This window comes from Haloferax litoreum (assembly GCF_009674605.1).
Taxonomy (GTDB): Archaea; Halobacteriota; Halobacteria; order Halobacteriales; family Haloferacaceae; genus Haloferax; species Haloferax litoreum.
Window position 1 is genome coordinate 1 of sequence record NZ_WKJO01000003.1, and the last position, 115,343, is coordinate 115,343.

103 protein-coding genes (1 of these 103 running past the window's edge) are annotated in these 115,343 nt (G+C 60.5%); 53 read left to right on the forward strand and 50 right to left on the reverse strand.

Annotation, left to right across the window (positions count from 1 at the left end):
- The 4 genes from GJR96_RS16830 to GJR96_RS16845 all read left to right on the forward strand — a co-directional run.
- Positions 1-588 (forward strand): nitrous oxide reductase accessory protein NosL (locus tag GJR96_RS16830; RefSeq protein ID WP_151164691.1); only part of this gene is annotated, 588 nt, incomplete at its 5' end.
- A 149-nt stretch (positions 589-737) separates the two neighbouring features.
- Complete coding sequence (locus GJR96_RS16835; protein ID WP_151164692.1) at positions 738-1,262, forward strand: DoxX family protein; 525 nt, start codon at positions 738-740, stop codon at positions 1,260-1,262.
- Positions 1,263-1,440: 178 nt separating this feature from the next.
- Complete coding sequence (trxA, locus tag GJR96_RS16840; protein WP_058572348.1) at positions 1,441-1,782, forward strand: thioredoxin; 342 nt, start codon at positions 1,441-1,443, stop codon at positions 1,780-1,782.
- Between the two features lie 88 nt (positions 1,783-1,870).
- Positions 1,871-3,220, forward strand: coding sequence for an FAD-dependent oxidoreductase (locus GJR96_RS16845; RefSeq protein ID WP_151164693.1), 1,350 nt, complete (start codon positions 1,871-1,873; stop codon positions 3,218-3,220).
- A gap of 33 nt (positions 3,221-3,253) precedes the next feature.
- Here GJR96_RS16845 and GJR96_RS16850 read toward each other — a convergent pair whose 3' ends face one another.
- Positions 3,254-4,180 (reverse strand): DUF1028 domain-containing protein, encoded by a 927-nt coding sequence (locus tag GJR96_RS16850; protein ID WP_151164694.1) that lies wholly within the window; start codon positions 4,178-4,180, stop codon positions 3,254-3,256.
- 93 nt (positions 4,181-4,273) lie between these two features.
- On the reverse strand, positions 4,274-5,416 hold the full coding sequence (locus GJR96_RS16855) for an FAD-dependent oxidoreductase (protein WP_151164695.1): 1,143 nt from the start codon (positions 5,414-5,416) through the stop codon (positions 4,274-4,276).
- A gap of 661 nt (positions 5,417-6,077) precedes the next feature.
- On the opposite strand from GJR96_RS16855, the gene GJR96_RS16860 reads away from it, so the two are divergent.
- Positions 6,078-8,993, forward strand: coding sequence for a bacterio-opsin activator domain-containing protein (locus GJR96_RS16860; protein ID WP_151164696.1), 2,916 nt, complete (start codon positions 6,078-6,080; stop codon positions 8,991-8,993).
- Between the two features lie 270 nt (positions 8,994-9,263).
- Here GJR96_RS16860 and GJR96_RS16865 read toward each other — a convergent pair whose 3' ends face one another.
- Complete coding sequence (locus tag GJR96_RS16865) at positions 9,264-10,514, reverse strand: M24 family metallopeptidase (RefSeq protein WP_151164894.1); 1,251 nt, start codon at positions 10,512-10,514, stop codon at positions 9,264-9,266.
- Positions 10,515-10,667: 153 nt separating this feature from the next.
- On the opposite strand from GJR96_RS16865, the gene GJR96_RS16870 reads away from it, so the two are divergent.
- From GJR96_RS16870 to GJR96_RS16895, 6 genes are all read left to right on the forward strand, one after another.
- Positions 10,668-11,390: an EthD domain-containing protein gene (locus tag GJR96_RS16870; RefSeq protein WP_151164697.1), complete on the forward strand. Its 723-nt coding sequence runs from the start codon at positions 10,668-10,670 to the stop codon at positions 11,388-11,390.
- Positions 11,391-11,397: 7 nt separating this feature from the next.
- Positions 11,398-11,991, forward strand: coding sequence for an HD domain-containing protein (locus tag GJR96_RS16875; RefSeq protein ID WP_151164895.1), 594 nt, complete (start codon positions 11,398-11,400; stop codon positions 11,989-11,991).
- 62 nt (positions 11,992-12,053) lie between these two features.
- Entirely contained in the window at positions 12,054-12,425 is a 372-nt protein-coding gene (locus GJR96_RS16880; RefSeq protein WP_151164698.1) for a cupin domain-containing protein, read from the forward strand.
- A gap of 84 nt (positions 12,426-12,509) precedes the next feature.
- A complete protein-coding gene (locus tag GJR96_RS16885) occupies positions 12,510-12,947 on the forward strand; it encodes a DUF5518 domain-containing protein (RefSeq protein WP_151164699.1) in 438 nt (145 codons plus the stop codon).
- On the forward strand, positions 12,948-13,682 hold the full coding sequence (locus tag GJR96_RS16890) for a hypothetical protein (protein ID WP_151164700.1): 735 nt from the start codon (positions 12,948-12,950) through the stop codon (positions 13,680-13,682).
- Positions 13,683-13,744: 62 nt separating this feature from the next.
- Positions 13,745-13,936 (forward strand): hypothetical protein, encoded by a 192-nt coding sequence (locus tag GJR96_RS16895; RefSeq protein ID WP_151164701.1) that lies wholly within the window; start codon positions 13,745-13,747, stop codon positions 13,934-13,936.
- A 9-nt stretch (positions 13,937-13,945) separates the two neighbouring features.
- On the opposite strand, the gene GJR96_RS16900 is transcribed toward GJR96_RS16895, so the two are convergent.
- From GJR96_RS16900 to GJR96_RS16910, 3 genes are all read right to left on the reverse strand, one after another.
- Complete coding sequence (locus GJR96_RS16900) at positions 13,946-14,890, reverse strand: NAD-dependent epimerase/dehydratase family protein (RefSeq protein WP_151164896.1); 945 nt, start codon at positions 14,888-14,890, stop codon at positions 13,946-13,948.
- Positions 14,891-14,967: 77 nt separating this feature from the next.
- On the reverse strand, positions 14,968-16,662 hold the full coding sequence (locus tag GJR96_RS16905) for a thiamine pyrophosphate-binding protein (protein ID WP_151164702.1): 1,695 nt from the start codon (positions 16,660-16,662) through the stop codon (positions 14,968-14,970).
- A 7-nt stretch (positions 16,663-16,669) separates the two neighbouring features.
- Positions 16,670-16,990 (reverse strand): EthD domain-containing protein, encoded by a 321-nt coding sequence (locus tag GJR96_RS16910; RefSeq protein WP_151164703.1) that lies wholly within the window; start codon positions 16,988-16,990, stop codon positions 16,670-16,672.
- 122 nt (positions 16,991-17,112) lie between these two features.
- Between GJR96_RS16910 and GJR96_RS16915 the strand changes: the two genes are divergently transcribed.
- Positions 17,113-17,877, forward strand: coding sequence for an IclR family transcriptional regulator (locus GJR96_RS16915; RefSeq protein WP_151164704.1), 765 nt, complete (start codon positions 17,113-17,115; stop codon positions 17,875-17,877).
- Between the two features lie 726 nt (positions 17,878-18,603).
- Here GJR96_RS16915 and GJR96_RS16920 read toward each other — a convergent pair.
- Together GJR96_RS16920 and GJR96_RS16925 are read right to left on the reverse strand one after the other, a co-directional pair.
- Positions 18,604-19,416 (reverse strand): enoyl-CoA hydratase/isomerase family protein, encoded by an 813-nt coding sequence (locus GJR96_RS16920; RefSeq protein WP_151164705.1) that lies wholly within the window; start codon positions 19,414-19,416, stop codon positions 18,604-18,606.
- Positions 19,413-20,297, reverse strand: coding sequence for a 3-hydroxyacyl-CoA dehydrogenase family protein (locus GJR96_RS16925; protein ID WP_151164706.1), 885 nt, complete (start codon positions 20,295-20,297; stop codon positions 19,413-19,415). Before GJR96_RS16925 ends, GJR96_RS16920 begins: the two co-directional genes overlap by 4 nt.
- 85 nt (positions 20,298-20,382) lie before the next feature.
- Between GJR96_RS16925 and GJR96_RS16930 the strand changes: the two genes are divergently transcribed.
- Entirely contained in the window at positions 20,383-21,528 is a 1,146-nt protein-coding gene (locus tag GJR96_RS16930; protein ID WP_151164707.1) for a thiolase family protein, read from the forward strand.
- Between the two features lie 24 nt (positions 21,529-21,552).
- On the opposite strand, the gene GJR96_RS16935 is transcribed toward GJR96_RS16930, so the two are convergent.
- Complete coding sequence (locus GJR96_RS16935) at positions 21,553-22,977, reverse strand: zinc ribbon domain-containing protein (protein WP_151164708.1); 1,425 nt, start codon at positions 22,975-22,977, stop codon at positions 21,553-21,555.
- Positions 22,974-24,140: a thiolase domain-containing protein gene (locus GJR96_RS16940; protein WP_151164709.1), complete on the reverse strand. Its 1,167-nt coding sequence runs from the start codon at positions 24,138-24,140 to the stop codon at positions 22,974-22,976. Before GJR96_RS16940 ends, GJR96_RS16935 begins: the two co-directional genes overlap by 4 nt.
- 135 nt (positions 24,141-24,275) lie before the next feature.
- On the opposite strand from GJR96_RS16940, the gene paaK (GJR96_RS16945) reads away from it, so the two are divergent.
- On the forward strand, positions 24,276-25,565 hold the full coding sequence (gene paaK / locus GJR96_RS16945; RefSeq protein ID WP_151164710.1) for a phenylacetate--CoA ligase PaaK: 1,290 nt from the start codon (positions 24,276-24,278) through the stop codon (positions 25,563-25,565).
- An 84-nt stretch (positions 25,566-25,649) separates the two neighbouring features.
- Here paaK (GJR96_RS16945) and paaI read toward each other — a convergent pair whose 3' ends face one another.
- Entirely contained in the window at positions 25,650-26,057 is a 408-nt protein-coding gene (gene paaI / locus GJR96_RS16950; RefSeq protein ID WP_151164711.1) for a hydroxyphenylacetyl-CoA thioesterase PaaI, read from the reverse strand.
- A gap of 94 nt (positions 26,058-26,151) precedes the next feature.
- On the opposite strand from paaI, the gene GJR96_RS16955 reads away from it, so the two are divergent.
- Positions 26,152-26,622 carry a MaoC/PaaZ C-terminal domain-containing protein gene (locus tag GJR96_RS16955; RefSeq protein ID WP_151164712.1) on the forward strand — a complete coding sequence of 157 codons (471 nt, stop codon included), beginning with the start codon at positions 26,152-26,154 and terminating at the stop codon, positions 26,620-26,622.
- A 5-nt stretch (positions 26,623-26,627) separates the two neighbouring features.
- Here GJR96_RS16955 and GJR96_RS16960 read toward each other — a convergent pair whose 3' ends face one another.
- Positions 26,628-27,116 carry a VOC family protein gene (locus GJR96_RS16960; protein WP_151164713.1) on the reverse strand — a complete coding sequence of 163 codons (489 nt, stop codon included), beginning with the start codon at positions 27,114-27,116 and terminating at the stop codon, positions 26,628-26,630.
- Positions 27,117-27,169: 53 nt separating this feature from the next.
- Between GJR96_RS16960 and GJR96_RS16965 the strand changes: the two genes are divergently transcribed.
- From GJR96_RS16965 to GJR96_RS17000, 8 genes are all read left to right on the forward strand, one after another.
- The gene (locus tag GJR96_RS16965) at positions 27,170-28,174 is read left to right on the forward strand and encodes an LLM class flavin-dependent oxidoreductase (protein ID WP_151164714.1); all 1,005 of its coding nucleotides are present in this window, start codon (positions 27,170-27,172) and stop codon (positions 28,172-28,174) included.
- Between the two features lie 168 nt (positions 28,175-28,342).
- On the forward strand, positions 28,343-29,527 hold the full coding sequence (locus tag GJR96_RS16970; RefSeq protein WP_151164897.1) for an ABC transporter substrate-binding protein: 1,185 nt from the start codon (positions 28,343-28,345) through the stop codon (positions 29,525-29,527).
- Between the two features lie 2 nt (positions 29,528-29,529).
- Entirely contained in the window at positions 29,530-31,506 is a 1,977-nt protein-coding gene (locus GJR96_RS16975; protein ID WP_151164715.1) for an ABC transporter permease, read from the forward strand.
- Complete coding sequence (locus tag GJR96_RS16980; protein WP_151164716.1) at positions 31,499-32,263, forward strand: ABC transporter ATP-binding protein; 765 nt, start codon at positions 31,499-31,501, stop codon at positions 32,261-32,263. The genes GJR96_RS16975 and GJR96_RS16980 overlap by 8 nt, the downstream gene beginning before the upstream one ends.
- Positions 32,260-32,988 (forward strand): ABC transporter ATP-binding protein, encoded by a 729-nt coding sequence (locus GJR96_RS16985; protein WP_151164717.1) that lies wholly within the window; start codon positions 32,260-32,262, stop codon positions 32,986-32,988. Before GJR96_RS16980 ends, GJR96_RS16985 begins: the two co-directional genes overlap by 4 nt.
- Before the next feature lie 29 nt (positions 32,989-33,017).
- The gene (gene paaK / locus GJR96_RS16990; RefSeq protein WP_394349507.1) at positions 33,018-34,328 is read left to right on the forward strand and encodes a phenylacetate--CoA ligase PaaK; all 1,311 of its coding nucleotides are present in this window, start codon (positions 33,018-33,020) and stop codon (positions 34,326-34,328) included.
- A 55-nt stretch (positions 34,329-34,383) separates the two neighbouring features.
- Entirely contained in the window at positions 34,384-34,770 is a 387-nt protein-coding gene (locus GJR96_RS16995; protein ID WP_151164718.1) for a PaaI family thioesterase, read from the forward strand.
- Between the two features lie 109 nt (positions 34,771-34,879).
- Positions 34,880-36,328: an aldehyde dehydrogenase family protein gene (locus GJR96_RS17000; protein WP_151164719.1), complete on the forward strand. Its 1,449-nt coding sequence runs from the start codon at positions 34,880-34,882 to the stop codon at positions 36,326-36,328.
- Positions 36,329-36,537: 209 nt separating this feature from the next.
- Here GJR96_RS17000 and paaE read toward each other — a convergent pair whose 3' ends face one another.
- Genes paaE through paaA form a run of 5 tightly spaced genes read right to left on the reverse strand, consistent with a single transcriptional unit; the run spans position 36,538 to position 39,291 of the window.
- A complete protein-coding gene (gene paaE, locus GJR96_RS18225; RefSeq protein WP_191965920.1) occupies positions 36,538-36,708 on the reverse strand; it encodes a 1,2-phenylacetyl-CoA epoxidase subunit PaaE in 171 nt (56 codons plus the stop codon).
- 2 nt (positions 36,709-36,710) lie between these two features.
- Positions 36,711-37,136 (reverse strand): 1,2-phenylacetyl-CoA epoxidase subunit PaaD, encoded by a 426-nt coding sequence (gene paaD / locus GJR96_RS17005; protein WP_151164720.1) that lies wholly within the window; start codon positions 37,134-37,136, stop codon positions 36,711-36,713.
- Positions 37,129-38,001: a 1,2-phenylacetyl-CoA epoxidase subunit PaaC gene (paaC, locus tag GJR96_RS17010; protein WP_151164721.1), complete on the reverse strand. Its 873-nt coding sequence runs from the start codon at positions 37,999-38,001 to the stop codon at positions 37,129-37,131. Before paaC ends, paaD begins: the two co-directional genes overlap by 8 nt.
- A complete protein-coding gene (gene paaB, locus GJR96_RS17015; protein WP_151164722.1) occupies positions 38,001-38,330 on the reverse strand; it encodes a 1,2-phenylacetyl-CoA epoxidase subunit PaaB in 330 nt (109 codons plus the stop codon). The genes paaC and paaB overlap by 1 nt, the downstream gene beginning before the upstream one ends.
- 13 nt (positions 38,331-38,343) lie before the next feature.
- A complete protein-coding gene (gene paaA, locus GJR96_RS17020) occupies positions 38,344-39,291 on the reverse strand; it encodes a 1,2-phenylacetyl-CoA epoxidase subunit PaaA (protein WP_058572381.1) in 948 nt (315 codons plus the stop codon).
- 103 nt (positions 39,292-39,394) lie between these two features.
- Between paaA and GJR96_RS17025 the strand changes: the two genes are divergently transcribed.
- Positions 39,395-40,033, forward strand: coding sequence for a helix-turn-helix domain-containing protein (locus GJR96_RS17025; protein ID WP_151164723.1), 639 nt, complete (start codon positions 39,395-39,397; stop codon positions 40,031-40,033).
- 76 nt (positions 40,034-40,109) lie between these two features.
- The gene (locus GJR96_RS17030) at positions 40,110-40,874 is read left to right on the forward strand and encodes an enoyl-CoA hydratase/isomerase family protein (RefSeq protein WP_151164724.1); all 765 of its coding nucleotides are present in this window, start codon (positions 40,110-40,112) and stop codon (positions 40,872-40,874) included.
- 18 nt (positions 40,875-40,892) lie between these two features.
- Here GJR96_RS17030 and GJR96_RS17035 read toward each other — a convergent pair whose 3' ends face one another.
- Both GJR96_RS17035 and GJR96_RS17040 read right to left on the reverse strand, forming a co-directional pair.
- Positions 40,893-41,768 (reverse strand): amidohydrolase family protein, encoded by an 876-nt coding sequence (locus tag GJR96_RS17035; protein ID WP_151164725.1) that lies wholly within the window; start codon positions 41,766-41,768, stop codon positions 40,893-40,895.
- Between the two features lie 403 nt (positions 41,769-42,171).
- A complete protein-coding gene (locus GJR96_RS17040; RefSeq protein ID WP_151164726.1) occupies positions 42,172-42,798 on the reverse strand; it encodes a class I SAM-dependent methyltransferase in 627 nt (208 codons plus the stop codon).
- An 81-nt stretch (positions 42,799-42,879) separates the two neighbouring features.
- Here GJR96_RS17040 and GJR96_RS17045 point away from each other — a divergent pair, with 81 nt between their 5' ends.
- From GJR96_RS17045 to GJR96_RS17055, 3 genes are all read left to right on the forward strand, one after another.
- Positions 42,880-43,248, forward strand: a complete 369-nt coding sequence (locus tag GJR96_RS17045; protein WP_151164727.1) for a rhodanese-like domain-containing protein — start codon at positions 42,880-42,882, stop codon at positions 43,246-43,248.
- Positions 43,249-43,317: 69 nt separating this feature from the next.
- Entirely contained in the window at positions 43,318-43,785 is a 468-nt protein-coding gene (locus tag GJR96_RS17050; protein WP_151164728.1) for an FKBP-type peptidyl-prolyl cis-trans isomerase, read from the forward strand.
- A gap of 113 nt (positions 43,786-43,898) precedes the next feature.
- Positions 43,899-44,774, forward strand: coding sequence for a universal stress protein (locus tag GJR96_RS17055; RefSeq protein ID WP_151164729.1), 876 nt, complete (start codon positions 43,899-43,901; stop codon positions 44,772-44,774).
- A gap of 27 nt (positions 44,775-44,801) precedes the next feature.
- Here GJR96_RS17055 and GJR96_RS17060 read toward each other — a convergent pair whose 3' ends face one another.
- Positions 44,802-45,497 (reverse strand): cob(I)yrinic acid a,c-diamide adenosyltransferase, encoded by a 696-nt coding sequence (locus GJR96_RS17060; RefSeq protein WP_151164730.1) that lies wholly within the window; start codon positions 45,495-45,497, stop codon positions 44,802-44,804.
- A gap of 188 nt (positions 45,498-45,685) precedes the next feature.
- On the opposite strand from GJR96_RS17060, the gene GJR96_RS17065 reads away from it, so the two are divergent.
- Complete coding sequence (locus tag GJR96_RS17065; protein WP_151164731.1) at positions 45,686-46,255, forward strand: hypothetical protein; 570 nt, start codon at positions 45,686-45,688, stop codon at positions 46,253-46,255.
- Between the two features lie 80 nt (positions 46,256-46,335).
- On the opposite strand, the gene GJR96_RS17070 is transcribed toward GJR96_RS17065, so the two are convergent.
- The 5 genes from GJR96_RS17070 to GJR96_RS17090 form a co-directional block, all read right to left on the reverse strand.
- Entirely contained in the window at positions 46,336-47,922 is a 1,587-nt protein-coding gene (locus GJR96_RS17070; RefSeq protein ID WP_151164732.1) for an ABC1 kinase family protein, read from the reverse strand.
- Between the two features lie 122 nt (positions 47,923-48,044).
- Entirely contained in the window at positions 48,045-49,418 is a 1,374-nt protein-coding gene (locus GJR96_RS17075) for a TIGR00341 family protein (RefSeq protein WP_151164733.1), read from the reverse strand.
- Positions 49,419-49,646: 228 nt separating this feature from the next.
- Positions 49,647-49,820, reverse strand: a complete 174-nt coding sequence (locus GJR96_RS17080; protein WP_154326395.1) for a hypothetical protein — start codon at positions 49,818-49,820, stop codon at positions 49,647-49,649.
- Between the two features lie 131 nt (positions 49,821-49,951).
- Complete coding sequence (locus GJR96_RS17085; RefSeq protein WP_151164734.1) at positions 49,952-51,196, reverse strand: AI-2E family transporter; 1,245 nt, start codon at positions 51,194-51,196, stop codon at positions 49,952-49,954.
- A 151-nt stretch (positions 51,197-51,347) separates the two neighbouring features.
- The gene (locus GJR96_RS17090) at positions 51,348-51,812 is read right to left on the reverse strand and encodes a DUF1269 domain-containing protein (protein WP_191965923.1); all 465 of its coding nucleotides are present in this window, start codon (positions 51,810-51,812) and stop codon (positions 51,348-51,350) included.
- 333 nt (positions 51,813-52,145) lie between these two features.
- Here GJR96_RS17090 and GJR96_RS17095 point away from each other — a divergent pair, with 333 nt between their 5' ends.
- Complete coding sequence (locus GJR96_RS17095) at positions 52,146-52,757, forward strand: HdeD family acid-resistance protein (RefSeq protein WP_154326396.1); 612 nt, start codon at positions 52,146-52,148, stop codon at positions 52,755-52,757.
- 61 nt (positions 52,758-52,818) lie between these two features.
- Here the strand turns inward: GJR96_RS17095 and GJR96_RS17100 are convergent, their stop codons facing one another.
- Positions 52,819-54,117, reverse strand: coding sequence for an antibiotic ABC transporter permease (locus GJR96_RS17100; RefSeq protein ID WP_225317785.1), 1,299 nt, complete (start codon positions 54,115-54,117; stop codon positions 52,819-52,821).
- A gap of 272 nt (positions 54,118-54,389) precedes the next feature.
- Here GJR96_RS17100 and GJR96_RS17105 point away from each other — a divergent pair, with 272 nt between their 5' ends.
- Entirely contained in the window at positions 54,390-55,994 is a 1,605-nt protein-coding gene (locus tag GJR96_RS17105) for an alkaline phosphatase family protein (RefSeq protein WP_151164736.1), read from the forward strand.
- Positions 55,995-56,238: 244 nt separating this feature from the next.
- On the opposite strand, the gene GJR96_RS17110 is transcribed toward GJR96_RS17105, so the two are convergent.
- Positions 56,239-56,412, reverse strand: a complete 174-nt coding sequence (locus tag GJR96_RS17110) for a hypothetical protein (RefSeq protein ID WP_154326397.1) — start codon at positions 56,410-56,412, stop codon at positions 56,239-56,241.
- 72 nt (positions 56,413-56,484) lie between these two features.
- Between GJR96_RS17110 and GJR96_RS17115 the strand changes: the two genes are divergently transcribed.
- A complete protein-coding gene (locus GJR96_RS17115) occupies positions 56,485-57,504 on the forward strand; it encodes a lipid II:glycine glycyltransferase FemX (protein ID WP_151164737.1) in 1,020 nt (339 codons plus the stop codon).
- A 779-nt stretch (positions 57,505-58,283) separates the two neighbouring features.
- On the opposite strand, the gene GJR96_RS17120 is transcribed toward GJR96_RS17115, so the two are convergent.
- The 5 genes from GJR96_RS17120 to GJR96_RS17140 form a co-directional block, all read right to left on the reverse strand.
- Positions 58,284-58,595, reverse strand: coding sequence for a winged helix-turn-helix domain-containing protein (locus GJR96_RS17120; protein WP_058572406.1), 312 nt, complete (start codon positions 58,593-58,595; stop codon positions 58,284-58,286).
- Positions 58,596-59,394: 799 nt separating this feature from the next.
- Positions 59,395-60,207 (reverse strand): enoyl-CoA hydratase/isomerase family protein, encoded by an 813-nt coding sequence (locus GJR96_RS17125; RefSeq protein ID WP_151164738.1) that lies wholly within the window; start codon positions 60,205-60,207, stop codon positions 59,395-59,397.
- Positions 60,208-60,255: 48 nt separating this feature from the next.
- A complete protein-coding gene (locus GJR96_RS17130) occupies positions 60,256-61,077 on the reverse strand; it encodes a phosphatase PAP2 family protein (protein ID WP_151164739.1) in 822 nt (273 codons plus the stop codon).
- The gene (locus tag GJR96_RS17135) at positions 61,074-62,948 is read right to left on the reverse strand and encodes an ABC transporter substrate-binding protein (RefSeq protein ID WP_225317786.1); all 1,875 of its coding nucleotides are present in this window, start codon (positions 62,946-62,948) and stop codon (positions 61,074-61,076) included. The genes GJR96_RS17130 and GJR96_RS17135 overlap by 4 nt, the downstream gene beginning before the upstream one ends.
- A 76-nt stretch (positions 62,949-63,024) precedes the next feature.
- Positions 63,025-64,458, reverse strand: coding sequence for a hypothetical protein (locus tag GJR96_RS17140; protein WP_151164740.1), 1,434 nt, complete (start codon positions 64,456-64,458; stop codon positions 63,025-63,027).
- A 138-nt stretch (positions 64,459-64,596) separates the two neighbouring features.
- On the opposite strand from GJR96_RS17140, the gene GJR96_RS17145 reads away from it, so the two are divergent.
- The 4 genes from GJR96_RS17145 (at position 64,597) to GJR96_RS17160 (ending at position 69,403) form a co-directional block, all read left to right on the forward strand.
- Positions 64,597-65,949 (forward strand): aryl-sulfate sulfotransferase, encoded by a 1,353-nt coding sequence (locus tag GJR96_RS17145; RefSeq protein WP_151164741.1) that lies wholly within the window; start codon positions 64,597-64,599, stop codon positions 65,947-65,949.
- Positions 65,946-67,655, forward strand: coding sequence for an ArnT family glycosyltransferase (locus GJR96_RS17150; protein WP_151164742.1), 1,710 nt, complete (start codon positions 65,946-65,948; stop codon positions 67,653-67,655). The genes GJR96_RS17145 and GJR96_RS17150 overlap by 4 nt, the downstream gene beginning before the upstream one ends.
- 83 nt (positions 67,656-67,738) lie before the next feature.
- Positions 67,739-68,332: a SprT-like domain-containing protein gene (locus GJR96_RS17155; protein WP_151164743.1), complete on the forward strand. Its 594-nt coding sequence runs from the start codon at positions 67,739-67,741 to the stop codon at positions 68,330-68,332.
- A 381-nt stretch (positions 68,333-68,713) separates the two neighbouring features.
- Positions 68,714-69,403 carry a DUF1028 domain-containing protein gene (locus tag GJR96_RS17160; RefSeq protein WP_151164744.1) on the forward strand — a complete coding sequence of 230 codons (690 nt, stop codon included), beginning with the start codon at positions 68,714-68,716 and terminating at the stop codon, positions 69,401-69,403.
- A gap of 60 nt (positions 69,404-69,463) precedes the next feature.
- On the opposite strand, the gene GJR96_RS17165 is transcribed toward GJR96_RS17160, so the two are convergent.
- Genes GJR96_RS17165 through GJR96_RS17180 form a run of 4 tightly spaced genes read right to left on the reverse strand, consistent with a single transcriptional unit; the run spans position 69,464 to position 75,182 of the window.
- The gene (locus tag GJR96_RS17165; protein WP_151164745.1) at positions 69,464-71,617 is read right to left on the reverse strand and encodes a dipeptide ABC transporter ATP-binding protein; all 2,154 of its coding nucleotides are present in this window, start codon (positions 71,615-71,617) and stop codon (positions 69,464-69,466) included.
- Positions 71,614-72,513, reverse strand: coding sequence for an ABC transporter permease (locus GJR96_RS17170; RefSeq protein WP_151164746.1), 900 nt, complete (start codon positions 72,511-72,513; stop codon positions 71,614-71,616). Before GJR96_RS17170 ends, GJR96_RS17165 begins: the two co-directional genes overlap by 4 nt.
- Positions 72,513-73,472 carry an ABC transporter permease gene (locus tag GJR96_RS17175; RefSeq protein WP_151164747.1) on the reverse strand — a complete coding sequence of 320 codons (960 nt, stop codon included), beginning with the start codon at positions 73,470-73,472 and terminating at the stop codon, positions 72,513-72,515. The genes GJR96_RS17170 and GJR96_RS17175 overlap by 1 nt, the downstream gene beginning before the upstream one ends.
- Before the next feature lie 27 nt (positions 73,473-73,499).
- The gene (locus GJR96_RS17180) at positions 73,500-75,182 is read right to left on the reverse strand and encodes an ABC transporter substrate-binding protein (protein ID WP_151164748.1); all 1,683 of its coding nucleotides are present in this window, start codon (positions 75,180-75,182) and stop codon (positions 73,500-73,502) included.
- A 167-nt stretch (positions 75,183-75,349) separates the two neighbouring features.
- On the opposite strand from GJR96_RS17180, the gene GJR96_RS17185 reads away from it, so the two are divergent.
- From GJR96_RS17185 to GJR96_RS17195, 3 genes are all read left to right on the forward strand, one after another.
- Positions 75,350-76,108: a type 1 glutamine amidotransferase gene (locus GJR96_RS17185; RefSeq protein WP_151164749.1), complete on the forward strand. Its 759-nt coding sequence runs from the start codon at positions 75,350-75,352 to the stop codon at positions 76,106-76,108.
- 22 nt (positions 76,109-76,130) lie between these two features.
- Positions 76,131-77,378, forward strand: a complete 1,248-nt coding sequence (locus tag GJR96_RS17190) for a Zn-dependent hydrolase (RefSeq protein WP_151164750.1) — start codon at positions 76,131-76,133, stop codon at positions 77,376-77,378.
- Between the two features lie 400 nt (positions 77,379-77,778).
- On the forward strand, positions 77,779-78,594 hold the full coding sequence (locus tag GJR96_RS17195) for an IclR family transcriptional regulator (protein ID WP_151164751.1): 816 nt from the start codon (positions 77,779-77,781) through the stop codon (positions 78,592-78,594).
- A 373-nt stretch (positions 78,595-78,967) separates the two neighbouring features.
- On the opposite strand, the gene GJR96_RS17200 is transcribed toward GJR96_RS17195, so the two are convergent.
- Positions 78,968-80,887: an archaea-specific SMC-related protein gene (locus GJR96_RS17200; RefSeq protein ID WP_151164752.1), complete on the reverse strand. Its 1,920-nt coding sequence runs from the start codon at positions 80,885-80,887 to the stop codon at positions 78,968-78,970.
- A 102-nt stretch (positions 80,888-80,989) separates the two neighbouring features.
- On the opposite strand from GJR96_RS17200, the gene rdfA reads away from it, so the two are divergent.
- Positions 80,990-81,583 carry a rod-determining factor RdfA gene (gene rdfA / locus GJR96_RS17205; protein WP_151164753.1) on the forward strand — a complete coding sequence of 198 codons (594 nt, stop codon included), beginning with the start codon at positions 80,990-80,992 and terminating at the stop codon, positions 81,581-81,583.
- 258 nt (positions 81,584-81,841) lie between these two features.
- Here the strand turns inward: rdfA and GJR96_RS17210 are convergent, their stop codons facing one another.
- Together GJR96_RS17210 and GJR96_RS17215 are read right to left on the reverse strand one after the other, a co-directional pair.
- Positions 81,842-82,594 (reverse strand): universal stress protein, encoded by a 753-nt coding sequence (locus GJR96_RS17210; RefSeq protein ID WP_151164754.1) that lies wholly within the window; start codon positions 82,592-82,594, stop codon positions 81,842-81,844.
- Positions 82,587-84,053 (reverse strand): APC family permease, encoded by a 1,467-nt coding sequence (locus tag GJR96_RS17215; RefSeq protein ID WP_151164755.1) that lies wholly within the window; start codon positions 84,051-84,053, stop codon positions 82,587-82,589. The genes GJR96_RS17210 and GJR96_RS17215 overlap by 8 nt, the downstream gene beginning before the upstream one ends.
- A 179-nt stretch (positions 84,054-84,232) precedes the next feature.
- Here GJR96_RS17215 and GJR96_RS17220 point away from each other — a divergent pair, with 179 nt between their 5' ends.
- Positions 84,233-85,477 (forward strand): tyrosine-type recombinase/integrase, encoded by a 1,245-nt coding sequence (locus GJR96_RS17220; protein WP_151164756.1) that lies wholly within the window; start codon positions 84,233-84,235, stop codon positions 85,475-85,477.
- Between the two features lie 61 nt (positions 85,478-85,538).
- On the opposite strand, the gene GJR96_RS17225 is transcribed toward GJR96_RS17220, so the two are convergent.
- From GJR96_RS17225 to GJR96_RS17245, 5 genes are all read right to left on the reverse strand, one after another.
- Positions 85,539-87,188 carry a hydantoinase B/oxoprolinase family protein gene (locus GJR96_RS17225; RefSeq protein WP_151164757.1) on the reverse strand — a complete coding sequence of 550 codons (1,650 nt, stop codon included), beginning with the start codon at positions 87,186-87,188 and terminating at the stop codon, positions 85,539-85,541.
- Entirely contained in the window at positions 87,185-89,203 is a 2,019-nt protein-coding gene (locus GJR96_RS17230) for a hydantoinase/oxoprolinase family protein (protein WP_151164758.1), read from the reverse strand. Before GJR96_RS17230 ends, GJR96_RS17225 begins: the two co-directional genes overlap by 4 nt.
- Before the next feature lie 161 nt (positions 89,204-89,364).
- Positions 89,365-90,453, reverse strand: a complete 1,089-nt coding sequence (locus GJR96_RS17235) for a two-component system sensor histidine kinase NtrB (protein ID WP_225317788.1) — start codon at positions 90,451-90,453, stop codon at positions 89,365-89,367.
- Between the two features lie 74 nt (positions 90,454-90,527).
- On the reverse strand, positions 90,528-91,202 hold the full coding sequence (locus tag GJR96_RS17240) for a hypothetical protein (protein WP_151164760.1): 675 nt from the start codon (positions 91,200-91,202) through the stop codon (positions 90,528-90,530).
- A 126-nt stretch (positions 91,203-91,328) separates the two neighbouring features.
- Positions 91,329-91,946, reverse strand: coding sequence for a hypothetical protein (locus GJR96_RS17245; protein ID WP_151164901.1), 618 nt, complete (start codon positions 91,944-91,946; stop codon positions 91,329-91,331).
- A gap of 274 nt (positions 91,947-92,220) precedes the next feature.
- On the opposite strand from GJR96_RS17245, the gene GJR96_RS17250 reads away from it, so the two are divergent.
- The 4 genes from GJR96_RS17250 to GJR96_RS17265 all read left to right on the forward strand — a co-directional run bounded on the left by GJR96_RS17250 (position 92,221) and on the right by GJR96_RS17265 (position 96,880).
- Positions 92,221-92,460, forward strand: coding sequence for a DUF7120 family protein (locus GJR96_RS17250; protein WP_058572429.1), 240 nt, complete (start codon positions 92,221-92,223; stop codon positions 92,458-92,460).
- A gap of 268 nt (positions 92,461-92,728) precedes the next feature.
- Entirely contained in the window at positions 92,729-93,673 is a 945-nt protein-coding gene (locus GJR96_RS17255; protein ID WP_151164761.1) for an NAD-dependent epimerase/dehydratase family protein, read from the forward strand.
- A 216-nt stretch (positions 93,674-93,889) separates the two neighbouring features.
- A complete protein-coding gene (locus tag GJR96_RS17260) occupies positions 93,890-95,404 on the forward strand; it encodes an oligosaccharide flippase family protein (protein ID WP_151164762.1) in 1,515 nt (504 codons plus the stop codon).
- 288 nt (positions 95,405-95,692) lie between these two features.
- Positions 95,693-96,880, forward strand: coding sequence for a DegT/DnrJ/EryC1/StrS family aminotransferase (locus GJR96_RS17265; protein ID WP_151164763.1), 1,188 nt, complete (start codon positions 95,693-95,695; stop codon positions 96,878-96,880).
- A 79-nt stretch (positions 96,881-96,959) separates the two neighbouring features.
- On the opposite strand, the gene GJR96_RS17270 is transcribed toward GJR96_RS17265, so the two are convergent.
- The 4 genes from GJR96_RS17270 to GJR96_RS17285 form a co-directional block, all read right to left on the reverse strand.
- Positions 96,960-98,600: a right-handed parallel beta-helix repeat-containing protein gene (locus GJR96_RS17270; protein ID WP_151164764.1), complete on the reverse strand. Its 1,641-nt coding sequence runs from the start codon at positions 98,598-98,600 to the stop codon at positions 96,960-96,962.
- Positions 98,601-99,371: 771 nt separating this feature from the next.
- The gene (locus GJR96_RS17275) at positions 99,372-100,388 is read right to left on the reverse strand and encodes a lipid II:glycine glycyltransferase FemX (RefSeq protein ID WP_151164765.1); all 1,017 of its coding nucleotides are present in this window, start codon (positions 100,386-100,388) and stop codon (positions 99,372-99,374) included.
- Between the two features lie 4 nt (positions 100,389-100,392).
- Positions 100,393-101,511, reverse strand: a complete 1,119-nt coding sequence (locus GJR96_RS17280) for a lipid II:glycine glycyltransferase FemX (protein WP_151164766.1) — start codon at positions 101,509-101,511, stop codon at positions 100,393-100,395.
- 6 nt (positions 101,512-101,517) lie between these two features.
- Positions 101,518-103,143, reverse strand: coding sequence for an alkaline phosphatase family protein (locus GJR96_RS17285; protein WP_151164767.1), 1,626 nt, complete (start codon positions 103,141-103,143; stop codon positions 101,518-101,520).
- Positions 103,144-103,530: 387 nt separating this feature from the next.
- Here GJR96_RS17285 and GJR96_RS17290 point away from each other — a divergent pair, with 387 nt between their 5' ends.
- Positions 103,531-104,547, forward strand: coding sequence for a glycosyltransferase (locus GJR96_RS17290; RefSeq protein WP_151164768.1), 1,017 nt, complete (start codon positions 103,531-103,533; stop codon positions 104,545-104,547).
- Positions 104,548-104,591: 44 nt separating this feature from the next.
- On the opposite strand, the gene GJR96_RS17295 is transcribed toward GJR96_RS17290, so the two are convergent.
- Complete coding sequence (locus GJR96_RS17295) at positions 104,592-105,518, reverse strand: polysaccharide deacetylase family protein (RefSeq protein WP_151164769.1); 927 nt, start codon at positions 105,516-105,518, stop codon at positions 104,592-104,594.
- Positions 105,519-105,760: 242 nt separating this feature from the next.
- On the opposite strand from GJR96_RS17295, the gene GJR96_RS17300 reads away from it, so the two are divergent.
- The 6 genes from GJR96_RS17300 to GJR96_RS17325 all read left to right on the forward strand — a co-directional run bounded on the left by GJR96_RS17300 (position 105,761) and on the right by GJR96_RS17325 (position 113,362).
- Positions 105,761-106,876 carry a hypothetical protein gene (locus tag GJR96_RS17300; protein WP_191965921.1) on the forward strand — a complete coding sequence of 372 codons (1,116 nt, stop codon included), beginning with the start codon at positions 105,761-105,763 and terminating at the stop codon, positions 106,874-106,876.
- Between the two features lie 233 nt (positions 106,877-107,109).
- Complete coding sequence (locus tag GJR96_RS17305) at positions 107,110-108,051, forward strand: glycosyltransferase (protein ID WP_151164770.1); 942 nt, start codon at positions 107,110-107,112, stop codon at positions 108,049-108,051.
- The gene (locus tag GJR96_RS17310) at positions 108,048-110,012 is read left to right on the forward strand and encodes a hypothetical protein (RefSeq protein WP_151164771.1); all 1,965 of its coding nucleotides are present in this window, start codon (positions 108,048-108,050) and stop codon (positions 110,010-110,012) included. The genes GJR96_RS17305 and GJR96_RS17310 overlap by 4 nt, the downstream gene beginning before the upstream one ends.
- Before the next feature lie 315 nt (positions 110,013-110,327).
- Entirely contained in the window at positions 110,328-111,251 is a 924-nt protein-coding gene (locus GJR96_RS17315; RefSeq protein WP_151164772.1) for a DUF1616 domain-containing protein, read from the forward strand.
- Positions 111,252-111,280: 29 nt separating this feature from the next.
- The gene (locus tag GJR96_RS17320; protein ID WP_151164773.1) at positions 111,281-112,303 is read left to right on the forward strand and encodes a glycosyltransferase family 2 protein; all 1,023 of its coding nucleotides are present in this window, start codon (positions 111,281-111,283) and stop codon (positions 112,301-112,303) included.
- A gap of 207 nt (positions 112,304-112,510) precedes the next feature.
- On the forward strand, positions 112,511-113,362 hold the full coding sequence (locus GJR96_RS17325) for a hypothetical protein (RefSeq protein WP_151164774.1): 852 nt from the start codon (positions 112,511-112,513) through the stop codon (positions 113,360-113,362).
- Positions 113,363-113,435: 73 nt separating this feature from the next.
- Here GJR96_RS17325 and GJR96_RS17330 read toward each other — a convergent pair whose 3' ends face one another.
- Positions 113,436-114,830 carry a twin-arginine translocation signal domain-containing protein gene (locus GJR96_RS17330; RefSeq protein WP_151164775.1) on the reverse strand — a complete coding sequence of 465 codons (1,395 nt, stop codon included), beginning with the start codon at positions 114,828-114,830 and terminating at the stop codon, positions 113,436-113,438.
- A gap of 394 nt (positions 114,831-115,224) precedes the next feature.
- On the opposite strand from GJR96_RS17330, the gene GJR96_RS17335 reads away from it, so the two are divergent.
- A protein-coding gene (locus tag GJR96_RS17335; protein WP_225317790.1) for a carboxylate--amine ligase crosses the window boundary here: on the forward strand, positions 115,225-115,343 show its beginning. The gene runs 1,129 nt beyond the window's last position; 119 of the gene's 1,248 nt are visible here — the first part of the coding sequence; its start codon is at positions 115,225-115,227; the stop codon falls past the right edge of the window.

The window sequence follows — 115,343 nt, forward strand, 5'->3', positions numbered from 1 at the left end:
ATGTGCCAGCACTGTGACTCGACCGTCTCTCGTCGCTCTGTCCTCTCCGCGACAGGGGCTATCGGCGTCGCCAGCCTCGCAGGGTGCCTCGGCGGCGGTGGTGGAAGCGGCAATGGTGACGTACCCGCCGCGATTGCGTTGACTGGAAACAAGCAGTGTGACGTCTGTGGAATGATTATCGAACAGCACCCCGGCCCAGTCGGCCAACTCTTCTACGCGGACAACGCTCCCGAGGGGCACGACAACCCTGCGTGGTTCTGTAGTGCGTGGGAGACGTTCGCCTACAACTTCGACAGAGAGAACGAGGGGTGGACGCTCTCGGTTGGATATCTCACGGATTACAGTTCGGCCGAGTACGAACTCTACGACGACGGCGGGTCGACGTTCATCGACGCGCACCTCGAACCAGAGGCGTTCGGACGGATGGACGAGTTGTTCTACGTCGCCGGGACGGATGTCAAGGGTGCGATGGGGAACGACCTCATCCCGTTTTCGGACGAGACGGATGCGGACACCTTCGCCGACGACCACGGTGGAGTCGTGTATCGAGAACGAGACATTTCTCGTGACCTTCTCGCTCAACTGTAACTCTCTCGCTCGTGGATGTGTCAGACAGAGGCAGTGGATAGCGGTTCTCAACCGTTGATTTTCGGTCGTTCTCGATTCTCTGGATTCGGAAACCAGACCCTCTTTATATTCTGACAGGGGTCGACTGTTCAGTTGTAAGGTGAATTACAATGGCCGCAACTGGACAAATTGAGATACTCGGCAACAGAATGGATTTCGACTACTCGCAGGGCGCGACGGGATACGTGCTCGTGCTCGTCCGCATCCTGACGGGCTACTGGTTCCTCAACGCGGGGATGGGCAAGTACCTCGCGGCAGAACCGTTCAGCGCTGCTGGCTGGCTGATGAACTCCAGCGGTCCCATCAGCGGCTTCCTCGCGTGGGCGGGCAGCACCCCGTGGATGCTCGAGTTCACGAACTTCATGATTCCGCTCGGCCAGACCCTCATCGGCCTCGGACTCCTCATCGGAGCACTCACCCGGCTCGCCGCCTTCTTCGGCGGCTTCCTGATGGTGTTCTTCTACCTGGGGAACGCCGACTGGGCGCACGGCTACGTCAACGGTGACCTCTTCGGTCTCATGATGTTCGCCATCATTGGCACCCTCGCCGCGGGCCGCATCCTCGGCGTCGACGCCATCATCGAGAAGACGGAGTTCGTCCAGCAACGCCCCGCCCTCAAGTACCTCCTCGGCTGAGGTACATGGGCAGCACTCCTCTTGCGGTCCTTCGCTGAGGATTGCAGAGACAGAACACGAACAGAGGCACAGTGGCACTTCTTCTGACACTCGAACACAGACGACCGAGTTCGGCCGACGTAGAATTGTTCTTGACAAACAATACTGTTAAGGCGGACGAGCGAGTACGAACGAGTACATGTCTGAATCCGAATTCGTCACCGACGAACCGATTCACGTCGAATCTGTCGAACACTTCCAGGAGCTCGTGGACCGCGACGGTGTCGTCCTCGTCGACTTCTACGCCGACTGGTGTGGCCCGTGTAAGATGCTCGAACCCATCGTCGAGAACATCGCTGCGGACACCGACGCTGTCGTGCTGAAAGTCGACACTGAAGAACTTGGCCAACTCTCCGCCGCCTATCAGGTCCAGAGTATCCCGAACGTCGTCTTCTTCGCCGATGGCGAACCCAAAAAGCGCGTCGTCGGTATGCGCGGCGAAGAAGTCCTCCGCTCCGTCGTCGAAGAACTCTCTTCGTAACTTCGAGGCGACTTTTCGACCCGGATTACGACATTGCTCTTGTAGAATAAGGGCAATATATTAACCGCTCCTCCGACAACAATCGGATATGGATCCGATAGTCATCGTCGGTGGCGACGCTGCGGGAATGAGCGCGGCGTCGAAGTTCAAACGCGAACACCCCGAGCGAGACGTCGTCGTCTTCGAGAAAGGCGAGTACGTCTCCTACGCGGCGTGCGGAATGCCGTACTACATCAAAGGTGCAGTCGAGGAGTTCGACGACCTGCTCCAGGTCTCTCCAGAGGAGTTCATCGAAGACAGAGACATCGACCTGCGACTACACCACGAAGTTGTCGACATCGACACGGACGCCCGCGAGGTGACTGCCGAGCATCCTGACGGAGAAGTCACCCTCTCGTACGACCAACTGCTCATCGCGACCGGTGCCCGTGCCATCGAACCGCCGTTCGACGGGATGGGCCTCGACGGCGTACACACGCTCCACAGTCTCGATAGCGCGAAAGCCGTCCACGACCTGATGGGCTCGGGGTCCGTCTCGGCAGTCGGCATCGTCGGTGGCGGCTACGTCGGCATCGAGATGGCGGAGGCCTTCGCCGAACACGGCGTCGACGTACATCTCTTCGAGATGCTCCCGCACGTCCTCGCCCCGTTCGGTGAGATGGTCGCAGAGAAGGTCGAAGACCACATGCGCGAGAAGGGAATCGAACTCCACCTCGACACGGCAGTCGACGGGTTCACCGGGGACGGCGACACGCTAGAGGGCATCGTCGTCGGCGACGACACCTTCGACGTGGACCTCGCACTCGTCGGCGTCGGCGTCGCACCGAACGCCGAACTCGCGGACGACGCGGGTATTGAACTCGGCGAGACGGGTGCTATCGCCACCGACGAGTTCGGGCGGACGAGCGCAGCAGACGTGTTCGCCGCTGGGGACTGCGCCGAGGCGCGACACGTCGTCACTGGCGAACCTGATTACGTGCCTCTCGCCCTCACCGCGAACCGCGCCGGTCGCGCTATCGGCCAGACGATGGCCGGCGACGAGACGCCCGTTGGCGACATTGCAGGGACGGCTGCCGTGAAGGCGTTCGACCTCGAAGCAGCACGGACCGGTATCATCGACGAAGACGAGGCGCGCGAGGCCGGATTCGACCCGGTGAGCGTCACCATCACCGCCTCGTCGCGGGCACACTACTACCCCGGTGCGAAGCCGATTCATATCACGATGCTCGCCGACCGCGACTCGAAGCGGGTGCTCGGCGCGGCGATGGTGGGACGTGAAGGCGTCTCCAAACGTATCGACACCGTGGCCGCCGCGCTCCACTCCGAGACGACCGTCGGCGAACTGGAATATTTCGACCTCGCGTACGCGCCGCCGTTCAGCCCGACGTGGGACCCGGTGCTGACGACGGCAAAGGTTCTCAACGGGAAACTCGACTGAGCGTCTGAAAACCTGCTTTCGGACTGTTCCCGACTACTTTCTCTCGAGACGCGAGAGACCGTGCCAGATTGCTTCGACGAGTCGTGCTTCGCCGTCACCCGCGGCGTCGTCCCAGCCACGAGCGATGGCGTCTTCGAGGACGCCGAGCGAGTGGTTCTCGAAGTTGTTCATCCCGCGGAACGATTCGAGTGCCCCCACCGCTGAATCGTCGAACTCCTCGCTCGGCGTCTCCTCGTAGAACCCGAGGTCAGCGAGCGTCTCACAGACTTCCGTTGCCGTGTCCCCCGCGAGTGAGATGGTCTCGTCGGGTTCCGCGCGTTCGAGAAGCGTGATGTCGTAGAGTTTGAACACTCGTTCGAGTTCGTCTATCGGATGTTCGTGGTCGTCGACGCGGACGTCCACCCAGCGGTCGTTTCCACCGTCGTACCCGCCTTCGGGCTTGGCGATGTACATCGCTGCAGACTGTTCGCCGCGCTTGTCGCCACCGGCGTCGTTGCCGGCGTGCAGGGCCGCGAGGAGTCGCTCTGGGAGTCCCCCGTCGGTCGTCTCGAACGCTTCGGCCATCGCGTCGAGCGTCTCTTCGTTTTCGAGGATGTTGCCCTGGACGGTGTACGTCGCACCTTGGATGTCGCCGGCGACGTCGAAACACTCGTCGCCGGTGAACGCGGCGATGCTGCCGTCTTGGCCGACGACGCCGACTTGCCGACTCTCGGCTTCGTCGTCCGCCTCGGTGAGTCGTTCGACGACCTGTTCGGCGGTGTGGCCCTCTCGAAGCAAGTCGAGGCCGTCAGGACCGTACGCGACGTTCGCGAAACTCTGCGTCGCGATAGCCCCCGCGTCTGCGCTCACGAACGGGACGACGGAACCGACGCTGATGAACTTCGACTGGACGGCGACGCCGACGGCGTTCTGGTCCGGGTCGCGGGCGACGATAGAGAACGTGGATGGGCGCGGTGTCATGGTCGGAACCGACACAGTACGTCGGCAAAAGCGTTGACGTCCCGGTCACGGACGAGTCGGTGGATGTGACAGAACGTCTCGGTCTGAGTGGAGTCATCCCAGATTCCCGGTGTCGCTGTCTCCGTCCTCGTCACGGAACGTCGTTTCGAGCATGGTCGACCGAATTGCGAGTGCGTCGCGGGCCTGTGTCAAGTACGGAGTGCCGGTAAACACGAACGACGGGGAGATTCGCGCGCTTCGTTGCAGTTTCCGTATCCGACTCCTGCGCTGCCCGACGTAATCCGCGAGTCTGGTTTCGAGCGCATCGTCTCGCGCTGCCAACTCGCTCGCCAGTACGGACGCGTCCTCGATGGCCAGTGTCGCACCGACACCCGCAATTGGATGCAGTGCGTGTGCGGCGTCTCCGAGGAGTGCAACCCTCCCGCGTGCCCACGTTTCGGTTTGGACGAGATACTCGTCGGCCCACCAGACGTCTTCGTCGTCGATTCCCGCGAGGAGTTCGGGGACGAGCCATTCGTACTCGTCGAATCGGTCGGCCAGCATCGTGACGGGGGACGTGTCGCTTACACCCTCGGTCGCGGTGGTGGCAAGCCACGCGAGCGCACGGTTTCCGTAGGGGTACAGAACGAGCGAGTTTCCGTTTGGCCCCCAAATCTCTGTCACCGCATCAGGCGTCTCGACGCTTTCGTCCACCCAGAACCCGAACGTTCTCGTCCCGGAGAACGTCTCACGTCCTCCGTCGATTTCTGCTCGAACCTGTGAGTTCACGCCGTCGGCACCGACGACGACGTCGAACGTTTCGCGGACACCGTTACTGAACTCGACGACGACTCCGTCGCGCGTCTGTTCTATCGTTTCGACTGTCGGTCCACCCCGGCGTAGGTGTGAGGGGACGCGAGCACGAAGCGAGTGATGGAGGTGCGCGCAGTCGACGACAGTGAACGACTGATGCGCTTCCTCGTCGGTGTATAATCTGTCGACGACGGTTCCGTTGGTATCACGCATCACCCACTCGGTGACGTTCGCTCCGTCAGTCACGAGGGAGTCCACGATGTCGAGGGGTTCGAGCAATTCCGTCACGGTGTTCCACAGGAGGACGCCGACGCCGTTGGTACTGACTGTGTTGGATTGCGTGACGAGAACCGGGTCGATTCCCCGTTCTCGGAGGAACCCAGCGAGTGACAGGCCACCGATTCCACCCCCGACGATTAGAACTTGAACGTCATCGCGCGACATCACATCCTCCGTGCAGCAGTGCCTCTCGGTGTGCCGAGTGTGAGAGTATGCGTCGATATGTTGGCGACTCGCACCCGTCGGGGAAGCAGGGCAGCAATGGGCATATCGGGACCATCGTTGTCCAGAATTATCGTAGGTTATCCAACACGTTAGTCACGATGCTTGTCGATGCACCACTCACTGTCCGTACTACGTATGTCGTGTCGAATGGGTGGTGTGTACTCGAACTGACGTTTGGTGGTCGTCGCCAGAGGGGCACCGTCGAATTCGAAACGACACCGGAGGGAACTTGGATGATACGTTGCGGTGAAACGACGAAACGTTTCCACCTATCATCAAACCGACACTACGTGTGTTGTACTTTTCTCCGACGACCGATGATACATGTTGCGGACAGTGTTGTGACGGGGTGGTTCGTGTGTGTACTTGCGATGGTCCCGGCACGGATGTTCCTCATTCGACGTCATCCATCGCCTCTGACACCACTTTTCCCCCTGCCTTCGGCCCTCCACCTGCCGTCGGTGGCTGTTGTCTCCGGGATTCACGGATGGACGACGTCAAACAGTGGTCCAGACGCACGTCGACAGGCCGGCGTCCGACTGAACTTCACCTCGAGTCTGATTGACGATGGGTTTTTCGTGAGGGTTGGTGAACGATTCGTATGAGTTCGGCAACACCTGGAGCGCATTGCGTGCTTCTCGCAGATGCCGACGATTCTTCACTCAACCGTCTCGCGGACGCCTTCGTCGACGAGGGTATCGACGTCCTCCGTGCGGGGTGTCTCTCGGAGGCAAACAGACACCTCGACGACGCCGCTGTCGGTGCTGTCGTCTGTACAGACCGGTTCGGTGAGACGACGGGCGTCGAGTTCCTCCGTCACGTCTCGGAACGTAACCCGTCGGTCGTGACAGTCCTCTTGACCGACGCTCGATTCGAGAAAGTGGCGACCGAAGTACTCGACGCCGGTGTCACAGCGTACTTCCCGCGGGTCGATTCAGCCGACCACTCCGTCAAGGTCTGCGACCGAGTGCTCGAACACCTCTCGGGCGTGACGAAACCCTCCGCGAACGAGATATCTGACCGAGCAAGTGAGTACGAGCAGATATTCAACAAGGTCAACGATGCAATCGCGGTGTTCGACCCAGAGACGGGAGACATCCTCGACGTCAACGATACGTACGCCACCCAGTTCGGGTACGACCTCGACACTATCAGAGAAATCGGTGTCGACGGCCTGAGCGTGACCGAGGCCGGGTACACCGACGAACGCTCCCGAAAGATTATCCAGCGAGTCGCAGAGACAGGGACTCCAGAGACTGTCGAGTGGTTAGTCGAGACGGCACACGGAGACCACCGATGGTACGAGGTAAACACGACGACGGCGACGATAAACGGCAAACCCCGCGTTCTGGGTATCTCTCGGGATATCACGAAGCGCAAGACGCGAGCAGAAGAACTCCGCCGGAGCGAACGCCAATTCCACCAGATTGCACAGGCGGTAAACGAAGTCATCCACCTCGCCTCGGCAGACTTCTCCGAGACGTACTACCTCAGTCCCGCGTACGAAGATATCTGGGGACGCCCGGTTTCGGAGATGTACGACGACCCGCGTTCGTTCGAGCAGACGATTCACCCCGACGACGCCGACGCGTTCACCGACTACTTCGACGAGTTGCTGGAAGAGTTGGCGCGACCGGACGCCGAAGGGCGCGACGAGTACGAGTACGAGTATCGGGTCCAGCGAGAAGACGGGAGCGTTCGGTGGATAGCGGGCCGTCTGTATCCGCTCCGCGACGACACTGGGAGCGTCACCAGACTCGTCTCGGTCATCCGTGACGTGACCGTCCAACGGCGTCGGGAGCAGACACTCGAGTCGTTACACGACGCCACGAGGCAGTTGACCGAAGCAGATTCGTTGACAGACGTGGCGTCGACGGCAGTCGAGACGGCCACGACCGTTCTGGAATTCGCTGCCGCACGCGTCTATCTCTACGACGAGGACGAAGGGGCACTCGAACCGACGGCAACGGCATCACCCACCGATTCACGCCACTCGACCCCCGACTCGATTTCGCCCGGCGACCACACGCTGTGGTCTGTCTTCGTCGAAGACGAACCCTCCAGAACGGCCGCCTCCTCGAATACGACCGTCTTTTCGTCGCACGATACTGTCGAATCCGAACTGTTCTTACCACTGAGCGGTCGCGGTGTACTCGTCTTCGGTCACAGTGACGCGACGTTCGACACCGACGACGTAGAAATCGCACAGATTCTGGCCGCGCGGGTCGAAGCGGGACTGAACCACGTCGTTGGCGAGCGAGCAATCGAACGACGTGAGCGTGAACTCCAGCGCGAGACGACGCGAGCGGAACGCCTCCGCCGACTCAACGCCATGGTCCGTGACGTCGAGCAGACACTCGTCAGAGAGACGAGTCACCCGAACGTCTCACGTGCTGTCTGTGAACGGTTGGTCGCGGGCGATGCATACTCTCTCGCGTGGATTGGTGAACCAACGCTCACCGGTGATACCATCACGCTCGTGAGTCGTGCGAACACTGGCGGTGAACGAGCAGTGGACACCGCGATAAGCGAACGGACGCTAGAGACGCATCCTGCCTGGCGGGCAACCGAGACGGGCGAGACACAGGTGGTCCAGAACATCGTCGCAGAGACGTCGTGGGGTCGATGGCGGCAACAAGCCCTTCGAGAGGGCTACCAATCTTGTTGTGCGATTCCGCTCGTCCACGACGAGCGTGTTCACGGTGTTCTCGTGGTCTACGCGGACGACCCGGACGCGTTCACCGACCGAGAACAGCAAGTGCTGACCGAACTCGGTCGGTCCATCGGTCACACCTTCACGACCATCGAACGAAAGCAGGCCCTCGAATCAGACCAGACCATCGAACTGGAGTTCGGTGTCGACGACGAGCGATTGTACTTCGTCGCACTGGCCCGTGAGACGAACTGCCGGGTCGAGTACGAGCGAACGATTCGACGACAAGACGGGTCGGTGAGTACGTACTACACTCTCGAACGAGGCGACGGTGCAGACGACACAGGCGACTTAGGCTTCGGTGTGTCCAACGAGCACATCACCGTCGAAGTCGTCAGTAGAGGTGACCAGACGAGTGTCGTCGAGGTTCGGTCAGACGGGTGGTTCGGGTCACTCTTCACCGACTTCGGGGCCGTCGTCCGCAGTGCGTCCGCTGACGACGACGGCGGTTCTCTCGTGGTCGAACTTCCCAGCGGTGCCAACGTTCGAAGTATCGTCGAGCGGTTCCAGTCCGTCTATCCGGACACTGACTTGGTCGCCAAACGAGTGGCGACCCGGACGATTCGAAGCGTCCAGCAACTCGAAGCCCTCGTCGACGACAAGTTGACAGACCGCCAGATAGAAGTCCTGAAGACTGCGTACTCGGCGGGATACTTCGAGTGGCCGCGCGATTCGAGTGGGCAAGAAGTGGCCGCAATGTTGGGCATCACGCAACCGACGTTCAATCGTCACCTCCGGATGGTAGAGGACGCGACGTTCGGTCTCCTCTTGGACGACTACCGAGACGAATCGGACTCAATATAAGCCAATCCTCCCGAGGGATTGGGCACACTCTCCGACTTCAGATGCACGCCGAAGACCACCATTATATCAGATAGAGATACAAATCAGAGATAGATTACTGCCTCCTCCGTGGACGACAACAGCCAGCAATCAAGACGATAACGGAGGTCATGTAAACAAATTTTGAAAATTCTAAACATTGTAGTGGTGTCAGTAATCTCAGTGCTGTGTGTAATCATAAAGAAACTGAGTAGACTGTGCGTTCTGGCTCGAACCGTGTGGTATCGAGTGCTAGTGGTCGACCACGGTAATCTCTTCGACGGGCCACTGACTGAGGAGTTCGACGCCGTCGTCGCGGACGACGACCATCTCTTCGACACGGACGCCTTGTCTGCCGGCGGGTTCCTGCGTCTCGACGGCCATCGTCATTCCCTCCTCGATTTCGATAGGGTGGTCGGGCGAGAGGCCGCGCCAGATGAGTGGCACCTCGTACAGTTGGAGTCCGAGGCCGTGTGCCCAGTGATTCGTCGTCATCTGCCAGTGTTCGTCGGCACCGTACCAGTCGGCGTGTTCGCCTTCCATGTCGGGGAACGCCATGGCGATTTCGTCGGTGGTCTTCCCCGGTTCGATTTCGTCGAGGACGGCGTAGAGGTTGTCGCGGGCGGTGTCGTAGGCGTCCTTCTGCTCTTGGGTCGGTTCGCCCATCGAGAACGTCCGGTAGTAGCACGAGCGGTACCCGAGGTAGCCGATGTTGTAGAAGTCGGCGTAGACGAGGTCACCGGGGCGAATCATCCGGTCGGTAGTGTTCGCTTGGTGTTTCGGCCACGTGTTCGGCCCCGACGTGATGTACCCGCCTTGGGCCATCGCACCGTGTCGCCACAGTTCGCGGACGGCGTCGCCCCACACTTCGGATTCGCGCTTCCCCGGCTTCGCGTTGTCGACGATTGCTTGGAATCCTGCCTCGCAGATGGCGGCCACCTGCCGCAGACACTCGATTTCGTCTTCCGTCTTCGTCTTTCGTGCGTCTTCCATCACGCGCGCGGTTTCAGCGGCACGAACGTCGACGCCCTTCGATTCGAACGCGTTGATGAGGCCAGTGTTACCCGTGTCGATGCCCATCGGTTCGTTCGTGAGGTCGTACTCGTCAAGCGCGTCGACGACGGTCTGTGCCATCTTGTCGATGAGGAACGACCGGGCCGAGTCACGGCCAGAGGCACGCGGGACGTTCCCAAGGCCGGGACAGGCGTATCGGATGTCGTTCAGCCACGGGCAGTTGTACCGCTGGTTGCTCGCGTGGTCCGCGGTGTCCCAGTGGACGACGTTTCCGTCTTCCATCAAGAGTGAGTAGTGGTCCGCGCCCGACCCGCCGGTCATCGCCAGCCCGGTGACGTACCGGATGTTGGGGTCGTCGATGAGGAGCATGCTGCCGAGTCCGGCGTCGCGCATGCGCTCTAAGGCGCGTTCTTTGCGCTCTTCGCGCATCCGCTTCACGTCGATACGTTGTTCCCAGTCGACGGCCATCGTGCCGCGGGTCCCACTCATGAACTCCCGCTCGTGGAAAGGCATGGTTGTACCTGACACGAACATCATATTAAATTGTTGTAGAAGGCGGAGACATTGCCGAGTTCTCTCGGCCGCGGCACGCGAGCATACCTCATGATTTATACCGCTATACGTGGACCGCAAGGTGTACGCATGTACAAGCACATAGCTTTGCTTGTCCGCCAGCAGGGGATGAGCCACGACGAGTTCGTCGAGTATTGGCAGAACAACCACACGCCGATTGCGCGTGAGATAGAGGGCGTCGTCCGCTATCAGACCGTCCTGCCGTCCGAACCCGACGTTTCTGAGTTCGACGGCCTCGCGGAACTCTACTTCGACGACCTCGACGCACTGCACGACGCACTCGGCAGCGAAGGGTCGCGCGACTACGACCCTGCGCAGGGGAAAGCCAAGGAAGCGAGAGAAGACGTGGACAACTTCCTCGACATCGAACGACGCCCACGACTCATCGGTGAAGAGTTCGTCGAGAAAGACGAGACGGACGGCGACACGACGGGACTCTACAAGCACTCCGCGTTCCTCGTCCGAAAAGACGGGATGACCCACGAGGAGTTCCTCGACCACTGGGCCAACGAACACGTTCCGCTCGCACGGGAGATTCCGGGCGTCGTCCGCTACGCGCGCGTCGTTCCGACGGACCCCGAGAACGCCGAGTTCGACGGCGTCGCAGAACTCTACTTCGAGAGTCTCGACGCGCTCCGTGCGGGCCTCGGCCACGAGTCGTCGCGTGACTACGACCCTGACCACCCGAAAGCCAAGGCACCGCGCGAAGACGTGGACAACTTCCTCTCGCTCGAAGACCGACCCCGGTTCGTCGGGCAGGAGACGGTCCAGAAAGACGTGACGGATGAGTGATGGACGGATGAGCGCCATCGACTACCGAGAACAGGTCGAATCCGCCTACCCGGAACTCGACGACATCCAGGACGACGACTTGCGCGACAAGGTCGTCGACGCGTGGTGTCTCGGCCTCGAACGCGGTGGATGGCGAGACATCGACGACATCCCCTACGCGTGGAATATCCACGAGGTGACGAACGTCGAGCACGTTCGCGGCGTGACCCGAATCGCGCTCCGCGCGGCAGAAGAACAGCGTGACTTCCACGGGGCCGACCCCGATTTCGACGTCATCGTCGCCGCGTGTCTCCTCCACGACGTTGGAAAGTGCTACGAGTACGTCGATTTCGTCGACGAAGACACGCTGGATTCACCCAACCCCGAATACGCGACACAGGAGGTTCCGCACTCACTGTCTGGGTACGCTCTCGCTCACGAAGTCGGGTGTCCCCTCGCCGTCCAGCGCGCAATTCCGCACTTCATCGGCGAGATACCGACGCGAACGCTCGAATCGGAACTCGTCAAGAGCGCGAATTCGGCCTCCTCGAACGCGATTACGCAGGCGACCATGGGCATCAGCCTGCAAGAGTGGGTCGAACAGTACTCACAGACGCAGTAACGCACTCAGAACACCCCAGAGGCACCTACACATTTACGTTTCACCCGGTCTACATCGGGACGATGTACGACCGTGTCAACCTTTCCGACCTCAAACTGCACGAAAATACCATCGCAGACGGCCGAGTTCGCGCCGTCGGCTACGAACTCCGGCCGAAACAGATGCGTCCGTCGGTCTGGGTGTTCGAACCTGGCGAGCAGAGTACCAAACACTACCAGGAAGAACAAGAGGAACTCTATCACGTGCTCTCGGGGCGGTTCGAGATGACGTTCTCCGACGACGAGGGAGACGAGACGGAGACGCTCACACTCGAATCCGGTGACGTGGTGGTGGTCTCACCCGACGAAGTCCGCCAACTCACCTGCCTCGACGCGGGCGAGGTGTTCATCGTCGGTGCGCCGAACACGAAAGACGACGGCGTCGTCGTCGACTGAGCGACTGATTATCACGGTTTCGTGGCTCCCAGAGGCTGAGAACCGTCTGTACGGTCCAATATGTCGTGCTGTGAAGTTCACTGTATGAAACGGCGGAGTCCGGTCACGAGTGCGGTATTCGGTGCAGTCCTCGCTGTCTTTCTCGGATGGAATGCAGTTCTCGCTGGGTTCGCCGGCGGGTTTCTCGCAGGCTACCTCGCGTTCGATGGTCGTCGGACTGGTATGTGGACCGGGGTGCTTGCCGGGACAATTGCCTTCGTTCCCGTCCTCGTCGTCGTCGTCGCCGGTGTCGCCTTCGAGCTCTCGTCCGTCGTCCTCATCTTGATGATACTGGTCACGTCACTCTACCTTCCGGGTCTCGCCCTCGACGCGTTCGGGCTCTCCCCCTTCGGAATCGCCGCGGCACTGGTCGTCGCAACTGTGATGGTCCTTACAATCGCCGCATTCGGCGGATTCCTGGGGGGATACGTTTCCGAACGGGCGGGCAAACACGAGGGGACGAACGCCGAGGAGGTGGTCTAAGTGAACCGAAAGGTGGTCGGTATCGCACTCGGTGCAATCGTCGTCCTCACGGTCGTAATCGGTGGTGGCCTCTTCGTCGTCGACGCGGCACTCACGTCGTACTTCCACTCGTACACCTACCGCGTCGCCGTCGAAACAGACACGGACCTGACGGACGTGACCATCTACGTTCCCGTTCCGACGCGAGATGGTGAGACGCTGACGGACGTGTACGCGGACGCAGCGGTGGTTCAGGACCCAGCGGAGTGGATTGGCGACGATGGTTCGAACGTCCCCGATGCCACCGGCGGGTCTGCCGACTGGACGACCCAGATAGTAGAGACAGCGCACGGACCGATGCTCTCGCTTCGTGCGTCGAGCGTCGAAGCGGGGACGTACGTCTTCGGCGCGAACACGATGTTAGAACAGGGCCGCATCCACACGGCCGACCCGTGGGCGTCAGATTTCGTCCTCACACCCGCGAACGACGTGACACAGGACGAGTGTCCGTCGTGGGCCGACGAGACAGAACGGTGTTACACGTACAGGAGTCACCTCTACGCAGACGCCGACGCGCCGACTCGCGGAACCGTGTCCGTTTCAGTTTCTCTCCACGGACAGACTGACTGGGGGTTCGTCTTTGCCAACGGGTGGAACTGGTTCAACCAGCGGACGTCCGCCACGTTCGACGAGACGACCAACGGATGGGTCGACACCGAGGGGACACTCAAAGGCGGTGCCGGAACCTATCCCTGAGGTGTGCCGTCCTGTCGGTACCCTTACTGAGATATAAGGTAACACAGAGCATATTGGTGTGTATGGTCATACCCGGCTACGACCCAGACGACATCGACGAACGACTCGAAGAACTGCTCTCCGAACACGAGTTAGGCGAGTATCTCACGGCCGAAGAACGGACCCGCTACGACGACGGGGAGAGCCTCGTCGACCTGCTGTCGGGTGACGATATCCGTGACCTCCTCGGCGAAAATCCGAAGACTGACGGTTGACGTGACCGGTCAGACGGGGTCCAGACCGTTTTCTTCCCGAAGCACGTTGATGTAGTCGCGGAACCCGTCTTCGAGATTGTACTCGGGGTCGTACCCGAGGTCTTCTTGCGCCTTCGTCATGTCGAGACGTTGGGTCCACGGCAGTTCGCCCTCGTCGGAGACGGTGAGGTCTGCGTCCGGGACTATCTGTTCGACCATCTCGGCGGCCTCCCGAATCGTTGCGAGTTCGCCACGGACGTTGTAGACGCGTTGTGTCAGGTCTTCGTCCGGTGTGAATGCGGCCTTCCGGAACGCCTGCGCGATGTCGCGGACGTGTTGCCAGTCGATGACTTGGTCGCCGTACTCGACGCTGAACGGTTCACCCAGCGCGGGTTTCTCGATGATGTTCGCGAGGAACGCCGACCCACCGGTCTCGCGGTAGGGACCGTAGGCCACGGTCGGTCGGATGGCGACGTGTGAGACGCCGAAGTCCTCGTGGTAGACGCGCGCTTGGTGCTCGTTGTACTCTTTGGTCGCCCCGTAGAGCGTGTCCGGATAGACGAGGTCAGATTCGGTGACGAAGTCGTCACCGTAGTTGGTCGGTGGTGCGTAGACCGCCGCAGAGGAGGCCCACGCCACACGCTCGACCTGGTCGGGCAGTGCCCGTGCGGCCTCGAAGATGTTGTTCGTCCCCATCACGTTCACGTCGAGTGCGGCACGGGGGTTCTCGCGCGCCGTCGTCGTCAAGAGTGCGGCGAGGTGGATGATGTGTGTCGTCCCCGTCTCTTTGACTGCTCGAACCACGTCGGTCGGGTCGGTTACGTCGCCGCGTCGTATCGTCACGTCGTCGGCGATGCCCAGTTTCTCCAGAATGCGAGGGTCGGTCGAGAGGTCGTACGCGACGACGTCGTGTCCCTCCTCTACGAGGTCTAACGCGACGTACGAACCGATGAAGCCGGTTCCGCCGGTGACCATCACGGTCGATGATGACATGCTATCGTACCTCTCATTGCGTATCAGAAAAGTGTTTCCGTGAGGGTGATTCTCCGGGGCTACTCGTGGAGGCCACCGACTTCGGCGTAGAACGACGACTGGAGCGTCTCGGCCATGTCGGGTTCGCGGTCGATGCGCACGTCGATGACCGTCGGCACGTCGTTCCCTCTCGCGTCGGCGAGTGCGTCACCGAGTTCACCCGGTGTCTCGACACGAACGCCTTCCGCGCCGAACGCCTCGGCGACGCGCGTGAAGTCCGTGTCGTGGAACTCGACGCCGGAGATGTCGTCGGGGCCGTGTTGCATCTGGCGAACCATCCCGAGACTGGTGTCGTTGAGGACGACGAACGTCGGTGCGACGCCGTGCTCGACGGCAGTCTCGACGCTGGTCATCGTCATGGCGAATCCGCCGTCGCCCGCGACGCCGATGACGTGCTTGTCCGTGGCGAGTGCTGCCGAGACGGCGGCGGGCGTCGCCCACCCCATTCCGCCGACGCCGCCGGACCCGTAGTAGGTCTGCACGGCGGGCACCTGCAGGTAGTTGAGAAGCCAGAATCGGTTGTTCCCCGAATCGGCCGTGACGATGGTGTCCTCGTCGACGACACGCTCGATTTCCTTGATTGCTCGTTGCGGGAGGATTGGGGTGGCGTCAGAATCGCACTCGGGTGCGTGGAAGGAGTCTTTGGCCGACTCGGCGCGGTCTGCTGCCCAGTCGTTGTCGTTGCCACCGGAGGCGGCGAGTTCGCGGAGTGACTCCGCGGCGTCGCCGATGAGGCCTACGTCAGCGGGGTAGACCCATCCAGCGTTTCGGGGGTCGATGTCGGCGTGGATGATGGTCTGTTCGTCGGGGCGGATGAAGTCGGGGGACTGCCAGTTGGTGTCCATCGGATTCATCCGGCATCCGACGACGAGCAACACGTCCGCGTCACTTACGAGTTGGTTCGCCCCCTCGTGGCCGAACGAGCCGATGACGCCGCCAGCGAGGCGGTGCGTCTCGGGGAACGTGGACTTCCCGAGGTACGAAGTCACGACGGCCGCCTCGTACGCGTCGGCGGCGTCCTGCAACTCGTCGTACGCGCCTGCGGCGTGGACGCCGTTCCCGGAGATGATGACCGGGCGCTCAGCGCCTTCGAGTGCTTCGACTGCTGCAGCAACGTCGCGCGCTGTCGGGGCGGCCTTCCACGTCCGTGTCTGGGTCTCTTCGTCCCAGACCGGCGGGAGGACGTCGTCTGGGTACTCGTCTGTGACTGCGTCTCCGTCGAGGATGACCGCCGTCGGACCCGGACGCCCTGCCACTGCGTGTTTGAACGCGAGTTGGAGGCTTCGAACCGTCTCTGTCGGCGTCCGCGGGAACCAGTGTTCCTTGGTGACGGCGTCGAGAATCTTCGGCAGGTCGAGGCCACCGTAGTCGCCGCGCGACTGTTGATACGGGGCGATAGTGGAGTAGTTACCGCGCTCTGAGGCTTCGGTTATCGCGACCATCGGCGACGACGCGAGGCGCGCTTCCATCTGGCCGATGAGGCCGAGACTCCCAATCCACGGGCCTTGCCCGGCGAGGACCCCCGGTTCGCCGGTCAACCGCCCGTGCATCTCAGCCATGACGCTCGCTTCTCGCTCGTCACGTGGCCGGACGAGTTCGATGGTCGACTCCGGAAGGTCGTCGAACAGTTCGATGATTCGACCACCGGGATACCCGAAGACCCGTTCTACACCGAGACGTTCCAAACTTTCGACGAGTCGTTCGCTAGTGTCCATCTGTCGTTCACGTCCTGTCGAGTTGCGTCGTCTCTTCGACGTAGAGCGTCGGGCCCTGCTCCATGTCGATGAACTCGGCGGCGTCGGCGTTCACACGCTCTCCGATTTCGGAACCGAACGCCGCTTTCAGTGCGTCCATGTCTTCGAAGTAGAGTTCCACGATGCCGTCGTACTCGGACTGTTCTGGACTCGTCGGGAGACTGGTCGCGTACTTCACGAGTCCGGGAAGGTCCTTCGCGAGTTCGGCGTGCGACCCGGTCCAGCGCTCGACGAACTCCTCGTGCGAGTAGTCCGGCTTGCGGACCACGAGATTCACCAATTTAATCATGCACGTCAGGTATCTCACTGGGGGGTACTTTGCTCTATCGCCGGTCCGTGTGTTCGAACTGAATGAACACACGTTCGAAGGGTTCGAACAGATTTATGCATGATGAGAACAGACGGCACACGATGACTAACGAACAACGCCGTCCGGTGAAGACGGCGACGACGTCTTTCGCCATCCTCGAACGCCTCAAAGAACGAGGACCGCTCGGACCGACGAAACTCGCTTCCGAACTCGGACTGGCCAAGAGTACAGTGCACCGACACCTGAAGACCCTCGAACAGGAGGGTTTCGTCGTCCCGGACGAAGGCGGGTACCGTGTCGGCCTCCGACTCCTCGACTTCGGCATCTACGCACGCAACCAGCACCAATTCTACGAAGTCGCGAAACCAAAGGTCGACGAACTCGCCGAAGAGACCGGTGAGAAGGTGTGGTGTGTCACGGAAGAACAGGGGCGAGGGTTCCACCTCTACGGTGCGGCGGGAAAACACTCGGTTCGCACACCGGCCAGAGAGGGCACGCGTTCGTACCTCCACCAACTCGCCGCCGGCAAAGCCATCCTCTCGGCGTTCTCCGACGAACGCGTCGAGGCTATCGTCGACCAGCATGGCCTGCCGGCGAAGACTTCTCACACGATTACCGACACAGACGAACTCTTCGAGGAGTTGCAGACGATTCGTGACCGGGGATTCGCACTCAATCGCGAGGAAATCGTCCCGAAACTCCACGCTGTCGGTGTCGTCGTCACCGACCAAGACGGCTATCCAGTCGGTGCAATCAGTATCTCTGGGCCGTCGAATCGACTCAAAGGTGAACGGTTGACTGTCGACTTGGCTAACCTCCTCTTGGGGGCGGCGAACGAAGTCGAAATCAACCTCAACTTCGCCTGACCGGCCGAGACGTACCTTCTCGACGTACTCACTCTGTCGAACACTAGTTCGAACAGCTCGAACAGTAGTCGGTGGTGGATTCTGCGATGCCGTGTAGTTACATACTTACTCACCGCCTCAACCCCGGTAATTCCCGGCGTTCGACCTCGATTCTCTTTGTTCGAAATGTTCGAACACAAGTATCTGAAACAATCGTGATGAATGCGGGCAGAACCCCCGCGATATACTGGGTAATTACACACGTACTATTGTAATGGGGTGTACGAGCGTCAACAGTCTCGATGTCGTGACTGTTACTGCCGTACGAGTGTAATAGGCTCTCTGACGACTCCGTTACCGAGACCCAGTTCTTCTCAGGGTCTTCGCCCAATCGCGCTGGAAGGCGGGAGAACACTCGCATCAGGCTTTCTCAAGGGCGTCCGTAGAGAGAGTGGTTGGGACTCCGTCGTGGTTCGTCGCACACCCGTCCTTCGACAGTCAATAGTGTCACCCAATCGAACAGACGTTCTATCGTTTCGTACGTGCGTTCTACGTTTGCGGACACTCGTTCGAAAGAGCGGAACGTTGGTCGGCCGGTTCGAGGGAGTCGCACGGGTTAAATTCCAACTGTGAGCGAAATACACGACGAAATTTCGTCTCTCGCCGACAAAATTCTCCTATGAGGCCACAAATCCATACGTTCGTACTAAAATCGAAGTGTCCGAAAGTGTTCGAGCTACTCGAACATCACCGTTCGTGCCACTCGGGTTCTCGGTCTTCGAAGAACGCGTCGATTCCTTCGTTCTTGTCTGGCCCGCCGAAGAGTTGAGAGAACAGTTCTGCTTCGTACTCGATTCCCTGTTCGAGGTCCATCCGCGAGGCGGCCTTGACTGCTTTCTTGGCGAACTCGAGTGCGACGGGGCTCTTCGTCGCCATCATCTCCGCGAGTTTGTACACGCGTTCGTCGAACTCCTCGTCGCCGTAGACTTCGTCTACGAGACCGATATCGGTGGCCTCGTCTGCGGAGATGAGTTCTCCGGTGAGGATGAGTCGCATCGCGTGCCCTTCGCCGACGAGGCGGGCGAGGCGTTGGGTGCCACCCCCGCCGGGCATGATTCCGAGGTTTATCTCCGGTTGGCCTATCTTCGCGCGTTCGTGGGCGATGCGAACGTCACACGCCTGTATCAACTCGCAACCGCCACCGAGAGCGTGCCCGTTGATGCGAGCGATGACCGGTTGTTTCAGGTCGTCGACGTACTCGTACACGCGGGGGCGTTTGCTCGCTTCCCGCTGTTCGAGCATGTCACGCTCTCTGAGTTCTTTCACGTCGGCACCCGCGACGAACGCCTTCGCTTCGTCCGCGCCGGTCAGGACGACGACCCGTGCGGAACTGTCTTCGACGGCGTCGAGGACGCGCTTGAGTTCCGCACGAAGGGTCGCGTTGAGCGCGTTTCGTGCGTCGGGCCGGTTCATCGTGATGGTGACGACGCCTTCGACTCGGTCGTCGACGACGGCGTCGACCGTCTCGCACTCCGCGGCGACTGCTTCGACGTCGCTCATCTGCTCATCACGTCCTCGCTCACGCCGACGATTTCGCCGTCTTCCCAGACGTAGAACCCCTCGCCGGTCTTCTTCCCGAGTTTGCCGGCACGGACCTTCCGCTTGAGAATCTGCGGCGGACGGAATCGTTCGCCGAGTTCTTCGCGGAGGTATTCGAGGATGCCGAGTCGAACGTCGAGTCCGACCACGTCACCGAGTTCGACGGGCCCCATCGGATGGTTGTAGCCGAGTTCCATCGACGCGTCGATGTCACGGGGTGAGGCGACACCTTCCTGAACCATCCGCATCGCTTCGACACCGAGGGCGACGCCGAGGCGCGAGGAGGCAAACCCGGGCGAGTCGCCGACTTCGACGACAGTCTTGTCGATGCCTTCGACGTACTCCGTGGCGAATTCGAGCGTGTCGGTGTCGGTCTGTTCGGCGACGACGACTTCCACGAGGGCCATGATGTGGACGGGGTTGAAGAAGTGGAGGCCGATACCACGTCCGGGGTCGTCGAGCGCACTCATAATCTCCGTCACGGAGAGTGACGACGTGTTCGACGCGATGATGGTGTCGTCGCCGACGAGAGACTCGACTTCACTGACGGTGTCTTGCTTCAACTCCATGTCCTCGGGAACGGCCTCGACGACGAGGTCTGCCCCGGTGACGGCATCCTTGAGTGAGGTGGTCCCAGAGATACGGTCGAGTGTCTCCGCCATCTCGGCCGGCGTCACCTTGTCTCGGTCGACACCGCCCTGAAGATTCCGCTCGATGGCGTCCAGACCGTTCTGGACGTACTCGTCTTCGATATCTCGCATGGTTACCTCGTGGCCGGCCATGGCGGACACCTGTGCGATGCCGTGGCCCATGGTCCCAGCGCCGAGTACACTAATGTGCATTATGCAAACAGGATTCGGGAACCATCATAATCGTTTGCCTCTCTTCTGACGAAGATTCAAGACGGATGGTGTCACACCACTGCGTATGAGCGGTTCCAACGAGCGAGCAGTCGTCGTCGACGCAGTGCGAACGCCGCAAGCCAAGAAGGGTGGCGGGTTCGCCGACGTACATCCCGAAGACCTAGTCATCTCGATTCTCGACGCACTCTCCGACCGAACCGGTGTCTCTCCGGACGAGTGGGTCGACTTCCGACTCGGGTGTGCGAATCAAGAAGGAGAACAAGGCAGGAATCTCGCGCGACAGTCGCTCTTGGCCGGTGGCTTTCCCGAGTCCGTTCCCGGTGCGACGCTGTCGCGTCTCTGCGGGTCGTCGCTGACGACGCTGAACGACGCAGCACGCGCAGTCGAAGCAGGTGATGGCGACGTGTATTCGATTGCTGGGGTCGAACACATGTCCAGTGTGCCGTTCTCCGATTGGCTTCACCCCTCGTTGAAAGAGCGATACGATGGCGGTGGGTCGCTCTCGATGGGTATGACCGCAGAGACGGTCGCCCGACGGTACGACATCTCGCGCGCCGACCAGGACGCGTTCGCCCTGCGTTCACACGAGCGAGCAATCGCGGCCCGAGATTCCGGCCGATTCGCCGACGAAATCGTTCCGGTGGAGACCCCAGACGGGACCGTCGAACACGACGAAGGGCCGCGAGGCGACACGTCGCTCGAAGTTCTCGATTCACTCCCGACGGTCTTCGCGGACGACGACGACGCGTCGGTCACGCCCGGAAACGCGTCGCCCCTGACTGACGGGGCGGCCGGTGCCCTCGTCACCGCAGAGAGCTATGCCGAAGAACACGACCTCCCTGTCCTCGGCCGCGTCGTCTCACGCGCAGTCGTCGGCGTCGACCCCGAAGTGATGGGTATCGGTCCGGTCCCCGCGACGCGCGCGGCACTCGACGAGGCGGGATTGACAATCGACGAGATGGACCTCGTCGAACTCAACGAGGCGTTCGCCTCACAGAGCCTCTACTGCAAACGGGAACTCGATATCGACGACGACAAACTGAACGTCAACGGCGGCGCAATCGCCCTCGGCCATCCACTCGGATGCTCGGGCGCACGCATCGCGACGACGCTCTTGCACGAACTCGACCGACGTGACGGCCGGTACGGCCTCGCGACTATGTGTGTCGGGTTCGGACAGGGCGTCGCGACGGTGTTCGAACGAGTCTGAAAGAGAAGTGTCGGAGGCTGAGCGTCAGCGCTGTGCCGCCGTCGGGACCACTTTGAATCCGTACCTGACGACGCTCTCTTGCTCGTAGATGCGGCGGGGAACCGCCACGACACGGTCACCGATGGTCGGTGTGCCGGCGGGGGAGTGGACAACTTGTGCAGGGACGCTCACGGACTCTTCGCCGTCCGGGCCGTCGAACGCGACGATTGCGACGCCGAACGACCCGGAGCGTTGCTGCTGTTCGACGAACTCGGGCGGTGCACCGCCCTGCCCGATTGCTGTCGCCGCCTCGACAGTGCCCTCACCCGAGAGGGTGGTGTCGTCGTAGCCTTCGAGTGACCCGCACGCTGTACACGCTCCCTCGGGCGGGAACGCGAGCGAGTCGCACTCACGACAGCGTCCCGCGACCAGTCTGTGACGCTGCGGAATCGTCTGTCGCCACGTCGGCACGCTCACGTACGCGCCACCGCCTTCGGGTTCCTCACCGGTGATGGTTCCGCGTCGTCGCAGTGCCTCCGCGTACGAGAGTTCAGTGTCTCCGTCGAGCACAGCGTCGACTGGCGTGTCTCCGGTTGCCGAGAGCGAGAGTGCAGTCGCACCCGCACCGCCGCCCCACCCGACGAGGAGTATCGACTCCGCCCCGTCTTCGAGGGCGGACGCGAGGCCAAGGAACGGTCCTGCTGCGCCAGTGTCGCCAGTCTGCGAGACGATGGTCCCCGCGTGGATTTGCGTCGTCGAGACACCGACGGCACCCGCTGCGCGGTACGGGAGTTTCCCGTCGGGTGAAGTGAGCGCGGCAGCATCCACATCTGACACGTCCGCATCGAGTGCGTCGACTGCGCCGGCGACTGCCGACGTGAACGCGTCGCGTTCGTACTGCGTGATGCCGATAGACGCTGTGTCGGCTTTCCCACGCTGACGGAATCTGGTTCCGGGGTACGGGTCACTGTGTTCACCCACGTCGTCGACGGTGAGTGGCCCGCCTTCGGCGAGGACGATTGCTGCTGCGCCAGCGCCCGCACCAGCGCCCTCGTCGCTCTCGGGCGCGCCTTGTGGGGCGTCGGAGACGACGACCAGTGCAGGTCCCGACACGTCGAGTGTGGCCGCGAGCGCAACTGCGCCTGCGCTGGTTCCGCCGCCGTACTGTCGAGTCGTCGCAGTCGACGTGACGCCGAGGAGCGACGCGAGACGAACGGTCGCTTCTTCCTCGTCGGCCGGTGGGGTCGTCGTCGCGAATGCGAGGTGTTCGAGTTCACCCGCGTCGATATCTGCGGCCGCGAGTGCACGCCGTCCTGCCTCGGTAGCCATCGTGAGCGTGTCTTCGTCGGCATCCGCGACGGCCACGCGTTCGACACCTGCGGCCCCGCCTTTGCCCCACGCTTCGCGGTAGGCGTCCGCGGGCAGGAACAGTCGGGGGACGTACGCGCCCACGCCGGCGATTGCGTTCATAGCACACCTCCTTCGAGGACGTGAACGACCGCAGCGCCGCCCGAACCACCCACGTTGTGGGTGAGGCCGACGTTCGCGTCCGACACCTGTCGGTCGTCGGCGTGTCCGGTGAGTTGCTTGAACGCCTCGACTGCCTGTCCCGCACCGGTCGCACCGATGGGATGGCCCTTCGACTTCAGGCCGCCCGACGGATTGACAGGTAAGTCACCACCTAACTCGGTGACACCGTCGTCGACGAGTTCGGGCGCGCCGCCACGCTCGCAGAATCCGAGGTCTTCGTACGCCATGAGTTCGGCGATGGCGAAGCAGTCGTGGACTTCCGCGAAGTCCACGTCGTCCGGGCCGAGGCCTGCCATCTCGTATGCAGTTTCGGCCGCCTGGGCGGACGAGCGAATCGAGGTGTAGTCGTCGCGCTGGAAGAGACCAACGCGTTCCGAGGCGGCACCGACGCCTGCCACACGAACCGCGTCGTCGCAGGCGCTGGCCACGTCTTCGCTGGCGACGATGACCGCTGCGGCACCGTCAGAAGTCGGACAGCAGTGATAGAGGTTCAACGGGTCGGCGACGACGGGTGCGTTTCGCGCGTCGTCGAGAGAGCACTCGAACCCGAGGTGTGCCTTGGGGTTCTTCGCACCGTTCGCGTGGTTCTTCACCGCGACTTTAGAGAAGTGGTCGGGTGACGCGTCGTCGTAGGTGTCGAGGTAGGAGGACGCCATCTGCGCGTAGACGCCCGAGAACGTCGTGCCCGTGAGTCGTTCCCACTCCGTCTCGCCACTCACGCCCAGCCAATACTTCGCGACGTCGCCGCTCATGTCGGTCATGACTTCGTACCCGCCGGCGAGGGCGACGTCGGCCATCCCGCTTTTGACTGCTTGAACTGCCTGCCGAACCGCGTACCCGCTCGCCGCGCAGGCGTTTTCGATTCGGGAACAGGGGACGCCGTGGAGTCCAACGTGTTCGGTGACCGCTGGCCCCGACAGTCCCAGTTGTCGGCCACCGACGCCGAGTGACCCAACGACTGCTTCGTCTACGTCGCCCGGTTCGACGCCGCCTGCACTCTCCATCGCTTCTTCGTAGGCCGTCGCGAACAGCGACCGGTAACTCTCGTCCGGGAACGCACCATACTTCGATTGGCCCGCTCCAACAATGTACGCGTCTCGCATGGTAGTCGCTTGCGTGTCCCCCGCGAAATAGGTTCGCTTCGACGTACCGGTGGACTGGCCGCAGTATTTGCCCTCGAGTCCGGCGGAAACGACCGCATCATTTTTATCATATTCTATCATCGGAGTCAATTGTAAATGGTATTCGATAGCATGGAGACCGCCTCACGAGACGAACTCCGTGAGGTCCAAGACGAGCGACTCCAGGAGATGGTACAAACCGCGTACGAGAACGTCGACTATTATCGTGAGATGTTCGACGCGGAGGGCCTCACACCCGAGGACGTTCAGAGCGTCGAGGACCTCTCGAAGCTTCCGTTCACGACGAAAGAAGACTTCCGCGACTACTACCCGACAGGGATGTTCGCCGTGGACATGGAAGACGTCGTTCGCATCCACGCCTCCTCGGGCACGACTGGCAAGCCGAAAATCGTCGGCTACACGCAGGACGACTTGGACGTGTGGAGCAAGGCAGTCGCGCGCTGTCTCGTCGCCGCGGGCCTCGGCCCGGACGACATTGTACAGAACGCCTACGGGTACGGTCTCTTCACGGGAGGTCTCGGTCTCCACCAAGGCGTCGAAGAACTCGGCGCGACGGTCATCCCCATCGGCGGGGGCAACACGCAACGACAGGTCGAGATGCTCGCCGACCTCGGAAGCGACGCCATCTCGTGTACGCCGTCGTACGCGCTCTACCTCGCAGAAGTCGCCGAGGACATGGGCTACGACATCAAAGACCTCCCCCTGCGCGTCGTCATCTTCGGTGCCGAACCGTGCACCGAACCGATGCGCAACGAAATCGAAGAGCGTCTCGGCGTCACCGGCGTCGATATCTACGGCCTCTCCGAAATCGTCGGTCCCGGTGTCTCCATCGAGTGCCAAGAGCAAGACGGTCTCCACATCTGGGAGGACTACTTCTACCCCGAAGTGGTCGACCCGAACACCGGCGAACCCGTCGAGGAGGGCGAAGAGGGTGAACTCGTCCTCACGACGCTATCGAAGCAGGCACTGCCGGTGCTCCGCTACCGCACGGGCGACCTGACCCGACTGAACTACGACACCTGCGAGTGCGGTCGAACCGCAGTCCGCATGGACAACATCACGGGTCGGTCTGACGACCTCATCATCATCCGCGGGGTCAACTTCTACCCGAGCGAAGTCGAGTCGGTCGTCCTCGAGTTCGACGAAGTCGCGCCGCACTACCGCATTGACATCACGCGCGAGGACAACCTCGACAAACTCAAAGTGACCGTCGAAGTCGTCGACGACTTCGATGGGTCTATCACCGACCTCAAGGGTCGTATCACGAAGCGTCTCTCGAACGTGCTGTCGTTCACCCCGGACGAACTGAACCTCGTCGAGTACGGGAACATCGCCCGCACCGAAGTCGGCAAGGTCCAGCGCGTCTACGACCACAGAGGCCAGTAAGGGTCGCTCCCGACAGCAGCAAACTGGTACCTCGCCCCATCTTCTTCGCGCGTCACCGTCAGAATGAGCGGTCGGTCTGCGCCATCAGCGACCGGGTTTGTAGACTCGGCCACGGAACGTGGCGATACGGTCGCCCGCGTCGTCCGAGACGACGACTTCGTACTCGGCGGTTCGTCCACCGAGGTGCGTCTCTTCGGCGACGGCCGTGATGGTGTCGCCCACCTCTGCCGCAGCGAGATACGAGATATTCGTCTCCAGTGCGAACGCCGCGTCACCGTGACTGTTCGACGCCGCCGCGAACGCCGCGTCTGCGAGCGTGTAGATACACCCACCGTGTGGCGTCCCGTGGAAGTTCAGGTGGTCTTCGTCGATGGTCATCGTCGTCTCGGCTGACCCCTCACCGACGTCGGCGAGTTCGATTCCGACGCGACCACAGAACGGGTCGTTCGAGGCACGGTCACGTATCTCTGCGTGCTCGTCTGTTGCTGGCATGTGCTCACACTCACCGTCCCAGTTCAAGTAGGCTTCGACTGTCAGGATTGATAAGTATGTAAAATACTTTATTCAGTGAGGGTGACGGAGGGGTATGGCATACAGCTACGAACCTCACTACTTCGAGGACTTCGTCGAGGGCAAAGAGTTCGAAAGCGTCGGCCGGACCGTCACCGAGGCGGACTTCATGATGCACTCGGCGCTGTCGGGCGACTGGACGGAACTCCACACCAACAGCGAGTACGCCGAAGACACGCAGTTCGGCCAGCGCATCGCCCACGGTCCGATGACGTTCGTCCAGTCGACTGGGTTCGTCTACCGGTCGGGTATCGTCGAGCGCACGGCTATCGCGTTCCTCGGGATGAACTACATGGACCTCCCGAACCCTGTCTTCATCGGCGACACCCTCTCGCAGACGATGGTCGTCTCCGAACAGAAGGATCTCAGCAGTCGAGACGACGCTGGACTCGTCACCATCGAGGTGCACATGACGAAACAGGATGGCACCACCGTTCTCGAAGGTGACATGAAGTTCCTCATCAAGACGAAGGCCGGCGAAGAGTAAGCAGTTCACCGATTTTTCAGCGGGTCACCCCGGACGAAGAGTGCGTGCGCGTCACCCTTGTCGGCGTAGTCGTCGTGGTACTCCATCAGTTGGAACAGTACGCCCGTCGGGTTTCGTGGCGAGACGAACGCCTCAGTCCAGCCATCTTCCTCCGAGTAGCCAACGATACGTTCGCCCGCCGATTCGAGGGCGTCGACGGCGGCGTCGATGTCGACGACTTCGAGCGTGACGTGGTGGAGTCCGGGGCCGTGTTCGTCGAGGTACGCCGTGAGGAACGACTCACCGTCGACAGGCGCGATGAGTTCGAGACGTGATGCGTCGCCGAGGACGTACGTCGCCCACTCGAACGTCCCGTCTGCCACCGTCTCTCGGTGAACGCACTCACACCCGAGGGCGAGTAACGTCGCTTCCGCGTCGTCGACGCGTTCGACTGCGATTCCGACGTGGTCCACGCGCGCGGGCGGCATGCGCGTACCGTCGCTAGTCTGGGTCATGCCACACCTTCGCCGTTCCGAACTATTAATAGTCGAGGTAGATACTCACTGCCATGGAAATCGGGACCGGCCTGTTCACGTGTCAGCGACGGCCAGACGACGACCGACCGATGTCGGACCTCTACGACGAGATAATGACGCTCGGACGCGCAATCGACGAGGCGGGCCTCGCCAGCGCGTGGGTGTCCGAACATCACTTCATGGAAGACGGGTACCTCTCGGGGACGATGCCAGCACTCGGCGCACTCGCCGCAGTGACGGAGAACATCGAACTCGGGACGTGTATCGCACTCGCACCGCTGTACGACCCCATTCGACTCGCCGAAGACACCGCGACTGTCGACTTGCTCTCCGGCGGGCGGATGACGCTCGGACTCGCCATCGGGTCGAACCCGCGCGAGTTCGACGCGTTCGACGTTCCCCGTGACGAACGTGTCGACCGTCTCGCCGACACCGTCGACATCCTCCGCGGAGCGTGGTCAGATGGCCCGGTCGAACACGACTCTCCGTTCCACGACGGCGTGACCGGTGTCGATATCACGCCAAAACCCTCTCGCGACGTTCCACTCATGCTCGGCGGCGCAGCGAAACCCGCAGTTCGCCGTGCGGCGAGAACTGCCGACGCGTGGTGTGCACCATCGTCGCTCTCGATTGGCGGTCTGAAGAAGCGTGTCGACGATATACGAAACGTGCGCGAGGAAGAGGGCCTCGACGACGACTTCACCATCTACGTGCTCCAACACGGGTTCGTCGGCGACTCGAAGGAAGACGCGTGGGACGCGATGAAAGACGGCTACCTGTACATCCAGCGTCGGTACGCAGAGATTTTCTCGGGTGAAACGGTCTCAGAACTCTCCGACGAACGCAGAGAGGAACTCAAAGAACAGGCCATATTCGGGACGCCAGAGGACGTCATCGAGGACCTCGAACGCTACCGCGACGCACTCGGTGACGATATCCACTTCATCTTCCGCACGTACCACCCCGGCGTCGGGACAGACGAGATGGCCGAGTGCATCGAACGCCTCGGCGACGAGGTAGTTCCACACTTCGCCTGACACGTTTCGACCCGTCCGCGCCCTTCTTGTTCGGACGCCAACGCAAACATTTAAACGTGAAGGTTATCATGGTACTTATGAACATACATCATGACGCGAGAGGATAATTCCTCGAACGGTGGCCGTGGCCCCCGTTCGTCCCGAAGGCGATTCGTACAGGCGGCTGGGTTGGCTGGTGTTGCTGGACTGACTGGTTCGGCAGGGTGTCTCGGCGGCGGCGGTGGCGGCGGCACGAACGCCATCACCTACGGCGTCATCAGCCCGATGACCGGTCCGTACGGTGGTCTGGCGGTTGGACAGCGAAACGGGGCGGAACTCGCTATCCGACACGTCAACGAGAACGACGACTTGGACGTCGAGATTACCGGCGTCTACGAAGATACCGAAGCTGACCCCTCGACTGGCCGCCGGAAGGCACAATCTGTCGTCGAACAGGACGGTGCGTCGTACATCATGGGTGCGATTTCGTCGAGTGTCGCACTTGCGCTCAACGAGTTCGCGGCGGACAACGAAGTCATCTACAACCCCGGCGGGGCGGCAGTCCCCATCACCGGGTCGAACTGTAACGAGTGGGTGTTCCGTGCAGAGACGAACACCGCGCAGATGGCAGAGGCAGTCTCCGACTTCACCGCAGAGAACCTCGGCACGAACGTCTGGTTCCACATTGCCGACTACGCGTACGGCGAATCAGTGATGTCGCGCGTGGAAAAGCGGATGAAAAACGGGCACGACATCAACGTCGTCGGTCGTAGTCGCTCGCAACTCGGGTCGACTAACTTCAACTCCTACATCAGCCAGATTGCCAACTCCGACGCGGATGTCGCCGTCCTCGGCATGACCGGTGGTGACCTCATCAACTTCGTCAAGCAGGCGGCGAGTCAGGGTCTCAAACAAGACGTCAACCTCATGTCGCCGACGATGACGTTCTCTGTCGTTCGCGGTGCACTCGGTGAAGCGGCGTACGGAACCTACGGTGGCGTCCGCTACCTCCCGTCGCTCGAAACTGGTGACAACCAGACGTTCGTCGAGGCGTACCGCAGTGAGTACGACGCCGACCCGGACAACTTCGCCCGCGCGGCGTACATGTCTATCCGGATGACTGCACGGGGTATCGCCGAAGCAGACTCGACCGACCCCGCGGAAGTCAAGGACGTGCTCCCCGGACTGGAGATGGACTCCATCCTCGGCCCGAACCAGTTCCGCGACTGCGACCACCAGGCGATGAACCCCGTGTGGCCCGGTGAACTGGTCGCTCCCGAGAGCGGAAGCGGTCCGGCAGCGGTCGAACTCGGTGAGATGATAGAGGGCGCAGATGCATTGCCTCCCTGCGCTGACCTTGGCTGCAACCTCTAAGCATGTCTGTCGCCAGCGCTGTCGCAGAGCAGGTCCTCAATGGACTCGTCGTCGGGATGGTCTACGTCCTCCTCGCCGCAGGACTGTCGATTATCTTCGGCGTCATGGACGTCATCAACTTCGCCCACGGTGAACTGTTCGCACTCGGTGCGTACTTCGCGTTCGCCATCGCCGGCCCACTCGGCGGTGCCGGCTTCTGGGTCGCCCTCGTGGTGGCACCGTTACTGGTCGGTGTCGTCGGTATGGGCATCGAGCGACTCACAGTGAAACGGCTCTACGGCCGCGACCCACTGTATCACATCTTGTTGACGTTCGGTCTCGTCCTCATCATCAACGACCTCATCACGTCTGTGTGGGGGAAATCCGCCCAACCATTCCCAATCCCGGCGGTGCTCGACCAGCCTGTCGCGCTGTTCGGGTTCAACTACTCGTTGTACAACTACGGCATCATCATCTTCGGGTCGGTTCTCGCCCTCGGGACGTGGCTCCTGCTGAACCGGACTCGGTTCGGGATGATAATCCGCGCAGGGTCGGAAGACCGAGAGATGGTCCGGAACCTCGGTATCAACATCGACCGGTACTACACCCTGACGTTCGGGCTGGGTGCGGCACTCGCCGGCGTGGCGGGTATCGTCCTCGGTGCATTCCAGAACGTCAGTCCGACGATGGGGTCGAGCGTGATTATCCCCGCGTTCGTCATCGTCGTCCTCGGCGGCCTCGGGTCGTTCCGTGGCGCAGTCGTCGGCGGGTTGTTCGTCGGCGTCGTCCAGACGCTCGCGCGAACCTACACGCCGTTCCTCGAAGGACTCATCGTCTTCCTGCTGATGATTGTCGTGCTCGTCGTCCGGCCCAAGGGTCTGTTCGGCACGAACATCGGTGCTGGTGAACACCACGACGGTGCACTGCTCCACGGAGCAGGAGGTGGGGTGTTGTCGTCGGCGACACGGGCGAAACTCGGGTACGCCGCAGTTGGCGTACTCGTCCTCGTACCGTTCTTCGCCGAGTTGACCGGGGTCACGTACTCGGTCACGCTCCTCGAAGACATCCTCATCTGGGCGCTGTTCGCGCTCAGTTTGGACCTCGTCCTCGGGTACGCGGGACTCGTCTCGCTCGGCCATACGCTGTTCTACGGCGTGGGTGCCTACGCCTCGGTGCTGACACTCATGCACTTCTCGCCGTCGGTGTTCGTCGCACTCGCCGTCGCCGTGGTGGTCTGTGCCGTCATCGCGTGGAGTGTCGGGTACCTCTCGATACGGGTGTCCGGCGTCTTCTTCGCCATGATTACGCTCGCGTTCGCGGAGTTGTTCTACAACGCCGTGTTCAAGTTCGACTTCACTGGAGGCTCTGACGGCCTCTTCGGTGTGGACGTGTTCTACGGCCTCGCTGGTCTCGGCATCGACCCGAGAGAGTTCGAGATTCCGCTCGGAATCATGACTATCGACGGAGGAATGGTGCAGTACTACTTCCTCCTCGCAGTCGTGGTCGGGTCGTACCTGCTGGCGCGCCGTCTCATTCGCGCACCGTTCGGGTCGGTCCTCCAAGCCATCCGCGAGAGCGAAGAGCGGGCGTCGTTCATCGGGTACGACGTGACGGCGTACAAGCGTCGCGCATTCGTCGTCTCCGGTGGTCTCGCCGGCCTCGCTGGCGGCCTCTTCGCCGCCAACAACGGCTACGTCGCCCCGTCGTTCCTCCACTGGATAAACTCCGGTGAGGTCATCGTGATGACCGTCCTCGGCGGAATGGGGACGCTCTACGGGCCGATGATTGGCGCGGGCGTCTTCGTCGCCGCAGAAGACATCCTCTCGTCGTACATCGAGCAGTGGCAACTCGTCATCGGCGTGCTGTTCGTGCTGTTCGTCATCTTCGTCCCGCGGGGCCTCGTGTCGCTCCCACAGACGATTACCGAACACCCGATGTTCGAGTCGGCGGTCCGCGACCACACGAGCGTGAAAGACGCGGAGGTGGAACGTCATGACTGATACGATTCTCGAGACTCAGAACCTCACGAAAGAGTTCGGTAAACTCGTCGCCGTCGACGACGTAAACCTCGACATCGAACGCGGTGAGTTCCGTAGTCTCATCGGCCCGAACGGTGCCGGGAAGACGACGACGTTCAACCTACTGACTGGGGCCCTCCGACCGACCCGCGGCACCGTGACGTTCAATGGAGAAGACGTGTCTGCGCTCCCGCCGCACCAACGGGTGCGTCGCGGACTCGGACGCTCGTTCCAGATTACGAACGTCTTCTCCGGATTGACCGTCCGCGAGAACGTCCGCCTCGCGGCACAGGCCGCACGACACGAGGTTTTCACGCCCGTCGAGGAGTTCCTCGACAACAAGGACTCCTTCGACGACGTGAACGAACACACCGACCGCGTGCTCGAACGGTCTGGACTGCTCGGCCGCGGCGACGAACCTGCCGACGTGATGGCCTACGGTGACAAACGACGGCTCGAAATCGCCATCGTGCTTGCCACGGACCCCGAAATGGTCCTTCTGGACGAACCGACGGCCGGCATGAGTGCCGAAGAGACGCGTGCGACGATGGACCTCATCGACGAGGTGCTGTCGGACCGGACGTTGCTCCTCATCGAGCACGACATCGACCTCGTGATGCGCGTCTCCGACCGCATCACTGTCCTCCATCGCGGAGAGGTTCTCTCCGAGGGGACGCCTGAGGAAGTCTCCGAAGACCCAGAGGTCCGAGAGGCGTACTTCGGAGGTGTCGAAGCATGAGCGACGACACCCTCCTGTCGGTTCGTGACCTGGTCTCGGGGTACGGTTCGACCCGCGTCCTTCAGGGCGTCAACCTCGACGTCGAACGGGGGTCGGTCGTCACGCTCATCGGACGCAACGGCGTCGGGAAGACGACGACGCTCCGGAGCATCCTCGGGAGTGTCACACCAACCAGCGGGACGGTCACCTTCGAGGGCAAAGACATCACCACGTTGTCTCCCGAAAAGACTGCTCGTGAGGGAATCGCACTCGTTCCGGAAGAGCGACGGGTGTTTCCCGGCCTCTCGGTCCGCGAGAACGTCGAGATAGGGCGCATCGGTGGCCGGCAAGACATCGACAAACCGACCGTGGACGAGGTCATCGACGAGTTCGAGAACCTCGTTCGCCACCGTAACAGCAAGGGTGCGAACCTCTCCGGCGGCGAACAGCAGATGCTCGCCGTCGCACGCGCTCTGGTCTCTGCACCAGACCTGCTGATGTTGGACGAACCGACGGAAGGTCTGGCACCGTCCATCGTCAAACAGGTCCAGCGCAAAATCAAGCAGTTGAACGACGAGGGCGTGACCATCCTCCTCGTCGAACAGAACGTCCAGGTCGCACTCGACGCTGCGGACTACGTCTACATCCTCGACAAGGGGCAGGTCGTCCACGAGGGCCCCGCCGACGAGGTAGCGGCGGACGACGAGATACTCGACCGATACCTCGGCGTCTCTGCGGCCGAGTAACCACATCGTGGATAATTATTTGTGAACGTATGGGAGACAACAGAACGATGGGTGAGAGTGACAGAGAAGACGTGACGCGACTACCGAGGCCGGAGTTGCGAGACGTACAGGACGAACGAGTCCGGGCAGTCGTCGAACACGCGTACGAGAACGTCGAGTTCTATCGACGCAAACTCGACGACGCGGGGGTACATCCGAGCGACGTTCAGAGCGTCGATGACCTCTCGAAGCTTCCGTTCACGACGAAAGAGGACTTCCGCGACGAATATCCCACGGGGTTGTTCGCCGTGGACATGGAAGACGTCGTGCGAATTCACGCCTCTTCGGGCACGACTGGGAAGCCGAAAATCGTCGGCTACACGCAGGACGACTTGGACGTGTGGCGCGAAGTGATGTCACGCGGGTTCCGCGGCGTGGGGCTAACGAGCGACGATTCGCTTCAGAACGCGTACAGTTACGGTCTCTTCACGGGCGGGTTTGGGTTCCACGACGGCGCGACGTCGATGGGGATGACCGTGATTCCGACTGGGGGTGGAAACACCCAGCGACAGGTCGAGATGCTCGTAGACCTCGACGTCGATTCGATTTGTCTCACGCCATCGTACGCCCTCTACCTCGCGGAAGTCGCCGAAGACATGGGGTACGACCCGGCCGACTTATCGCTCTCGACGATTCTCTACGGCGCAGAACCGTGTACCGAACCCATGCGACGGGAAATCGAGGCGAGATTCGACGCGACAGCAGTCGAGAACTACGGTCTCTCGGAGATAATCGGGCCGGGTGTCGCCATCGAGTGTCTGGAACAAGCAGGGATGCACATCTGGGAAGACCACTTCTACCCGGAGGTCATCAATCCCGAAACCGGAGAACCGGTGGCAGACGGCGAGGAGGGCGAACTCGTGTTCACGACACTCACGAAACAAGCCCTCCCGGTGCTCCGCTACCGCACGGGCGACCTGACGACCCTCGACTACGAGACGTGTGACTGCGGGCGCACCGCAGTCCGAATGGACTCGGTCACGGGCAGAGCAGACGACCTACTCATCGTCCGCGGCGTGAACCTCTATCCGAGCGAAGTCGAATCGGTCGTCCTCGAATTCGACGAGGTTGCACCACACTACCGCATCGACCTCCGGCGAGCGAACAACCTCGACCGTCTCGACTTGACGGTCGAACTCACGGACGGGTTCGACGGGTCGCGCGACGAACTCGAACGGCGCATCCGAAAGCGTCTCTCGAACGTCCTGTCGTTCAGTCCTGACCAGGTGACGCTCGTCGAACCGGGCGGTATCGAGCGGACGAAAGTCGGGAAAGTTCAGCGAGTCTACGACCACAGATGACGAATCTACGCAGCGCCGTCGAAACCAACTTAACACACACCAGAGATACTGAACCATGGACATAGAGGAGTTCTTCGAGAGTATGCCGTTCGCCCGGTTACTCGGCGTCGAGATTACCGACGTCGAAGACGGACACGCAGAGGGCTACATCGAGATGCGCGAGGACCTGTCGTGGAACGCAGACCGGGTAATGGCCCACGGCGGCGTCACGTTTACACTCGCAGACACCGTCGGCGGGGCGGCACTCGTCAGCCGAGTCGACCAGCCAGTTCCGACGATAGACATGCGCATCGACTACCTGAGCGCAGGGACCGGTGACCTCCGGGCAGAGGCAGACGTAGTCCGTCTCGGCGGTGACGTGGGCACTGTCGACGTAGACGTGTACGCGACGACAGACGACACCCTCATCGCGACCGCCAGAGGCGTGTACAAGACTGGGTGAACACCGTTCCCCGACGCTCGCAACCCGAGTGTACTATCTGAGACGGTCCCCTCCATCGACTACCGTAATCAACAATGATTAATATTCGGGGGAGAAACCGTATTTTGTAATGGAATACAGTGGCCCAACGAGTCTCTACATCGACGGAGACTGGGTAGATGCTGAATCTGGCGAGACCATCGAGACGTTCGACCCTGCGACTGAAGCGCGCTACGCAGAAGTCGCCTGTGCCGAGGAGACGGACGTAGACGCCGCTGTCGAAGCAGCGAAGTCTGCAGCAGCACGCGGTAGCGAGTGGCGAACGATGGACCCATCCACGCGTGGCGAGAGACTCCGGGCGATGGCCGACGCCATCGAGGCACGGAAAGACGAGATTTCGCTCGTCGAATCCCACGATAACGGGAAGACGCCGTTCGAAGCGGGGATGGAAGTCCAGATGGTCGTCGACACGTTCCGTTACTACGCTGGCTGGACCGACAAAGTGACCGGTGAGTATAACGCCGTCCCCGGCGACCGCGTAAACTTCACGACGCGCGAACCACTCGGCGTCACCGGCCACATCGTCCCGTGGAACTACCCCTTCCAACTCGCTGGCCGGAGCATCGCACCGGCACTCGCCTGCGGGAACACCGCTGTCGTGAAGCCCTCCAGTCAGACCCCCCTTTCGGCCCTCTACTACGGTATCGCAGCAGAAGAAGCAGGCCTCCCCGAGGGCGTCGTCAACGTCGTCCCCGGAAGTGGCTCGACGGCAGGGTCGGCCCTCGCCTCCCACTCGGATGTCGAACACGTCACGTTCACCGGTAGCACCGAAATCGGGAAGCGTGTCATGGCTGACGCCGCAGAGAACGTCACCGGTGTCACGCTCGAACTCGGCGGGAAAGGTCCGCACGTCGTCTTCCCCGACGCCGACCTCGACGCCGCCGCGAAAGGTGTCCACTACGGTATCTTCATGAACGCCGGCCAGATGTGCTGGGCCGGGTCCCGTCTCCTCGTCCACGAGGACGTCGCCGACGAACTCGTCGAGAAGATTGTCCAGCGGGCCGAGGCGACGCCCCTCGGGTCCGGCATCGACGACGACGGCCGGATGGGTCCCGTCGTGAGCGAAAACCACATGGAAGACGTACTCGAATACATCACCATCGGTGTCGAAGAGGGCGCAACCGTCGCCTGCGGTGGCGGCGTCGACGAAGACAAAGAGTCTGGCTACTTCGTCGAACCGACGGTCCTGACTGACGTGACGAACGACATGACCGTCGCCCGTGAGGAGATTTTTGGTCCCGTCCTCTCCGTCATCGAGTTCAGCGACCAAGACGAAGCAATCGAACTCGCCAACGACTCGCCGTACGGCTTGCTCGCTGGCATCTGGACGCAGGGTCTCTCTCGTGCCCACCAGGTCGCCGACGCCCTCGACTACGGCATGGTTAGCGTCAACGAGTATCCGGTCACGTTCCCGCAGACGCCCTTCGGCGGTACGAAACAGAGTGGTCACGGCCGCGAGCAGGGCGAAGAAGCAGTCCGCGAGTTCACGCAGGCGAAGAACATCAACCTCAACATCTGAACGAACCCGCCGCCGTCGACGAGTGACGACTGCGTGAGTTCCCGTTCCGAACGCGCACGCAGCCATCTCGGCGACTGCTGATTTTCCACGTATCGCCGCACACGTCGTGCGGCGCTCTGCCCCCATAGTCGTGGACGAGTAGTGCTACCGCTCGGAGTACTCGGGTACGTTCGAAAGGGTAGCACGGGTGAGGTGGTGTTTCGAGTCGTTCAGCCGAACTTCTCGAACGGTTCTTGACAGTCGTTGCAGAAGTGCATCGACCGGCAGAGCGACGGGCCTTTCGGGTGCTCTCGTTCGGTGTTCGTCCCGTTACAGTACGGGCACTGGGCACCCTTCGTCTCGCCCGTCGTCGTCACACTCGGGTCGAATGAGCGTCGCATGGTCACACACTCAGGCCGAATTCACGGAGGTCTTTCCGTCCCTGTTCGGTCACCATCGCGGTGGTCCACGCGGGACTCCACACGAGATTGAGCATCACGTCTTCGACACCGTCGACAGCGCTGACGGCATCCCGGATGTCGTCTTCGAGCATGCTTCGTGCGGGGCACCCGGTGTACGTCAGGGTCATGTCGATTCGTGCTTCGCCCGTCTCCGTTTCGACCCCGACGGCGTAGATGAGACCCAAGTCGACGATGCTGATGGGCATCTCGGGGTCTTCGACCGAGTAGAGCGCGTCCCAGACGTCTCGTTCGATACCGACTGCACCGTCGCCGGTGGCCGGGAGTTCGTCGTGGGCCGTTCCCTCCGCGTAGTCCGTGTGTGCACAGAGGTTCGCGTCGGTCTGGTCGGGGTCGAATTCACTACTCATCGTCTGGGTCCTTCATAATCTTCATCGCCGAGTGGCGACCGAGTTCACGGTAACTCTTCGTGAACTCGTCGAAGAGGTCGAACCAGGCGTCGGTGTGCGACTGGTCGCGACCGGTTTCGTCGGGGAGGTCGAAGTCCGCGTGGTGGACGTCGTACTGTTCGGGCAGTTGTGCCTCCTCGACGTGCAGTCCAACGGATTCGAACGCGGAAACGACTTCGTCGAGCCACGCCTCGCGCATGGAGAGGAGGTTCTCCGTGCGGAGGCCGAGTTCGTCGATACGTTCTTCCATCTCGTCGTCGGTCGGCGAGAAGAGCGTCAGCGCGTACGGGAGGAGGCGGTCGACTGCGTCCTGCATCCGTGTTCGGGTGTCGTCGTCCTCACAGAGGCGTTCGAGCCAACTCCGAGCGTGTTCGCGGTGGTAGCGCTCTTCGGAGAGCACCTTCTCCACGCGGTCACGCAGACGCGGGTACGACGAGTCTTCGAGTGCCTTGAGACGGACGAACTCGGCTTCGTCGTAGAGGTACGACCGGACGACTAAGTCGGCCCAGTCACCCTCGTCGAAGGGGAGTTCACAGAGCGTACTGTGTCGCCAATCGCCGGCGTCGCGTTCCCAGATGAGGTCCGGTTCTTCGTAGCCGAAGTCTTCGAGCAGGTCGTACCAGAGGCGCGCGTGGCCCAGTTCGTCCTGTGCGATGTTCGCGACGGCGATGTCGGACTCGATGGTCGGTGCGCGAACTTGCCACTCAGTGTAGCGTTCGGCGATGACGAACTCGTCGTCTGCCAGAGTGAACAGGAGCGTCTCAACTGCTTCGCGCTGTTCGTCCGAGAGGTCCTGTGGACCCGGAAGTTGTTGTGCTGCTGCCATTAGTCGTCACCGTCCACGACGGCCCGTCGCTGTTGTTCTGCCTCTGCCTGTTCGTCTTCGGACGCCGCGACTTCCTCTGCCGCCGCCTCGAAGTTGTACGTCATCGCCCAGCGGTACGACTTGTCCGTCGTGCCACCGAAGGCGACGTCTTCGGTGTCGACTTCACCGATTTCGTCTTTCGGGACGACCCACAGACTGTTGGTGGGCATCCGTCGTGCGTGTTGTACTTCTGCGAACAGCAACGCCATCTCCCGGTCGGGAGCGTGGACGTTGCCGCAGTGCGTGTGGTAGTCGCCGGCCTTCTTCTGTCGGAATACTTCCCAAATCATCGAATCACTCCGTTTAGTCCGCCGCCTGCGGGCTTTCGCCGCCACCGTACAGGCGCTGTTCGTGGCTGTCCATCGATTCACGGACCCAGGCGACTGCTTCCTGAGCCTTCTTGCGGCCGTCGATTTGGCCGAGTCCGGGTTCGTACTCGTTCTTCGCAATCTGGAAGAACTCGTCCCAGTTCAGTTCGTCTTCGGCGACGTTGTAGGTGCCATCGTCGTTCTTCTCGATGGTCGGCGTGTCCGGGATTTCGAGTCCGTACTTCTCGGCTTTCGGGATGTAGGTGTTGAGGAACGCACGGCGCAGTTCGTCGTTGGACTTCTGCTTGAGGCCGACTTCACTGGCGAATCCGTGGTGCGTCGACTGCTTGTCGGTCGGACCGAAGAACTGGATGATGCGCGGCCACCACTTCTCGAAGGCTTCCTGCGCCATCTCCTGTTCCTTCTTCGACCCGGTCATCAGTTCGTGGAGCATCGCTTCGCCGTGTTTGACGTGGAAGCCCTCTTCGAAACAGACTTTGTCCATCGCGTGGGCGTAGGGTTCCCACGAGGTGCTCTTGAGCGTCGCCTGCCGGCGCATCGCGGCACCGTCGACGAAGAACGCAATCATCGGCGTCTCGACCCACGACTCCATCGGGTAGTGGAAGCAGTTGAGGAACTTGCCCTGCCCGTTGGCGAGTTCGTCGAGCATCTCGTCACGGGTCTTGATGCCGAGACTCTCCGCGGCACGGTAGAGCAGTTGGCCGTGTCCGAGTTCGTCCTGCACCTTCGCCGAGAACGCCAGTTTTCGTTCGAGACTCGGTGCCTGACGGATGAAGGGTCGTTCGAGGTACGCCCCCATTATCTCACTGTTCGCGTGGAACTGTATCATCCGGGTCGCGGCCTTGCGGTACTCCTCCGGCATCTCGTCCTTCGGAGAGAACTCGCGCGGTCCCGCCCGTTCTTTGACAGTTTCGAGGTCCATCGGTATACACAGAACTATCACGGATAACCACTTACGAATTGGCCCGTCTATAGACTGTCTTTTTATACACCGGGTGTGTAGAGGAGACAGAGTTGATACACGTATGATAGATGAGTGTCTCGTCGCAGAGTTTCGCATCGACGGGGACGACTGCCCCCTCGCCAGAGCGACGACGAACGTCTCAGTGACCATCGATGCGAGTGCACCGCAACTTCGGGCCGATGGAAACGTCTTGCTTCACTTCACCGCACCGCCGGACGACAGATTAGCGGACGTCCTCGACGAGGACGATACCATCAGATATCTCCACGTTACCCGCACGGACGATGCGTACACCTACCGGTGTCTCTCGAAACACCCGTGCGTCGTCCACGAACTCGTCGACGTCGGATTCCTCGTTGAGTCGATGCAGTACAACGACGGTGGAGCGACGATGCGCGGTGCAGTCGTCGGGAACGAAGTCCTCAGAGGCGTGATGGAGAAAGCGGGTCAAACGGTCGGTATCCAACTCCAGCGCGTCTACCCGCTTCGAACCGACGAAGAATCGGCCATCGGCCGCGCGTGGGAACTCACGTCAGCCCAAGAAGAGAGTCTGGAAGTCGCATACGAGATGGGGTACTTCGACCTCCCGCGAACAATTACGGCGGACGATGTGGCCGCCGAACTCGGCATTAGCAAGTCGGCGTTCCTCGAACGGTTACGGCGCGCCCAACACTCGGTGTACGGTGTGCTGTTCGGGTAGCAGCGAGGCCCTCCTTTATGCGTGCTCGGAACGTACCTCCGCGAGGCTATTTATCTCGTGTCCGTGTAGCGGGGGTATGCGAGTCGAAGACGAAGACGGAATTCGGACAGTGACGTTCGACCGGCCGGAGGTCAAAAACGCGTTTACCGCCGACGTCGCACGCGAACTCTCGGAAGCACTCGAAACAGTCTCCTTCGAAGAGTTCGACGCCGTGGTGGTGACCGGCGACGGCGACGCGTTCAGCGCCGGCGGGGACATTGAGGCGATGGCCGAACGCGACGAGACGGCACGCGAGTCGTACCAGCGCGTCCGCGAGACGCTCGGCCGTGTCGCTGAGGCGATTCTCACTGCGCCAGTTCCCGTCGTCGCTCGCGTCAACGGCGACGCCGTCGGCGCAGGGATGTCAGTCGTCGCCGCCTGCGACTTCGCCTACGCCGTTCCTGACGCACGGTTCGCCGCGTCGTTCGTCAACGTCGGATTGGTCCCCGATGCTGGCGCGACGGTGACGCTCCCCGAACTCGTTGGCCTCAGGGCGGCCAAAGAATTGGCCTTCACTGGGAAACTCGTCTCGGCGGACCGCGCTGCCGAACTGAACCTCGTCAACGAGGTTGTCGACGCCGACGAACTGGACGACGTTGTAGACGAGACGGTCCATACGCTCGCCTCGCGTCCGACCGAGACGCTCGCACTCGCGAAAGAAGCGATTCACGCGAACCTCGGTCGCCCATGGCGAGACGGCCTCGAACGAGAAGCGCAGGCGCAAACCCTCGCGTACGATACTGATGCGCACGAAGAAGGGGTTTCGGCGTTCTTGGAAAAACGCCGACCGAATTTCGACTGAAGTGCTGTTCGGTGTCGGTTAGTTCAGACCGAGGAACTCCTCGGCGTTCTCCCAGAGAATCTTCCGTTTGACCTCGTCGGGTGCGTCGAAGGACTCGTCGAAGGACTCGAACCACGTCTCCGGCCGAATCATCGGGTAGTCGGTGCCGAACATGACCTTGTCCTGCAGTATCGTCTTCGCGTAGTGGAGGACCTGGTCGTCGATGTACTTCGGAAGCCACCCCGAGAAGTCCATGTAGACGTTCCCCTTCTGCTGGCAGATGGCGAGTTGCTCTTTCTCCCACGGGAACGCCGGGTGGGCGATGAGAATCTGCAGGTCGGGGTGTTCTGCTGCGACGTCGTCGATGAGCATCGGGTTGCCGTACTTGATTTTCAGGCCACGGCCACCGGGTGACCCGGCACCGAGCGTCGAGTTTCCGCCGTGGAAGATAACGGGCACGCCGAGGTCCTCGATAGTGTCGAACAGTTCTGTGTGTGCGTCGTCACTCGGGTCGAACCCCTGTGCGATTTGCTGGAACTTGAACCCCGAGAGCCCTAGGTCTTCGACACAGCGGATAGCCTCTTCGACACAGTCGTCTTTCAGTGGGTCAACGCTGCCGAACCCGACGAAGAAATCAGGGTACTCGTCGCGAATCTCGGCGACGTAGTCGTTCGGAACTGGTGGGTTGCCAGTGTTCGTCTCGGCGTCCCACCCGAGCATAATCGCCTTTCCGATTCCGTACTCGTGGTACTCCTCTATCATGGCCTCGTAGTCCCACGTCTCCATCTCGGTGCCGAACTTGTTCGCCGCGTCTTGCATCATCTCGCCGCCTGCATCCCGAAGGAACTCCGCCGTCGGTTGGTGTGCGTGCGTGTCGATTATGCGCGGCTCGTCGAGCGAATCCCTCACGGTCATCGATAGACGACGGTTGCCCGACGATAAAAATCGAACGGAGAATCTCACGAGCCGCGAGAAGGGAATGGGTGGGTGCGACGGTGATGGCGTCCGACGCGGGTACCTGTTCGTCGTGGACCCCTCTAAACGTCCAGCCAAACAAATTAGGGACGGTCAGGGTTGGCCGTCGAATGCCGACGTAACATAATTATCACAATAGCTATGAAAGTAGTATAGAGTAAATATAAAGATATAAATGAAGAGAGACAGGGACTCGCGTACGAACAGATGCATATTCTGAGGTTCGTCCAAAGAAGCGTGATTGTCTATTTATTCGGGGCTACAATATCACATTCGGTGTCGATACCCTGAATTAGTTTTTCACAGTCTCCGTGAAGTATTTTGGATAGAGAATACTATTTTTTCACTCATGTTCGCTCGTGAGACGGTCCCAGTGACGACCCGGATACGACTGTGTCGGACCGTGGGAATTCCGCGCGACGATGGTCGCCGTCGCCGACGTTCTGTCGTCTCGCTCTTCGGTCGATTCCTCGTAGTAGAGGACGGTCATGTCGAGACACGCCCGAAGGAGTTCGTTCGACTGAAATCGATACCGGTCGGTGCTCGGTCCGACTGTCGCCGGTGACGACGACTGCAGGTGGTGCTGGTAGAAGAGGATGCCACCCGGTTTGAGCGCCGCCTTGATGTCGCCCAACCGGTCGAGTGTCCGAAAGAAACTGAGTGTGACGACGTCGTATGCATCCATGGGATACTCGTACTCGGTTGCGTCGGCTTGCACGGTCTGTACCCGATTCGAGATATCGGCCGCAGCAGCGCGTTCGTCGACGATTTCGAGGCCAGCGGCAGACTGGTCGAGGGCGTCGACGTCGTAGCCGTGCTGTGCGAGGAAGATGGCGTTTCTCCCGGTTCCGGCCGCAACGTCGAGTGCACGGCCATCGGGGAACGTATCGACGTACGCACGCAACACTGGCGACGGGTCTGGGTCTGTTGGATACGTTCCTTCACTGAAACGCTCGTCCCACTTGTCCATGGAGCGACTACGGACGCCCCCGTGTTGAACGTACGTCTCGAAGCGCCAGCGCTTTGCGACTCGCCACGTTCAGTGAACGTAATGGCGAAGATTCGACCCGACGAACTCGACGCGCGACTGGACGACACCACGGGTCCGTTCGTCCTCGACATCAGGCCGAAAGACCACTACCGACGTGGCGCAATCGACGGCAGTTACAACGCCCCGGTGTACGACGACGTTCGGTCGGGAGACGAAGACGCACTCCGCCGGCACTTCGACGACATCCCACGCGACAGGGACATCGTCGTCGTCTGCAAGATGGGTATCGTAGCAAAGCGAGCAACGAACGTCCTTCGCGAGGAAGGGTACGATGCGACGACGCTCGCCGGGGGAATGAGCGGGTGGAACGGCTATCAAAACGGGTCGTTAGGGTACAAACTGCGCTCCCTCCTCTGGCGTCTCTTCTGAGACGGGCACTCACGTCTCTCGTTCGCATACATACTGCCTTTTATCCGTGTCCAGCAGAGAGTGGGTAGCATGACGATAGAATCCGGCGACGCTGTCTCTCTCGAATACGTTGGCAAACTTCCCGACGGGACTGTCTTCGACACGTCCCGGCAGGACGTGGCAGAAGAAGCAGGACTCGCAGAGTCGCAACCGGACCGCGACTACGAACCGCTCACCGTCGAAGTCGGCGCTGGAACCGTAATCGAAGGCCTCGACGAAGCACTCGTCGGGATGGAAGTCGGTGACGAAGAGAGCATCGAGATTCCGCCCGAGAAGGCCTACGGCGAACCCTCCGAAGACCTCGTTCGCGAACACGACACCGAACAACTCCGCGAAGTGCTCGGTGACGACCCCGCCGTCGGGATGTACGTCCAGACTCAACAGGGTGGCCTCGGCGAAATCGTCGACGCGAACGACGAAACCGTCCGCATCGACTTCAACCACCAACTCGCCGGCGAGACGCTCATCTTCGACGTCGAAATTCTCGACGCGAACTGAGCGCATCCGTCGCGGATACCGTTTTAGACGACGTACTCGGGGACGTACCAGACGAGTAGTGTCGACACCGCCCGTCGAAAGCACTTATCTGCGGGCCAACCAACATGTACACCATGTACGAGCGCATCCTCTTTCCGGTCGACGAGACCACCGAGTCGAGCGCGATTCTCCACCACGCCAGTGAGATTGCTCACTGGTCGGACGGGATGGTACAACTCCTCTACGTGGCCAACACTGCCCGAGACAGCGTCACACTCGTCGACAACGAAGTCGTCGATGCGCTCGAACGGCAGGGCGAAAACACCGTCGCAGAAGCAGGGAAGATTCTCGACACACTCGGCGTCGAGTACGGAACCGACGTGGTTCAGGGCAACCCGGCACCGACAATCGCCGAGTACGCCCAGAAGTATAGCTACGACCTCGTCGTGATGCCCACCCACGCCAGACACGGAATCACACGACGACTCCTCGGGAGTGTCACGGAGAAAGTCGTCCGTCTATCGGAGGTCCCCGTCCTCACCGCACGGATGGTCGACGACGACGAATTATCCTTCCCGTACGACGAGATTCTCGTCCCGACAGATGGGAGTCAGTCGGCGAAGCCCGCCGCGAAACACGGTCTCGACCTCGCTGCTGCACTCGATGCGACTGTCCACGTCCTCTCGGTCGTCGACGACTCGTCTCTGGGCCCCGACGTTCGTTCGATGATGTCCGGCGATGAGTACGAACAGGCCGCCACCGACGCCATCGAGTCCGTCGCCTCCGACGCTCGTGGACTCGGTGTCTCGAACGTCGTCGAGCACGTCGAACACGGGGACCCGAGTGACCAGATTCTCACGTTCGTCGAGGAACACGACGTCGACGCAGTCGTCATGGGAACGACTGGACGAAGTGGTGTCGACCGGATTCTTCTCGGAAGCGTCGCCGAGAAGACGGTCAGGAACGCGCCGGTTCCGGTCATTACGGTCGCACCAGACGACGACCAGTGACGACCCGGTGAGAGAGGCACCATCCGGTCAGTATTCGGTTCCTCTTCGTGCGCGCTGGCCACTGTCGATTGGGTGTTTCACCTTTCGAACGTTCGTCACGAGGTCCGCCACGTCGTGCAGATACGTCGGGTCGTCGTGACTCCCGGTCAAGACGAGTTCGAGGTTCTCCGGTTTTTCCTCGACGAGTTCGAGCACGTCGGCCTCGTCGAGGAGGCCCATCGCGACGGCGTAGAGAATCTCGTCGAGGATGAGGAAGTGGACACCGTCTTCGGGGTCTCCGTCGGGGTCGAGCGGTTCCGTGAGGTCCGCGTTAGCCGACCCGGCGACGAGTTCCTTCGCTCGTGCTAATCCGGCATCTGCCTGTTTGGCGTGGTCGGCGTCGTCGCTACCGTCTTTCAGTCCCGCCCACCCGTAGTGACCGAGGTTCTCGTACGAGAATCCCGGCATCGCCGCGATTGCGTTGTATTCGCCGCGAACTGCTTCGACGGAGTCGGCCCCTCCCTTCATGAACTGGAGCATGTGGACGCGATAGCCGTGACCGGCAGCGCGGAATCCCATGCCGAGTGCGGCAGTCGTCTTCCCCTTTCCGTCACCCCACCACACCTGCACGAGGCCAAATTCGTCGGGGGCGGCGGGGTCGATGGCCGTCGCCTCGGGGCGGACACCGCGCCCGGGCGTGTTCTTCCGAACCGACGACGGGTCGGTATCCCGAGGTTCAGTCATTCGCTACCCTCCCATTCTGCGTCGACAGTGGTTCGTGCACGAAATCAAGTTCATTTTCGTTAGCAAAAGTTGTATTGAATCGGGGCGGGGCGAACAGACACGGGACAGGAGACAAGGAACACTGGACCAGAACCAACCGTGTCAACATTTTTATCTCATCACTGTAACAATCAACGAGAACGATACGCGTGACGGAGTCAAACAAGTCCTCAGAGCCAGTAGTCGTCGAACGCGGAATCAGATGCGCAATCGTCGCCGTGTTCGTCGAGGGAATTCGCCGTCGAAAGCCGGCAGCGATGGTGAACGCCGTCATCTCGCTCGTCGGAACGTTCATCCCCTGGATACTCGAACGAGTGTTCGGAACCGAGTTTCGGCCGTGGCAGCGCATCTACGTCGAGTCCGCCATGCTCACACACTCGGTCGGAATGCTCGGCCCGTACGACGACGTATGGTGGTGGGACCACCTCACGCACACACACTCGGCTACCGTCGTCGGCGGAGTCGTCCACGTCGTCTCTCAGCGGCGTGGGAAGGACCCACGGCCCCGTGTCGTCGCTGCTATCCTTTGTCTTGGTATCGTGTGGGAGCTCACCGAGTACGCGATTCACTTCGGTGCCAAGCGACTGGGAATCGAACCGATTCTCGTCTCTTACGGCAAGGTCGATACGGCACTCGACCTCGTGTTCAACCTCTTTGGTGCCATCCTCGTGGTCCTCTTCGGAGAGCGGATGTTGCAGAACCTCACGTCGGCGGACTGACTGTTCGGCGTTGGGGGCCCGACGAAACTGCTGTGCCCGCCGCGTGCGTCGAAATCGTCGTCAGTAGGTCGCTGCGAGTGTCACTCTCTGCTTCGCGCATTGTGGAGTGCGAAGATAAACACGACTGTCATCACGAACGCAATCGTCCACCCCACGGCACCGAAAATTGGTCTAACGTCTGTCAGTATCGCCGACCCGACGACCCACGACGCCGTAATCAGTGCGTACGCCAGTACCCGTCCGGTTGCGACGAGTGGTTGCTGTAACTGCAACCCTTCGACTTCGAGTTCCCCACGCTGTACCGTGTCGAGAACTCGTTCCAGTTTCGCTGGGAGGCGAACACTCGAACGGGCCGACATCGTCGCATCGTCTCGAACACCGTGGAACCACGTCTCTGCACCACGCTCGCGGTACCCGTGTGCAGCGAGGAACTCCTGTGCTGCGGAGAGAATGTCGAACTCGGGGTCGAGTTGTCGGAGGACGCCCTCGCTAACGGTGCCGACGCGGATGAGAAGCATGACGTTCGGTGGGATGCGGAACGGGAACTCGTGGAGGATGTCGTTCACTTCGAGCATGAGTGTGCGCCAGTCCGAAATCCCCCTCCCTTCGAGGTTTTCGATGGCCAGTTCGAGGACCTGGTTCATGCTCGACCGGTCCACGCTCCTATCGAGGACGCCGAGGTCGATGAGAACGTCCATCATCTGCTCGGTGTCCCGTGCGGCGGCGGCCAAGTAGAGGTTCACGACCGCATCTTGCATCTCGGGGGTGAAGGTCCCCGTCATCCCGAAGTCGTAGAAGACGATTCGACGACGACTGTCGACACCGAGGTTGCCGGGATGCGGGTCTGCGTGGAAGACACCGTCGACGATACCCATCTTGAAGTACGCGTCTGCGATTTCGTGTGCGATTTCGGCAGGGTCGAACCCGGCGTTTCGGAGTTCGTCAACGTCCGTTATCTTCGTACTCTCGACGTACTCCATAGTCAACACTCGTTCAGACGACGCCTCCGAGTACAACGTCGGTATCTTGACGTCGTCGACGTCAGCGAAGTTCGCACCTATCTCGTCCATCATTCGCCCCTCTCGGTCAAAGTCCAGTTCCTCTTTGATGACGCGTTCGAAGTCGTCGGCGAGGTTGCGAAGCGAGAAGTGGTGTCGCCTCGGGGCGATGGCGATGACGAGTGGAAGGAGTCGCCGAACCACGCGAAGGTCTACGTCGATGATATCGACGACGTTCGGACGGCGAACTTTGACAGCGACGCGCCGTCCATCGTATCGTGCTTCGTGAACCTGTGCGAGTGACCCACCAGCCAACGCGTCCGGGTCGAATTCGTCGAAGGAATCCAACCCGATATCGGCCGCGACGATTTTACGTATCTCGTCGAACGGTCCGGGCGGGACGGTGTCCTGAAGCGTGATGAGTTCTTGGGCGTACACCAACGGGACGATATCCGGACGCGTCGAGAGCACCTGTCCAATCTTGATGAACGTTGGACCGAGGTCGACCATCGTATCGCGCAACTTGCGGGCCCGTTCTCGATGCTGCTCTTCGGTCACGACTCGGGGACGGCCGACGAGGACGAAACGACGGTGGTCCCGGAGGAATGCGACGAAGAAAGGGAGAAAGCTGAGTGCAATCTGAACGAAGCGACGCGGATACTGGAGCATTCGATTCCTCGATTGAGTGATACTATCGCTGGGACCAAAAACGTAGAGGCGGGGACGTATCCACTCGTCCGCCTGTCTCACCTACTTCGAACGTGTCGAAACCACCACGAGTCACTGACGAATCACCCACGGATGGTCCCCGGGTACCGAAGGTGACTGCCGGAACGGTCAGTGAGTGACGGCCACCCGAGTGGCGGGGTTGGCTCTTCACGCTCCGAGAGTTGTGCTTCGACGAATCCGACACGAACGTACACGTCACGGTCGAACTCCGCGGTCAGTTGGTCGTCCCACCGTTGTGCGAGGTCAGGTGGAATCTCTTGGTCACGCGGGACGGCGATGAGAACGTTGACCTGCGGTTCGTTCCCGAGGAGTATGTCCACCGGTTCGTAGGTGACGGAGACACTCACGAGTTCGACACCCGGGAGGTCGGCTTCTTCGAATCCCGCTTGGAATTCGTTTTGCACTTGTCGTTCGAACGACTGCGTCTGGAAGGTGGTGAAGGTGACCGCCCCGAGGACGAGAGAGAGGACTGCGATGCCGACTGCGATGACGGCAATCCGACTGAACAGCGACGACTTGACCCCTTCGTACTTCCCGGCTTCGAGCGGTTTGAACCCGGAAAGGTAGAGGAGGATGAGTGCAGACAGATTAATTGCGAGCAGGTTGACGAGAACCAAGACAGCAGCCGCTATCGCGACACCGGGCAACCCAAACGCGATTCCGAGGCCAGACGTCGCTGCTGGCGGGACGAGTGCGACTGCGATAGCGACCCCAACGAGTGTCGACCCAGAACCCCGGATGATACTGATACTCCCGGCGAGACCGGACCCGAGAGCGAGGAAGAGCGACAAGAAGTTCGGACTGGTTCGCTCGGCGACCTGTGGAATCGACGTGATATCGAGTTGGGGGGGAATGAGAATCGTTTGCTGGAGGAGGAAGCCCATAACCGCACCTGTCGCAATCGCGGCGAGCAGACCTGTCACCTGAAGCATCACGCCACGGCGAGTCATCTGCTGGTCGTTGAGGATGGTGCCGACACTCGCAGAGATGGCAGGGCCCATCAGCGGTGCGACGACCATCGCACCGATGATTGTCGCTGCTGAGTCGAGTAACAGACCCGTGGTTGCGATAATCGTACTCAAAATCAGAAACGCGAAGAACGTCGAATTAGCCGGTGCAAGGTCCTGAGCCCGCGCGTACAGTTCTTCACGGGAAATCCGAAGACCGGGGAACCGCTCGACGAGTGCCGAGAGTCGCTGTGAGACAACCGTTTCGGTCGGGAGGACGATTGTATACGTGTCCTCCCGAATCCCCGCTTCGGTGAGTTCGTCCATCACCGTTTCGACACCACTGGGTGGGACGGGGAACTGGACCATCGCTTCGAAGTCACCCCGACCAACCTCCTCAAAAACCGCGTAGTCGATACCCTGTTCATCGAGTGTCGAGAGAACGCTCTCTCGGGTTCCTTCGGGTATCAACACCTGAACGAGACGCATAGACCGTATATGCTCTCTACGATAATAAAACTGGGAGCGAGATGACATAAATGGGTGCACGTCTTCGTCGTTCGTCGTGCGACCGGTTCGGAATCGACGGACAGGAACGAGGGTGTTACACGGATACGTCCGTAATTCGGTATGTGAGTATTCGGAGACTGTGTGCTCCGTAGACAACTATCGTCGCCGAACAAACTGGGGTGTTTCCCGGATGACTGACCGAACCGGTCAGTTTCGAATATCGATGCGAATCTCGTGGTCTTCGCCCTCGTCGGTTCGGTGCCCACAGAACGGACAGTATTCGTAGTAGTGAGCACCCGCTTTCACGTTGTAGCCCGCTGTTTGGTCGCACTCGATGCGAGTCGTAGCGCGTGGGGGCTCTGGGGGTGCTTGTCGTGACATACCACCCGGTGGACCGTAGTCGCATTTATACTTATTCGTCGTATGTTTGTATTCTATTTTGGTCGACATTCGCTCAGCGCGAGACACACGCGTATTGCTACCAATCGACACAGACGAACGTGCTGGGACCTTCAGTCGGAGGGGACAGACCCGTCTTTGTCGTCGTCCACACCCCCAGACTGAGGAGAGTGGCCGGCGTCGTCACTCCCGAGTTCGGGTTCAGACTCGTCTTCAGATTCGACTCCGTCGGTAGGTTCCGAGAGGAAGTCTCCTGTCGCCCTCGGTCTACCGACTATCTCCGGGACGATGTGCCGAGCGCACTCCACCACGACGATGAGTAGCAGTGGTCCCAAGAAGACACCGTACCATCCAAAGAGGAGTGGACCAATCGTGTACGCTAACATGACTGCACCGACGTGGAGGGACCGCCCTGAGACGTACGGTCGCAGGAGTTGGTCGGGAAGCGTATCGACGATGACGACAGAGACGACGGCGAAGAGGACGACGAACCAGAGTGCCGACGGGTCGGTGAGGAGGGCGTCGACGAGCAGCAACAACGCGAGTGGGACCCAGACGACTTTGATACCGATGACGGGAATGAGGCTTCCGACACCGGTCAAGAGACCGAACAGTGCTGGTTCGGGGATTCGGACCGTCGCTGGCGCGACGAGGTTGAGTGCGCTGTAGGTTGCAGCACCCAGCGCACCAGTGAGCACGGCGTTGAGGATGTTTCCGAAGTAGACCTGCGTGAGGTCACGGTCTACCGCTTCGAGGTACGATTCGAGCACGCTGTCGTCACTCATGAACGTCGAACGCGCCCACGCGGCGATTCGGTAATCGTCACGGAGCAGGAAGAACACCAAGATGAGTGCGATAAACAGGTGCAAGCCGACGTTCACGACGACGGCGAGCGACCCAGAGATGGTGCTGAGAAGGTCCAAGAGTCGCTGGCCGATTCCGTTCGCCAACAACGTCCCAGGGTCGGTGAGTAAGGCGCGAAGCGTGGACTCTGAGACGGCGAGCAGTTCCGGGAACGACGGTATCGAGTCGACGCCGGGAATCGGTTCGGCAGTCAAGTCCCGTCCGAGGAGGTCACGTAGTCCGCGAACCGCGACAGAGATAGTCCACACCACGAGGACCAACACGGGAATCGCCACGCTCACGAGGGCCAACGTCACCGAGAGCGTTCGTGAAGGGACACGGTGGCTGATTCGGGCGTGAACCGGCCGGGTCACGTAGTAGAGGAACAACCCGAGGACGAACGTTCCAACGTACCGCCACGTGACGTAGATGACGAGTCCGAAGAGGAGCACCGTCAGCGCCCACAGTCCCGCCCGTTCCCGAGAGAGTCGCAAGTCGACGACTCGCCGAGTCATCGACCGACCTCCGTCTCGCTGAGGCGTTCCATCCCGCTCGATTGTCCACCGCACGGGTGGTTTGAATTGTGAATCGACATCGTATCCTCACACGCGCCGTGGCGAACCACGAACTCGCACTCTAGGCGTTCAAAAGAGATGTACGCCCCGCTCAGGCGGCAGTCGGTTCTTGGCCGAACGCTTCACGGAGAGCGTCTTCCTGTTCGGGAGAGAGGTTCGTCTGGAGAACCTTTGGTGCGAGTGCTTCGAGTTCTGGGACGACGCGTTCGCTCTGAGATTCGCGGACGAGCAAGAACAACGCGGAGTGGCCGGGCTCGATAGTGTCGCCAACCTCTTTGATGAAATCGTCGTCGATACCGTAATCGGCGAACTTCCCGGAGAGCGCCCCGGTCACTGCACCGACGGCCAATCCAAGCCACGGTGCGAGGAACAGGAGCCCGATGAGCATCCCCCAGAACGCACCACCGAGTGCACCAGTTCCGACGAGGCTCACCGCCTGGTCGACTTTCGTCTTCCCGTTTTCTTTACGCACGACGATGGCAGCGTCGTCGAGTTTGATTAGCTCTTGTTTCTGTAGGTCGTACAACTTGTCACGGGCGCCCTTGGCACCCTCCATGGTGTCGAACGCCAGCACCACTAGGCTACTCATTGTGAACGTCAATTCCACGTGACGGATTATCAATACTATTCACGTGTTACGAGAATGTCGTGACGAGCGAATCATATCGCACCGTGGAATATTCGGTGAGAGTCGTGTGTCAGGCAATCCAATACGTGACAGGGCCGTCTGCCACCGGGACCACCGTCCCAGAGACCACGTCGACCCGTCACAGGCTTGTCGAATTCGAAGTCCGAACAGTCTCGATACCGTGTACTCGTCCGCCCCTGAGAACGTCACACACACAGTGCAAATTGCTTAATCTGTTTTCTCACCAATCTAACAGGCGTCATGAGTACGACACCAGAAGCCTCGGGTCCGGCCGACTCCGCATCGAACACGATTCAGACAAACTGGCGGTGGATTGCTGCCGCAGGAGCCATCATCGCCGTCATCGGCCTACTCGCGGTACTCGCACCGTTCGTCACTGGCATCTCGATATCGTTCCTCATCGGCGTCTTCCTCGTCGTGAGCGGGTTCCTCCACTTCATCGGGATATTCAGAGCGAGAAACTGGACGGGGGCCATCTGGGAACTCGTTCTCGGTGTCGTGACCCTCGCTGCCGGGATAATTCTCCTGCTCAATCCGGTCTTCGGCCTCGTCACGCTGACGCTCCTCGTCATCGCCTACCTACTCGTGAGCGGTGTGGTGGAAATTGCGATGGGGATTCGTCTCCGCGGCGAACCGAACTGGTTCCTGAGCATCGCGAGCGGTGCAATCGGTCTGCTCTTGGGTGTGATGCTCTGGGCCGGACTCCCATCGACCGCAGTGTGGGCGGTTGGTCTGCTGTTCGGCATCAACCTCCTCGTGAGCGGTGTCTCGATGGCACTCCTCGCCTACAGCGCCCGCAACGTGACAGCTGCTGCCGAGTTCGAACAGGCCGCAGAAGCAGGTGGCGTCTAACTCTCACCGGCGGCGTCGGTGACTGTGGACGAGGTGGGAGACGAGTGTCTGTCCCTTCTGGCTACGATTTTGGAGGCACGTACATGGGGGCGTCCACACCCAGTTGGTAGCCATCGGTGCGTGCGACAGCATTCAGGTACTCGGACATCGCGTACGCCATCCAGGCTTGTGCCCAGCGCATCAGCGTCGTCTTGACTGTGTAGAACTTGTGCTTCCGGTAGTAGAATCGTCCATCACCCGCATAGAGGTTCTCGATGGTCCACTCGATGATTCTGGAAGCCATCTCCAGGTCACCCGCAGCGGTGAAGACAGCGATGGCAGTCGCCGCGGCGTGGATGTCACGCGGGTACGACTTCGACTCGTCCCAGTTTGGCGCACCGTCGGCGTCGAAGAGGACAGTCCGATAGAACGCGAGTCCACGTTCGATGGTCTCGTCGTACCGCGACGAGTCACAGACGTGCTTGTACCGGAGGAACGCGTCGAGGATGAACCCGTTGTGGTGGTTGTCCATCGAGAGGTGCGAACTCGACGCCGGCACGCGGTAGGTCCAGCCACCGATATCGGCCTGCTGGTCGGCGATGAAGTCGAGAATTGCCGTCGCTCGTTCGAGGTCCGACTCGTCTCCGTAGTGTGCGTAGATATCCACGAGGAGTCGTGCCCCGAGTGCACCCGAGTTGAGTGTATAGTACGTGTCGGGGTGGTTCATGTGGTAGTTTATCTTCGCGCCGCCATCGACCTCTCTGTAGTCGAGGTCCTCGACGACGAAGTCCGAGGCCGTTCGCGCGACGGGAGCGTACACCGGGTCGTACGGAGACGCTGTGAGGAGTGCCTTCACCGCGAACGACGTCGAGACGACGTCTGGGTCGTTGGGGACGCCCTTCTGTTCCAGATGTTGAATCTCGTGTTTGTGGCCACCACAGAACCCGTGGTAACCGATGCTCCGATTCTCGATGAGCCAATCAGCGAGGCGTCTCGCTTCGTCGAGGTAGTCTACGCTCGTCTGCTCACCCATCGCCTGCGTGTAGTGGTGGTAGTTCAGATTCGCAATCGTGAACAGTGCAGTCCCCTTGTAGTTTCGACGTTGTTCGACGAGGAACAACGGCCGGACGTTGATTGGCGGACGTTTGACCATCTCTTGGACGGCGAGGTTGACCCACTTGTTTTCGAACGGAAGTGCTCGAAGCAGTTTGCTGCTCATCCCATCGCCGTAATCCCACCCCTTGTAATCTCGGGTACGTGCGTATTCGAGGGTGTCCGAGAGAATCTGTGTGAGTGGTTGCCCGCCGAACTCCACGGCAGGTTCTTGCACACTCGTCTGTGGGTGTTCGGAAGCGGAGAGAAGTGAGCCATTCTGCGACATAGTACTATCGTGAAAGACAGACGTTGACGGCTTTGTTACGAGTATCCTATGCAATCGAAAATCGGGCGACTGCGGAGTTACTAGTCCCATACGACGGAAGTGGCAGGCCAGAGCCCCGTACGGTCCCCCCTCTCAGAGAACTCGTCGCCAGAGGACGGTACATATGTGATAGCCAAACGCCCGATGTACGTCGTTTATTGAAACTAAGTGCGCGTATAACAAAACGGTAGAACCGCCACATTCCGTGTATGTCCACGAATCGGACGGGAGCGATGAAAACGCTGCTCGTTGGACTCGACTCGGCGTGTCTCCCGGTCTTACAACCACTCTTCGACGACGGTGAACTGCCGACGCTCCGCAGGATATTTTCGTCCGGCGTTCACGGTCCACTCGAATCCCAGATTCCACCATGGACGGCCAGTGCGTGGCCATCGGTGTACACCGGGATGAATCCCGGCAAACACGGAGTGTTCGACTTCCTCTCTTTCGATGGCTACGAGTGGAGCGTCGTCAACGGCAGCCATCTCAGAGAACGAACGTTGTGGGAACTGTTAGATTATCACGGGTTTTCGAGCGTCGTCGTCAACGCACCGGTGACACACCCATGTCGACCCTTCGATGGTGCCCTCATCCCGGGCTACACGGCACCGGAGAACCCACAGGGTCACCCTGTTGGTATCGTAGACGACGTTCGCGACGCAATCGGAGCGTACCGTGTGTACCCACGTGACCCCTCACCGACCGACGCCTCACCGAGCGAGCGGTACTGTGAACTAATTCGCATGCGTGGAGACGCATTCAAGTACCTCGTCGACCGCTTCGACCCGGACTTCGGATTCATCCAGTTCCAACAGACGGACACCGTCTTCCACGAACGACCCGGTGACCTCGAATCGGTTCGCGACATCTACGCCGAAGTCGACCGACAACTCGAAGCCATCCTCGACGCCTATCAGCCCGAGAACGTACTCGTCGTCAGCGACCACGGCATGGGTGAGTACACAGGCTACGAGTTCCGCGTCAACGAGTTCCTCCGTCAGCACGGGTTCGTCAAGTCCGTCAACGGTGGCCAAGGAATGCCGACGTGGGCGACGGTTCGAGACGCAAAACTCAGAGCGGGCATCGAAGCACAATCCGTCGAAGAGAGCCTCCCCGCCAGAGCGATGCAGTTTGTCGCCCGAACCGGCCTCACGAGTCAACGTATCGGAGGGTTCCTCGAACGAATCGGTCTCGACGAGTTCGTCGCGAACCGAGTCAGTTCCGACGTCATCAGCGCCGGTACCCAGCAGGTCGACTTCGAGCACTCTATCGCCTTCATGCGTTCGCGGACGGAACTCGGAATTCGAATCAACCTCGAAGGACGCGAACCGAACGGTGTCGTCCCGCAATCCGAGTACGAGTCGACCCGAGAGGTACTCATCGACTTGCTTCGAGACGTCACTGGCCCCGATGGGAGACCGGTGTTCGACGACGTCTCTCCCCGCGAGCAGTACCTCTTCGGCCCCAGAGACGACGATGCCGTCGACATCGTCCTCGTCCCGCGAGCGTTCGACCAATTCCTCTCTGCGATGCTCGACGACGACGTGTTCGGTGAGCCATCGGAACCGTGGAATCACAAACTGAACGGCATCGTCGCAGCAATCGGAACCAATGTCGACACGGACGTGTCCCTCGATGGGGCCCACCTGTTCGATATCGCACCGACGGTCCTCGCGACGTTCGGTATCGAAGCGGACGAACAAATGGATGGGAGCGTCCTCCCATTCGTCGACCCAGTTGGGAGACGGTCGTACCCAGCACTCGACACCCAGCCAGTCGACACGACGACAGACAGTCGAGTCGAAGAGCGACTCGCCAACCTCGGCTACATCGAGTAGGAAGTTCCTTCTCCTCTTTTCGTTCGTCTGTCGGTGAGCAGTCGTTGAAGACGGGCAGCACCGTCATCTGTCGTTATTCGTTGAATAACACGTTCGACAGAGACTCACGAGTGAGAGACTGACACCACATTTAGAAGGACCGACCAGCGGAACGACGAGAGACGCTGGCCGTCACCGTGTCGACAGGAGACGAGTCACGAAAAGAGTGGTTTGCCCGCAGACACCAGAAGAGTCGACGCGAGAGTTAGACGTATCCGAGGTTCTCGAGTCGCTCTGTCACGACGTCAGGCGAGATAGCGTCGTCTTTCGCCACCGTCTCGCTGGTGACGATATCTTTGCGTTCCCCGTTGTCGTAGACCGACGATGGAACTGTGACGAGTTCCTCGGTTGGGATTCCCGGTGAATCGGTCCTACTCACCAGTTATCGGCCTTCCTGACCTATAAGAAGATTATAACAAAGCGCTCAGGGTGTGCTGATATCGTACGAACAATGAGTATCGAAATCCGGTATGCATCCCAAGACGACATCCATCAGTGGGACCAGTACGTCGCGCAGTCACCACACGGAAATCTATTTCATCAGTACGCAGCGCTCGAAGTTCAAGCGAAGCACTCTGGTTCGGAGTTGTATCCACTCATCGGGTTCAAAGGTCAGGAGGTAGTCGGTCTCTTTCCGCTCTTCAAAATCTCGAAGGGGCCAATCAACACGGTGTTCTCACCGCCCCCCGAACTCCGCGTCGCGTATCTCGGACCCGTCTTGCTCAACATGGACCACATGAAACAGCGAAAACGCGAGAGCAGACACCACGAGTTCATCGACAGTTGTTTCGAGTGGGTCCAAAACGAAATCCGACCGCAGTACACCCACATCCGTCTCGACGGGGACTACGACGACCTCAGGGCGTTCTCGTGGAACGATTTCTCCATCTCCCCTTCGTACACGTACCACGTGGACCTCACCGAGGGCGAAGACGACGTGCTGATGAACTTCAGCAGCGACGCCCGGTCGAACATCCGAAACGCCCCTGAAGAGTCGTACACCATCGAAGAAGGCGGTCTCAGTGAAATCGACCGCATCATCGAACAGGTTTCGGACCGATACGAAGACCAAGGTGTGTCGTTCCACACGACTGCCGAGTTCGTGAAAGACCTCTACACGAACCTCCCAGAGGGACAAATCCGACCCTACACGCTCCGAGTGGACGGCGACTTCATCGGTGGGATTCTGGTGACAGATTACAAAGACATGGTGTCTCGGTGGCAAGGGGGCGTTCGAACCGACATCGACGTCGACATCGCGACCAACGACCTCCTCGACTGGCAGATTATGTGCGACGCGATGGACCGGGGCCGAGCGACCTACGACCTCGTCGGTGCAGACAACCGCCGCATCAACCGATACAAGTCGAAGTTCAACCCATCTCTCCACCCCTTCTACAGTCTCGAACGCAGTGAGGCGGGGATGGGGAAACTCGCACACATCTACAAAACCCTCCGTCAGCGTGCGTAACTCGAACACTTCACTGTCCACTGTCGGGTTCTTTTTCTAGGCCTCCACGCCGTCGTGACGAACGTGCACTGTCTCGAAGGGGCGTTCGCGAGACGACTCCCGACTGGTAAATCGCTCTGCTCGACAGTCGCCGTCTGCCGACGCTGGATTGGCGACTCGTTGGGGGACCAAACGACGACCGCGAAACGTCGTGTGGTCGTAGCCGAGCAGAAAAGCGAGACCATCGTTCGACCGCTCGCGTCAGTGGTAGATACAGTTTCGAGAACTCGTCATCGCATGTCACACTCACAATCTCGACCGGTCACTCTGACCAGCAGAGACAGAGATGAGTTCAACGGAATAGTGGGCAGGTAAAGAAGATCGGAGAGGAGTCACAGATGGGTCATTTGCGGTATTTGACGACAGCGATGAACAGTGTGACAGATATGAACGAGAGGAGAAGCGAAATTACAACAGTTCCATTCCCTACATAGTCATCTAGCAGACTTGCCCAGAGGACGAACGCACTGAACAACAAACCGAGAACAGGGAGTGGGTCATCGAGATCTTCGATGAGAGAACCCACGATTCGCTTTACATATTCATTCATTCAAAGAGACAGTTTGGACTGGGAAGATAAATACTATCTGCTGACACATATCCCATCTACCTATCGGCTGTTCTACGGGCCAAAGTCTCGAACGAATAGGATTTCAACAGAGCCAAATTTCCTACCAGTAGTAGGTCCTAAATACGGAGAAGTGGCGTGCCACGTGTAGCGTCTTCTGTGCGTCCAAGTGTCACGCCAAGTCCTGCGATTGGATGACGTCCCACGACTGCTCACCTTCCTTCGTGAGGCCGTACACGCGGCCTTTCTTCCGGTCTTCGGGGACGAGAAGTTCTACTTGCCCACGCTTTCTGAGTCGCTGAATCGACCGGGAGATGTTCGCAACGTGTCTGTCCGTGTCGGAGGCGATACGCGTTGGCGTCGCGGGCCCTTCGGCGAGGCGCTCGAGAACGGTCAATCGGTACTGGGAGCTGATAGCATAGCTGACCATGTCCCAATTGATGTTGTCGTTCGTATCAGATTGTCCGTCTTGCTTACTAGCCATTCATCAGATTAACAGCCAGATAATTACATAAAGTCTTTGGTCGAAATATATTCAGTATTTTCTGAACATCACGATAACATATACATCAGATAGTAGTAAAAAACACACCACCGTCGTAAAATACGATATTAACAAGAGCCAAATAAAAGATATACTGTCTCGATTAAACTCACATTTACACAGTCAAACTACAGAAAACCACCAGACTAAGTACAGACACACGAATCGTCGTGTTCAGCCATCGGCGTCGACACGTGAGTGGCCAGTTTCTGATAATTACTGGTACAAAACAAAATATGTTTTGATTAATACAACACACAACGTTCGTCTATCCGGACTAGTTGGGAGTCTCACTTCGTACGAGGAGAGATTGCGCGCGGTGGGATACTAAATGAATCGTGACTACTAGTTCGGAGCGAACGTCACGGAACAACGACAGCGATAGCTGAGAACGGGTTTGAACTGTGTCCGCCTTTCTCGACGACACACTACTGTCACGTCGGGTGTCTCAGCGCCCGCGGTAGTACCGTCGAGAGAGCGCGAACCCCGACGAGTAGACGCAATTTTCATATAGCGCTATACAGTTTATTCGTGTTAGTCCCAATTCCCGCCACAAGTTGCTAACTATCGTTGTCTGGCAGAGACAACGAGCTGAGTAATATCGTCAGTGATACTACTACTTCCTCAATTTGGTCGAAATCAGAGTCCACAGAACGAGTCACTCGGCAGGATACGGCGTGGAAGGCGGGACGAGAGGGTTTCGAGAGTCGCTGTGGTGAACTACTCGGTTCCCAAATCCTCACTCAACAGGCCACTCGTCTGCACCCAGTGGTTCGCCCCCGAGGAACGCCTCGATACCCTCGTGTGCGTCCGCCGTCGTACAGAGTTCCGCGAACCGTTCGTTCGAGTAGTCGAGTGCCTCGTCGTACTCGAGTTCGGTCATCTCGTAGAACGCCTCTTTCCCCATCTGCACGGCCACGGGACTCTTCGAGGCGATGGTCGATGCGAGGTCTATCGCCGCATCTCGGTGCTCACCCTCGGGGACGACGCGGTTGACGAGTCCCCAGTCGAGGGCCGTCTCCGAGTCGATGAGGTCGCCCGTCAGAAGCAGTTCGAGACAGCGTTTCCGCGTGAGTGACGACATCAGAGGGACGGCAGGACCCATGCAGAACAACCCGACTTTGGGGGCCGTCGCGCCGAATTTGGTCCCTTCAGCGGCGACGGCCAGGTCGCACGCAGCGACGAGTCCAATCCCATTCGCTGCCGCGTGCCCGTGAACAGCGGCGATGACCGGCGTTCGCATCTCAGTGAGCGTCACGAACGGTTCTTCCATCACCGCAACCCACGCCTCGTACTCGGCTTTCGTCTCGTAATCCGCGTGTTCAGAGAGGTCGATGCCGGCCGAGAACACTCGCCCCGCCCCTTCGACCACGATTGCCCGCACGTTCGCCAGTTCGTCGAACGCCCGTAACGCGTCGTCGAGGTCGGTAGCGAGTTCGGTGCTGAAGGTGTTCATCGCGTCGGCCCGATCGAGCGTTATCCGACCCACGTATCCGTCGTGAGTCGTCTCGATGGTATCCCACTGTGCGTCGTCTATCACGTCGGTCGACATGTGTGGACGATTCGCGAAGGTACGTGATAAAAGAAACCATGCACCACATTATGTCGACGACGTCTCGTCAGTCCGAGCGTCGACGACGCTATCGGCGATTTCGACACTCGCCACACCGAGGAGTGCACCGGCGACGACGTCGAGCGCCCAGTGGATACCGAGGTACATCGTCGAGAAGGCGACAGCGCTCGCGAGAATCGGTGCGACGAGTGCCCACACAGGATACTCCCCGTAGGTCCGAACCGCGACGAGTGCCGCCGACACCGACAACGACGTGTGAAGCGACGGGAAGACGTTCGTATTCACGTTCACTTGTCGTGTGAGAATCTGCGTCTGCGGATACGTTACGTAGAGAAGCGACTCGACCTGACCGGGGAGGAGGTTCCGCGGTCCGTACGAAATAAACAGGATGTAGCAACACAACCCGATACCGTAGTTGACTGCGTACGCGACTGCAGTGAGTTTCAACGGCCGACGGTCGGTGGCGACGAAGTACGCCACGAACGGGAAGGTGAGCAAGAAGACGTACCCCGAGAGATAGATGGCCGAGAGGACGGCTGTGAGTGTCGGCGTGGCGAGTGACTGGACGTGCATGACGAAGTTGCCCTCGACGGCGTAGATGAGACCGGTCACGTTCCACCCGAGAAGCCACGAGACTTCGGGACCGACGTCGCGTGCTAACTTGTTCACCAGCAGGACGACGACGAGGAGTCCGAGGTACTTCGACGCGTCACGAGCGCGCTCACGAAACGTCCCGTAGGCGTCTCGAACCCGCGTCGGTCCGACGATACCGAGCGTCGCGACGAACAGCGCTGCTGCACCGCCGCCGAGGACACTCACGAGCATCGACACGAGTGGTGGAGCGTTCATCGTTGGACTAGTAGTTCGCCGCTCTTCGAGTAGGTGTAGCCTGCGTCCTCGAACAACGAGCGTGCACTGGAGGTGTCGAGCGACCCCGTTCGGTGGTTACCGACGAATCGCAGTTCGTCGAGGACAGCGGTCCAACTCTCGCCGGTCGGAGAGAACTCTGTCGTCGCGAGCGGAGACATGACGCCGTAGGCGCGTCCGTCGAAGACCGATTCCGTGAGATACGGCCGGGCGACGAGTCGAGCAACCGCCCGCCTGAAACGAGGGTTGGTAAACGGTGGTTTTCGGAGGTTGTAACCGACGTGGTAACACCACTGAGAGACGCCGGTTCGGACGCTGATATCCGGTGTCGCTAAGGCCGATTTCACCGCGTCCGACGACAACAACCCAGCCGTCGCGTCGACGACACCGTCAGAGAGGAGTTTGATGGCAGACCCGCCGGACGGAGCGACGATGAATTCCAAGCCATCGAACGCGAACCCCCCCTCGAAACGGGCGAGCGACTCGTCGAGTGTCTGCGTCGCCAAGAAGTGCGCGTCGAACGGTTCCAACGAGAGCGACTCACGAAACGACGTCCCAGTCACGCGAAATGGCCCGCTTCCGACCGGTTCGAGGTTGTTGCGAACGAGCGCTTCGGTGACGCGTCCACCGTCGAGCCACGAGACACTCGTCGGGCGAGCGTACGGTTCCCAGACGTGTTCTGGGAGTATCGGCACCGACAACGCCCGGAGCGCGACAGCCTCGTCTACGTCACCGAAACCGAGATGGACCTCACGAGACGACGCCGCGGAGACCGAATCGACGAGTGACGCCCGACCACGATACTCTGGGGACGGGACGAGTTGGTCTAACGACCCGAGCGACGTGTCTGCCAAGAACCGGAAGGTGAATGCGACGTCCGCTGCCGTGATCGCGTTGCCATCGTGCCATTCGAGGTCGTCCCGGAGTCGAACCGAGAGCGTCGACGAGTCGTCGTCGAGCCAGTCCCACGACGCGGCCATCCACGGGTGCATCTCGTCGTCTAGCACCCTCCCGAGTGAGTCGTAGACGAGTCGAATGAACGTCCCATCGGACCGGAACGGCGTCGAAAGCGGGTTGAGGTTCTCCGTCGGACGGGCGTCGGTCATCGTCATTCGAAGTCGGTTCGTTGCCTGCGGCGCGTCAGTCGCCGTGTCTGTCGTCGCCGGTGTCGTCTGAGTGGATTCGTTCGTCGTCACGTTGCCCACGGCCGCAGTAGGTGGGACTCGCGACGGGAATCGTCTGGTCTCGACCGGACGGGCACCGAGGTACGCTGCGACCGAGTGGATTGGTTCGTCTACCGGCCAGTCGACTCTGTCCGGTCTCGTCGCGCGGGCCGTGTGTGGTATCGCGACGGGAGTGAACGGTTGGTTCTCGGCGATTCGGTGTTGGGCGTCAGTGAGCGTCGAGGTTCGGACGACCCCGCGTTCGGTCTGCTGCCGTTCGAGAAGCGAGTCGAGCGACAGGTCGCCGTACCCGAACGGGTTTTGCCACCCGACGTCGGGCGCGTACCGAGAGTGGAGAAGCGGGCGGAGGAAGTCTGGGTCCCACGGGAGTGGGAATCGATAGACGTACACGTCGAAGTCGTGGTTCAAGAGCACAGACCGAAGCAGTTCTTCACGGCTCACCGGAACGACCGACGCCGAGATACCGACCCGTTGGAGTTGCGTGGCGAGGTATCGAGCGACTTTGGTCGCGACAGCGTCCGCGTCGGCGGGGACCGTCTTTATCGAAAACGAAAGTTGTTGCTGGTGGTCGCGGGAGAACGTCGACTCGAGTTGCCTGATGCAACCGCTGGTCAGACCGACGCCTGTCAGGGCCAGAAGCGACCGTCTACTGAGTCGTGAAGTTGACATCGTCACGTGGAGGGCTGCTCGTCTCTATGTGCCTCTGAAGAGGGTTGGAGACCTTATTACACGGTGCCTAACTATATTAGACGCCCAGAAGGAGCGGCCACAGGAGGAGGGCCACCCAGAGACCGACGGCCGCCGGAAGTGCCACTCGCGTACTCTCGTCTGTCGCAGCACGGCGTGCCCCGACCACCGCCAACAGACCGAGCGAGACGAGGAGCACGAAGCGGTGCAAGACGAGGTCAATTGGGACGACACTGACGCCGACGAGGGCGAAATCGGCAACCAATCCGATGCCGTAGCCGAGGAATGCGAGACTGAACCAGCGTTCTGTCGCGGCATCTTTCGGGATACGAAGCGCGAGGTACGGCGGCGCAAACACGAACACAGGGTACAGAAGCCCTGCGATGACCTTCGGTTGATTCGGGGCGATGCCTTCGAGCGCGAGCGCTGCCGCTCTGACGACCAACGGGAGAGCAATCAGTGCCAAAAAGAGGGCGACGCTCCGCTGGAACCGGTCATCTGCGATGGGTGAGCGTTCGAGACGGTCGGTTGCAGTGTCGATATCGTCGGCGTCGATAGTCGTCGCGAGGAGGCCACCAACGCTTGCCACCACGAAGGCGAGCAGGGCGATGCTCGTCAGTCGGTGTGTCGACTCGGTTCCCAGTGAGAAGACGCCTGCGTCGAGAGCCTCGTCACGTTCCGCGTCGGCGTCGACTTCGCTCTCGACCGCCGTGTCCTCGACCGACGTATCGGACGCAAGTTGTGGTGGTGCGAGTTCGGTGACCGTCACCCACCCATCGGCGTCGAAGACGCCGCCATTCCCGTACCGCTCTCGTCGGACGTCGACGACGGCCGGTTGGTCCATCAGGTCACGCTCGACGGTGTGTTGCGGGCCGGCCAGACTCGTCACCGTGTGTCTGAGGCGGAACCAATCCCAGTAGTCTCGATGGGCCTGAATCGCGGTCCACGAGGTATTTCGACTCCCGACACCGTAGAGGCGGAGGTGGACGCGACTGCCGAAGTACGTCCCGTCGTGAAGTTGCATGGACTCGTCGACCCACCGTCCACCGGGGCCTTCGGTGTCGACGTACGTGTATCGGTCTGCACCCGTCGCCGGTCCCCAGACAGACTCACCCGTCTCCGGCGAGGCCTGCTCGCCAGCGGCCTCCTTCCACGACTCGGTCGTCTCGTCCCACCGCGCGTCCTGCGAGTAGACGAGGAGCGAGCGAACGCGCGCGGGGTCGCCCTTGACCACGAGGTTGATAGGCAACGTCAGCGTGTCGAACGACTTCGCTCGACTGGTGAACGGCCACAGGCGGTCTTCTTCGATGCCGACTGACACGAGGCTCACGTCTCGGGCTTCTTCGACACCGTCCGGTACGGCCGGCCCGCTGTCGAAGAGGTTCCCCGGCGTCACGTCGACGACGCTCACCGACGAAACGGCAGACGTCGACAGGACGACGAAGACCACGAGGACGACGAGGCCCCCGGAGCGCCGCGCGCGAGGTCGCATCCTTACACCCTTCAGCCGGTCAGAGACCCTAATTATTCCGTTGTTAAGTTGACGACGAAGTGGCATCGATGTCGCGTCTCGCCCACGGGAGGTTAGCGTCCAGATAGTTAGAACAGCCGCCGTCTACCATGAGGACAGATGGTCGAGCGCGCTCACGTACGGGCCGCTGCGGCGGTTGCCCTCCTCGTCTGCCTCGGCGTCGTTAGCGTCGCGGCCGCCACACAATCGGCACCCACGGTGACCGACGCGACGGCCGACGACATCCGTGTCGCGCCCGCCGACGGGATGACTGTGGTGGCTACCGACTCGAACACGTGGCTCGGACGCGAGCGCGACGGACCGCGAGCGAGCGCCGAACTCGTCGCCTTCGCCGCGGACGGGACCGTTGCCTACTACAACGGGTCGCACACTCGCTACTGGGACGTAGACCCCGTCGAAGGAACCACCGCGACTGTCGAATACCTCTATTCCGACCACCTCACCCCCGAGGCCTGCGGTGGCGACGAAGTGTGTACGCGGAACGGTATCGAACGCGTGAACCTGACCACCGGCGAGGTGGAGGTTATCTACAGTCGAGTGACACCCGGAAAGCACTCCACTCGCTGGCACGACGGTGACAGAATCGACGACGATTCGTACGTCGTCGCCGACATCGCACAGGACCGTGTCTTCGTGGTGAACACGACTTCTGGACTCGTCGAGTGGGCGTGGGACGCACAGGAGGACTTCGACACGGCGACGACCGGAGGCCCGTACCCCGAAGACTGGACGCACCTCAACGACGTCGAAGTCCTCCCGAACGGCCACATTCAGGTCAGCCTTCGCAACCACGACAGAGTGGTGTATCTCGACCGTGAGACCGGTCTCGTCGAAGAGCGAACCCTCGGAGACGGGTCTCACGATATCATCTACGAGCAGCACAATCCCGACTACCTCGTCAACGACGACGGGGACGACGCCGTCCTCGTCTCCGACTCGGAGAACAACCGACTCGTCGAGTATCGCTGGACCGACGGCCGGTGGGTTCGCTCGTGGGTCTGGCAAGACGACCGACTCCAGTGGCCCCGCGACGCAGACAGACTCCCGAACGGCCACACGCTCGTGACCGACTCGAACGGAAATCGGGTCTTCGAACTGGACGAGACGGGCGAAGTCGTCTGGAGCATCCCCGTCGCGTTCCCGTACGAAGCAGAGCGACTGGGAACCGGAGACGAGAGCGAAGGCGGGCCACCGGCCCACGAACTCGGCCTCGAAAACCGGACGGCAAGCGGCCTCACCGTCGGGGGCGACGGCAGAGCGCAAGTGTCGATACTTCCCGGTCCAGTCGTCAACGCACTGTACTACATCCTCCCACAGTGGATGGGTCCCGCGGCACTCATCGCGTCCAGTCTCGCGGGCGTCGTCGCACTCGGGTGGGCCGCCCTCGAACTTCGATGGTTCCCGTACCGCGTCGAACTGAACAACCCGTTTTCGATTCGGAGACGACCATGAGAGACGGTTCGCCGAACACGAGTCGACCAGAGCGAACGGAGCACGTGGGTTCAGTCCCCACCGCGTCGGCGGGGACAGACAGACAAGTATCAGCAGGGCTCGGCCCCGCGCCGACCGACCACAACAGGAGCGTCGCCGCCGAGGTCCGCGGACTCGGCCGAGATAGCCACGCCTGGTTCGGTCTCGCCCTCCTCGCCGGCCTCGTCGTCTCCGTGACGTACGTGTCGACCCACCCGTACCCGGCGTACGGCGCGGGCTTGTACCTCGAAATCGCGGAACAGATTCGTACCGATGGATACGCGCTCCCGACGACGATTCCGTACTACGCCGGGGGAATCCCGTTCGCGTACCCGCCGCTTCAGTTCTACGTCGTCGCACTGCTCACCGACCTTGGCGTGTCGGGACTGACCGTCAGTCGGATGCTCCCCGCCGTCGTGACGATTCTCTACCTCGTCCCCTACTACGGAATCGCCACTCGACTCCTCCCGACGAGACGGCAGGCAGGGTTCGCGACGCTCGTCCTCGCGGTCACCCCGCCGGTCCTCCAGTGGCACCTCTCGGCAGGCGGTATCGTCCGCGCGTCGGCGTTCTTCTTGGCCCTCTGCGGCATCTACGCCGGGACGAGAGTCTTCATCGATAGCGAGTGGCGGTGGGTCGGGTTCGGAACCATCTGTTTCGCACTCACCATCCTCTCGCATCCGGTCTACACCGTCTTCTTCGGCCTCAGTTGGCTGATTCTGTACGCGGCGTTCGACCGCTCGGTTCGTGGACTCGTGGGCGGGGCGGTAGTCGCCGTCGGTGGTCTCGTCGTCGCCTCACCGTGGTGGATGCAGGTCGTCTCACACCACGGCGTCCAGGTGTTTACAGGTGCCGCGGGGAGTCACAGCGGCATCGCGGGCGGCCTCGGGCGACTCCTCGACCAGTTCGTCTACCCGTTCGACCCGACTGTCGTCACAGTGTTCTTCGTCGCGAGTTTCGTCTCCGCACTCGTCCTCGTCCACCGCGAGAAGTACGTCCTTCCAACGTGGCTCTTCCTCTCGGCGTACGTCCTCGGAAAAGAGCGATTCCAGTTCGTCGCGGGCGCGATGATGATATCGACGGTGTTCTTCGCCATCGCAGTCCCCCGACTGGCCGAGACGCTACGAGGGACGTTCGATACACGGCAGACGATGGCCGCCACGTTCGCCCTCGTCCTCGTCTGTGCGTTCAGCCTCGGAGGGTTCTACGCGGGGAGCGAACTCGGCTCAGCACACCACGGGAGTCCGAGTCTCCCACCGTTCTTCGACGACGACGACAGACGAGCGATGGAGTGGGCCGCAAACCACACCGACGGGAACGCCACGTTCGTCGTCTTGTCGGACGCCGCAGAGTGGTTTCCACACTACACCAAGCGACAGATACTGGTCGGTCCGTGGGGCGTCGAGTGGGTAAGTCCCGAACGGTACTACGACCAACTCGCGGCCTTCAAAGACGGGAGTACGTGCGAAAACGAGAGTTGTCTCACCGACTCCATGGCCTCGGTCGGCGCGTCGCCCGAGTACCTCTACGTCCCAGTGGGGACGTACACCGTCCGTGGCCTCGAAGCAGACGGAACCCGCGAACTGCGTGCCTCACTGGCCGAGAGTAACCGATATCGACGCGTCTACGGGAACCGTGGCGTCGTCATCTACCGCATCGTCCACTCCGAGAATTCGACCGCCGACTAGTCGGACGGATTTTCGAGAGTACCGGACAGCGACTCCGGCGAACACAACACCCATCACACCCACCGCCGAATCGAGGACCAACCGTGGCACTCGACGACACCGACGTACCTGTCGCCTACGACACCGTCGAGACACACGACGAGTTGATACGCTGGTCTCGGGCGTACTGCGCTCGGGCGGCCGAACAGCACGATTTCGCCGTCGACTTGGAACCGGTCGAGTGGGAAGTCTCCACCCGAGCGAAGCGGCGTGCTGCGGCGGTTAAGACGCCGCAGTTCGACGAGACAACAGTTGGAGAGACGGTCGACTGGGCCTCCCGTTCGACGTCCGGACAGGTGCCGACCTGTACGATGTCGCTGTCGTGGCGGGCCTTCGAATCGTTCGAGCGAGACGAGTGGGCCGCGACGCTCAGACACGAACTCGTCCACGTCGAGCAGTTTCAGGCGTACGGCGCGACCGACCACGGTCCAGCGTTCAAGCGCCGAGCAGACGCAGTCGACGCACCCTTCCGCGTCCGTCGATTCACCGACCCGAAGTACGTGCTCACCTGCACCGACTGTGGCGACGACGTCGCCTACAGATATCGCGAGTGTAAACTCGTTCGACACCCGTCGGCCTATCGCTCGTCTTGCTGTGAGGCGACGCTCTCGTGTATCCAACCCGCCGACGAGACGTGACTCGCGGGTGGGTATCGACGGTTCTGACACGCAGTTTTCTGTTCGAAAATCTCACGCAGCATTGAACGTTCGAAACGAGTGACAGTGTCGAGTCGATAACTATCTCGTAAGGTACCGTTTGTAGAACAGTTACGAAGGATGAACAGACACGATGATAGTATAGATTTCCTGTACTCTGTGATTCGATGGCCCTCAGTGTTTGTACAATTTCAAAATACACGAAATGTGGTGGATTCGAAATTACCTATAAATCCACTGACTACAACAGATAAGAGACAATTTTTTCGAAGCGTCAGTTCACGACGAACGACTCTGTCGCCGACGACGGTGAGCGAGCCTATTTTATCCTCCCCAGATGACCGAGGAGGTGAGTAGAGCAGCATGCGACACGTTCCAGGAACCTTCTCGATAGCGGCACGTGACCCGGCGACGAGCACCTTCGGCGCGGCAGTAACCACCGGAACCGTCTCCGTGGGCGCAACCTGCCCGTACGTGAGCGCCAACGGCGCAGCAGTGACACAATCGTACACCAAGACGGAGCACGGACGCGACGCCGTCGCGCGCGCAGACGACGGTGAGCACATCGACGATGCCTTCGCCGACTTGCTCGCCGGCGACGACTACGCCGCTTATCGGCAGGTCCACGGCGTCGGAACGGAGAACGAGTACACCTTCACGGGTGAGGAGTGTGTCGACTGGGCGGGCCACCGCGTCGGCGACGACTACACCGTCGCGGGCAACATGCTCGCCGGGAGCGACGTGGTCGACGCAACCGCCGAGGCGTACGAGTCCACCGACGGCGACATGGCCGGACGCCTCGTCTCGGCGCTCGAAGCGGGCGAGGCCGCGGGCGGTGACGACCGAGGCGAGATGAGCGCCGCGATTCTCGTCCACGCGCCCGAACCCGAATTCTACCACAACCTTCGCGTCGACCTCTCGGCCGACCCGGTCGGCGACCTTCGAGAGTTACTCGCCGAAGCACGACGGGCAAAAGAACAGATACGGTCGGAGACGGACCACCTCTTCGGTGACTATCCCGACGAGATACTGGACTTCGGTGTGAAGTACTGAAACGGGCGTCGCCGTCTCCAAAAAGGGCGTTCGTGGGGTGCCCCTGAAGGCGTGAGTGCCTCAGTCCGAGTCTGCCGTGTTAGTCTCGGCCCGTTTCAACGGGGTGATGAACGAGTCGCGTTCGCTCATCTCCGCTTCCGAGAGGTGACACGAGATGTAGTGGTCCGTGTCTTCCATCGCTTCCAGTTCGGGTCGTTCCTGCTCGCAGACGTCGCCAATCTTCTTCGGACAGCGTGTCTGGAACGGACATCCCGACGGCGGGTTGATGGGACTCGGAACACTCCCTTCGAGGAGGATGCGATCGGTCTGGCGGTTCGGGTTCGCGTGTGGAACCGCCGACAGCAGACTCTCGGTGTAGGGGTGGAACGGCGGTGAGAACACCTCGTCGATGCCTCCGAACTCCGCAATCTTCCCGAGGTACATCACCGCCACGCGGTCACAGATGTGCCGGATAACGCCGATGTTGTGCGAGATGAACAGGTACGAGATGTTCTCTTCGGCCTGAATCTCGTTGAGCAGGTTGAGAATCTGCGCTTGGACACTCACGTCGAGTGCCGAGACCGGTTCGTCACACACGATGAGTTTCGGTTCGACGGCGAGGGCGTGCGCGATAGCGACGCGTTGTTGCTGCCCGCCGGAGAACTCGTGTGGGTACTTACTCGCCGCCCCCCGCGAGAGACCGACGCGGACCAGCAGGTCGCCCACCCGTTCGCGCTTCTCTTCGCCCGTCGCGATGCCGTGTTTCTCCATCGCGCGACCGATGATTTGGCCGACCGTCTTCCGCGGATTGAGCGAACTCTGCGGGTCCTGGAAAATCATCTGCATCTCGCGGCGCAGACTCCGAACCTCCGAGGAACCGAGTTCGTGCAGCGGTTGTCCCTCGAAGTAGACTTCACCCTCGGTGGGTTCGAGGAGACGAAGTGCGGTGCGGGCCACGGTGGACTTTCCACACCCGGACTCACCGACGAGTCCGACGGTCTCTCCGGGGTACACGTCGAAACTCACGTCGTCGACAGCCTTGACGTACCGGCGTTCTATCGTCGGCAGGCCACCACCGTCGAACGACAGGTGGACGTTTCCGAAGATGCCCTCGCCCGCGCTGAAGTACTTCTTCAGGTTGCGGACCTCGAACAGTGGGTCGCCGCTGCGGTCTATCTCCCTCCGTCCGGCCCCCGCTTCGGGGACCGTACTCTCCGAGAGGTCGAGGTCGTCGGCGTGGATACACGCCGCGCGCGACGAGGAATCGCCCACGCTTTCGAGCGCTGGGTCGCCGCCAGACCGACACGCCTCGGTGGCGTTCGGACAGCGGGGTGCGAAGTTACACCCACTCGGGAGGTTCCCGAGGTCAGGCATCGCGCCGTCGAGCGTCGGCAGTTCGTCGTAGTCGGTGTCGACCTCCGGGATGGAGTCGATGAGCGCACGCGTGTAGGGGTGTCGCGGACGCTCGAACAGGTCATCGAGTTCGGCCGTCTCGACGAGGTTCCCGGCGTACATCACGCCGACGTGGTCACACGTCTGTGCGACGACGCCGAGGTTGTGCGTAATCATCAGGACTGCCGTTCCTTCGCGCTCTTGCATCTCGTTGAGCAGGTCGAGAATTTTCGCCTGCGTCGTCACGTCGAGCGCGGTGGTCGGTTCGTCCGCGATGATGAGGTCCGGTTCGCACGAGAACCCGATGGCGACGAGCACGCGTTGGCGCATGCCACCGGAGAACTCGTGCGGGTAGTCGTCGATGCGTTCGGCGGCGTCCGGGATGCCGACTTCGTCCATCGACTCGATGGCGAGTTCGCGCGCCCGGTCTTTCGAGACATCCTGGTGGCGACGAATCGTCTCGGTGATTTGCTGGCCGACGGTCATCACCGGGTTGAGCGACGACATCGGGTCCTGCGGAATCATCGCGATGCGGTTGCCGCGGATGTCGCGCATCTCGGCGTCCGTCTTCTGAAGCAGGTCTTCGCCGTCGAAGACGACCTGTCCACCGGTGATTTCGCCCGGCGAGTCGATGAGACGCATGACGGAACGCGCCGTGACGGACTTCCCTGCGCCAGACTCACCGACGAGACCCATGGTCTCACCGCGGTCGAGCGAGAACGATACCTCGTTGGAGGCGACGATTGGCCCCTCGTCGGTGCGGAACTCGGTTCTGAGTCCGCGCACGTCGAGGAGTGGGCCGTCGTCGGCCTCGCGGTCTGTCGTCGTTGCGTGCGTGCTCATTCTATCGCCTCCACCTTCGGGTCGAGGACGTCGCGCAGACCGTCACCGAGCATGTTGAACCCGACGACGGCGATACCGATAGCCAGCGCGGGGAACAGGAGCATCCACGGCGCAGTCTCCATGAACCCGCGACCGGTGTTTATCATCAGCCCCCACGATGGCTTCGGCGGTTGGGCACCGAGGCCGAGGAACGAGAGACTCGCCTCCGCGAGGATGGCGAAGGAGATGTTCAGCGACCCCTGCACAAGCATGGGTGCCGTACAGTTCGGGAATACCTCGCTGAAGATGATACGCGAGTCGCTCTCGCCGCGGGCGACTGCGGCCTCGACGTACGCCTCGTTACGCTCGGCTAACGCCGCACTCCGCGACACGCGGGCGATGTAGGGCGTATAGACGAACGCCAAGGCGATGATGACGTTACTCAACTCCGGACCGAGCACGACGAGGAGCGTCAGTGCGAGCAGGACCGGCGGGAACGCCATCGCGGCGTCCATGATACGCATCAGTATCTCGTCCGTCAACCCGCCAGCGTATCCGGCGACGACGCCGATGACGGCTCCGACGACGAGTGCGCCGGAGATAGCACCGAACCCGACGTACAGCGAGATTCGACTGCCCATGACGACGCGACTGAAGATGTCACGACCCAGGTCGTCGGTGCCGAACGGGTGTTCGACCGACGGGGCCTGCGAGCGGTCTTCGATGTTCGTCTGGTCGATGGGGTACGGTGCGATGATGGGTGCGAAGATAGCGGTGAGCACGAGTAGCACCACGATGGTGAACCCGAGCATCGCCTTGGTGTTGCTCCGGAACTTCCGGACGAACCGGGCGATACGCTCGCGTTGCGACTGCGAGATGAGGGGGCGACTCTCGTCGGACCCTTGCTCGGTCGCCATCAGTCGTCACCTCCGTAGCGGATACGGGGGTCGAAGTACGCGTACAGCAGGTCTGCGGCGAAGTTCGAGAACATGTAGATGAGTGCGACCACGACGATGCACCCCTGAATGAGGGGGATGTCGCGGCTCTGAATCGCGGTCAGGGTCAACCGGCCGATACCGGGCCAGAAGAACACCTCTTCGAGGACGACAACCCCGCCGAACGCGTAACTGAACTGGAACGCGATGACCGTGATGACGGGGATGACGGCGTTCTTGAGTGCGTGCCGAAGGACGATGACGCGTTGGCTCATCCCCTTCGCACGCGCGAGGTTGATGTACTCCTCGCTCAGGACTTCGAGCATCGACGACCGGGTCATCCGCATGATGTAGGCGGTGAGTGCGAATCCCATCGCCCCCGCGGGCAAGACGAGTCGCGTGAGCGACCCGACGAGGTCCTCACTCGGCGAGACGTACCCGCCGGTCGGAAAGAGGTTCAGCCAGACGGCGAACACCAAGATGAACACCAACCCCCAGAGGAAGATTGGCATCGAGATACCGACGAACGCGAACATCGACGCGGTGACGTCGGGTGCTTCGTTCTGGTTGATTGCGGCGTAGACGCCGAGCGGAATCGACAGCACGACGGCCACGAACGTCGCGGCGAACGCGAGCATCAGCGAACGAGGCAGACGCTCGGCGATGAGCGCCGAAACCGGCTCACCGAATCGCAGTGATTCGCCCATGTTCCCCTGGAGAAGTCCGATGACCCAGTCGATGTACTGCACGTACAGCGGTCGGTTGAGTCCCAGTTGGGTTTGGAGCGCTTCGAGCGACTGTTCGGTCGCGTTGGGGCCCAAGATGAGGAGGGCCACGTCACCGGGGAGGATGTTGGTGACGGCGAAGGCGATGAGCGTGACGAAGAACAGCGTCACCGCCATGAAGCCAACGCGCCGAAAGACGTAGTTGTACATCGACATTGTGTGAAAGTGTGAGTGAAGTCGGTGTTAGCGGTCGAGCCAGTTGTCGGAGAACTGCAACGTCGACCCGTCGGGCGCACCGATGTCACCCTTGTACTGCGAGGCAGCACCGTACAGGCTCGGTTGCCACCACAGGAACATGTGGCCGGCGCGTTCGTCGTGGAGAATCTGCGTCGCTTCGTGGTAGAGTTCTGCACGCTCGTCTTCGTCGTAGATGGTGCGCGCTTCCTCGACGAGGGAGTTGTACTCGTCGTTCGTCCAGTTCGTGAAGAAGAACGCCCCGTCGGGGTGCAGGAACTTGTAGAACGACACGTCGGGGTACCACAGTGCGAGGTAGGAACTCGTCGTCGCCTGGAAGTCGCGCTTCGAGTAGACGTCCGAGAGCCACGTACTCCACGTAATCTGCTGGATTTCGAGGTTGATGCCCACTTCGGCGGCGTCTGCGGCGATGACCTCTGCGGCCTGCACCTGCGTCGGGTAGGACTGCGGAATCTTGAACGTCGCCGTGTAGCCGTCGGACATGCCGGCGGCGTCGAGGTGTTCCTGCGCCTTTTCGAGGTCACGCGGACGCGGTTCGACGTCTGGGTTGACCCACGGACTGCCGGGTGCTGCCGGGGACGCCGTCGTCTGGCCGGTGCCGTAGAGGGCCGCTTCTGCGACCTTCTCCTTGTCGATGGCGTAGTCGAGTGCGAGGCGGGCGTCCTTGTTGTCGAACGGTGCCACGTCGCAGTTCATGCCGAGGTAGACGAGCGACTTGGGGAACTGCTTCTCGAAGCGCACGTCGGGAGCCTGTTCGACGCGAGAGACGTCCTTCGGCGCGATGCCGTTGATGAAGTCGTACTCGCCGGCGAGGAACGACTGGAGACGGACGCTCGGGTCGGGAATCTCGCTCTTGACGATTTTGTCGATGAACGGACCGTCTTCGTCGGACGCGCCCCAGTAGTCCTCGTTGCGGACCATCGTGAACGACGTCTCGATTTCACGGCTCTCGAACTTGTACGGGCCAGTCCCGATGGGTTCTTCGACCATGTCCTTCGCGGCGTTCTCCGCTGGCATGACCGAGAGTTCCGCCGTCGCCATCTTCGCGAGGAAGGGCGCGAACGGCTGGTTGAGTTTAATCTCGAAGGTGTAGTCGTCGGGGGCACGGAGTTCGTCGACGAACTCGAAGAAGCCAGTCGCGAGGTAGTCTCCGTTCTGGACGCGCTCGTAACTCGCGAGCACGTCTTCGGAGGTCATCTCCTTGCCGTTGTGGAACATGACGCCCTCGCGGAGTTCGAACGTCAGGAGCGTGTTGTCGTCGGACTGGTCGAACGACTTCGCGAGGTGCGGCTCGATGGAGTAGTCGTCCTGCAGTGCGACGACTTCCTCGTACACGTTCTCTAAGACGCGCTTCGACGCCGCCGAGGTGTCGATGTGTGGGTCGAGGCCCTGCACCGGGACTGCGCCGCCCCACTGGAGCGTGCCACCCTGCTTACCGCCGCTCGCTTCGGTCGTGTCGGTGTCGTCGCCGGACTCACTGTCGGTGTCGCCACCTTCGTCGCCACCGCTGCCGCCGGACTCTCCGCCATCGCCGCCACCCGTACAGCCTGCGAGTGCGGCAGCACCCGTCGTCGCTGCTGCACCGAGGAAGGTACGGCGGTCGAACCGTCCACGGAGCGAACCATCGCCGCTGCTATCGGGAGATTCGGTCCCCTTGTCATTCTCTTGCATATAGAGCCTCAAATCCGCTAATGTGTGATAAAAATTGTGGTTGTACGGGATTAAATGTGCTACTGTCGACCATAAATAACAGTTAAGTAACATTATGCCGACCAGAGGTCGGCAGAGAAATTGACAATACAAAGTTCTATATCGTATAGAGCACCAGTTTTAGACATATGTCCACAACAACTCAGCGTCCCCGAGAGGCCAGTGTCGCGTTCGTCTCCCCGCCGAGTCGTGTCGACTACGCCGCCGGAATCGACGCCGTGTTGTCGGCAGTCCTGCCAAATACGCGACTTCGCACCCACCACTTCGACGCACGAGGAACCCTCCCCGACCCAAACCAGTTCGACGTCGTCGTCGTCACGGGGTCGTACGTACGAGTCGCAGACAGAGACCCGTGGGCGGTGCACCTCCAGCAGTACGTCCGGAAGCGTGTCGATTCCGACCGTCCACTTCTCGGCGTCTGTTTCGGGCACCAATTCCTCGCCGACTCACTCGGTGGAGAAGTCGAACGACTCCCGACCGGTGCGGCAGGATACCGGACAGTCTCGCTCACCGACGGTGGACGTGCGCACCCAGCCTTCGTCGACGTTCCCGACACCTTCGACACGTTCCTGTGGCACGTGGACCACGTCACTCGCCTCCCAGACGAGGCGATTGTGTTGGCCCGCGCCGACGACACTATCCAAGCGTTCGCACTGGCGGACCACCCAGTGATGGGAATCCAATTCCACCCCGAAGTGACACCAGTGATAGCCCGAAAACTCGTCGAGGGTGCCGACGAGGCGTCCCCGCCGTCCGACGATGTGTGCGAGACGCTGACAGACGAACGTGCTACGTCTGTTCGTACATCCCGACGAGTCTACCGTGACTTCCTCCGCGACGCACTCGACGCGAGTGCAGATATCACCCATTCCCAAACACGTAAATAGAGTTAGTTACGACTCGGCCAGTATGCGAGTCAACCAGCAGCGACTCCGCAGTGACATCGAGTCGAACGCGGAGTTCGGTGCCGTCCCCACGGACGAGGGTCGAGGGCGGACGGTACTCACCGGGAGCGAAGCGGACCGTCGGGCGAGAGAGTTCTTCTGCGAACGACTTCGAGACGCCGGTCTCTCTATCTCTATCGATGAGGTCGGAAACATCGTCGGCCGCTGGGTCCCCGAGAGTGCAGACCCCGACGCCGCACCGGTTGCGACGGGGAGTCACCTCGATTCCGTCCCCGAAGGCGGTATCTTCGACGGTCCACTCGGTGTCTACGCGGGTCTGGAGAGTATTCGGGCGATGCAGGACGCCGGCGTCGAACCCGTTCGCCCCGTGGAAGTCGTCAACTTCACCGAAGAAGAGGGCCAGCGATTCGACGGTGGACTCATCGGGTCCGCCGTGGCAGTCGGCGAGATGACGAGCGACGAAGCACTGGAGATAGAAGACGAAGACGGCATTCCTCTCGGAGACGCCCTCGCCGACATCGGCTATCGGGGCGAAGACCGAATCGACGCCTCCGAGTGGGACTCGTGGATAGAACTCCACATCGAGCAGTCGGAACGACTCGAAGACGCCGACGTTCCCGCCGGTGTCGTGACGAGTATCGTCGGTCTCTCTCGCTGTTCTGTCGAGATTACCGGTGAGGCAGACCACGCCGGGTCGACACTCATGGACGACCGGTCCGACGCACTCGCTGCCGCTAGCGAATTCGTCCTCGATATCGAAGAGGCGACGAACGAGCGAACCGAGGTTTCGGAGACGGCAGTCGGGACCGTCGGGAAACTGGACGTGTCCCCAAACGCCCCGAACGTCATCTCGGGGAAGGTGTCGCTGACCGTCGACGTTCGGGACGTGGAGTACGACTCCATCGAGTACATCATCGACGAGGCACAGGCGAGTCTCGACCGCATCGAAGACGAACGCCCAGTCGAGACGACGCTTACCCACCCGTGGGACCGACACCCAGTCGAGATGAGTGACCGCTGTTGCGACGCGCTTCACGAGGCCGGGTCCGACGCAGACCTCGAGACGCTCGACCTCCACTCGGGTGCTGGTCACGATACGATGCACGTGGCAGAAGTCACGGACGCCGCACTCCTCTTCGCCCCGTCACGCGACGGAATCTCGCACAACCCCCGAGAGTGGACCGACTGGGAGGACTGTGCCGACGCGACGCGAGTCCTCGCCGGTGCACTCACCAAACTCGCGACTGAGTAGACCGCCACGGTACCAGAACACACCCTCGAACCACTCGCTGCTGTCGATATCTCTGGACCCTCCCACCATCTTCTGACACGCGCCGCTATTTTTCGCCCCGTCAGACACCATCGATTCGACTATCTACATCGAGTACGGCCGGGAACCGGCCAGAGCGTGCCGCACAGTCACCGCACCACCAGACAGGGTCGTCTCGTAAGCGAACTGGGTTTACACTATGGAAACACACAGTCTTATTTGGCAATATCGGCCCCGATAAGGCCCCAATCGACAGTTCACGATTCAACACGATTGAACACCGCTCTGGGAGACTGCGATTCGACAGGATACAGCCAGTATCAGTACAGTTGGAAGTTCTCGAAATACAAACAGCTATGGTTCCGGGGCGAAGACGTGGACTATGGCAGACGAACACACGAACGGTTCGCCGCGGACCCTCAAGACGGTGTCTCGTGCGTTCGACGTGGTTCGGGCGTTAGAGGAGTTAGACGGGGCGGGAGTGACGGAGTTGGCAGACCACCTCGACCTCTCGAAGAGCGTCGTCTACAACTACCTGAGCACACTCCGCGAGGAGAAGTTCGTGGTGAAGGAGGGTGACACCTACCAACTTTCCCTGCAGTTCCTCCTCGTGGGCGAGTACGTGCGCTACCAGAACATCCTCTACCGAATCGGAAAGCCAGAGATAGAAGAACTCGCCGAGAAGACGGGCGAGTACGCCCACTTGGCCACAGAGCAACACGGACTCGGCGTCAACCTGTACAAGGTGAGTGGAGAGACTGCCGTCGGGAGCGACTATCAGGTGAACAAACTCCAGCGAGCAGACTACCTGCACTTCTCTGCGACTGGCAAAGCCATTCTGGCGCACCTCCCACGTGAGCGTGTCGACTGGATTATCGACCAGTACGGACTCCCGGCGAAGACAGCACAGACGATTACCGACCGCGAGGAACTCTTCGACGAGTTAGAGACGGTCCGCGAACGCGGGTACTCGCTCAACGACGAAGAGGAGATAAAGGGTCTCCAAGCAATCGGCGCCCCCGTGACGAATCGACACGGCCGCGTCCTCGGTTCCATCAGCGTCTCTGGGCCCGTTCGGCGGATGAAGCAACCCGAGTACCACCAGAACCTCATCGAGAGCGTCGTCAACACCGCGAACGTCATCGAAGTGAACGTCAACATGGAAGAGTCGGACGACGAGTTTCCGACGTTCAGCTAACGACGCAACCCCGTTACACGAGTATTCTTGTAAAGCCTCGAGCGGGTCACCGACAGTCCGTCGGAGTTCACAAACTGCGAACCACGCAGTGGGAGTTTGGTCGATGGCGACACGACCACTCAGCGCCGCTTCACGGCCACGCCGACTCTTCTCGCGTTTCTCTGCCCAGAAAGGAGAGTTTCGGTCTGGTACTGCCGACAACGACTCCGAGAGGACAAATCTACACGACTGAACGATTCTCTCGGGTCGGCGACAACGAGACTGAGTCGTTCGACCAAAAGTCACCAATCGAACTGTGTTTCGCGCTTTTTCGGCAAGATATTTTCGATATCAGAACAGAATATAGACAAACAAGAGGCACAGTCTCGAAGAGTTATATTTCAGTGACTCTCGTATGACTCTCGTCGAGTGCTGCTGCGTCTTCGGGGAGGAGGGCGACGACGACGTACTCGGCGTGTTCGTGCACGTATTCGACCAGTGCAGCGATTCGCTCGGAGTCGATAGCTTCGAGTGAGTCGAGAAGCATGAACGGAAGTCGTTCAGCGACGTCGTGGACGAGGTATCCGGCGAGGCCGAAGACGAGACCGATGACTTCACGCTCGCTTTCACTCAGGTGGTCGACCGTGTCCTCGTAGACGGACCCAGACTCGGTCTGCCGGACGATGTGGAGGTTGAACTGGCTTTGTTCCTGTGTGCGTCCACGCCCAGAGCGTTCCCGACGGACTCGCTCGATCCAGACGCGTTCGATGTTTTCGTACTGGAGAATGTCCAGTACGCGTTCCATGTGGTCGTTGAACGATTCGACTGCGTCGGCCTCGATACGGTCGATTCGGCCGCGGAGTTCCTGAATCTCGTCGTCGATTTCTGCTCGCCGCGCTTCGTGTTCGGCGAGTTCGTCTCGTTTCATTCGCGCTTCGTCGAGTTTCTCACGGACGCGTTCTCGTTCGGTTTCGAGTCGCTCACGTTCGAGTTCGGCGCGGTTCGCTTTGGAGTGGAGTTCGACCAACTCGTCCGTCTCGTCGTCTACGTCCTCGGCTTTCGCTTCGACGGTCGTAATCTCCTCGCGGAGTTCGTCTTGCCGTGCTTCGAGGTTCTCGATTCGGTCGAGTGTCTCTTCGCGTTCGGCGACGGTCTGTTCTAACCGAGACGAGAGTTCTCGGCGACGATTTCGGCGTTCTTCGATGGTGTCCAGTCGAGCGGAGAGGTCGTCGATTTCTTCGCGGGCCGTCCGTCGGTCCGCGGCCAGTGACGCACGGTACTTTTCGAGGTGTTCGACGGTCGCTTCGATGGTCTCCGAGGAGACTTCGGACCCACAGGTCCAACAGACGACCTGGTCGCCACCGAGGAGTTGGTCGGTGACACTGCCGCCGTCGTCCTCACCACGAAGCGCGTCCGCAACGTCACTGCTCCCGCCCGAGAGCATCGACTCGTTCACGCGAACGATGTTCTGAATCTCGTTCATCTGCGATTCGAGTTCGCGGACACGTTCACGTCGATTCGACAGTTTCGATTCGAGTTCAGAGGGCGAATCGGACGACTCGTCGGGAAGTTCGTCCAGTGCCTCGCGGATGTCTTCCTCGTCGTCTCGGAGGGCTTCGAGACTCTGGCGCTCGGTTTCGAGGCGGAATCGGACGTTTTCGAGCGTCGAACGCAAGTCGTTGAGTCGGTCGAGCAGTTCGTTGTCGCCAGTGTCCGAACGCTCGGCCGCCTCGATTTCGCCTTCCAGTGCTTCGAGTCGCTCGCGAGCGTCTTCGATTTTGGCGTCGAGTTCTGCCTCGCGTTGCTCCAGGTTCCCAATCGACCGTTCCAGCGAGTCTGCTTCGTTCAGTCGCTCGTCGAGGTTTCGACGCTCTGCTTCCAACTGCGTAATCTGGGCTTCGATGGCCGTGGTGTCGACCGGACGCATGATGAGTTCGCGCAAGTCGTCGCCACGTTCGACGGCCCGACGGGCCTCGTTCGACTCCAACAAGAACGCGAAGAGGTCAGCGAGTTCGGGGTCAGACAGATACGGGTCGCCCTTCGTGACCGTGTTCGACCCCTTTCGACGGAGGACACGCGTAAACGTCTCGTCGCCGACTGTGAGGCTCACCTCACCTTCGTCCGCGTCGGCCTTCAGCGACGCCCGATTGCTTCCGAGGGCAGCCATCAACGCCTGCAGGAACGAGGTTCGGTTGGTAGCGTTACGCCCGACGAGAATCGTAATCCCGGGCTCGAATTCGACGTGAGTTCGTTCGATTCCTCCGATATTCCGCGCCTCGACGGTGACGCCGGCAGCGCGACTCGTGACAGTCATGCATGTTACCAGTGAGTATCCATAGATAATAGTTCGTATTTGATTACACCCGTATCGGTGTAATGGAAACGGTTATGCTCGTCGGTCGATTCGGTTGGATACATGGCAGACGAGCGACCGAACCCAACGAACTCGAAAGTCGGGCGACTCATCGAGTCCCACGGATTGAACGGACTCGGTGAGGAGTTGGAGAATCGGTGGACCGCCGACGAAGACGCAGACAGTCTCCGGACCCTCGCCGACGTGTTTAACCACGAGTTGTTGAAAGCCGAAGCGACAGACGCCGGTCTCGACCTGCTCGACGGTGAGGTTGCGACGTTCTACGACGCACTCGTCGACGACGAGGCGACGGGTGCAGAGCGGACTCGTGTCCGTGGCCGACTCGAACGGGCCGGTATCGACGTCGACAAACTTCAGACCGACTTCGTCTCGCATCAGGCGATACACACGTACTTGACTTCGTACCGGGGGGCATCCAAAGAACGCAAACGGAGCGACCCGAAAGAGCGTGTCCAGCGACTTCGTGGGCGACTCGTCGCAGTCACCGAGAGCGCGCTGGAATCGGCGGTGAATCGAGACGACATCGTGGTCGGGTCCCCCGACGTTCTCGTCGACGTGCAAGTGTTCTGTGCCGACTGCGGAAGCCAGTACGGGTTCGACGAACTGGTCGAACGCGGTGGGTGCGACTGCCAGTAATATATTGATATATACGCAATACTGATTCGGGCTACGTCGTGTGTACGAGTTCGTTGCTAGAGAACAGAACGCAGAACAGATACTTCTCGACAAGGGCTAGTCGAGAGACATCGAACCATCATCAGCTGCAATTTTTAAAAATTGTACAAATTGTGAACACTATTTCACTATTCGCATATCGAAATATTCGATAAATAAATCCGGTTGTATTGCAATTCGTTCAATATACTACTTTCTCGACAGTTGGGCGAGGACGCCCTATTCGTCTGTCTCGTCTCCGTCTTCGGCGGGGTCCAGTGGTCGCCGAACGACCAGAACCGGACCGACCGTCTGCTCGGCCACACGGTCCGACGTCTCACCGAACAGACGACCACGGATGGTGGGTTCTTCTTCACCCATGACGACCACGTCGTGGTCGTGTGACGCCTCGATGAGCGCTTGGAGCGGGTTTTCTGCGACGGCGACGACCCGTGAGAGTTGGTCGCTACGGATACCGAGGACGGTGAGTTCGTCCGACACCTCACTGAGGAGTAACTCACCGTCTGGGACGTCCGACTCGTCGTCGACGGCGTGGAAGAGCGTGATTTCGACTTCCTGTTCGCGACTCACACCCGCGACGACTTGGGCAATCGACTCGAGGTTTATCTTCTCTTTTATCGGGACGATGATTCGGTCGATAGTCGGAGCAGGGTTCGAGAGTAACACAGCGTCACAGCCTGCTTCGGTGGCGATTCGTTCGATAGTTTGGCTCTCGTCGTGTGTGAAGACGAGGCGCGTTTCGACCGTCGTCCCACGCGATTCGAAGGCGTCGACGAGTTCTTGGAGTTCCTCCCGCGCTTTCGCTTCGAACTGTTCACGCGCCTGTTCGGGTGCCGTCTGCTCGGGTATCTCGTGGTAGCCAAGGAGGACGACAGCGGACCGAGACAACAGGCGAACTACCTGGTCGGGAATCACCTGTCCTTTCAGGATGGCGACGGGGACGAGAACTCGAATTTGGGCCGTGTTACGCATCTGCTTGCACCCCCTTGAGTGAGACATCGCGTGCATAGGCTAAATACCACACCAGTGCAGCGACGCTGACGACGACACCGATGGCCTGTGAGAGCGGTTGCATGAATGCGATGAGACTAAAACTTGCAACCGCCCCGACGAGCGGAACCGCGGGGTAGCCGGGAACCTCAAACGTCGGGTCGTACCACTCTGGATCCGACCGGCGAATGACGATGAGGGCGACACACATGAGGCCATAAGAGACGAGGTGGAGGAACGAAGCGACCTCTGCCAGCACTTCGGTTCGCCCCACTGCGACGAGGACGACAGTGGGTCCGCCGACGAGGGTGAGCGCGATGTGCGGCGTGCCGTATCGCAGGTTGACACGGCCGAGGCGCGGAGGGACGAGTGCGTCACGACTCAGTGCGTACAGCGCACGTGAAGAACTCAAAATCGACGCGTTCGCACTCGAAACTGTTGCGAGAAGCCCTGCAAAGAGGATAGCAATCGCCCCGGGCAGACCGAGGTACGACCGGGCGACTTCGACGATGGCCGTCTCACCGAACGTTGCGAGTCGCTCGCTGCCGAACGCACCCGTCGAGACGAGTATCGTCACTACGTAGAGCGTCCCGACGATGACCACAGAACCAATCATGGCGAGTGGGAGGTTCCGCCCCGGTTTCGTAATCTCGCCGGCGACAGTCGCAACTTGCGCAAATCCGAGGTAGGAGGTGAAGACCAGTGCAGCAGTCGTGAAGATACTGAACACGCCGTAGGGGGCGAACTGTTCTGGGACTGTCTCGCGACCAAAGAGGCCGAGCGCGTCGAGTGACCCGTACAGGAGGAAGACGAAGAGGATACCGAGGAGCAGACTGACGATAGCGTTCTGGAGTTTCGTCGTGTTCTCTGTCCCGAACATACTGAGGGCGGTCAAGATAATCCCAAACCCAACACCCAGGACGGCGAGGAACGGTACCGACTCGACGATGATGGCCGACGCGCCAACCTCTTCGAGGACGGCAACCGCATACTGCGCAAAGCCGACGAGGTAGAACGCCGACGCGAAGACGAGACCAAGCCACAGGCCGATTCCCACGACGGCACCGAACGGGGCGCCCATCCCGCGCGAGATGAAGTAGTACGCACCACCGCTCTTCGGCATCGCCGTCGCCAACTCGGACGTCGGAAGCGCCACGAGGAGGGCGATAACTGCCCCAATTGCGAACGAGAGTGCCGCGGCAGGGCCTGCGTTCCCGGCTGCGAGACCGGGGAAGACGAAGATTCCTGCTCCGACCATCGTCCCCACACCGATTGCGAGGCCACCACGAAGGTCGATAGTACGTTCGAGTTCTGTCCCACTTTCGAGGACTGTCACTTCGTCGGCCGTCTCACCGACGTCGACAGCAGGGTCTGACGAGACGAGTGACTCGTCACTCGGAGCCTCTCGACCAGGAGGACCATCTCCTTCTTGTTCCGTCATATCATCACCTGTCTCCACGTTGGCGGGTCCGCCCAATATATCCTTGTCCCGTCATATTGTGGGAAGGCGTCGACGGTCGGACCGAGAGAAAGTGTTAATTCCCTTCCGCCGCGCCGTGAAGACAGAGTGATGGTTCCCGGAACGCGACACGACGGCCACGTCGACAGAGGTGAGAACGCGTGAACTGGTCTCGGAAGTCTCTGGACGACCTCGAATCGTTCTACTGGGATACCATCGCCCCCGCGATGGACAGAGACGGGATGAACCCGACGCGAGACGTCCCCACCTACGAGTGGTTGACCGACCACGGATGGTCGGGAATCGCTTACGCGTTGCGCGAAAAACACGACCTCACGCCGCGACAGTTCTTCGTCGACGTGGTCGGCCTCGGCGACGACGAGACAGACGACGGGTACGAGTGGCACATCGAAGACGACGCGACCATCGAGGCGTTCGAATCGTACCTCGACATGCTCGAATCCCGTCGTGGGCTGGCGGAATCGACGCTTCCGACTCGACGCACGCACCTCGCGCGGTTCGCCCGCGTCTACCGTGACCTGCACGGCAGTGCCGACCTCCTCGCTGAACTCGACGATAGAGACACCGAACCCGACGAGATTGCGCGGTGTCTCGACGTCTTAGACGAGTTCGACGCCGACCTCTCGACTGACGGGACGAAACTCAAGTACCTCCAGACGGTCCGGGCGTTCTACGAGTACCTCGTCGACTTCCGGCGGGCACGCTACAATCCCGTCGAGAACGCCGCGAAGCAGTTTCGCTGGGAACAGGGTCAACCGGACAACAGAACGATGACCGCCACACAGGTCCGGGCGGTGTACGCCGCCGCGACGGACCTCGAAGACCGGTTGCTCGTTCTCGGACTCGCCGGGTGGGGCCTTCGCCCGAACGAACTCGCGTCACTCGACGCCTCACAACTCAGTCTCACGGGCGACGACCCTCACATCACGTTCGAGGCGCGGAAGAACGGCCCCGGTACCGTCGCACTCCTCTACGGTGTCGACGCCGTGGCCGACCGAATCGACGCACTCTCGGACGACGACTGGAACGGCTTCCTCTTCCCGTCGTCGCGGTCGGAAACGGGGCACATCGCTCGCGAGACGGTCAACCGGCGGTTCAAACGACTCGCCGACGATGCGAACGTGACGGTCGATGGCGAGACGCCGACTGCGAAACTCTGTCGTCGGTTCTGGTACACTGCGTATCAAGAGGCGGTCGACGACATGCTCTCGCAGTTAGAGGGCGTCGCCGCAGACCAGGGGTCGAAGAGTACCGAAGTCGTCATGTCGAACTACCTCTCCGAGGAGCGTCGACGCTCGTTCCGCCGACAGGCGATGCGCGAGAAGTTGGCTGCGGTGTTCGAGTCCGATACCGACGACGCCGCCGAACAGGCCATGATAAACTGAATTTCGGTATATCCAATCAGACCAGACCGTCGGCGACAGCGTCTCCTCAGGGAGTCGGCATTCAGTCCATCTTCTCGTCGGCGACGTCCCGTTCGATAGCTTCTGGAGTGCGGTCGGACGGGTCGCCGTACCCGCCGCCGCCGGGCGTGTAGACGGTGACAGTCGTCCCGGCGGGGACGTCACGGGTGACTTTCGCAGGGACGATACCGCCACCCCCGGCCACGTCTGAATCACCCTGTTCGCTGTCATCCGAGTCGGGCGTCTCGATGACGTTCTTCCCAACCAACCCGTCCTCGCCGCCCGCGATGCCTTTCGGGGCGACGCGACGGCGTTCGGTCAAGAGCGAGACAGTCGCATCCGTCTGGACGGTGAGCGACCGAACGATACCCAGTCCGCCGCGGAACTCCCCACGGCCACCGCTGTTCTCGCGGAGACTGTACCGTTCGACCACCATCGGGTACTCGGCTTCGAGCGACTCGATGGGTGTGTTGAGCGTGTTCGTCATCCCGACCTGAACACCGTCCATTCCGTCACCACCCGCACGCCCACCGAATCCGCCGCCGATAGTCTCGTAATACGTGAACCCGTCGTCGCCGGTGCGACTGCCGATGGTGAGATTGTTCATCGTTCCCTGTCCTTGCGCAGGAACGCGTTCTGGTGCCGCCTCCGCGAGCGCTGAGAAGACCACGTCGGTCACTCGCTGACTCGTCTCGACGTTTCCACCGACGACTGCCGCAGGCGGGTTCGGGTCGAGCAGTGACCCGTCGGGGACGACCACGTCGATGGGGTCGTAACAGCCTTGGTTCGGTGGGATTTCCGGGTCCGTGACACAGCGGACGACGAAGTACACCGCGCTCTTAGCGACGGCGAGGGGCGCGTTGACGTTACCAGCAACTTGCGGTGCCGTGCCCTCGAAATCGACGCGAATCGACCCACCGGCGATTGTGACGGTTACCTCGATTGGGATATCGTCGTCGCTGACGCCGTCGCCTTCGAGCACGTCCGTCGCGTGGTACGTCCCGTCCGGCAGGTCACGAAGTTCCGCTGTGACGCGGTCCCGTGAGTAGGCAATCACCGCGTCGAAGGCGTCGACGACCTGCGCTCGGCCGTGTTCGTCGACGAGTTCTGCGAGTCGGTCTGCCGCACGTTCGTTCGCGGCAATCTGAGCGCGGACGTCGGCGCGGCGCTCACCCGGATTGCGGACGTTCGCCAAGAACAGAGCCATCACGTCGTCGTTCACGTCACCTCCCGAGACGAGGCGAACAGGCGGGATGCGCAGGCCCTCTTGGTAGATTTCACGTGCGCCAGCGGGCATACTCCCGGGCGTCATCCCGCCCACGTCGGCGTGATGGGCCCGGGAGACGGCGTACCCGAGTACGTCGCCATCGACGACGAGTGGCGAGACCATCGTGACGTCCGGCAGATGTGTTCCGCCTTCGAAGGGGTCGTTGAGGACGAACACGTCGCCGGGTTCGGGGTCGTATTCGAGGACCGTCGCCACCGCCTCGGGCATCGCGCCGAGGTGGACCGGGATGTGTTCGGCCTGTGCGACGAGACGTCCCTCGGCGTCGAAAAGCGCCGTCGAGCAGTCTCGGCGCTCTTTGATGTTCGGAGAGTACGACGAAGTGACGAGTACCTGTCCCATCTCGTCGGCGACGCTCTCGAACTGATTTCGCATGATTTCGAGCGTGATGGCGTCGATAGCCGTCATTCCGCGCCACCCCGCTTCGTCACGACGAGGGTTCCATCCAACCGGACGGTCCCACCCCACGCTGGCGGGACGACCACCGTACTCTCGTCTTGTTCCAGAATCGCTGGCCCCTCAACGTCGGCACCCTGTGGAAGTCGCTCGCGGTCGTACACGGGTGTCTCGACGGGTTGGCCCTCGAAGAATGCCGTTCGAGTCTCTCGTTGTGCCCCGGTACCACCTTCGAACGAGACTGCTGGAGAGTCCCGTTCGACGACTCCCGACGCTCGCACGTTGACGAGTTCGACCGGGTCAGCCATCCGGTATCCGTAGGTTCGCTCGTGCGCCTCGTGGAACCGACGCGCCACACGCGTGGCGTCGAATCCGCCGTCGACGGGGACGGTCAACTCGAAGCTCTGGCCGGTGTACCTGAGGTCTGCGGCGCGTCGAATCGTCGCGGCCTGGCGAGACTCGACGTCCCGGAGAACGTCGTTTGCGAGTCGCTGGTACACCTCCTCGATTTCGTCCGATTCGACCGAATCGAGTGGGGTCCGGACCGTCCGGACCGAATCGTGTCTCTCGTCCGCCGCGAGCAACCCGTACGCCGAGAGAACCCCGCAGGCGTACGGAACGACGACCAGTTCGATACCGAGACTGTCGGCGAGGGCCACGGCGTGCATCGGGCCGGCACCACCGAAGGCGACGAGGCCGTACCCACGTGGGTCGATACCCCGTTCGACCGTCACCGAGCGAATCGCACGCGCCATCGACGCATTGGCGACGCGAAAGACGCCACGGGCCGCAGTGAGGGCGTCGTCGAGTCCAGCCTCGGCGGCGAGTGACGCGAGTGCCTCTTCCGCAGCGGAGACGTCTACCGAGAGTTCACCGCCGAGCGCCGACGTCTCGCCGATGTATCCGAGGACGACGTTCGCGTCGGTCACTGTCGGTGCAGTTCCGCCACGGCCGTAGCACACGGGACCGGGGGTGGCACCGGCGGACCGAGGACCGACGCGGAGTGCACCGCCGGAATCGACCCAGGCGATGGACCCGCCGCCCGACCCGACCGTCTCGACGTCGACCATCGGCGTCTTGATGGGCAACCCGTCGACTGTGGCGTCGGTCGTCTGTTCGACCGCACCGCCGCGGACGAGACTCACGTCCGTCGAGGTACCGCCCATGTCGAACGTCACGAGACCGTCGAATCCGTCGCTCTCGTCGTCGACTGCCGTCTCCGCGGCCCCGACGACACCCGCGGCGGGGCCGGACATGGTCGTCGTCACAGCGTGCGTTCGGACGGTCGCCACCGGTGCGAGACCCCCGTTTGCCTGCATGATGTGCGGTGACGGGAGACCGAGTGCCGAGGCACGCGATTCGAGTCGACCCAAGTACGCGTCGATTACGGGAGTGACGTAGGCGTCGACCACAGTCGTGGAGGTCCGTTCGTACTCGCGAAACTCTGCGAGAACCTCGTGCGATGCCGAGACAGGAACGTCGAGCGAATCACGGAGAACGTCGGCGACGACGCGTTCGTTTTCGGGGTGTCGATACGCGTGGAGTAGACAGATTGCGACGCTCTCCGCGCCACTTGCACGGATAGCCTCGGCGAGTTCGTGGACTGCTGCTTCGTCGACGGGACGGTCGATACCGTGGATAGTCGCTCGCTCGGTAATCTCGAACCGTCGGCGACGCGGAACGAGTGGTTCGGGTTTGTCGACGGTGATGTCGTACAGCGAGGGCCGTGCTTGTCGGCCGATTTCGAGGACGTCACGGAATCCCTCGGTGGTGACGAGGGCCGTCTTCGCGCCATCTCGTTCGAGCAGTGCGTTGACCGAGACGGTCATCGCGTGTGTGAACGAATCGACGTCACTCGGGGGGATTCCAGCGGCGGCACAGGCCGTCTCGATACCGTCGACGACGCCGACGCTCTGGTCGTCGGTACTCGGTACCTTCGCCGTGACGAGTTCGTCGTCGGCCGTGAGCAGGACGACGTCGGTGAACGTCCCGCCCACGTCGACGCCGAGACGTACCTCACCGGGCATCTCAGCGGTGGCCAGCGAGGGTGGAGTCGGCGGACGAACAGAGAGCAGGGATGAGTGGGGAGTTCCGTGAGTGACTGGCGACCATACACACCATTCACTCGGAGAGTGACTTATGCATTCGTCACCAGTTCACACGGGAGGCAAAAATCGGTCAGTGCGCCTCACGCGAGAGGGAGCGTGACCTCGAACACGCTCCCGTCCGGTTCCGCGTCGTGAACCTCGACTGACCCGCCGTACTGGTCGACGAGCATGCCGACGAGGTACAGACCCAATCCCGTTCCGGGGCTTTCCATCCCCTTTTCGCCTTTCCCGAATATCTCGTCTTTGCGGGCGTCTTGAATCCCCGGCCCGTTGTCACGGACCCGAACGGAGACGGAGTTCTCGTTCGTCGCCGCGGTGACCGCGACCCGGGGAACGTCTTTGTCGTTGTGTTGGATGGCGTTCTGGAGGAGGTTTCTGAACACTGACGGTAACATGTCGTCCGCTTCGACTGAGACATCCGGAAGCGACCCAGAGACGCCAACTTCGGCCGCCGCGTGGGCAGCGTCGGCGTCCTCGACTTGATTCTCGATAGCCTCGTCGAGCGAGACGGCCGTCTTGTCTGACTCCGGTTTGAGCATCACGTCGGCGAGTTCGCGCGCAGTCCGGGTGAGTTCCACGGCGTTCGCTGCACTCGTCTCGACGTTGTCCAGGTACGCACGACCGGTGTCGTCGACGTGGTCTTCGAGCATCTCGGCGTACGCGACGACCAACTGGAGGTCGTTTCGGACGTCGTGGCGAACGACCTGATTGAGTACGTCGAGTCTATCGCGCTGTTGTTTCAACTGCTGTTCGAGTTTCGTTCGCTCGGTGATGTCACGGTTGACGGCGACGAGTCGTTCGACGGTGCCCCCGTCGTCGAGTATCGGTGCAATCGTCTGGTCGACGGTGAACCGTTCGCCCTCTTTTCGCTCGTTCACGAGTTCGGCGTGCCACACGTCGCCGGCGAGGACCGTCTCCCAGAGGCGTCGGTAGAAGTCGTCGTCGTGTTCGCCCGACTTCAAGATTCGAGGCGTCTTTCCGACGACTTCCTCCTTCGCGTAGCCCGTAATCTCCTCGAACGCGGGGTTCACGTACTCGATGACTCCGTTCTCGTCGGTGATGACTATCGAGTGACCAGCGTGTTCGACCGCCTGTTTGAAACTTCGGAACTGTAACTGGTGTCGCCCATTATCGGTTTTCTCAGCGGTCTCTCCGCCCCTATCGGTCACAACTGTTACAAAGTTTTGATACGTCAGTATAAATCACTAGGATTGCTCTGGACCCGTGAGCGCGGGTGCAGAACCTACTCTAGCGACAGCGAGAACCCCCACGTCGCTGTGGTCCGTCCCTCGTCGCCACCGGTCAGGTCACCGACAGCGAACGTCGTCTCGAAGTGGTACTCGCCGACTGGCAAACAACTGTCTTCGCCGTCGTCTCTCGCCGCCCCGTAGAGGTCGACCAGTGCAGACCGCGACTCACCCGGTTCAAACGTCTCGATTCGGTACTCTTCGGTGACGGCGATTGGTTCGTCGAGTCGCCAGCATCCCGGGTCGGCGGGGTACTCCTGTCCTGCCGGTAGGAGAATCAGGTCGCGTGAGTCGTCGGCGACGTACTGGAAGAAGATAGCACGGCCTTCGCCGACTTCGACACGTTCGTCGCTCGTGTTCGTCAGTGTGACACGGAGTTGTGGTGGGTGGTCGTCGGTTGCAACGTCTCTGTGCACTTCGACTGTCGGTTCGATGGGGATGTCCGGGGTAGAATCGACGTCGGTGAGTGTGATTCCCGGCCCGCCCGTTCCACTCGGGCGGGTCCCGCCGCTGGGGTCAGTTCCAGTATCGGTGGTATCCGGGAGGTCAGTCGTGTCGTCGTCACTGTTAGTCGGAGTTCCGTTCGACCCGCCACCACCGAGACATCCGGCAACGAAGCCGAGAGACAAGACAGCAGCAGAGCGAACGAACAGTCGACGTGTCGGGGACATACCAGTACGTCGTCGCGTGAGGGAATAACCCTGCGTGAGAGACAAATGGTCGTTTGAGTCACACAGAGAAACAGGACGAGAGGGAACCAGTGACCCACGTGGTACGGGAGAACTGACGTGTACTGCTCACGGTGTCGCGTCGCGGTGGTGTCGCTGGCGGTAGTATTCCCACTCGGCGTCGGTTCCGTAGTGGACCACGAGGTCTGTCGCCGTCTGTTCGGCCACACCGGGAACGTCTCGGAGCGCCGCAGTGTCTCGCTCGACGACGACTGCCGCGACAGCGTCTGCGCTGGCGAAGTGTTGGTAGAGTGCGCCTGCGACCTGTCTTCCCGTATTCGGGACGGGGACGCAGGCAGACTCGACGCGTGCGCGTTCTGCCCTGTCGTGGATACGACGAATCCACTGCTGGACCCACGAGGCGACTTCCGCTCTCTCGTCGTCGGTATCGGGCGTCTGGACTTCGCGAACCGACTCGTCGACGATACCGCCGAAGCGGGCAGAAAGAGAGAGTCCGCCCGGATGCGGGAGGACGTGGACGCTCGGTGGGTCGCCGGACTCGGTGCCGACGAGAACCGACGGGACCGACTTCTCGAAACGAAGCGCGAAGTTCGCAGGGCGGGGTTCCCCCGGTGGGTAGATGACCCACTCGTCGTTCGGCAGGTCGACTCGCTCGGGGAGCCATCCGAGTTCACCTGCTTGGAACCGACCTTCGGCGTCTGCGTTCTGGTCTGTCTCACGGGTCACGTCGTGGTCCTCTGATGATGGCGCAGTGCCCGACTCGAAGCGTCGAGACAATCGCGCACGCTGACAGTCCGGTCGCCAGTCCATAATACACGCGGTTATCGGGACGAGCCAGTTGCACCGAAGACACCAGAACACTGCACCCCGCCCGAAGAACACACCCCGAGGTGTCGAACGACACGCCTCTGGCCGACACCGTGTCTTCCGCGAGTGTCTCACAGACACACGGGCACATCACACCCATTTGCTCAAGTACGTAGAGTACGAACCCCGATGTATGCCCGTCGTTGAGGTCAACCTCCCGGACGAACTGCTCGTCGAATTCGAACAACTCGTGGACGAAGAGTTCATCAGCGAAGAACAGGCCGTCGAAGAACTCCTCTCGATGGGGATGGACGCCTACGGTGCCCCCGTCGACGACGAGGGCGGTGTCCAGTCGGACTTCGTCCAGAGCGCCCAGAACAACCTGTTCGACACCGCCGGTGACCCCGGTGGACTCGACGACGACGTACTCTAGGCGGAAGACCGTTCGACCGCCGGCACCTGACGAGTGGTTCGGACGACCACTCGAGTTCTCACCCACCAGAGATTCTTTTCGCCGATACAGCCGACACGCGATTTTAGCGCCGCTCTCGGGCGAGTCCGCGGTTAATCTCACATTTACCTGTACGTTCGTCGCGTGACCAAACGCGCAGGGACAATCGCCAGTTCGACCCCGTATCCGGCGTGTCGCGGGCAGTGTTTGTCGGTGTACAACTTTCTGGGAGGCACACCAACACCCGACGATGAACGCCCCGATTTCGGACCAGACGGTTCTCGTCACGGGTGGCGCGGGTTTCATCGGGAGCCACCTCGTCGACGCCCTCCATCGGACCAACGAGGTCCGCGTCCTCGACGACTTCTCCAGTGGCCATCGGGACAACCTCCCGTCTGACGTGACACTTATCGAAGGAAACATCCTCAACGACCGCGCGGTCCGGACCGCGACGGACGGTGTGGACGTCATCTTCCACGAAGCGGCAGTCGTAGACGTCGGCGCTTCGGTCGAACGTCCACTCGAGACACACGACGTGAACTGCACTGGGGGACTCACCATCCTCGACCGGGCGCGAGACGAAGACGCACGCGTGGTCGTCGCGTCGAGTGCGGCAGTGTACGGTCAACCGACTCGCATCCCCGTCTCAGAAGACGACCCACTCAGACCGACCTCACCGTACGGCTTACAGAAAGTCGCCTTGGACCGGTACGCGACGATGTACCACGACCTGTACGGTCTCGAGACGGTCGCACTTCGGTATTTCAACGTGTACGGCCGACGAGGAGAAGCGAGTCAGTACAGTGGTGTCATCGACGCCTTCGTGCGACGGTCGCTCGAAGGTGACCCACTCGTCATCTTCGGCGACGGAACCCAAACCCGTGACTTCGTCCACGTCGACGACGTAGTGCAGGCGAACCTTCTAGCAGCGACGACAGACAACGTTGGGACGGCGTACAACATCGGGACTGGCGACAGCGTCTCGATTCGCGACCTAGCATCGACCATCGTGGAACTCACCGACCGCCCCACGCCGGTACAGTTCGAACCTGCTCGACCGGGAGACATCGCGGAGAGCGAAGCCGATATCACTCGCGCACGACGAGACTTGGGGTTCGAACCCACGGTGTCGCTTCGGAACGGCCTCGGACGAATCGTAAGCGAACGCAAAAAACGCCCGACAGGGTACGAGTGACTTCGGCTGAAAGTCATCGAATCGTCGGCTATACGAAGCATAACAATACCCACGCTGGTCCACCTATTTACGAACGGAAATGACACATAGACGGCAGTGGAAGAGTGTCGTCGGGACGTCGATTCAGACTCCCACGTGCACCGCTCGCCGTCTTAGTCACGCGCCCCACCGACTGAGCGAATCGAACGCCGAGAGGGCGTGGACGGTGACCACACGATGAGTCGAAACCTGATGAAAGGGTTTCTGTCGATATTTAGCGCCAAAGTGATAACGTCAGTCGTCTCTATCGCGACACTCCCACTCATCGTCCGCGTTCTGGGACCGGGCGGGTACGGTGACTTCGCCTTCCTGTTGTCGGTGTTCTCTGTGCTGATGATTTTCATCAGTTCGGGAGTGACCGGTGGCGTCCAGAAGTTCGTCGCCGAAGAGCGAGACGAACCGAATTGGAAAGCGAGCGTCATCTGGTTCTACTTCAAACTCGCAGTCGTCCTCGCGGCAATCGGCTTCCTCGGACTCGTCGCCGTGACAGGGTCCGGCGCCGTAGAGCGTCTCTTCGGACCGGACTTCGTCTTGTACTTCTACCTGCTGGCTGTCTTCGTCATCGCGGCACAGTTCCGCGAATTCTGTAATCGGACGCTGTTAGGACTCGGACTCGAACAGTTCTCGGAGCCGATTCGTGTGTTGAACAAACTCCTGTGGATTAGCGTCGGCATCGGACTCGCCGTGTTCTACGACGGTGGCGTGGCAGGATTCTTGTTCGGAAATATCCTCGGCGATACTGTCGCCGCGATACTTGGACTCTTCGTCATCAACCGATACGTTCCGTTGAGAACCGTCTTCGGGAGTGTCGCGTCGAAACTCTCCGAGCGTCAGTTGCTCACGTTCAACGTCCTCAACATCGCCCTCGTCCTCTTGGTCATGTCGTTGTACCACATCGACGTCATCATGATTCGCATGTTCCTCGGCAACGACGAGACAGGGTACTACAAAGCCGCACTCGCGCTCGCAGAGTACATGTGGTTCGTGCCAATCGTCCTCCAGTCCCTGCTGCTCCACTCGACGTCCAGTCTCTGGTCCAGTGGGGAACACGAGCGAGTCTCCCGTATGTCTGCCCGGATTACGAGGTACACCGCACTGCTGACTATCGTGATGGCCATCGGTATCGCCGTCCTCGCAGACCGTTTCGTCCCGTACTACTTCGGTGCCGACTTCCTGCCGGTGGTCGCACCCCTCATCTACCTCCTCCCCGGAGCACTCGGGTTCGCAATCGCACGCCCCATCTACGCTATCAGTCAGGGGAACGGGAACCTCAAACCGCTGATTTTCGCTACTGGTGGGGCCGCACTGTTGAACCTCGTGTTGAATTTCATCCTCATACCAGAGTACGGTATCATCGGTGCGGCGGTGGCGACGAGTATCGGGTACGGGTCGATGTTCGGCCTGCACGTAGTGAGTGCCAGATACATCGGCTACGACCCACTCGGCGACTTTCGTGCGGTTCGTATCGGGGCGACTGTCCTCGTCTCGGCACCGGTCATCTACCTCATGGACACGGCGATTTCGAGTGACCTCGTCGCGCTCGTCGTCGTTCCACTCCTCGGTGGGGCCTTCTACTTCGTCGCCGCACTCGGAACCGGGGCACTGAGCGTCGACGAGTTGCTCGGGATTCTCGCAGCGCTCCCATCCCCCTTCCGGAAGTGGTCGAAGACCATCGAGGCGTGGATAGACTGATGGCTAGCCACCATCTCGTTCGTGTCAGTTTCCTTTTCCATGACGGAGATGGGAGGCCACGCGTCGTGGCCGGCCTCCGACCTCTCCAAAACATCAATATACCGACTGTTTCTCCCCGGATTTCGCTGTATAACAATATCAGTCACGGTGTAACCTTAGACTGGTTGTGCCGTGACCGCAGAGACACAGTGGCTGAGAGAATCTTGAGCGGTCACAGGTCACTCGTTCGGAGGGCGGAAACCACTCCCTGAAGGAGCGACCTGCGGCAGAATTCACAACACGGACACGATGTTCATTCCGCTCGACCCCAACTTCAAACTCAGGTGGATTGGAAAACCCGACCCACCGCACCCGTCGTGGGTGGACGACCCCGATTGGGTCCCACGAGGACACAAACAGGTGTACGCGCACGCACGGACAGGACTCTACGCAATCCTGGACGCTCTCGGTACAGACGGGGGGACAGTAATGCTCCCGGCGTATCTCCCGGAGAGCGCCGTCTGGCCGTTCCGGGAACACGGCTACGAAATCGTCTATTATCCGATTTCAGAGCACCTCACGTACCCAGAGCAGGAAATCGAAGCGCTCATCCATCAGGTAGCACCCGACGTCGTCCTCTTCGTCCACTACCTTGGGTTCGCCGACCCATCTTTCGACTCGCTTGCACAGACTGCCAGTTCGAGTGGTGCCATCGTCATCGAAGACTGCGCACGAGGGTTGTTCAGTAGAGACGAAGACGGGAAACTTCTCGGGACCACCGGAGATGCCGCAGTCTTCAGTGCGCACAAGACACTCCCCGCACCGTTCGGTGGCATCGTCGTCACTCGAACACATAGACTCGAACCGCCTGTGTCGGCAGCGTCCGAAACGAAGGAACTTCTCAGACTGGCCGGGATGTGGTCGGTCAACCACCTCAACGTTCGGAGACACCTTCGTCGCTTGAACGGGCGAGCGACTCCGCGACCATTCGAAGAAGACCTCTCCGAAGTCCTACCGATGCCAAATACCTCGTGGCCCCCCCTCGCACCGGGAAGACTCTCGCGAATCGGACTCCACCACGCCTACCCACTACGTGTTCGGTCAGAGCGAAGCGGGAGATACAACACGCTCCGCTTGAGTCTCCTCGACATCGAGGGAATCGAGGTGTTGACACCTGCGGCACACGACACGGCGTGTCCGTACGGGGTCGCAATCCGCGTGGGAGAGGGGCCGGTGGTACGGAACCAGGTCTACAACGCGATTCGAAGTGCTGGACTCCCCGCAGAGCGGTATATCTGGGGACTCAAGGGCGATGGTTCGTACATCGAACAGTTCCCGAGAGCGACGCACCTCCGAGAATCGATTATCGTTCTTCCGACACACCAGCAACTTCCGTGGGAGTCGCTCCCGCTCTTCGGGGAATGTATCGAAGAAGTGCTCGACGAAAAGCCGACTCGGTCGACGACGAGTTCGGAAGAACTGTCGAAGCACGCCTGAGTGCGGACAGAGTCTCCCGAACCGTCAGCCGATGGTGGGTATCGAGGTGGAAGGCGGGTTCAGACGCGTCTGACGTGCGTTATCTCGGGCAACCGATGTCCGAGGACGGTTCAGACGACCCGTAGTGATTGTTGTTGAACGAGACGTTGCGCCATTCGTCCGTGTGGACCTGGATGATGGCCTCGTTCGTCCATCCACTCGGGTTGTCCCGAGGTTCGACAGGGTTGTAGAACCAGTTGTCGTGGATGTCCGCGATGTCGTCCGGCACGCCGCGGATGGCGACGGCAGGAACTTTCTCGTCTTCGAGTTCGTCGTAGACGGCCTCGACCGTGTTGTTGTAAATCTTCATCGTCGTACCACCCGGCCGGTGCTGGTCGAACACGTGCGAGATGGCGTCTGCCTTCACGTGGTTGTAACGGATGGTGTAGCCACCGCCGTTACCCTGGACGCTGTGGCGGTTGTGGTCGAAGAGGTTGTACTCGATGATGGGGTTGTCAGATCCTTCCGTTGCGACACCGTACCCGTGACCCTCGCGGGGGTTGTGGTGGAGGTGACAGTGGTGGATGTGCGTGTCGTCGTTCGAACGAATCGCAGCGTACCCCCAGCCGAACCCGTTGACGTTGTCGATTTCGATGTTGGAACCGCGAGCGTCGATGCCGAGTTCGGTGTCGTCTGCTTCGACCCAGTCCCAGCGTGGGCCACCGACCTGCAAGCCGGTGATGCGGACGTCGTCCTGGACTTCGAGCATCGCCCACGGACTGTGGTCGGTCTTGATGAGGCCACCCTCGGCACCGTTGATACCACGGTCGGACGCGAGCGTGATACCGCGTGGGACGGTCAGTTCACGCCGACCGACGTCGATTTCTGCGCCACCTTCGACGTAGACCACGTCGCCGCTCGACGCGTCGTCGAACGCAGAGACTAACTCGCGCGTAGAGGAGACGAGGAAGTCGGCCTCGGACGGTGCGACGGTGTTGGGGTAGCCGTCGCCACCACCGATTGCAGGACCGGTCGGGGTCGAGTCGTCGGTCGGTTCGGACGTCTCGGAACCGAATTCGGACGGGTCGACCTCTTGGCCGTCGACGAGAAGTTTGAACGGGCCGGTGGTGGGGCTGAACTCGGAGAGTTCGCCCTTGAACTTGAACGAGTCACCGTAGCCGTTGCCGGTGTAGCCCTGTGCGGTCCAAGTACCGTCGGAGTTCTGCGAAATCTGGTCGTTCTTCGTCTCCGCCGAGTTCCGCGTGTCGTTGAATATCTTCGTAATCTCGTCCGTCGTCGTGAACTCGTAGGTGAGTTCGGAGGGGTCTTCGGTCGAGATAATCTCGATGGTGTGCTGGGCGGTCTGCTCGATGCTCTCCCCACACTTCACGACTGCAGGACCGTCGAAACTGAAACTCGTGATGTTGCCGGAGAACTCGTAGGCGTCGACACCGTCGGTGACCGAGCCTTCGACGCGGCCGTCGGAGACGGTGTCAGAGGACGAATCAGTGCTGCTGGAGGATATCTTCTGAATCGTCTCTGAAACCTCGAACACGTACTCGGTCGACTCGGAGGTGTCCGTCCCGTCTACGATGAGCGTGTACGGGTGGCTCTCTGCGCTCGCACTGCCCGTACCGAGGGCGAGTGCCGCCAGGGTTGCGCCGCCAAGCTTCAGGTAGGTTCGTCTTCCGAGGAGGGACTCGTCGTCTTCCTTCTGCACGCCGTTGCTTTCGGGTACCATATGTCCGGTTAAGATGAGCATTAAGGTATAAACTTTCCCCTTATCCCAACGATAGGATTTAGGAACAGTCACAATAACCTGAACAAATTGGATATTATTCAATTATTGTTTTCGCGGTTTTATGTGTGTTGAATAACCCCGTTAAGCAGGCATTATTGGTGGTAGAAGCTCTAAAACGCCCTAATTCATTCTGGATTTTTGGTGTTACATCGAATACAGGTATTCGACACATGGTCAGATTAATGGGTGTTAACATTCAGCACACCACGAATTGGTAGCGACCGAGGTTCGACACCGAATTCGGCGCAGAACGTACAGAGGTCCGAACCGGATTCTGAGCACATTAAGAGGGCGATTATTCGGAGAAACACCAAAAATATTCTTTTAAATTGATATAGTCGTCGGAACTCGCGCGCGCTCAGCGCCACGGTGTGGCCACCTCTACAGGACGTGTGTCGAGGACGGTCCAAGCCTTAGAATACAGACACGAAGAGGTGACTCAACCGGGCATCAGAACACCCTCGAAGGCAGTCGACGATTCTCAGCGTCCTGTATGGTTCGACCCCGGATGTACGTACGCACGCGTGCGACTACAGAAGATTGTGCATCGGGACACAGTCGTCCGCGACGTGGTAGACGTTCTTCCGGTCGCCTCGGCACCGATGCTGGTACCGACACTCCGATAGTCTCGGTCGACGGACGCCTCGTTTCGGTTCAGGGCGAGAGACTAATACGACCGAGTGGGGTCCCCCGCCGGTTGGAGTCGACTGCCTACAGAACGTTCCGGTAGAGGTCCACGACAGTCTTCATGCCTCGTGACCCCGAGCGCACGCTGAAGAAGAGTTCCAGGTCGGGGTTGTACTTCGTCTTGTACAGATTGAGTCGGGCGTTCCCGGCACCGACGAGGTCGTAGTGCGTGACACCCCGTGACTTGGCGTCTCGAATGATGTGCCAGTCCAAGAGTTCGTTCACCGAGAGTCCAACGTCGATATCCGGACGAACGCCTCCGTGCCACCGGAACACCCGGTCTTTGTACTCGTACGTGAGCATCCCCGAGACGTACGTCCCCTCGTAGCGGAAGACGTATGGTCGAATCTGTCCCTCGGGAAGCGACTCGTACAGGTCGACGGCGAACTCGGTGGGCATGTTGAATCCCTCTCCTTGTTCTTCGTATCGCTCGGTCACCTGCCGGAGGATTCGCTTTACCTCTTCGACACCACCTTCCTCGACAGTGAAGTCGTGTTCGTCGGTGTCCACGTTGCGAATGTTCTTTCGCGCATCGCTCGTGAACCGCATGAGCAGGTCGTCTTCGTCCGGCGTGATGTCGAGGACGTACGTGTACTCCGGCGTCACGTCCCCGCCGTCCCACTTGAACGGCCGAACGTCGGTGAGCGCTGCCTCCGTTCGGACCTGCATGTAGTTTCGCTGGAGGTTCTCGCGAATCCAGGAGTTACAACCCTCGATGAAGCCATTCGCAGTGCTCTCGAGTTTTCGCTGACGCAGGTCGTCGACGTTCAGCAGTGCCGGGCCAAGTCGAGGGACCCACAACGGCGGTGGGGGAGAGAACACACCCGAGAACGGGCCCTTTTCCTTCTGGAACACGGGGAAGATTCCGACGACTTCCTGTCCTTTCTTCCCGACGAGTGGGTGTAACGTCGAGTTCGAGTGTCGTTCTTGGATACGGAGTGCGTCGGATTGATGGAACACGTTCGCCATCGGCGACCGTTCGACGTAGTCGTCCCACGCATCGAGTTCGTCCCACTCTGCTTCGATGATTTCGATGCTCATTGACTCAGTAGGCCGTCTTTCGGTACGCTGTTCGTGCGAATTTGTACAGGTGCCAGAGGCCCGGAGACTGTCCCTTGTCCCACTGGAGCGTCGGGACCGGCCGACCGCCGTACTTCTCTTTCGCCTTGAAGATACCGTCAGTGTAGGTCGAACCGGTACTTCCGAAGTCGTAGTACCGATAGCCGTTCTCTTTGCCCCACTTGATGGCGTGTTCGTGGAGGAGTTCCGCCGGGTAGTAATCGAAGTTTGACACGTCACCGATAGCCGAGAAGTAGTATATCATCGTCTCCTGTTCGTCGTCGAGGAAGTGCACGTACCGGCCGATTTCGTCGCCGTTGGCCTCCGCGACGAATATCTTCATTCGCTCGGGGAGGGCCGACGCGACGGTTTCGAAGAACGAAAGTGGGTAGGTGTGACCGCGAACACGCTCCATGTTCTCGATGTACGCCTCGTGTGTGGCAGTGATTTCCGCCGCCGTCAGTTCTGCCTCGTGGACGGAGACGTCGTTCTCGTGTGCCTTCCGAAGCGACTTTCGTCGCTCTTTGTCCATCCGCCGTTCGATGTCCTCCCACTCGTCGGTGAGGTGCAACTCGAACCGGCAGTCGGTCAGTTTCGGTTCGTACCCGTGCTTCGCGAGGTACTTTCCGTATCGCATGTAACTCGGGTCTTTGGCCTTTATCGTGTGGAAGAGGATGTTGCGGCCGTTCACCCGCGCGAGTGTATCGAACATCAAGTCGAGCGACTCGGTTTCGTCCGTGGTGACGACGGGGCCACCGTATCCCGGGGTCGCCGATATCAACCGCTTGAGCGGTTGTTCCTCGAACAATCGTGACGTGGAGGCTGCTTCGCTCAAAAAGTTCGGAACGAATCCGAGGTTTTCGACCAACGCCGCCCCCGTCGGAAGGTCGATGTCGGTCACGAAGTTGGGGAACACCGCGATTGGGTTTCCACTCTTCGTCACGACGACGTGACGTGGTGTGTACGGGAGTGTGTCTTCGACGGCCCGTAACCACTCGTGGCGGTGAAACACACTGCCTTGGTCTGACTGCGTGACAACGTTGTTCCATTGTCCTTCGGATACTGCGTCGATGCTGCTGTATACGTGTACGTCGAGGGTACTCATTGGGGATTACTCCAGATAGCCAAGGTTCGCGAGGCGGTCTTCCACCTCGGTGTCGTTCGTCTCCACCCGTTCGACCGGTTCGAACGGAGGATACCTAATCGGTGTCTGCGCGTCGACGATGGGGAGCGGGTTGCCGTCCATCTCTTCGTCGGGTGGGAGGCCGTACGTCGCGAGAATCGTCGGTGTGACGTCGAACAGGTGCGCATCACCAAGTGGTGCGTGCGAGTCGATAGCCGGACCAGACGCCGCAACCACTCCCCAGCGCTTGTGATTCCACGACTCTGTCGGGTCGCCGAACTGCTCGCCGTACAGTTGGGCACTCAGGTAGTGGTCGTAGTTCGACGGGACGAGGACGATATCGACCGCGTTGTGCGCTTCAGGGCCGTGGAAATACTCCTCCCGGGGGGCGACATCCTCGAAGAGGAGTTCACCGTCCGGCGTCTCGACGGCCTTCAGGGCGGAAATTAACTCGCGGCGAACGTCTTCGTACGCGTCCTGTGGAACCCTTCCGTCGGGTTCCCTCCCTTCGAGGTTGATTCGAATCCCGAGTTCGATCAGGTCTCGCATGTACGCGCGCGAAGATGGGAAGTCCACCTGTGTGGTCCCCGCTCGCTTGACGTCCGTAGGGACGACGCGAGCGACGTACTCGGCGAGTCCGAGTTTCTGAAGGACACTCGTGATTCGCTGGGTCGTCAGACCAAACCGTGCGGCGACAGTCATCGCCGAGTTCATCACGTCCAGCGACGCGTCGTCGTCTGCTTCGAACTGCCCCTTCTCGAGGCCGCGTTTTTGTATCGAGACCCACGAAGGCATCCCCGACCCACCGTGTCGGACAGACACGTATCCCTCGTCTCGGAGGAACTCGTTGACGCGGAATTCGTATTTGTCGTACTGTCCCATTCCGTGGTCGCTCACGACGAAGACGTTCTCGGGCGACGTCGCCTCGAGAATCAAGCCGATTTGCTCGTCCACCGCTTCGTACACGGCGTGGACGAGTTCGAGGTCACCGGGTCGTTCGTGGAAGACGGTGTCCGTCTGTTGGAACTCGACGAAACCGAAGTCCGGGTCGAACCGGTCGGCGAGGTATCTGAAGGCGTCCCCGCGCATCCGAATGAGTTCGAGATACGCGTCGTCTCCCCGGCCCTCCGGGTCGTTGGGGTAGACTCTGTACTCGCCGATTTCTGCCCGAACGTCGTCGAGGAGTCCAGCAGGATGACAGGGTGGGTCTTCGGGGCCGACGTACCCAGGGATGAGTGCTCCGTCGAACGGCCTCGGGGGAGCAGTCACCGGGACGTTGACCACGACACTTCGGAGGCCGTGATAGTCGAGGAGTTCCCACAGGGTCCGCTGGCGAACGTCGGTCGCGTTTACCACGTCTGCATCGTAGCCGTCGAAAGAGAGAAATCCGAATACGCCGTGTTTTCCGGGGTTTACACCGGTATACAGTGACGGCCACGCGCTGGCAGTCCACGGGGGGACCTGCGATTCGAGCGGTCCGTACACCCCCTCTTCGAAGAGTCGCTGCAAGTTCGGGAGTGAATCGTCCTCGAACAGTGGGTCTAGTACCTCGATGCAGGCCGCGTCGAGACCGATAAGAAGGGTCGTGAGCGACGACTGCGTCCGGTCATCCATATGGATACATACAGCACTGAAACGTGCTTTGTTATAGTGAACCTATGAGCCAAAACGACCCGACGGCTGTTGGTTCTCTGAACACGTGTCGGTGTTGCGACCAGACTGGAGAGAAGTCGTTCGGAGACCGGAGAGTGTGGTCCCCTGCTGCTTCCCGATTCTCTCTGTCGAACGGGTGCGACGGTGTGTCGTGACGAATTACCGATACAACACTCCACAGGAAAGCCATTTCAGGACCCATTTCTCCCAGAATTCGACGTGAGTAACGCCGGAAACGCGACCGGTTGGCGCAGAGTAACAATAGTGGAACCGGGGGAATGTACTACCAGAACCAATGACGCCACTCGGTCTTCTTCCCCTCTTTCGACCGCACCACGTACACAACCCATGGCCCCAATAGTCACCCTCCAAACAAACGATTCAGACGACCGAGGCGATAGCGGTCCGTCCGAGAAACCGGACCTCTCTGTCGTCGTCGTCACGTTCAACGAAGAGGCACGAATCGAGCGGTGCCTCGAATCAGTGTTCGAATCGTGTCGCGACGTGGGCACCTTCGAGGTAATCCTCGTCGACTCGAATTCGACCGACCGTACGGTCGATATCGCTAAATCGTTCCCCATAACCATCCTCACGTTGCCAGACGAAGTCGACAGGACGCCGTCGGCAGGTCGCTACGTCGGGACACAGTGGGCAAACGGAGACACGATTCTGTACGTCGACGGCGACATGTACCTCGAACCCGAGTGGCTATCAGACGCCTACGACTTCCTCCACACGAACGACGGCGTCGTCGGCGTCGACGGCCACCTCAACGTTCGTGGAGACACGTCCACACCACAACGCGTCAACGCGATACGAGGCGTCGCACTCTACGACACGTCCGCGGTGACCGCTGTCGGTGGGTTCGACCCGTTCCAAAAGTCGCTCGAAGACATCGACCTCGGCTTCCGACTCGTCCTCGACAGCGGGGAACTCTACCGACTCCCGAGCGTCGCTGCGTCGCACCCGGTTGCGAAGGGAACGCGGGAGATTAGACGCCGATGGCGGAGCGGATACGTCGAAGGCGTCGGTCAGACGCTCCGAAAGTCGGCGTCACGCCCTCGGTTGTTGGCAATGCACCTCCTGCGACTGAGATACAAAGTGCTGATTGGAAGTTGGTTCGCAGCGGGGGGCGTGAGTGTTGCGCTCTCACCACTCGCGACGGGTGGGTGGCTACTCGCGACGGGACTCTTCTTCGCGTTCTTGACCAGGGAACGCGGGAGCAGCGAAGCGTTTCGGTTGACGTTCGGATACGCACTGCTCTGGATTGGGTTCATCTACGGGATGCGAATTCCACCACGGCCACGTGACGAGTACCCACTCTCACGGGTCGACGTCGTCAAGCGAATCAGCGTCTTTCAGTGACGGCCTGAGGCAGCATCAGTCGCCACGGTCACGTCCGAAACGAGTCAAGTAGGACGAACAGGAGACTGGGCGAGCGTCCTGCGAGCAACCTCGCCCATCGTCTCGACGACGAGGTCCGTCTCGGCTCTGACGTCGGCTAGGTACGCCAAGATGCGTCGGATGCGTTCTACGCTGTAGTCAGTGTGGAGGTTGTTCGGGTGGAGCCACATGTGGAAGACACCGCCCTCTCTCGCGGCCTGGTCGATGCCGCGTTTGGCCTGCCGTACCACCGGGTCGCCGACGAGTCGGTTCGCAATTTCGAGTGCTACGCCCTCGAAACTGAAGAGGTACAGTGACGCCGGGATATCGACTAACCCGTATTCGTCGATAGAGGGAGTGACGAGCAACGACTGGCCGGGAGCATAGACGCCATCGACGAGTGTGTGCACGCCCTTCGGGAGCGGCGTATCGCGAAACACGGGTGATGGACCACGGTAACACGAGAACCCGTACTTCGCGAGGACGTCTCGGTGACCGACGTCGTTGCGGGGGTAGACGAACGAGTCGAGTTCGAGACCGTAGTCGCTCGCGATATCGACACACGCGCGAATCTCCGCGTCGGCAAACGCGTGGTCGATGCGGCCGAACTGTGGATGCGAGTACGAGTGGCATCCAATCTCGTGGTTGGCGTTCGACGTCCGAACGGCGTCGACGAGGTCACGCCCGAAGCGAAGGTCTGGACGAGACCGCCAGATTCCGGTCTCTTTCTCGAACCATCCATCAGGGGCGGGGTGTGCACTGTGGCGTCCGTCGCAGTCGTCCAAGAAGAGGTGTCCAACGATTGCCCAGGTGGCGGGCACGTCGAACTCGTCGAAGAGGTCGACGAGTGCCGTCCACCCGGACCGCGCGTACTCGACACGGTCGGGTGGGTCCTCGAAGTCGAGATATCCCCATCCGAGTTCCGCGTCGAGCGAGATAACCACAGAGCCCATCGGTGAACACGTCGGCGAGTGAGCGGTTTGTTATACGGCCGATACCGCCCGAGACGCGTCACTGCGTGAGAAATTCTCCAGCGTGACGAGCGGTGTCGTTCCGGTCGCTGGAGTCAAAATCCCCGAATCCGAGCCGGTACACGATTCATAACAAAAACTGGGTAGAGACACCCTAGATAGTAGATGACGCGTGGAAGTACAGTCTGTGACGGTTACGCACACGCTCCACCCACAGGAAGGACATGAGAGTTCTATTCGACATCAACCACCCAGCACAGGTACACCTGTTCAAGAACGCGATTCGAGAACTGAAAGAACGAGGCCACACCGTCCACGTCACGTCACGAGAAAAAGAGATGACGACGACGTTACTCGACGAGTACGGTATCGACCACACACCGCTGTCGTCCGAGTGGAATCGGTTTGGTCCCGCTTCGCTCGTCGGGGAGTGGGGCATTCGGGAAGTTCGAATGCTCCAGTACGCCCGTCGATTCGACCCCGACGTCATCGTGAGTCGTCTCAACCCGTCGGTCGTCCACGTATCGACGCTCCTCGGGTGCCGAAATCTCATCTATCAAGATACGAAGCTCAAGCCCGAGACCTTAGAACGGGTGTATCACGCAGTCACGTGCCCGTTCGTCGACAAAATCTGTGTGCCCCCGGACTTCTCGATTCCCGTTCCCGAAGAGAAGCAAGTTTCCGTCGGGTTCCAGGAGTTGTCGTACCTGCACCCGAATTGGTTCACCCCCGACCCTGAATCGCTCCGTGAGTACGGTGTCGACCCAGAGAACCCGTACTTCGTCCTCCGGTTCGCCGGGTGGCAAGCGTTCCACGACGTCGGAAACACCGGCCTGTCAGTCGAGGGGAAACGCGAACTTGTCTCGTATCTCGCCGAGCACGGTGACGTGTACATCACCAGCGAAGCCCCACTTCCCCCGGAGTTCGAGCAGTACAAGCTAACGGTTCCGCCACACATGATTCACGACCTGTTGTACTACGCCACCCTCTACGTCGGCGACTCCGAGACGATGCCCACGGAAGCGGCCCTCCTCGGAACACCCGCGATACGAGTGAACTCGATGGTCGGAAAGGGTGACATCAGCAACTTCCTCACGCTCGAAGACTACGGACTCATGTTCTCGTTCGCCGACGAGGACAGCGTCTTCGAGAAAGTCGAAGAACTACTGACCGAGTCGAATGCGAGCGATTGGGAGGAGAAGCGAGACACTCTCCTGTCCGAGCAGGGAGACGTGACGGCGTCGATGCTCGAACTGGTCGAAGAACAGGCCGCGATTCACCAGTCGAAACGGCGTCCTCTCGTCTCGCGAATCTACGACGAAATTATCACGAGACTCTGACGAGGAGAGTTGCCAGAAGCGGACGCCTGTGGTTCTCGTTAGACGCACATTCTCAGAAATAGCCTGAGATTAACAATAGTCCCAGAGCACCGTCACTCTACCAACGCTCCCCACAGTCACGAGACGTGGAAGATTCACTCACTACAGGGGTCACTGGCAGATATTTCGTGGCCACTGTGGTCCGTGACTGTCGTCGCGAGCACCCCGTTTGCCACCGTATGCGGCACAACATCATGATTCGAACTCTGCAATTGGTGACCACTCGACGACCTTTCTTCGAACAGCAGGTCGCTGCGCTCGAACGACACGGCGTCGATTGTCACGTAGTGACTGTCCCAAAACCGCCGTCCGGAGCGAGGTCGCTTCGCGATTACGTCCGGTTTTACGGGCGTGTCCTTCGTGAATCCCTCGACGGACCGTACGACCTCGTGCACGCGAACTACGGCCTCACCGCCCCGGCGGCCATCGCCCAACCGACCCGACCAATCGTCCTCTCTCTGTGGGGGTCAGACGTGTGGGGGAAGTATGGCTCCGTCAGTGACTGGTGTAGCCGCGAGTTCGATGCGGTAATCGTCATGTCCGAGCAGATGGCCGACGCACTCGATACCAAGTCCGTGGTCATCCCGCACGGCATCGACATGGACCTGTTCGAACCACTCCCCCAGACCGAGGCGCGAGCAGAGTTGGGGTGGGACGACCAGCACCATCACGTGTTGTTCCCCTACGCACCATCGCGGGAGGTGAAAGATTACCCGCGGGCAGTTCGCATCGTCGAGACCGTCCAAGAGCGACTCGGAAACCCGGTGACGCTCCAGACAGTTTCTGGAGAGCCACACGAACGAATCCCGGTGTACATGAGTGCGGCAGACGCGATGTTGCTCACGTCCCGTTGGGAGGGGTCCCCGAACGCAGTGAAAGAAGCGTTAGCCTGCAACCTCCCGGTGGTGAGTACCGACGTCGGCGACGTGCGGTCGTATCTCAGTGAGCGGACGGGGTCGTACGTTGCCACGTCGGACGACGAACTCGTTATGGCCCTCTGCGACATCTTAGAACGAGACGGGCGGCCGAATAGTCGAGAGGCGATGGTCGAGTTCGGTCTCGACCAGATGGCCGAAAATATCGTCTCGGTGTACGAGCACGTTCTCGAACCGAAACAAGAGGTGACAGTGTCGTGAGAGTGTTAAACGCATCAGTATTCAAGAAGAACAGCGTCGACGTCAACGCCGCAATCGTCGGTCTCGTACTGGCGATTATCCTCCTCCCGCTTCGGACGCTCTCGTCAGAACCGTTCATCACCGCGATTCCCGTTTCACTGGGGTTAGCCTGCCTCTCGTACCTCGTCGTCAGGTGGCAGTACGATTCTGCGACTGAACTGCCGTCTATCTCGGCCTCGCTCTCGAAGGCCTCGACCGTCGCCTTCGTCTTCGGTCTCGGGACGCTCGTGCTCATCGCCCAGCAAGCACACGCCCGCACGGTCCCGTTCTTGCTCCTCGCGTCGGCACTGGCCGCGGTGATTCTCGTCCAACTCTTCTTCGTCACAGACGAAGCGTTCAGCCCGGGTATCGTCCTCGCACAGATACTCGCCCTCTCGGTGGTCGTCCGATTCGCGTCGCTCTACACGACACCGGGGTTCGTCGGCGTCGATAGCTGGACCCACATCACGCTGTACACCCAGCCGATTTTCGAGAGTCAGTCGCTCGACCCGTTGGCGGAGGTGAAGTACTACTCCGCACCGCTGTACCACATCCTCGTGGCCACGACTGCACAGTGGCTCGGTGTCTCACTCCGCGATGCCCTGTTCCTCTCTGTCGGTGTCGTCATGACGCTGTTCACGGTCACGATATTCGGCGCAAGTCGATTTTTCGTCGGTGAACGGTGGGCCGTCGTCGCAGTGGCCCTGTACGCCGTCGCCGACCACGTCGTTCGGTGGGGCATCAATATCATCCCGACGAGTCTCGGTCTCGTGTTCTTCGTCGCCATCGTGTACTACACGATTCGAATGCTGTCGGTCCCGGCCCGCCTGAGAGACTACGGGATGATGCTCTTTTTCAGCGTCGCGATTATCTTCACCCATCAGGTGTCGGCGTTCATCGCACTCGTCCTCCTCGGCGTCGCCACGACCGTCCAACTGCTGTTCAAGTTCGGTCACGGCCAGACAATCTTCGGAGAACAGAATCGCCCAGTCAGCGAGGAAGCAGTCGACTCGTGGAGTCTCACCGCTGTGACGACCCTCTACGCGGGTATCCTCGTCGTCAACTGGAGTGTCACGCCGTTCGCCGACTCGACGTTCATCGAGTTCATGCCGCGACTGCTCGAATTCACCGTCTCACAGTCGGCAGGGTTCTTGAACCTCATCGACTCGTCTTCGCCCCCATCGGTGGCGACGCCCAGTGCCACCGGTTCAATGGCCCAGTACGTCGCGTATTTCGACGGGATGGGCTACTTCATCCTGTTCTTCTTGACCATCGTGGGGTCGCTCGTGGTCCTCCACCTGCGGAGTCGCCGAGAAGCGGGACTCGTGCTCGTCGCCGTGACGGCAATCATGATGGTGTTCACGTTCCTCCTCCCGTTGTTCGGGATTCGGACGTTCATCCCGAGTCGCTGGTATGCGTTCATGTACGCGCCGATGGCCATCGTCGGGACGTTGGGCCTCTCGTACCTCGCTCACCGCGTGACTGGGCGGCGAATCGTCGTCGGACTCGTGATATTCGCCCTCGTCTTCCCGGGCACGATGCTGATGGCTCAGGGTGCGACAGAGGATAACCCCGTCTTCCCGGACCACAACATCCGCTACGCGTACACCGAATCAGAACTCGCTGCGGTCTATACCGCAGGCGAAATCGACCCCGCGGCAGGCGGTCTGGTCTACACCGACCACCCGTACAAGACGGTGTTCCCGCGGTCTGGGAGTTACGAGGCCGAGACGATTCGGTTTGCCGAGGATGGGTCACTCGCGACGACAGGCGTCATCGTCTATCGACCGTTGCAGTCTGACGGGGCGACGTTGTTCGAGACGGGCCCCGACAGTTCGGGGACGTACGACGTGCCGCAGTCACTGCTGTGCCCAGAAGACGGCGAGAAGTTCTACGACAACGGCGACGTACACATGTGTCGAACGCCGACGACCGACGGCTGAGTGAGACCCACCGGGGAATCGACCGAGTGCGTTTCGATTCGCTGCCAGAAACAAGGCCGGAGGACGGTCGCTACCGAGCAGATTCTTGTCGAGCGTCGGAGGCAGAGCACGAGGCGGGAATGGTTCGTGCGTTCAAGGCGGTTTTCTCGAACGGCAGGAACGACAGAAAGTCACGGAGAGAGGCGGTTATGCGACCTCGTGACGGGATACCCGCTGAATAACAATGTCCTCACCACGGGTAGAGATAGTAAGACCGTGATTGGAGATTCGCCCACCGCGTCCCAAGAGAGAATCCCGAGAGACCTTGCAGGGGTGATGTTGCTGACGGCCGTGGCCGTGGCCGTGTTGTCACTTCCGACGACGAGCGGAACGGTTCCACGCCTGCTCTTCGGGATTCCGTTGCTCGTCTTTCTCCCTGGTTATGCGTTGGTTTCGGCCGTCTACACGAAGTCTGACGTCCCACCCACGGTGACAGATGGAACTCAGGCGTCGGCAAGCAGGTGGGCGGGGCGAAGTATCGACGTGTACACGCGACTCGGACTGTCGGTCGCATCGAGCGTGGCCATCGTGGCGATGGTCGCGTACGTTCTGAACTTCACGGCGTTCGGCATCAGCCCGGTCCCGACGCTCGTCACCGTGAGTGCCTTGACTATTGTCTTCTCGCTCGTTGCGCTCTGGCGGCGGCGTGCAGTTACGCCGACAGAACGGTTTTCTGTGACCCTTCCGTCGGTCCACATTCGTGGGGCGACGCGAGGCCAAACGCTCCTGAACGTCGCAATCGTCGTGGGGGTCGTCTTCGCGCTCTCGGCGACGGGGTACGCGCTGACCGCTGCTGAACCGACCGCTGGCGAACCATTCACCGAGTTCTATCTCCTCACCGAGAGCGAGACTGGTGAGTTCGTCGCCAACGACTATCCCGAGGCACTCACCGCCGGAGAGCCAACTGAACTCGCCGTCGGCATCGAGAACCACGAAGACGGTTCTCGTGATTACACAGTCGTCGTCCTCCTCCAGCGAGTGGACGCGTCCGGAACGCTAATCGAACGCGAGCAGATTTCTCAGTTCCAATCGAGCGTCGCGGCAGGTGAGACGGACGTCGTCGAACACACGGTTACCCCAGACGGAATCACCGGTGAAAACCTCGAACTCGTCTACCTCCTGTACGTCGACGAACCACCGGCAGAACCGACTCGAGAGAACGCGTATCGTGACCTCCGACTCCGTGTATCAGTGTCGTAACATACGCACGTCATACATCCAAGAAATCCATGTACAAAGAGAACACAATCAGCGTCGTCATTCCGGCATACAACGAAGCAGGCTTCATCGGCGAAGTCTTGGAAAGCGTCCCGTCGTACGTCGACCGAGTGTACGTCGTCGACGATGGGTCTACAGACAGTACCTGGGAAGAGATACAGGCACACGCGACGACAGTCACCGAGTCAGCAGACGGGAGCGTCGTCCAGTTCGACCAACGTATCGTCCCCATCCGTCACGTCGAGAACCGTGGTGTCGGCGGTGCCATCAAGACTGGGTACCTCCGTGCGCGTGACGACGAGATAGACATCACCGCCGTGATGGGAGGTGACGGCCAGATGGACCCAGACCGCTTACCGAACCTCCTCGACCCGATAGTCGATGGGCGTGCAGACTACGTGAAAGCCAATCGTCTCAGCAGGCCCGAGAACCGGCGTTCCATGCCACCGTTCCGATACGTCGGTAACGTCATCCTCACGTTCCTGACCAAAATCGCGAGTGGGTACTGGGGTATCAGTGACCCACAAAACGGGTATACCGCCATCTCACTCGACGCACTCGAACGAGCGCCAATCGAGGACATGTACGAGTTCTACGGGTACTGTAACGACCTATTGGCGAAACTCAACGTCGAGCGTCTTCGTGTCGCCGACGTTCCGGTTCGGAGCGTCTACGGCGACGAAAAGAGCCACATTCGGTATCAAACCTACATCCCGCGCGTCTCTGCGATGCTGCTCCGGACCTTCCTCTGGCGACTCTCTGCGACGGTCCGTCGCGACAGGAGCAATCCAGTACCACTCTTCTATCTCACCGGTGCAGCAGGAGTGCTCGGCGGTGTCTCACAATTCGTGCGAAATCTGCTCGTCTCGAGAGACGACGATTCAGATAGTGGCCGTGCTCTTACCGGCGTACTCGCCGGGAGTGTGTCACTCCTCGTCGCCATGTTATGGGAGACGCGCCTCAACCGTGACCTGAGTGTCACCGAAGACACTCGGTGGAACGAGCGAGAAGACCAAGACCGAAGTGGCGACTGAACTCGGTCCAGTCGCGAGTCGTCTGAGTCCCTCTCGTCGTCCTTTTCGTCTGTTCCCTGCTACCGAAGCGTTCGCCGAGCATCTGGTGCGATTTTACGTTTGGTATCAACTAAGTCTACAATTAACCATCACTATCTCGGCAGTGAGGGTGAGTGGACCCGATTCGCAGGAGTATAACAATCAATATATAGAGGTATATTGTGAACCATGCTTCGGTCAGCGGGAACCATCTATCGTGAGTGGGGGCTTAGATACCTCATCGCGATAGGGACAGAGCACTTCCTCATCCGCGCCCTCGCTGATTCTCGCTCGCCGTCGTACTGGCGACGGACCGAATCGTTCCACGACCGAATCTTAGACACCGACGTAAGCCACTACGAACACCCGACGAATCCGTTCGCACTTCGGTACGTCGACCCTGCGAAGATATCCCGATTCAGTGGGCGAGGGAGTGCTCTCTGGGAGAACGCGATGTACGAAATCGGCACGGTTCAGGACGGTGACTGGGACATCGAGCCATATCGAGGCCCACTCGAAGACAAGGAACTGGAGATCACGTTTGCAAACGCCCTCGAAGAGACAGTCCTCTACCGCTCGATGAAAGAACACTTCACGAACGGAGTCGCGTGGGAAGACACCCAGTTCGTTCAGCGTATGTGCGAACTCATCGAGGAGTCCGATACGCGTGCGTGGCACGGGTCACTGACCTGTGAAGACGTTCGAGAGCGATGTGCGTACCTCGATTCACTGTACGAACGTATCCAGACGGACGGGTTCCTCTCACAACGGGAACTGCAACAGCGTGGTGAAGAACCGCCGAAAGATTACCTCGATACCCTTCGAAGCGAGATTCTCGTCGACATCGGTCGCGACGGTGAGTTTTTGATGGTCGACGGTCGCCACCGGTTGTCTATCGCCAAAATACTGGGAGTCGAATCCATCCCAGTCGTGGTCGTCGTTCGTCACACACAGTGGATGGATAAAATCAACAGCGACCCAGAAGTGTTCGGGTCGCACCCGGATTTATCTGCCGAGAAAGACACGCCAACTCGGTACTGAACGACCCACATCCAGAGCGTCTGTCGTCGGTTTCGGTGAGCACTGTGGGCTCCCGTACTACGTCTTCCGACCCCTACGGTAACTCGATTGTGAGGTTCACCGTCGAGAGCGACGAATTGACTGTTTCGACTGCTTCGCCGGTTACTTTGATGACCGAGTCAGTGAGTTTGCACCCGTTCGAATTCTCGAACCTAAACCCGTTCCGTTCGCGTCCCGTCTGGTTCACCTCGCATCCTTTGAACGTCGTCCCGTCTCGGCCGTTTATCGAGACGGCGTGTCCAAACCCGGCACTCCCGACGATTCGGACGTTCTCGAACGTCGAGCCAAACGGGCCAGCGGAAGAATCTGGGTCGAGTGCGTGAATCGCGTACGTGTCGTCCCTGTCGACCCTGATAGTCGTGTTTCGGATGGTCGCACGACCGGTGTCGGAGTGGAGCACCAGCGCCCCAAATCCTTCGCCCGCCTCTTTCCCGATGTAGATGAGGCAGTCCTCGACGAGTTGGTCGGACTTGCCGCGAAGTCTGAGTCCTCTCGCGTTGAGTGCACCCGGTGGACTCGGTGGTACCTCATTGACAACGATGGTCGCACCTCGAACAGTCGAACCTGTCGTCCCGATACGGACGTTCGCGATGTTGTTGTTCTTGAACAGACCGCCCTCCACGTGGACGATACCATCCGCACCGTTTATCGACTCTTCGGGCCGTCCGGGCGATGACGCGTACAGTCCGTTGTTCGGGAAGTTCTCGATGACGCAGTCTCGGAACGTCATCGACCCGGCGTGGGCACTTCCGACGTACACACCGACGGCGTTTCCACCCTCGTGGCCGCCATCGCGGGCGATGAGTCTCTCGACGAGTGCACTCGACTGTCTGTCGAGTACCTCGAACCTGAACATCGCGGGATTGTTCGGTCTCTCCTCGTCGGGCATCTTCCCTCGAACGCGGATATCTCGAACGGTGAAGTCCCCGTCGGCGATGATGTGAATCGACCCACCGAATCCATCGGCCGTGTAATCGAATTCGAACCCCTCGAAGAGAAAGTCGCTGATACCTTCGAGTCGAATGAACAGGTTGTCTTCCAACTCGTGTGCAGGGTGGTTGGGGACGAATGTCGGTGTCGCTCCGTCCGCTGCCACGAACGCGAAGTTCGAGACCGATTCGAGTTCGAACTGGTCGAGTTTGTATCGTCCGTCGGGGAACACGACAGCAGTGTCGTCCTCGACGACGCGTTGGAGGACGTCGTTTATCGTCTCTCTGCCGGATGGGTCACCACCGGCGTCGACCAGATTGACGACGTTTCCGTATCGGTCCAGGGGAGACGACTCCAATTCGGGAGGCGTATACTCGTCAGTCGTCCTGTCGTCGTCCTCGGGAGGCCCTTCGAAGAAGGGCAACCGATTCAGACACCCAGCCAGCCCCGCAGCGAGGCCAACCGCGCCACCGTACTTGAGATAGTCCCGTCGTTGCATCTTGCACTAGAACGTACGTGAGACACGCTCGGTCACGAGTCTGGTCTCACTACGTCAACCGTCCCAACCTAAGAGTCCTGAGCGGTTCGTTATGATTGATATATCCTCGATAACCGCTTTCTAAATATCATATTTTTTATACTCGCGTCGACAGGCATTACACACCCCAGAACCCGATTCTAAAGTGCTCAAACCGGTATTTTGAAAAGACGAGGTCGTGGCGGTGCAGTGGAACAGTTTTCCTCGAAGAGTATCCGTCCTCCGTGACGATGGAAGTCGAAATCGGGTTCCAGTACCGTTCTGAGGGCCGTACAAGCTCAGATAAGCGTCACTTATCTACGACACACAGGTTAGCAGACCTATACTAAATCACGTTCACATCGTCGTGTCATTCATGGCGACACGAAGGAAAAGCGATGGGTCTGTCCTCATTACGACGGGAAATTACGCGACGACACGGTCGTTGGGTGAGAAAGGCATCTACACGATTCTCGCATCAGAATACGACGATGC

What these genes read in the sequence shown, in the direction of transcription:
- GJR96_RS17240 (WP_151164760.1), bottom strand. Translation starts at nt 91,202, where the DNA reads ATGTCCCCGACACGTCGACTGTTCGTTCGCTCTGCTGCTGTCTTGTCT.
- GJR96_RS17255 (WP_151164761.1), top strand. Translation starts at nt 92,729, where the DNA reads ATGAACGCCCCGATTTCGGACCAGACGGTTCTCGTCACGGGTGGCGCG.
- GJR96_RS16930 (WP_151164707.1), top strand. Translation starts at nt 20,383, where the DNA reads ATGAGCGGTTCCAACGAGCGAGCAGTCGTCGTCGACGCAGTGCGAACG.
- GJR96_RS16995 (WP_151164718.1), top strand. Translation starts at nt 34,384, where the DNA reads ATGGACATAGAGGAGTTCTTCGAGAGTATGCCGTTCGCCCGGTTACTC.
- GJR96_RS16880 (WP_151164698.1), top strand. Translation starts at nt 12,054, where the DNA reads ATGTACGACCGTGTCAACCTTTCCGACCTCAAACTGCACGAAAATACC.
- GJR96_RS16860 (WP_151164696.1), top strand. Translation starts at nt 6,078, where the DNA reads ATGAGTTCGGCAACACCTGGAGCGCATTGCGTGCTTCTCGCAGATGCC.
- GJR96_RS17090 (WP_191965923.1), bottom strand. Translation starts at nt 51,812, where the DNA reads ATGGAGGGTGCCAAGGGCGCCCGTGACAAGTTGTACGACCTACAGAAA.
- GJR96_RS17025 (WP_151164723.1), top strand. Translation starts at nt 39,395, where the DNA reads ATGATAGATGAGTGTCTCGTCGCAGAGTTTCGCATCGACGGGGACGAC.
- paaA (WP_058572381.1), bottom strand. Translation starts at nt 39,291, where the DNA reads ATGGACCTCGAAACTGTCAAAGAACGGGCGGGACCGCGCGAGTTCTCT.
- GJR96_RS17295 (WP_151164769.1), bottom strand. Translation starts at nt 105,518, where the DNA reads ATGGGCTCTGTGGTTATCTCGCTCGACGCGGAACTCGGATGGGGATAT.
- paaK (WP_151164710.1), top strand. Translation starts at nt 24,276, where the DNA reads ATGGTATTCGATAGCATGGAGACCGCCTCACGAGACGAACTCCGTGAG.
- GJR96_RS17085 (WP_151164734.1), bottom strand. Translation starts at nt 51,196, where the DNA reads ATGACTCGGCGAGTCGTCGACTTGCGACTCTCTCGGGAACGGGCGGGA.
- GJR96_RS17280 (WP_151164766.1), bottom strand. Translation starts at nt 101,511, where the DNA reads ATGAGTACCCTCGACGTACACGTATACAGCAGCATCGACGCAGTATCC.
- GJR96_RS17325 (WP_151164774.1), top strand. Translation starts at nt 112,511, where the DNA reads ATGCTTCGGTCAGCGGGAACCATCTATCGTGAGTGGGGGCTTAGATAC.
- GJR96_RS17100 (WP_225317785.1), bottom strand. Translation starts at nt 54,117, where the DNA reads ATGTCGCAGAATGGCTCACTTCTCTCCGCTTCCGAACACCCACAGACG.
- GJR96_RS17305 (WP_151164770.1), top strand. Translation starts at nt 107,110, where the DNA reads ATGATTCGAACTCTGCAATTGGTGACCACTCGACGACCTTTCTTCGAA.
- rdfA (WP_151164753.1), top strand. Translation starts at nt 80,990, where the DNA reads ATGGCAGACGAGCGACCGAACCCAACGAACTCGAAAGTCGGGCGACTC.
- GJR96_RS17215 (WP_151164755.1), bottom strand. Translation starts at nt 84,053, where the DNA reads ATGACGGAACAAGAAGGAGATGGTCCTCCTGGTCGAGAGGCTCCGAGT.
- paaC (WP_151164721.1), bottom strand. Translation starts at nt 38,001, where the DNA reads ATGGCAGCAGCACAACAACTTCCGGGTCCACAGGACCTCTCGGACGAA.
- GJR96_RS17145 (WP_151164741.1), top strand. Translation starts at nt 64,597, where the DNA reads ATGGTCGAGCGCGCTCACGTACGGGCCGCTGCGGCGGTTGCCCTCCTC.
- GJR96_RS16905 (WP_151164702.1), bottom strand. Translation starts at nt 16,662, where the DNA reads ATGGACACTAGCGAACGACTCGTCGAAAGTTTGGAACGTCTCGGTGTA.
- GJR96_RS17135 (WP_225317786.1), bottom strand. Translation starts at nt 62,948, where the DNA reads ATGTCAACTTCACGACTCAGTAGACGGTCGCTTCTGGCCCTGACAGGC.
- GJR96_RS17330 (WP_151164775.1), bottom strand. Translation starts at nt 114,830, where the DNA reads ATGCAACGACGGGACTATCTCAAGTACGGTGGCGCGGTTGGCCTCGCT.
- GJR96_RS17265 (WP_151164763.1), top strand. Translation starts at nt 95,693, where the DNA reads ATGTTCATTCCGCTCGACCCCAACTTCAAACTCAGGTGGATTGGAAAA.
- GJR96_RS17210 (WP_151164754.1), bottom strand. Translation starts at nt 82,594, where the DNA reads ATGCGTAACACGGCCCAAATTCGAGTTCTCGTCCCCGTCGCCATCCTG.
- GJR96_RS17075 (WP_151164733.1), bottom strand. Translation starts at nt 49,418, where the DNA reads ATGCGTCTCGTTCAGGTGTTGATACCCGAAGGAACCCGAGAGAGCGTT.
- GJR96_RS16870 (WP_151164697.1), top strand. Translation starts at nt 10,668, where the DNA reads ATGTACAAGCACATAGCTTTGCTTGTCCGCCAGCAGGGGATGAGCCAC.
- GJR96_RS17285 (WP_151164767.1), bottom strand. Translation starts at nt 103,143, where the DNA reads ATGGATGACCGGACGCAGTCGTCGCTCACGACCCTTCTTATCGGTCTC.
- GJR96_RS17320 (WP_151164773.1), top strand. Translation starts at nt 111,281, where the DNA reads ATGTACAAAGAGAACACAATCAGCGTCGTCATTCCGGCATACAACGAA.
- paaI (WP_151164711.1), bottom strand. Translation starts at nt 26,057, where the DNA reads ATGCCAGCAACAGACGAGCACGCAGAGATACGTGACCGTGCCTCGAAC.
- GJR96_RS16920 (WP_151164705.1), bottom strand. Translation starts at nt 19,416, where the DNA reads ATGAGCGACGTCGAAGCAGTCGCCGCGGAGTGCGAGACGGTCGACGCC.
- GJR96_RS16850 (WP_151164694.1), bottom strand. Translation starts at nt 4,180, where the DNA reads ATGACACCGCGCCCATCCACGTTCTCTATCGTCGCCCGCGACCCGGAC.
- GJR96_RS16975 (WP_151164715.1), top strand. Translation starts at nt 29,530, where the DNA reads ATGTCTGTCGCCAGCGCTGTCGCAGAGCAGGTCCTCAATGGACTCGTC.
- GJR96_RS17225 (WP_151164757.1), bottom strand. Translation starts at nt 87,188, where the DNA reads ATGACGGCTATCGACGCCATCACGCTCGAAATCATGCGAAATCAGTTC.
- GJR96_RS16940 (WP_151164709.1), bottom strand. Translation starts at nt 24,140, where the DNA reads ATGCGAGACGCGTACATTGTTGGAGCGGGCCAATCGAAGTATGGTGCG.
- GJR96_RS16935 (WP_151164708.1), bottom strand. Translation starts at nt 22,977, where the DNA reads ATGAACGCAATCGCCGGCGTGGGCGCGTACGTCCCCCGACTGTTCCTG.
- GJR96_RS16960 (WP_151164713.1), bottom strand. Translation starts at nt 27,116, where the DNA reads ATGACCCAGACTAGCGACGGTACGCGCATGCCGCCCGCGCGCGTGGAC.
- GJR96_RS16845 (WP_151164693.1), top strand. Translation starts at nt 1,871, where the DNA reads ATGGATCCGATAGTCATCGTCGGTGGCGACGCTGCGGGAATGAGCGCG.
- GJR96_RS16835 (WP_151164692.1), top strand. Translation starts at nt 738, where the DNA reads ATGGCCGCAACTGGACAAATTGAGATACTCGGCAACAGAATGGATTTC.
- GJR96_RS16965 (WP_151164714.1), top strand. Translation starts at nt 27,170, where the DNA reads ATGGAAATCGGGACCGGCCTGTTCACGTGTCAGCGACGGCCAGACGAC.
- GJR96_RS17045 (WP_151164727.1), top strand. Translation starts at nt 42,880, where the DNA reads ATGGCGAAGATTCGACCCGACGAACTCGACGCGCGACTGGACGACACC.
- GJR96_RS17120 (WP_058572406.1), bottom strand. Translation starts at nt 58,595, where the DNA reads ATGGCTAGTAAGCAAGACGGACAATCTGATACGAACGACAACATCAAT.
- GJR96_RS17105 (WP_151164736.1), top strand. Translation starts at nt 54,390, where the DNA reads ATGAAAACGCTGCTCGTTGGACTCGACTCGGCGTGTCTCCCGGTCTTA.
- GJR96_RS17000 (WP_151164719.1), top strand. Translation starts at nt 34,880, where the DNA reads ATGGAATACAGTGGCCCAACGAGTCTCTACATCGACGGAGACTGGGTA.
- GJR96_RS17040 (WP_151164726.1), bottom strand. Translation starts at nt 42,798, where the DNA reads ATGGACAAGTGGGACGAGCGTTTCAGTGAAGGAACGTATCCAACAGAC.
- GJR96_RS17165 (WP_151164745.1), bottom strand. Translation starts at nt 71,617, where the DNA reads ATGAGCACGCACGCAACGACGACAGACCGCGAGGCCGACGACGGCCCA.
- GJR96_RS17275 (WP_151164765.1), bottom strand. Translation starts at nt 100,388, where the DNA reads ATGAGCATCGAAATCATCGAAGCAGAGTGGGACGAACTCGATGCGTGG.
- GJR96_RS17115 (WP_151164737.1), top strand. Translation starts at nt 56,485, where the DNA reads ATGAGTATCGAAATCCGGTATGCATCCCAAGACGACATCCATCAGTGG.
- GJR96_RS17185 (WP_151164749.1), top strand. Translation starts at nt 75,350, where the DNA reads ATGTCCACAACAACTCAGCGTCCCCGAGAGGCCAGTGTCGCGTTCGTC.
- GJR96_RS17250 (WP_058572429.1), top strand. Translation starts at nt 92,221, where the DNA reads ATGCCCGTCGTTGAGGTCAACCTCCCGGACGAACTGCTCGTCGAATTC.
- GJR96_RS17055 (WP_151164729.1), top strand. Translation starts at nt 43,899, where the DNA reads ATGTACGAGCGCATCCTCTTTCCGGTCGACGAGACCACCGAGTCGAGC.
- GJR96_RS17260 (WP_151164762.1), top strand. Translation starts at nt 93,890, where the DNA reads ATGAGTCGAAACCTGATGAAAGGGTTTCTGTCGATATTTAGCGCCAAA.
- GJR96_RS17270 (WP_151164764.1), bottom strand. Translation starts at nt 98,600, where the DNA reads ATGGTACCCGAAAGCAACGGCGTGCAGAAGGAAGACGACGAGTCCCTC.
- GJR96_RS16910 (WP_151164703.1), bottom strand. Translation starts at nt 16,990, where the DNA reads ATGATTAAATTGGTGAATCTCGTGGTCCGCAAGCCGGACTACTCGCAC.
- GJR96_RS17035 (WP_151164725.1), bottom strand. Translation starts at nt 41,768, where the DNA reads ATGACCGTGAGGGATTCGCTCGACGAGCCGCGCATAATCGACACGCAC.
- GJR96_RS17095 (WP_154326396.1), top strand. Translation starts at nt 52,146, where the DNA reads ATGAGTACGACACCAGAAGCCTCGGGTCCGGCCGACTCCGCATCGAAC.
- GJR96_RS17070 (WP_151164732.1), bottom strand. Translation starts at nt 47,922, where the DNA reads ATGCTCCAGTATCCGCGTCGCTTCGTTCAGATTGCACTCAGCTTTCTC.
- GJR96_RS17140 (WP_151164740.1), bottom strand. Translation starts at nt 64,458, where the DNA reads ATGCGACCTCGCGCGCGGCGCTCCGGGGGCCTCGTCGTCCTCGTGGTC.
- GJR96_RS17130 (WP_151164739.1), bottom strand. Translation starts at nt 61,077, where the DNA reads ATGAACGCTCCACCACTCGTGTCGATGCTCGTGAGTGTCCTCGGCGGC.
- GJR96_RS16915 (WP_151164704.1), top strand. Translation starts at nt 17,113, where the DNA reads ATGACTAACGAACAACGCCGTCCGGTGAAGACGGCGACGACGTCTTTC.
- paaB (WP_151164722.1), bottom strand. Translation starts at nt 38,330, where the DNA reads ATGATTTGGGAAGTATTCCGACAGAAGAAGGCCGGCGACTACCACACG.
- GJR96_RS17200 (WP_151164752.1), bottom strand. Translation starts at nt 80,887, where the DNA reads ATGACTGTCACGAGTCGCGCTGCCGGCGTCACCGTCGAGGCGCGGAAT.
- paaD (WP_151164720.1), bottom strand. Translation starts at nt 37,136, where the DNA reads ATGAGTAGTGAATTCGACCCCGACCAGACCGACGCGAACCTCTGTGCA.
- GJR96_RS17195 (WP_151164751.1), top strand. Translation starts at nt 77,779, where the DNA reads ATGGCAGACGAACACACGAACGGTTCGCCGCGGACCCTCAAGACGGTG.
- GJR96_RS17175 (WP_151164747.1), bottom strand. Translation starts at nt 73,472, where the DNA reads ATGTCGATGTACAACTACGTCTTTCGGCGCGTTGGCTTCATGGCGGTG.
- GJR96_RS17170 (WP_151164746.1), bottom strand. Translation starts at nt 72,513, where the DNA reads ATGGCGACCGAGCAAGGGTCCGACGAGAGTCGCCCCCTCATCTCGCAG.
- GJR96_RS16895 (WP_151164701.1), top strand. Translation starts at nt 13,745, where the DNA reads ATGGTCATACCCGGCTACGACCCAGACGACATCGACGAACGACTCGAA.
- GJR96_RS17315 (WP_151164772.1), top strand. Translation starts at nt 110,328, where the DNA reads ATGTTGCTGACGGCCGTGGCCGTGGCCGTGTTGTCACTTCCGACGACG.
- GJR96_RS16985 (WP_151164717.1), top strand. Translation starts at nt 32,260, where the DNA reads ATGAGCGACGACACCCTCCTGTCGGTTCGTGACCTGGTCTCGGGGTAC.
- GJR96_RS17290 (WP_151164768.1), top strand. Translation starts at nt 103,531, where the DNA reads ATGGCCCCAATAGTCACCCTCCAAACAAACGATTCAGACGACCGAGGC.
- GJR96_RS16875 (WP_151164895.1), top strand. Translation starts at nt 11,398, where the DNA reads ATGAGCGCCATCGACTACCGAGAACAGGTCGAATCCGCCTACCCGGAA.
- GJR96_RS17050 (WP_151164728.1), top strand. Translation starts at nt 43,318, where the DNA reads ATGACGATAGAATCCGGCGACGCTGTCTCTCTCGAATACGTTGGCAAA.
- GJR96_RS17125 (WP_151164738.1), bottom strand. Translation starts at nt 60,207, where the DNA reads ATGTCGACCGACGTGATAGACGACGCACAGTGGGATACCATCGAGACG.
- GJR96_RS17160 (WP_151164744.1), top strand. Translation starts at nt 68,714, where the DNA reads ATGCGACACGTTCCAGGAACCTTCTCGATAGCGGCACGTGACCCGGCG.
- GJR96_RS17080 (WP_154326395.1), bottom strand. Translation starts at nt 49,820, where the DNA reads ATGTCACGACAAGCACCCCCAGAGCCCCCACGCGCTACGACTCGCATC.
- GJR96_RS16900 (WP_151164896.1), bottom strand. Translation starts at nt 14,890, where the DNA reads ATGGTCACCGGCGGAACCGGCTTCATCGGTTCGTACGTCGCGTTAGAC.
- GJR96_RS17060 (WP_151164730.1), bottom strand. Translation starts at nt 45,497, where the DNA reads ATGACTGAACCTCGGGATACCGACCCGTCGTCGGTTCGGAAGAACACG.
- GJR96_RS17150 (WP_151164742.1), top strand. Translation starts at nt 65,946, where the DNA reads ATGAGAGACGGTTCGCCGAACACGAGTCGACCAGAGCGAACGGAGCAC.
- GJR96_RS16865 (WP_151164894.1), bottom strand. Translation starts at nt 10,514, where the DNA reads ATGAGTGGGACCCGCGGCACGATGGCCGTCGACTGGGAACAACGTATC.
- GJR96_RS17030 (WP_151164724.1), top strand. Translation starts at nt 40,110, where the DNA reads ATGCGAGTCGAAGACGAAGACGGAATTCGGACAGTGACGTTCGACCGG.
- GJR96_RS17180 (WP_151164748.1), bottom strand. Translation starts at nt 75,182, where the DNA reads ATGCAAGAGAATGACAAGGGGACCGAATCTCCCGATAGCAGCGGCGAT.
- GJR96_RS16925 (WP_151164706.1), bottom strand. Translation starts at nt 20,297, where the DNA reads ATGCACATTAGTGTACTCGGCGCTGGGACCATGGGCCACGGCATCGCA.
- GJR96_RS17230 (WP_151164758.1), bottom strand. Translation starts at nt 89,203, where the DNA reads ATGCCCGGTGAGGTACGTCTCGGCGTCGACGTGGGCGGGACGTTCACC.
- GJR96_RS16955 (WP_151164712.1), top strand. Translation starts at nt 26,152, where the DNA reads ATGGCATACAGCTACGAACCTCACTACTTCGAGGACTTCGTCGAGGGC.
- GJR96_RS16885 (WP_151164699.1), top strand. Translation starts at nt 12,510, where the DNA reads ATGAAACGGCGGAGTCCGGTCACGAGTGCGGTATTCGGTGCAGTCCTC.
- GJR96_RS16980 (WP_151164716.1), top strand. Translation starts at nt 31,499, where the DNA reads ATGACTGATACGATTCTCGAGACTCAGAACCTCACGAAAGAGTTCGGT.
- paaK (WP_394349507.1), top strand. Translation starts at nt 33,018, where the DNA reads ATGGGAGACAACAGAACGATGGGTGAGAGTGACAGAGAAGACGTGACG.
- GJR96_RS17300 (WP_191965921.1), top strand. Translation starts at nt 105,761, where the DNA reads ATGAGAGTTCTATTCGACATCAACCACCCAGCACAGGTACACCTGTTC.
- GJR96_RS16855 (WP_151164695.1), bottom strand. Translation starts at nt 5,416, where the DNA reads ATGTCGCGCGATGACGTTCAAGTTCTAATCGTCGGGGGTGGAATCGGT.
- GJR96_RS17190 (WP_151164750.1), top strand. Translation starts at nt 76,131, where the DNA reads ATGCGAGTCAACCAGCAGCGACTCCGCAGTGACATCGAGTCGAACGCG.
- trxA (WP_058572348.1), top strand. Translation starts at nt 1,441, where the DNA reads ATGTCTGAATCCGAATTCGTCACCGACGAACCGATTCACGTCGAATCT.
- paaE (WP_191965920.1), bottom strand. Translation starts at nt 36,708, where the DNA reads ATGCGACGCTCATTCGACCCGAGTGTGACGACGACGGGCGAGACGAAG.